This is a genomic window from Butyrivibrio sp. MB2005 (genome assembly GCF_000424285.1).
Taxonomy (GTDB): Bacteria; Bacillota; Clostridia; order Lachnospirales; family Lachnospiraceae; genus Butyrivibrio.
The window spans coordinates 1-87,133 of record NZ_AUJP01000021.1; the positions used below are offsets into that span (position 1 = coordinate 1).

Here is an 87,133-nt window from a genome sequence, read left to right on the forward strand (position 1 = left end):
ATACTCAAACTTCCCACTTGGGAATTGACAGTTGAACCTTGAAAACTCAATAAAAATGCCATCTAAAAAGGCGCAAGCCCAGTATTTGCGGTATAATTGAATTGACGAGAAACAAAAATACTAGCAAATAAGCGAGGTGCGCCATGTCTATTGTATCACATAACCTGAAAACTGACTATTCCGATGAAATGATTCAGAACAATGATCTAAATCGGTCAGTGGATTCCTTCATCTCTAAGTTTGAGGTTGTGAAACACCTTTACAGATGTGGCGCAGGCAAAGCCAGAGGCGTTGCAATAAGTGTCATCTTTACATATCTGCTTAAGCTTGTTTTTATGAACAAGAGCATGTATATGCAAATGCATCAGGGGAAGTTCACTGAGGCATTTTCCAAGAACGCAGTATATCGCTTTCTTGACAATCCAAAGGCCAACTGGCAGAAGTACACAATTGAGCTCTCTGCTGACATAATCAACAACATGCTCAGAGATCTTACCAGCAAGGAGCGTCGTGATGCTTTTGTTATTGATGACAGCCTGTTTGACAGGTCTCGTTCTAAGAATGTTGAGCTTTTATCACGAGTTTTTGATCACTGTGGCAAAGGTTATAAAAAAGGCTTCAGGCTCCTGACACTTGGTTGGTCAGATGGAGCAACTTTCCTTCCGATTGACTTCTGCCTGCTTAGTTCAACAAATGAAAAGAACCGTTTCAACTCAGCAAAAGACTTTGACCACAGAACATTGGCTTATCGCAGACGCGAGCAGTCTCAAACTAAATCTACAGATGTTGTTATGCAGCTTCTTGAAAATGCTGTAAAAGCAGGTCATAGTGCCAAGTATGTTCTGTTCGACAGTTGGTTCTCGGAACCGGTTAACATACAGCGAATCAAGAAGATGGGCCTTGATACCATTGCCATGATTAAGAAGAGTTCCAAAATCAATTATCTTGTTGGGGAAGAAAAGCTTAATGTAAAGCAGATCTACTCACGCAACAGAAAACGTCGCGGCCGCTCCAAATATCTTCTTTCTGTAGATGTGATGCTTGGAAAAGAAGATAAGGTACGTGGTCTTAACCCCATAGAGGCAAAGATTGTTTATGTAAGGAATCGATCCAACAGGAAGGACTGGCTTGCTATAATTTGCACTGACATGAGCCTTTCTGAAGAAGAGATCATTGCTCAATATGGAAAAAGATGGGCCATAGAGGTCTTCTTCAAGACATGCAAGAGTTATCTTCATCTTGTGAAGGAATATCGTGGTCTTTCATTTGATGCAATGTGTGGTCACATAGCTGTTGTTTTCACAAGATACATGATACTTGCGATTAACCGGAGATATTCTGATGACCAGCGTAGTCTCGGTGAGATATTCTTCTTCATGGTTGATGAGATTGCTGACATCACTTTCGATGATTCCATGCAGATCATATTTACTGCACTGTTTGAGGCTATATCAGTTGTGTTCCAGCCTACTGAAGCCAAGATGACTGAGTTCATCAATGCATTCCTCGGCGGGCTTCCCGATTATATGCAGAGCGCCCTTAGCCCCATGCAAGAGGCTCTGACTGCCTGATGTATATTTGACATGGCATCTTTATTGAGTTTTCAAGGGACTAATCCACTTTTACAAGTGGGAAGTTTGAGTAAAATATTAAAAAGGAGATGCGAGCACTCGCATCCCCTATATTTTACCATATTTCGCCATCATCCGTCAGCATAGCTGACACCCTCTCTTGCGGGAGAAAACAGGCTTAGTATTATTTCTGAGCTACGTCCTTCATTGAGAAGCTGATTCTTCCCATGCGGTCCTTACCAAGGCAAACAACCTTAACTTCATCGCCAAGAGTAAGTACATCTTCTACGTGGTCGATTCTCTCGTTTGCGATCTTGCTGATATGAACCATTCCCTCTTTGCCGGGAGCGAACTCAACAAATGCGCCGAACTCCTTGATGCTTACAACCTTACCTGTGAATACCTGGCCTTTCTCAAAGTCAGTAGTAATGATGTTGATCATGTCGATAGCCTGCTGCATCATATCCTTATCTTCGCCGCAGATGCTAACCTGACCGTCATCTGTGATATCAATCTTAACACCTGTACGAGCGATGATCTCGTTGATGGTCTTTCCTCTCTGACCTACAACATCACCGATTCTATCAGGATCGATCTCGATAGAGATGATCTTAGGAGCGTACTGGCTAACTTCCTTACGAGGCTCTGCAATAGCCTTGCTCATGCACTCATCCATGATGAAGAGACGAGCTTCACGACACTGTGAAATAGCCTGCTCAACGATAGCCTTTGTAAGACCGTGGATCTTGATATCCATCTGAATAGCTGTAATACCGTCCTTAGTACCTGTTACCTTGAAGTCCATGTCTCCGAAGAAGTCCTCAAGACCCTGGATATCTGTAAGTACTACGAAATCATCATCTGTATCGCCTGTTACAAGACCACAGCTGATACCTGCAACCATCTTCTTGATCGGTACACCGGCAGCCATAAGTGACATACATGATGCACATGTGGAAGCCATTGATGTAGAACCGTTACTCTCAAATGTCTCTGATACGCAGCGGATTGCATAAGGGAACTCTTCCTCTGAAGGAAGTACAGGAAGGAGTGCTCTCTCTGCAAGTGCTCCGTGTCCGATCTCACGACGTCCCGGTCCTCTTGAAACCTTAGTCTCACCAACTGAGTATGACGGGAAGTTGTACTGGTGGATATATCTCTTACCTGTTACGTAAGGATCAAGTCCCTCAACCTTCTGCATCTCTGAAAGAGGAGCAAGTGTTGTAACGTCACAGATCTGTGTCTGTCCACGAGTGAACATAGCACTTCCGTGTACTCTGGGAATAAGATCGATCTCTGCTGAAAGAGGACGAATCTGCTTGATGTCTCTTCCATCAGGTCTCTTGTGATCCTTAAGGATCATCTTACGAACAGTCTTCTTCTCATACTGATAAATAGCCTCACCGAGAATTGCGAGCCACTCTTCGTTGTCTGCAAACTTCTCTTCAAGACGCTCTGTGATCTCAGCGATATTAGCTTCGCGCTGCTGCTTCTCATCTGTGAATACAGCCTTCTCCATCTCATCCTGAGGAACTACTTCCTTGATTGCATCAAAGAGTTCCTGAGGAACTGCGCAGCTCTCATACTCATGCTTAGGCTTACCAACCTCTGCAACGATACCCTTGATGAACTCAATGAGCTTAAGGTTTACATCATGTGCAAGATAGATAGCTTCCTTCATCTTCTCTTCAGGAACCTCGTTACATCCTGCCTCGATCATGATAACCTTCTCACCTACAGAAGCAACTGTAAGACGCATATCGCCTGTATCCCACTGCTCCTGTGAAGGGTTAACCACGAACTCTCCATCAACAAGACCGATCTGTGTCATAGCGCAGGGACCGTCGAAAGGAATATCTGAAATTGATACTGCTACAGAAGAACCGATCATAGCTACAAGCTCAGGACGGCACTCCTTGTCTACTGACATAACCATATCTTCGATTGTTACGTCGTTGCGGTAGTCCTTAGGGAAAAGAGGACGCATGGGTCTGTCGATTACACGGCTTGTGAGAATTGCATTCTCAGAAGGCTTACCCTCACGCTTGTTAAATCCTCCGGGGAACTTACCGATAGAATAAAACTTCTCGCTGTACTCAACGCTGAGCGGGAAGAAATCGATTCCATCTCTGGGCTTAGCTGATGCTGTTGCAGTACAAAGAACAGTTGTATCACCGTACTTCATGAATGCACATCCGTTAGCCTGTTTTCCTACTTTGCCGATCTCCACTGTAAGTGTACGTCCGGCCAGTTCTGTTGAAAATGTTTTCATATTCATCTCCTTCTTGCGCCATCCTCGGGCGCATAAACATATGTAAACTATATTAGTTATCGCATTAAATAGAGCATACGTTTGCTTAAAAAAGAATAAAGGCGGCTAAGCCGATCATTTCTGACCGGCATCCCCGCCCTATTTTTACTCTGGAAATTACTTTCTAAGTCCAAGATCAGCGATAAGCTTACGATACTTCTCAAGGTCCTTCTTCTTGAGGTATGCAAGAAGAGCACGTCTTCTACCAACCATCTTAAGAAGTCCTCTTCTTGAGTGGTGATCCTTGGGATGAGTATTAAGGTGCTCGTTAAGCTCCTTGATACGTGTTGTAAGGATAGCTACCTGAACCTCAGGTGAACCTGTGTCGCCTGCGCTTCTGGCAAACTTATCAATAACCTCTGTCTTCTTTTCCTTTGTAATCATGTTCTATTCTCCTTTTAATTACAATTTGCCGTATACCAGGAAGCGGTTGGAGTGACCATCATCCGAGTATCGGTAATAACGTTACTCATTTCTCATGCGAGAAATCATTTGATTCTACCATACCTAATTAATCTTGTAAAGATATAAAGAAATTTCTTCCTGCTTCAAGATCCAAATCCATCTGAGCCTTAAGTGCATTCACATCAGAAAATCTCTGCTCTTTCCTGTGGAATGTCAAAAGAGCGATTTCTAAATACTTGCCGTATAAATCTTCATCAAGATCATAAATATATGTCTCAACACTGACCTGTCCGCTGTTTGAAACGGTAGGTCTGCAGCCGATGTTGGTCATGCCATGGAAAACGCGGCCATCAATCCTAACCTCTGAAAAATATACTCCGTAGGGAGGAAGACATTTTTCATCAGGCGGAAGCAGATTAACTGTAGGAAAACCTATGGTTCTGCCAAGCTTTTTGCCATGTTCCACAAATCCGCCCACGTAATAATGCTCTCCTAAAAGCTCTGTGGCCCTTTCCATCTCTGCCTGCATTATTTCTTCTTTTATAAAGCTGGAGCTTACATTTCGTCCAAACATCTGAAGTTTCTTAATGGCGTGAGTCCTGTATGAGAGCTCCGGTGCAAGCTCGTTCAAAAGTGCAAAATCACCTTTTCCCTTATATCCATAGGACAGATCATCACCTGCAGCCACATAAGCCACATTCATCTGCTCATGAAGAATCTTTCTGACAAAATCCTCCGGAGCAGTATGAGCTGTCGTTTCATCCATAGGAAATTCCACAAGGATATCTATTCCGAGCTTCTCAAATTTCCTTCTCTTCTCATCCCTTGTAAGGAGCTGCGGCTGAACCTTTTTTGAAAAAAATACTGCCGGCGAGGGATCAAAAGTGAAAATTGTCGCCTTCATTCCCTGCTCTTTTTTATCAAGGATGTGCTTAAGGAGCTTCTGATGGCCCATGTGGATACCGTCGAATTTGCCAATGGCAACCGCGGTCTTATCTTCTATATGAAATTGTCTCTCTCCGGATATTATCCGCATAGTGCCTCTTTCCTGCTAAATACCATCAAACAGTATAGAAAAACTTCTCTACTCTGAACATACCTGTTCTCTCGTCGCATTTATAGATTCCAAAAAATGCTCCGTCTTCGCCGTAAACTCTCACTCTTGTTCCGTCTGCATAGAGTTTCTCGGGTTCAACAAAATCCTGCTCATCCTCGGGAGCTTCACTTACAAGATCCGTAACCTTGAAGCCGTTTCCATTTTCAAGTTTTTTCCTAAAGTCGTCCTTTACGATGCAATAATCAAGATCTCTGAAAAGACTCTCTGTGGATGCAACTATTTCATCCACTCTGCCCTCGTCACGAAGCTGTTCGATCTGATCAAGAGTGTGGGCTGTCTCCAAATGGAAGCTTCCTACAGCTGTTCTTGTAAGATGCTCCATAGCAGCGCCGCAGCCAAGAGCCTCACCTATATCATTGCAAAGAGTTCTGATATATGTTCCCTTTGAGCACTTAACCTCCATGGTGAAAATATGCTCATCCTGAAGGTGACTCTCATCGAGAATAGTGATTGCCTGAATGTTGATCCTTCTGGGCTTTCTCTCAACTTCCTTGCCCTGTCTTGCAAGCTCATAGAGCTTCTTACCATTTATTTTTATGGCCGAATACATGGGTGGAATCTGATCGTACTCACCCACGAATTTCTTCACTGTCTCGTGAAGCTTTTCGCTACTTACATTAACTTCAGATTCTGACAGTATTCTTCCGGACATATCCTGTGTATCTGTGGTGACGCCAAGCCTGCAAACAGCGATGTACTCTTTATCGTGATCTGTGAGCATATCGCAAAGCTTGGTGCCGTTACCGACACAAATAACAAGAACCCCGACCGCATCCGGATCAAGGGTCCCTGTATGTCCAATCTTTTTCATTTTCAAAATGCCGCGGAGACGGGCCACCACATCACTGGATGTATAACCGGCCTCCTTGTATACATTTATAAGTCCGTTGTACATTTATTTCTCCAAAGACAAAATGTCATTTTACAACATTTATGCCCTTCAAATCCTTCTCAATATACTCTGAAAGATTGTTGATAATATCATGCTGCGTTCCGTTCATGGTGCAGCCTGCAGCTCTTGCGTGACCGCCACCGCCGAAAAGCTCGGCAATCTTCGCCACATTGACCTTGCCCTTGGAACGAAGACTTACCTTGTACTCCATGCTGCCAATCTCGTAGATAAAGATAGCGCACTCGGTACCTGTGGTCAGAAGGAGCTGACTTACAATTCCGTCAAGATCAGATGACTGAGCCATATAGAAATCCATAGTCTGCTTGGATATAACGCTCACTATGCATTCGCCGTCCATAAAGAGCATGCTCTCAAGAAGCGCTCTTCCAAGGATCTGATTCTGAACGTAACTCTTTTCATAAAATACATGGTCTATGAGGGCGCCAAAATCAAAGCCAAAGCTTATAAGATCTGCCGCAACCTTCATAGTATCAGGCGAAGTATTGGAGTACTTGAAAACTCCCGTATCTGTCACGATACCCATGTAAATAGCCTGAGCAATGGAAACATCAAGCTTCTCTCTGTCCATGCAATTGTAGACCAGCTCTGAAGCTGAGCTTGCTGTAGGAACTATGTAATTCTCATCACCTGTTCCTGTGTTGCTGACATGATGATCGATATTGATCTTCTTTTTAGCAGCATCGAAAAACTTCTCAGCATCACCAAGTCTTTCTTTTCCACAATCAAGGGCAAAAAAAACATCATAGCTGTCCACATCAGATGTAAAATCAGAATTTATCTCGTCTGTACTATCAATTATCCTGTAGCTCTCCGGAATCTTATCCAAAAAGATATCTACTTTCAAATCCGCAAAATTCTTTTTAAGGTAAAGATAAAGAGCCATGGTGGAGCCGACACAATCGCCATCCGGTCTGATATGGCCGCCTATTCCAACGGTTTTTGCGCCTGCTACTATTTCATCAATTCTCATTCTTCTACCTCTAAGTTTTACTCTTCTGTTTCCTGTTCCTCAGTTTCGCCTCTGGCAGCTCTTGCCTCAGCGTCCTTAGCAGCAACCTCATCGATGATCTTAGACATATTGATGGCGTATTCGATGGAATCGTCCATGATAAATCTAAGCTCGGGAGTATTGCGCATATTAAGTTCTTTTGCAACGGTGCTGCGGATATAGCCCGCAGCAGACTTAAGACCTTCTTCTGTGCGGAGTCTGTCTTCGTCGTTACCCATGACAGATATCCATACCTTACAGGTCTTAAGGTCCGGTGCAACCTCGACATCCATTACAGATGTCATAGGACTGATTCTGGGGTCCTTACTGAATCTAATGGCCTCAGAAATAACTTTTTGTACTTCTCCGTTGATTCGGATGTTTTTAATACTGTTTTTTCTCATTATTTATTATCCAATTTCTCACGAGGTACTTCTACCATTATGTAAGCTTCAACTACATCGCCAACGTTAATTGCATCAAATCCGTCAAATACAAGACCGCACTCGTAGCCGTCCTTAACTTCCTTAACATCATCCTTAAATCTCTTAAGTGATGCAAGATCGCCTTCGAATATCTGCTCCTCGGCTCTGCTGATACGAACCTTGCAATCCTTCTGGATCATACCGTCTGTAACAATAGCACCGGCGATATTACCAAGCTTGGATGCCTTGAAGAGCTGACGGATCTCAGCGTGACCGATGATCTTCTCTTCATATACAGGTGCAAGCATACCCTTCATAGCATACTCAACATCCTCGATTGCCTGATAGATAACCTTGTAAAGCTTGATCTCAACGCCTTCGTGCTCAGCAGTACTCTTAGCAACAGCATCGGGACGAACATCGAAACCGATGATGATGGCATTTGATGCAGCAGCAAGGGATACATCAGACTCTGTGATGGCACCAACACCGCCGTGGATAACCTTAACAACTACCTCATCATTTGAAAGCTTAAGAAGGCTTGCCTTAAGGGCTTCCACGCTACCCTGTACGTCTGCCTTGATGATGATATCAAGCTCTTTGAGCTTACCTTCCTCAATCTTGGAGTAAAGATCATCAAGTGACATCTTAGCCTTGGTCTCTTCAATAAGATCCTTCTTCTGCTGCTGGAGGTATGTATTAGCATACTGTTTAGCTTCCTTGTCGCTCTCGTGTCCAAGGAATACCTCACCTGCTCCGGGAACATCTGAAAGTCCAAGGATCTCAACAGGCTGTGAAGGAAGAGCCTCTTTAAGTCTCTTACCCTTATCATCTATCATCGCACGAACCTTACCTGAGCATGCACCTGCAGAAATGAAATCACCAACATGAAGTGTTCCCTTCTGAACAAGAACGTTTGCTACAGGTCCGCGGCCCTTATCAAGCTTAGCCTCAAGGACAAGACCTCTTGCCTCACGGTTAGGATTAGCCTTAAGCTCAAGAATATCTGCTGTGATGAGGATTGTATCAAGGAGTACATCCATACCCTCACCTGTCTTAGCAGAAACAGGTACGAATTCTGTTGATCCGCCCCAATCTGTAGCGATAAGACCGTACTCTGTCATTTCCTGCTTAACTCTGTCAACATTTGCACTGGGCTTATCAATCTTGTTTACAGCAACGATGATCTCAACGCCTGCTGCCTTAGCATGGTTGATAGCTTCTACTGTCTGAGGCATTACACCGTCATCGGCAGCAACAACCAGTACTGCGATATCTGTTGAATTAGCACCACGCATACGCATAGCTGTGAATGCTTCGTGTCCGGGTGTATCAAGGAATGTAATCTTTCTATCGTTAACCTTGATCTGGTAAGCACCGATACGCTGTGTGATACCGCCGGCTTCCTTATCTGTAACGCTTGTGTCACGGATAGCATCAAGAAGTGATGTCTTACCATGATCGACGTGACCCATTACGCAGACAACCGGAGGTCTTGACTTAAGAAGGCTCTCGTCCTCCTCTTCCTCCTTAAGAAGCTCTTCGATAACGTCTACCTGAACTTCCTTCTCACAGATGATCTCGTACTCAATAGCTATATTCTCAGCTTCCTCGTATGTCAGCTCTGAGTTAACAGTAACAATCTGACCTGCAAGGAAAAGCTTCTTGATGATAACTGAAGGCTGAAGCTTCATCTTGTCGGCGAGTTCCTTGATAGTGAGCTTATCAGGAATAGTGATAACCTTGATCTGCTCCTCAGGCTCCTCTACCTTCTTTACTTCAGGCTTAATGAAGCGACCAACCCTCTTACTTCTGGGCATCATCTCTTCATTCTCTTCATAGATATGATCCTTCTTGGATCTCTTATCCTTATCCTGGTTATTTCTGCGCTTTCCTTCGCCCTTGCCTTCATTCATGGGAGCTGCTTCAAAGCCGCCCTTCTGATCCTTGCCCTTAGCGAAGTCTCTGCCGCCCTTACCACCGCGGTTTCTATCGGGCGCACCCTGTCCGGGTCTTGCAGACTGCATACCCTGACGATCGCCGCCCTGACGGTCATTATTCTGGCCGTTTCTGTTTCTGTCATTGGGACCGCTCTTACGAGGCTGTCCGCCCTGCTGCTGATTATTATTGTTGGCAGGTCTTCTGTCATTTCTCTGATTATCACCAGTACGCACATTGGTTGCAGGCTCTGTCTTAGCTGCTTCCTTCTGAGGTGCGGGTGCTTCAGTCTGAACCTTCTCAACCTTAGCGGGCTTGGGAGCTACTTCTTCCTTAGCAGGCTTCTGAGAAGGCTCCTGATACTTAGGAATATCGTTATTATATGACTCAAGCTGCGAAGGAGCTGTGAGAGGCTTTATCGGATGATATACATTCTGTGATCTTGCGAATGTGTTCTGTCTCTGTCCGTTTCTGCCCTGATTGTCACGGCTCTGGTTTCTTCCGCCCTGATTGTTATTCCTGCCTGCGCCGTTATTTCCATTCTGGAAATTACCACTCTTGGAAGCACTGGGATTGGTAACCATGATAATGGTCTTCTTTTTCTTAACAGGCTTCTGAGCTGCCTGTCCCGCAGGAGCACCTTCTTTTGCACTCTTAGCAGGCTTCTCCACTGCTGCAGGCTCTGCCTTCTTAGCAGGCTTCTCTTCTGCCTTGGGAGTCTCCTTTTTATCTGCGCTTCCGCTTCCGAAGTGTTTTCTAACCTTCTCCGCTTCCTCGTCCTCTACTGAGCTGTTAGATCTTTTTGCTGACTCTACACCCTGTGTCTGAAGGTATGAAACAATCTCCTTACCTTCAACACCAAGCTCCGTAGCGAGTTCGGATATTTTAATTTTCGACATTCGCATTTCCTCCGTCCTGTAAATCATCTAAGTTCTTCTGAAGCGTCTTCGCAAAACCATTATCCATGATTGCAATACTCGTTCGAACTTCCTTACCGATAGCCCTTCCGAGAGATTCCATATCTCCGAAAAATGACATCGGAACACCATAATACTCACATTTATCACGAAATTTCTTTTTCGTGTTGTCGGATGCATCTTCGCTTATCAAAACATAAGATGCCGACCCGCCCTTAATGGCATTCAACACCGCAAATTCACCGCTGGCAAGCTTCCCTGCCTTCTGACACAGACCAAGCAGTGAATAAACCTTCATATTATTCATTCTCTGCAAGCTCCTTCTTCAGTTCATCTGCTATCTCAGGCGGAACAGCAACCTTAAGTGTTCTGTCCAGCCCCTTTTTCTTTATAGCCATTTCCAGGCATTTTTCATCCCTGCATATATACGCGCCGCGGCCGTTTGCTCTGCCTGTAAGGTCAAGTCTGATGTTACCGTCTGTATCTCTGATTATACGGATCAGCTCTTTCTTTTCCCTACTCTCACCGCAGCCAACGCATCTTCGCATAGGCTTATTCATAAATTATTCCTCTTCTGAATCGCCCTCGTATTCAGGCTCTTCACCTTCGTTCTCATCTACTTCGTAGAACTCTTCATCGTCTTCTTCATCATCCATATAGTCTTCAATACGGAATCCGACAGCATCCTTAGCCTGAGTCTCACTCTTGATATCGATCTTATATCCTGTAAGACGTGCAGCAAGACGTGCATTCTGACCTTCCTTACCAATTGCAAGTGAAAGCATGTGGTCCGGAACTACTACCTTAGCACTCTTCTCATCGGGATCAGCAAATACTGCTACAATCTTAGCCGGTGAAAGTGCATTCTGTATAAGGTTACCAGGGTTATCATCCCAGTTAACAATATCAATCTTCTCGCCGTTGAGCTCATCAACGATAAGGTTAACTCTGTTTCCGTTAACACCTACGCAAGCACCAACTGCATCAACGTTGGGGTTGTTGGAGTAAACAGCGATCTTGGTACGGCTGCCTGCTTCACGGGCAATACTCTTAATCTCAACTGTACCATCCTGAATCTCAGCAACTTCCTGCTCAAAGAGCTTCTTAACAAGATCGGGATGTGTACGTGATACAAGGATTCTGGGCCCCTTATTACCATTTCTAACCTCAAGGATATATACCTTGATTCTCTCTGTAGGGCGATAATGCTCGCTCTTAACCTGCTCATTCTCACTGAGCATAGCATCTGCTCTTCCGAGGTTGATGCTGATATTCTTGCCGATGAAACGCTGTACAACACCAGTTACGATGTCGTGCTCATGCTCGAAGTACTCGTTGTAGATAGCGCCTCTCTCCTCTTCACGAATCTTCTGAAGGATAACGTTCTTGGCGTTCTGTGTAGCGATACGTCCAAAATCCTTGGAGTTGATCGGTACTGTAACCATGTCGCCAATCTCACACTTATCTACATATTTAAGTGCTTCATCCATGCAGATCATGTTCTGAGGATCCATTACGTCATCAGGGAACTCTACGACTTCCTTATCTGAGAAGCACCTGAATTCACAGGTATCTCTGTCGATCTCAACCTTAATGTTCTCTGCTCTCTGATAGTTGTTTCTGCAAGCAGTCATAAGTGAGTTCTCGATTGCATCAAACAGTGAATCTCTGCTGATGTTCTTTTCCTTCTCAAGTAGATCGAGTGCGTCCATCAATTCTTTGCTCATAGTGATTTTCTCCTTATTCTATGAAAAATTAAAAATCCAGTGTTAATCGGATATTTGAAATTTCTTTTCTATTAAAAACCTGCTCTCCGGCAGCGGTCTCAATAGTAACCGTGTCAGAATCAAAAGCAGCAAGCTTACCGGTAAATTCTTTGGTTCCGTCGATTGCCGCATAAAGCTTAACATCTACATCAAGCCCCAGGCTGTTCTGCAGGTGCCTGTCCTTTTTAAGCTGTCTGCCAAGTCCCGGGCTGCTGACTTCCAGCGTGTATGCCTCCTCGATAAAATCATGGGCATCAAGTGCATCCGAAAGCTCATGGCTTACATCTACGCATTTGTTAATGTCTACTCCGCCATCTCTGTCAATGTAGGCACGAAGGTACCACTCGCCTGCTTCCTTAACAAACTCCACATCATAGATACGAACTTCGTTCTTCTCAGCGATGGGCTTAAGAAGTGCCTCTGTTTTGTTTTCAATTTCTTCTCTTCTGGACATAATTCTCCGTGAGCCTCATATTAAAGGCATAAAGAAAGTGGGCTCTTTGCAAAGCCCACTTCTAGTCTGAATAATTATTTAGTAACAACTGTAATATAGCACTATTTCTGCAATGCGTCAAGCGTGTCAGATTATCTTATCGAAAGTATCTGCAAGTGCAGGATAAATATTCTTGAACTGCTGATATCTTGCCTCATATTTCTCAACAAGTGCAGGATCGGGTTTCTCTGTCTTATCTACCTTAACGATAGCTGCAGCGGCTTCTACTACGCTCTTATAAGCACCGCATGCAACCATAGCCAGCATAGCGCCGCCCATTCCGGGACCCTCTTCACATACAGGTACATCCACTTCGATATTGAGGATGTTGGCAATCATTTTTCTCCAAAGAGGACTCTTTGCTCCGCCGCCGCAGATCATTGTTCTCTCGGGCTTAACGCCGATGCTCTTAGCTACTTCGTACATATCTCTTGTAGCAAAAGCAACGCCTTCAAGAACAGCCTGTGTCATATCCTCTCTTGTGGTATCCATTGTGATCCCTGTGAAGGTAGCGCGTGCGTTAGGATTGTTCCATGGAGATCTCTCACCCATGAGATAAGGAAGGAAGAATACATGGTTCTCACCGAGCTTCTCGATACCCTTCTGCTCATCAGCATAATCCTTGGTCTTAAGAATCTCATCCATCCACCACTTGTTGCAGCTTGCAGCACTGAGCATGCAGCCCATGAGATGGAATGTTCCGTCTGCATGGTCGAAGGAATGAAGTGCATTGTTGCTGTCAACAGCAAAGCTGTCTGATGACATGAAAATTGTTCCGCTTGTACCAAGAGAGATGTTACATCTGTTGTTGCCAACTGTACCTGTTCCTACAGCTGCTGCCGCATTGTCGCCTGCACCTGCTGCAACTACTACGCCGCTGTTAAGACCAAGCTCTGATGTAAGCTCTGCGTTAAGCTCACCAACCTTCTCATAACTCTCAAAAAGCTGAGGAAGCATATCCTCTGTGATGCCGCAGATGTCACACATCTCTTTTGACCACTTTCTGTTCTTAACATCCAGAAGAAGCATACCTGATGCATCTGAATAATCTGTGCAGAAAGTACCTGTAAACTTATATGCAAGATAATCCTTGGGAAGCATTATCTTCTTGATCTTTTTAAAGTTCTCGGGCTCATTCTCTTTGATCCAGAGAATCTTAGGAGCTGTGAATCCGGCAAAAGCAATATTTGCTGTAAGATCAGAGAGCTTGTTTTTACCGATTTCATTATTAAGGTAGTCAACCTGTTTCTGAGTTCTGCCGTCGTTCCAAAGAATAGCGGGACGGATAACATTGTCATTCTCATCAAGGATTACAAGTCCGTGCATCTGTCCGCCGAAGCTTATACCTGCAACCTGTGACTTATCAACGTCCTTAAGAAGCTCCTTTAAGCCTTCAACAGCCTGAGCATACCAGTCCTCGGGCTTCTGCTCTGACCAGCCGGGCTGAGGGAAGAATAAAGGATATTCCCTTGTAGCTGTTCCGTGAATTTTGCCTGTCTCATCCATAAGGACAAGCTTAACTGATGATGTACCAAGATCTACACCTATATAAAGCATATACAACCTCCCATTACTTTAAGTTTTGCCTATAGTATCTGTATCCTGTGACCATGATGCCACAATGATAATTATACTGTGTTTTTAAGGCGGTTGCATTACACTTTTTGCTGATTAATCACTAATTATTGCAGAGTAATTCCCTGAGTAAGAATGTGTTCGAATTCATCCCTTCTTACAGGCTTGCTGATAAGATATCCCTGCATCTTGGTTATACCCATTTCGTTAAGAGCGTGGTACTGACTTTCTGTCTCAACACCAACCGCAGTCACGATTATGCCCATTGCAGAAGAAAATCTCATTATAGAATCTATCAGAACTCTGGTGGCTTTGTCCGTCTCAACACCTGATATCAGATTTCTCGAGAGCTTAATATAATTGATGCCACAATTCATAAGATAAGACAGATTGATACTGTTACCGCCAAAATCATTAAGGCTCAGTTTAAAGCCATAGTTGTGGAATGCTTCCATGGTATCTCTGGCCGAGCTTGCTGCACCCATGATCACGTTACTTGAAATATCAAGAATAATCCTGTCTGTAGTCAGGCCGTACTCTTTACTCATTTTTTCCAATGACTCAATAAACTCAGCGTCAAGAAGTTGAAGCGGTGAAAGATTTATCGTAAGCTCCAGATTTTTCCCATAGGTCTCTTTCCACTCTGCAACAGTTTCAAAAGAATCTTTTACTATCCATATTCCAAGCCTGCTCATAAGGCCACACTCTTCTGCCATAGGGATGATCTGGGCCGGAGAAATATTTTCCATATCTCCTCTAAGATGCGGGAACACTTCCACACCGATAACCTCATTGCTGTCAACATCGATCTGGGGCTGAAAATGCAGAATATAGTCCTTCTCCGGAATAGAATTGGCTATTGTTTTACTTATGAATTGAGCCTTGGAAATCTCATTTATCATCCTCTTGTCAAAGAACTTGTATCCATCCTTGTTGGCGCTCCTTTTTACATCATACATTGCATTATCAGCGTAATTGATAAGTATCTCGTAGCTTTCCAGGCAATCATCGGGATATATTGCTATCCCTATGCTGGCGGACAGATTGAAAATATAATTATCGTGAATTATAGACTGATTAAAAAGTGCCCTGATATTGTCGGCTGCCGTTTCTATTTCTTCATGATCCTTAATATCCTTAAGGCAGATAAGGAATTCATCACCGCCCATTCTAAAAGATGTAAATTTCTCGGGAAGAGAATTTAGTCTTTTACCTATTTCTATAAGAACATTGTCGCCCATCTCATGGCCATAAGTATCATTAATGGGTTTGAAGTGATTCAGATCTGCACAAAAAACAGCATAGGTTTTTCTTTCTGTTTTTGCCTCGTTGTGAATTTTCTCAAGAATTTCCACCGCTGATCTTCTGTTATATAATCCTGTCAGCATATCGGTGGATGACAACGTAACAAGCTGATCATTTGCGCTTTGAAGGTCCTTGGTCTTTTCCTTGATGCGCTCTTCAAGTACAGCATTCTGTTCCTTTTGCTGCATAATCAGTTCCTCATTCAGATGTGATGAATGAAGTACGTAATTGGTAATAAGGTACGACATAAAGGTGATCAAAATATACATGCCAAGTGTCTGGGTAAGAATGCCTGTCATTATGAACCCGACATCAATAAACATGAATATAACTATCAGGAAAAATCTTCTTTTGGTACCTTTACCGGAAAAATCCCTTTCAATAAATTCAAAATCGTACTTCTTACATATCTGAATGGTTGTCCCCACGCACATAAAAATCATGGTAAGAACATATAACAAATTTGCATAATCATTTTCCGCATCATGACCTAGCGCTCGCATGAAATCATACTCAAGATCAAGCACTGCATAGCCAATTATTCCAATATTGGTAATGACAGTTCCCCTGTGGATATTCTTAGTTCCGATTCGGATAAGGAGCCCTAAATCCATCATTATTATGTAAAAGCTAATGAAGAAAAATATAAGCTCTTTCCAATGAGCTCCGCTATGACCCGGACCTGCTGCAATCACGTGAAATCTATAGATCATAACAAACCCGCATATAGAAAAGCACAGGGTGTTAGCCATAAGGAACGCTATTTCTGTTCCTTTCCCTTTCAGCATGGAAAGCATGTAAATAGATATGCACATAGCAAAACATGCATCAGGCAAAAGATAGATATCATCCGTAAGACTCATTAAGGCCTCAGGATCATCTGAATAAAAATCCGCATACAAATAGATAACATCGGCGACAAACCAAATAGCCATGCCAACAGCCATTGCTACAGTGGACCATTTGAAGGATCCAAGCCGTGGAATTTCAGACAAAAGAAGAATAAAAACCAGCGCTACAGTAACCGGCGACAGCAGATCCATCAGATAGTCATTACCTGTTACCGTACTGGCAAAATAGCTGACAAAAGAAATTGCAATAAGAACTACCAGCGATTTTTCTAATTTATTAAGCATATCTCATCGCTCCTCGTGTGTGTAAGAAAACGCATAACTGCGCGGGATTCATAAGACGAAAATGCTACATAATAATTATACCACAAAAATTTTTTAATTTTTTTCAAAAAAGTACTTGCATTATTTTTGAACTTGTAATAATATAATCAAGTCGCCAAACGAAAGGCGAAACAAAAGAACATGGCTCGTTGGTCAAGCGGCTAAGACGCTGCCCTCTCACGGCAGAATCAGCGGTTCGATTCCGCTACGAGCTACTGACTGTGTAAACAGCCCAACCCTATAACTCCAGACGCTAAGCGCGTTTCGGAGTTTTTTATTTTTCTCGGAAAAGATGAAATTTCATGAGGGAAACCTCAGGGAAACCTTGTTAATATGAAATTGCTCTTTCTATCTGTGATAATTTGTTCATTTTATTTTTATTACTGTAATAGTAAACCTCAGCCTCCCCCTTGCGGTAAGTTGCCCATTGCGCTCGGCGCTTAACGGCGTCCTGTGCTCGGCGTCTCCGCGTTCGCTCCACCGCCTGCGACAAGAACGCCTACGCCTATCCGCGCGTGGGGCAATATTTTTTTCTTTTATATAAGGTTGAGCATAAAAATAAGCCCTATCCATATCGGATAGGGCCGTTATCTTAATGTTACATCTTTTTAAAGGTGTATTTGTTAGATTTTGTGAAAATTTCGTTTTTCTTCCAAGACTTTGTAATAAGCTTCTTGTAATCATTGAGCTTTGACTTAGGAGCTTTAACTGTGATTTTTAGGCTTACTCCTTTATAGTGAACAAATCTATTTTTATTTATTTCTTTACTACATGCAAATGCATACTTACCTATTTTTTTGAGCTTTTTTGACTTTATTACTACATTCTTAAGCTTACAACCTGCAAATGCTTTTTCACTTATTGTCTTTACATTTTTACCAATTGTTACTTTAGTAACATTAGTGTTTCCTGAAAAACACATCGTAGGTATTTTTGTTATGCCTGAGCCTATTACAATTTCAGTTGCTGTATCATTAGCTGCGAATGCTCCTTCACCAAGCTTTGTAACTGTATCAGGGATTGTGATTTTTCCACTGATATTCATTCCACTAAATGCTGAATCATATATTTCTGTTACAGTGCTTGGAATCACTAAGCCTGTGAATGAGTTGTGGTAATTGGGAAATGTAGTATCACCTATATATATATCTTCCCAGTACTTAACACCAACTTTAGTTACTGTATATGTAACACCTTCATGAGTAACTGTTGCAGGAATATTTACTACTGTATTTTCATATCCCATGAAAATTTTAACTGCTACTGTTGTATCAGTAATTTTATCATATGCAAAATCACCTTCCCAGAAGTCTGCTGGATGCTCACCTGTTGTACTACTCCAATGCTCCCAGTAATCTTCTCTGCTTGAGTACCATAATTTACCTGTATTATGTTCTTTAGCCTCGACCTGAAGATTATTCACTGATAAACTGCCTATTATCATTGCTCCTGCAAGGGCGATTGTTGCTACTCTCTTAATCATTGATTTAATCATAACTTTTTACTCCTTTATTGAAAAATCAAATTTATTATGATTATACATTTATTATTATTCACTACTTAGATAGTACATCAAATTAAATCATGATTGTTCAAATTTATACTCTTTTAATAAATCATCTGTAATACTCACAGAAGCCACCATAGTAATGATAAACAAAATGTGAAATCCCATCTGATATAGAATTGATTCCGAAAAGAATCATAATTGAAAAGATAGTGAAGATTATTATTCCTATTATTTTTACAATTATTAGTACCTTTATTGCTTTGGCTATTTCGTTTTCGGAAAAACCTTCCCTAATATCATCCAAAGAATTTTTATCATTAGATCAAGTGTTGTTAATTTTATATTTTCCATGTTTACCTCTTTTCTAACTTAAGACAGAAAGTGATGAAAGATGTGATTAAGCCCTTCAACTTATCCTTTCTCAAGTCAATTCCTAGAGGGAAACCTCAGAGAAACCTCATTTTTTTCAAAAAAGAGGTGGTAAATATGTCTACCCAAAATCATGCCACGGAGGGATGGGAGTTGGTAACAAAGTTAATTTAGTTTTAAAGTAAGGGTAGTGTCAAATGATTTATGGAAAGTCGGTCAATCATTAGCTGCTTTTTAGTTTTTTACAGTTGCTGTTTTGAATTACGTGGGCATCGTGAAAAACAATATTTATCCACGTAAGAAAATCAGGAAATGGTGAATTACGGGGATGAATGGGAAAATGTGATTTATCCACGTAAGATTGGCGGAAAAAAGGCTCAGGATTACGGGGGGTGCATAGAGAAATGAGATTCATCCACGTAAGAATGGCGGAAAAAAGGCTCAGGATTACGGGGGTGGCTTAGAGAAATGAGATTCACCCACGTAAGATTGGCGGAAAAATGGCTAAAAATTACGGGGATGAAAAAAGAAAAACAATATTTTCCCCGTAATAAAACAGTGAGAAAGAGGAACGAAGAAATGAAGAAAAAAATTCTTACGGGGCTGATGGCTGCTATCATGGCATTTACTGTGGCGGCTCCTTTGTGGGGGATAAAGGCTGAGGCAAAATATGTTGATTGGAGTGAATATGATAAATCAACATGTATATGTACCGGTAATTATAGAAATATAAATTGCACAAGTAAAAGACACCTGGTTGCGTGAGAGTGGCGCAAACCCCTCGCCTATAATAGTAAACTGAAATAGCTGCCTATCTTTGCAGGATGGGCAGCTATTTTACTCACTTCATCTGTTATAGTAACTAATCTTCAAGTTTATAGTTGGGATGTCGATATAATTCGGTGGCTGAGCCATTAGATATTTTTTCCTTTAACATCCAATATTAATCATTTTTTATAAATAATCTTTACGTTCTTATTTACCTTGCGAGCTGCTTTTACAATTTTCTTTGCAATCTTAGAATTTCTGCTCACACCTATGATTACGACTTTTTGCAGCTTTTTTGCACCTTTAAATGCTTTGAGACTTACAGACGTAAGATTTGCCGCATTAATTGTGGCATTCTTAACTTTTTTTCCGGAAATGGCACGCGCAGAAAGCTTTGTAACCTTGTATTGCTTTCTATTAACAGTTACAGTAGAACCAATTTTAACGGATTTTTTATTAGCAGTTTTGGTAACAGTAACACTTACTCCGTCTGGATTTCCTGTTACAGTAGTGCCTGATGTCAGGGTTGATGTCTGTCCCGATTGGATGCCATCAGTTTCTGATTGTTCGGAATTGCCTGAATTGCCAGAATCTGAAGGCGGGTTACTTGTGTCGGAATTACCTGGATCAGTAGGGGTAGAAGTTTTTTCATTGGAACTATCATCAGGTAACACATTATAATAAAAGCCTTCGTCAATCACACTTCCGGTAGTGGCATTAATAAGCTCAACATCTTTTCCGTCTACCTTGACAGAAAAATATACTATGCCTTCATCATCGATGTCTCTATTATCTGTATATCCATGATAAGTTATAGTGACAGCTGAAGTTGTGTCATTGGTTAGACCTATTCCAACATCGGGGGTTTTCCATTTATAAGTGACGTTTTTACCAGACATATCTTCTGAGAAAGTGGTGGTCACTGTTCTTGTCTCAGCTTTTCCCTTAGTAAAATTAATACCGTTCGGATCAAATGTGATATGGTAAGTGGGTTTTACAGCGACAGTGACATCTGATGTAATAGTCTGACTTGTATTATAGGTTCCGGTAATAGTTATGGTAGCGGTTGCGTCAGGATCTGTTATGATATTACTCATAGTTATTGATAGAAAAGAACCATACTGATATGTATTGGTTGAAACTTCGGAAATTATATTTTGGGGATCAGTTTTGGTCCATGTATATGTAATGCCGCTAATTAGGTTTGAATCTATTTCAGCAGTATCACTATATGCGTATAGTTGTTCAATGGTATCCGAACCTGCAGCAATGGAATATGTTTTGTCAGCTACATTAATATGAGGACCTGTTACATTAGCCTTTACTGTAATAGCAGTTGGAAAGATAAAGAAAGCACTTGAAACCGCTATAGTAGCGCTGGCCATAATTGAAAGAAGTTTCTTTAACATAACTCAATTACCCTCCAGGTATAATTTTTTAAGTCTATTTCTGAATAAATAAGGTTATTTGATAAAAGTAATATCAAGAGTTAGTTTAAAATGGGTCGGGGAGGGCGTCAAACAACTCTGCATTAAAAAAATATAAAAAAACTGAGAATTATATGTAGCCAGATGATTTCAAGGTCTTTACATTGAATTAAAATATTGGATTTGAATCAAGGTAAGGATATGGATTAGTTATACCTTGAAATCCCTGTTCCCCTGAAACTTCGTTTCTTTTGAAAAAAAGTGACCACAACATATGTATCGTCTTCAGTTCTTTTTCTAATGAATATATAGGCTGTACTCTTGTTATATTTTGCCTCTATAAAGAAATCCGCTTTTATAAGACTTCCAAATCCCTGTAGACAATACCTTTAAGGGAAATCAAAACGTAAAGAATGTTACTATCGGAAAAAATATAAAAACTGTAGGCGCTGGAGCATTTTCAGAATGCCCCAACCTTAAAAATGTAGATATGTCTAAGTGTAAAGTAACTAGTCTTTCAAAGAACCTCTTTAAAAGCTCAAAAAACAAGGTGCAAAAAAGTGTTCATTTAAATATAAACAGTCGTGAAAATTTTTTAGGGATGAGAATGAACTAGGTTCAGTCTCATCCCCTTTTTACCTCAGACAGAATTTCATAAACTTGCATGTATTTATATATCGATAATCGTAAGCCTTTATTAAGCTATAGCTATTTTTAGCACAATAAAAATGATATAATAGCGTTGTCTATACAAGTGGTGGGGACTACTAGAATAGAAAGGAATTTGTTATATGAGTAATAGAGAAAGAGCTTTAGAGCTTCTTGAGCAGATACCTGATGATAAGCTTTTTTATATCATTGGTATCATGGAAGGAGCGTTGATCCCTGATAGCAGTCTCGACGCTTCGATTGATGAATCAATAGCTATATCTGAAAAAGAAATCGAGGAAGGTGCTGACTTGATTCCATTTGATGATGCATTTGCTGCTTTGAAAGAAATATTTTGAATATATAGATAAATCAGATTTAATAAATAAAGCCATCTCTTCTTAAAAAGGGATGGCTTTTCCATATTATGTTTTTAGGAAAAACAAGTCGGAATTTCCTTCACACCCCTTGCTCTGCAAAGTGCTGATGTGGGCCCCTTAAAATCAAGCGGTTTTCCATCAATATCGGTAATCGTGCAACCGGCTTCCTGTGCAATAAGCGCAGCTGCAGCATAGTCCCAAAGCTGGACTCTCATCTCGAAATACAAAGCACATCTTCCAAGTGCCACGCAGCACATATCCCAAGCTGCAGTCCCCGATCTCCTGAGATCGACGCAAAGCGGAAGAAGCTTTTTGGCTATTTCAAAGGTTCTGTCCTGAAGCTCGGTATAGTAAGGTGCTGTGCCAAATACCGCAAGGGAATCAGAAAGAGGCGCCTCTGAAGACATTATCCTTTCGCCGTTCATATACGCTCCCTGTCCCGCCTGTGCTGAAAACATCATGTCATCAAAAGGGTTATAAATTACAGCCATGTGCGGTTTACCGTCCTTCAAAAGGCCAATTGAAACCACCGACGGTCTGTATTCATAGATAAAATTGGAGGTTCCGTCTATTGGATCAAGCACAAAACAATTTCCCTTTTCCATTTTTGACGAAAACACATCCTGTCCGTCTTCCTCACCCAGAAACTGTGCTTCGGGAAGCACTTCCTGCAGACTCTCTATAAGAAATTTCTGAATCTTTTCATCCGTCTCCGTACAAAAGTTGGCATGTCCGGCCTTCTCCATTATCTTTGGACGCTCGGCACTTATCATTATGTCACCTGCTTTGCGGGCAACCTTCATTATTTCTTCAATCACTGTTCTAATCCTTTCAAAACCTGCTCTTCGGCGCGTCCAATAACACCTGAAACATCCTTATCATTTTCATCATATACAGACATACCGATGGATACCTGATATCTGTGCCAGGGATTATTATCTCCGTTCTCAATTGATTTACCAAATACATCTGAAAGCTCAGCCATGAGTTCCTCACGCTCATAGAAGTCTCTGCCCGCTATTACAACTGCAAATTCAGTTGCTTTAGCTCTGTATACCTGTGAGTTTATGAACACTCCGCAAATTAACTTACATGCTCCTAAAATATACTCATCACCCTTATCCTGACCATACTTTTCGTTTATCTCATCAACATTTTTCAGCCTTACCAAAACTATTCCGAAACCGGCTGCTCCATGTTTAATATCCATATCCAGAGATTCTATTGATTTCTCAAAAGCAGCCTTGTTCTTTACACGAGTGAGAGGATCCTGAACCTGAGAAATCGTATTTTCCACAGTATGTTTTTTGGTAATTACCCTGTTTTTACCACTGTGTTTTCCAAGATACAGCTTTTCATCGGCATCACGAATAGTATCAAAGACTTTTTTACCAGCAGAAGATGACACTCCAAAGGTCATTGTAACTTTGAAATGCGTGCCTTCATGCTCAAAATCACGCTGTTCAATCTCTTTTCTGATTTTCTCCAAGAACTCAAAGGCATCGGGGATTTCTGATGTTTTCCCAACAAACAAAAATTCCTCACCGCCCCATCTGCAGCATAGTGCTCCTCTATCCGATAGAATTTCGCCCACACTTTTAAGGACATAGTCCCCGCAGTTATGGCCATAGGTATCATTAACCTTTTTAAAATCGTCTATGTCGGAAATCGCTATCCAATATTCATCATTTTTACGTTGTAACTTTTCCAGGTGATTGGTCAGATAATATCTGTTGGGAAGTCCGGTGAGTTTGTCATGAGACAGCTGATATTCCAGCTGTTCTTCTGATTTGTTGGCTATAATAACCAAAAACTGCAGGACGAACATAGTAATCACAAAAACAATAACTCCCCACAGCAATGAAAGCCAAAATTCAGCTTTCGCAGGAAGCACATAAGGCGCGGGATGAAAATGCAGATACACATATACGAAAAGATAAAAAAACATTCCCAATATGCACATCGGCATCATACGAACATATTTTATTTTCAGGGTTCTGCCGGTGTATTCGGCAAAAAACGCCAGAACATTCATGCCTATAAGGGTAATCTGAAACCCACTGCCCCAACCGGTAAGCAGCGCTGCGAGCACCATATGGGCAACCACTTCAAGATATACTGCCACAGCATAGAACTGCAGCCACTCCTTATACACAACGAAGAGCATAACAATATAAAAGCTAATACTGAACACATTAAACTTAGCCATGGGCGTAACACCGCACTGAATAAAAATCATGATCATAAGTACATGTATCAATAAAAAGCATATTGCCATACCCCAAGCGGTCACCTTGGCTCTTTTCATATTCATGAACATATTGACTCAATGCCCCCTAAATCATGTCATTGCTTTTAGTGAACAGATTTATTATCAAAATATCGCAATATTAGTATACTATCGAATAAGCAATATGCTCAAATTAAAGATTTGTAAAATACTTGGTTACAGCTTTCAGTTTCTATATACAATCACCCCTTCATGAAATCAAAGATACTTATCTGGTTAGATTCAGGAATATCTCCAAGCAGACCCATGTTTGCCATCTTCTCTACTACTGCCTGAGGACACTTGGTGCGCTGTCTGAAGTCATCCCTTGAAATGAAAGGACCATCCTTTGCTGCTTCAACAATCTGATCCGCAGCTTTTTCGCCAAGACCGTCAATACTTACAAGGCTGGGCATGATCTTATCTCCAAATACCTGGAAGGATCTTGATGCAGCCTTAAAGATATCTATAGGCATAACCTCTATGCCGCGCTCATACATCTCTTCTGCAAGTCTCATGGCTGCCAGCTCGTTCTGCTCGGCATTGGTCATCTCATCACCTTTGCTTCGGTAATTGTTCATCCACACGTGAAGAGTACCCTCTCCCTGGAACATATGCTCATAACTGAGGGCCTTCGCTCTGATGGAGAACCACGCAGCATAGAAAGCCTGAGGCACATAAACCTTGAAATAAGCTATACGCCAAGCCATCATAACGTAAGCTGCAGCGTGAGCCTTAGGGAACATGTACTTGATCTTCTTACAGGACCAGATGTACCAGTCAGGTACGCCCGCCTCGATCATGGCGTTTTCCATATCGGGAGTAAGTCCCTTACCCTTACGAACTGACTCCATGGTCTTGAAGGAAAGTGACTTATCCATCCCCTTCTGGATCAGATAGATCATGATATCGTCACGACAACAGATACAGGTATCGATAGTAGCTTTGCCCTCCTGAATCAAAGTCTGTGCGTTACCGAGCCATACGTCAGTTCCGTGGGACAGACCTGAAATTCTGATAAGGTGAGACAGTGATGACGGCGATGCGTCGATAACCATCTGCATAGCAAAGTCAGTACCAAACTCAGGAAGTCCAAGACATCCAAGCTTGGTTCCTCCAATCTGATCAGGAGTGATATTAAGGGACTCCGTATTCATGAAAAGCTTCATTACATTCTTATCATCCAGTGGCACTGTCTTGGGATCAAGTCCCGTGCAATCCTGCAGGAATCTTATCATGGTAGGATCATCATGACCCAGAATATCAAGCTTTAGCAGGTTGTGGTCGATGGAGTGATAATCGTAATGAGTCGTAATGGTAGCTGTGGTCATATCATTTGCGGGATGCTGAACCGGTGTAAATGAGTTGATATCCTCACCTACAGGCAAAACTATGATACCGCCGGGATGCTGACCTGTACCTCTTCTGATACCGATACAGCCCTGAGTAATTCTGTCTATCTCACATCTTCTCTTAGCTGCACCAATTCCGTCATAGTACTTCTTTACAAAACCATAGGCAGTCTTATCGGCAAGACCTGCTATGGTTCCGGCACGGAAGGTCTGTCCATATCCGAAAATAACCTCCGTATACTTGTGGGCCTTGGACTGATACTCACCGGAGAAGTTAAGGTCGATATCAGGCTCCTTATCACCCTTGAATCCCAGGAAGGTCTCGAAAGGAATATCAAAGCCGTCCTTATTCATCATATGTCCGCACTTGGGGCACTTTTTGTCAGGCATATCACATCCGGAATTACCGCCGTATTTAAGAACTTCTTCCGAATCAAAATCACTGTACTTGCACTTAGGGCATACGTAGTGAGGTGAAAGAGAATTAACCTCTGTAATACCTGAAGCAAAGGCCACGAAGGATGAACCTACGGATCCTCGAGAGCCTACCAGATATCCATCCTCAACAGACTTCCAAACCAGCTTCTGAGCGATGATATACATAACCGCGAATCCGTTCTTGATAATTGAGTTAAGCTCTCTCTCAAGTCTCTCCTCAACTATTGCAGGCAGATTTTCACCATAAATCTCATGGGCCTTGTCATAGCAGATCCTGGTAAGGATTCCGTCACTGTCTTCGATTACAGGCGGACATTTATCAGGTCTTACAGGGGATATGCTATCACATCTTTTAAGGATATCTCTTGTATTTTCAATAACTACTTCTCTTGCTTTTGCTGCTCCAAGGTAATCAAATTCCTTGAGCATCTCAGCGGTTGTGCGCACAAAAAGCGGAGCCGGGGTCTCTTCATTCATACCCTTACCTGCCATGATAACAGTTCTGTATATCTCATCATCAGGGTTAAGGAAATGCGCATCACAGGTAGCAACAACCGGCTTACCATACTGCTCTCCAAGACGAACTATTCTCTTATTTACTTCTCTGATATCATCATCTGAATTGATGGTCTCATATCTCTCTGAATCCACCATGAAGTGGTTGTTGGCAACAGGCTGAATCTCCAGATAGTCGTAGAAATTCACTATCTTAGCGATCTCCTGATCATCTCTGTCCTCAACAACAGCACCGTACAGCTCACCTGCGCAGCAGGCTGAACCGATAATAAGTCCCTCTCTGTGCTTCATCAGCTCGCTCTTAGGTATACGAGGGAATCTGCTGAAGTAATCCAGGTGCGACTTACTTACCAAAGTGTAGAGATTAACTCTTCCTATGGTATTTTTTGCCAAAATGATTACATGATGGGTACGCAGATGCTTAACAATCTCTGGGTTAGATGCACCAAGGGCATTTACCTTAGTGAGATCATCCGCCTGCTCCTGCTCCATCATAGGCATAAACTTAAGGAAAATCTTGGCAGTACACTCAGCATCATCAACAGCTCTGTGATGGTGCTCATTTACTACGCCAAGGGTTTTACAAAGAGCATCCAGGTTATGCTTAGCCTGTCTTGGGAAAAATGCTCTGGATAATCCCATGGTATCCACAGTGGTGTAGTCAACATCTATGCCAAGCTGTCTGCAGTTCTCATTGATAAAGCTGATATCAAAACCGACATTGTGACCAACAAGAATACAGCCCTCACAGAACTCAACGAATCTGGGAACTATCTCATCCCTTGTGGGACAGCCGATAACCATTTCATCGGTGATGCTGGTGAGCTTGGTAATATTGAAGGGTATGGGTTCACCGGGATCAATGAATTCTGAAAAACGGTCCAGAATCTGTCCATCCTTAAGCTTAACCGCACCTATCTCAATAATCTTATTTTTCTTGGGAGAAAATCCCGTGGTCTCTATATCAAAGACTACAAAGGTGCTGCCTTCGATTTTCTGCCCCTTATTGTTAATAACAATTTCCTTCAGGTCATCAACAAGATAACCTTCTACGCCCTGAACAACCTTAAAGAAATCCTGTCTGTCGGGACGCTTTTCGCCTGCTTCCTTGCGCTTACCGGACTCTGCCTTCCACAGATCCTCCCAGGCATGGTTAGCATCTGTAAGAGCCTGAACTACGCCGTGGTCCGTGATAGCAATACCTGGCATTCCCCATTTGTAAGCCTGCTTAACGATATCCTTTACCTCGGATACGCCGTCCATATCACTCATCTTGGTATGGCAATGAAGCTCAACACGCTTTACTTCCTCTTCATCAACACGCTTGGTGGTAAAATCAGGTATCTTACGAATTCCCGCAATACTCTGAATCGTTACCTCGTGATCAAACTTATCCACCATGGCGATTCCCTTGATCTTCAGGAAAGCGCCTTTCTTGATATCCTGCTCCAGCTCAGGAACATTCTCCATCTTAGCAAAAAGCTTGGCTGTAATGGTATCCGTATAATCGGTAATAGCGAACATGAGAATAGCCTTCTCGCCCTTGATTTCTCTCTTATCGTAGCTGATTACCTGGCCTCTGATGGTGACTTCGCCCATCTCTCCCACAATCTCATCCATTGACATAGCTTCATCTTCAAAATCTCTGCCGTAGATAACATTGGGATCATCGGATCTCTTAAAGCCGCCGCTCTGACCTTTTTTGAAGAATTTGCCCGCGGAACCGGCACCAAACTTACTGCCCTTGGATGCTCCACCGTCACCGCCCTGGAACTTACTCTTCTCAGCATGCTTCTGCTCAGCCGCCTTCTTCTCAGCAGTCTTTTCCTTAGCTTCCTTCTCGTGCTTCTTATCAGATTTCTCCTCGGACTGCTCAAGCTTTTGAACAAGCTTCATGGTCTCCTTGGTATAATCATGTTCCTTCTTTTTCGCTTCGGCTTCCTTGTAGCGGACATCCATTTTTACAGCAAAACCGCAGCGTTCATTCAGAATCTTCTCCAGAATGCGCTGTATGTCAGAAGCCTTTTTCTCCGCAATAACAGATTCCTCAAGAACAAGAACCACCTTGTCGCTCTCAGGGAATTCGAAATCCGCCGTTTTTAAAACCGTATATTCTATTGGATCGTAATTCTTGAATTCCAGCATGATGCTGTCCCTGTACATCTCAAGAAGGTTCTTGGGTGTGTACTGGGCAGATAAGAAAAACCTCTCATAGATCTTAACCGTAAGATTGGTCTCCTTAAACAGCTGCTTCTTGATCTCCTTCTCAGTCTTTATGACCTTTGCCTTGTCGATAAGACGGTTACTGGATAAATAGATACGTACGAGATCCTTTTTCTGAGTGGTTGAAATCTTCTCCACCTGAACATCCGCTAATTCTTCTTTTGTGTGTTTATCTAATTCAAGTGTGGCAAACACTTCAAGAAATGGTTTTCTCATACATTAAATCTCTTTCTATAATATAAACACACTTCGAAGATTCCAAAGAATCTCCGAAGTGATTATGAACATCAGTCGTTCCAGTGAACGAGCTCTTCTCTGAGGGTATTTATCAGTTCTGCTTCAGGAACCTTCTTCACGATCTCGCCGCGTTTTATAAGAAGTCCCTCGCCTACGCCGCCTGCGATACCTATATCAGCTTCTTTGGCTTCTCCGGGGCCGTTTACCGCGCATCCCATAACAGCCACCTTGATATCTAACGGGAATTCCTGAACCATCTTCTCAACCTGATTGGCAAGTCCTATAAGATCGATCTTGGTTCTTCCGCAGGTAGGACAGGATACAACTTCTATTCCGCCCTTCCTAAGGCCAAGAGTTTTAAGGATCATCTTAGCAGTTCTGATCTCCTCAGTGGGATCTCCTGATAATGAAACTCTTATGGTATCACCAATACCTTCATTCAGAATGATTCCAAGTCCGATTGAAGACTTGATATTACCGCCATAAAGTGTACCGGCCTCTGTAATTCCAACATGAAGAGGATAATTGGTTTTCTCCGCGAGCTTTTTGTGAGCATCAACGCAGAGCATAACGTTGGAGGATTTTATACTTATTACAAGATTATCATAATCAAAATCCTCAATTATACGAACCTTATCAAGAGCACTCTCAACAAGGCCCTCAGCGGTAACACCGCCATATTTTTCAACAAGGTTCTTCTCAAGAGAGCCGCTGTTTACGCCTACTCTGATGGGAATATTTCTCTCCTTGGCTGTCTTAACAACAGCTTCTATTCTGTCATTTGAACCGATATTACCGGGATTGATCCTGATCTTATCAGCGCCGTTCTCCATTGCAGCGATGGCCATTTTGTAATCAAAATGAATGTCTGCTACAAGAGGAATATGGATTCTCTCTTTTATCTTCTTGATAGCATCTGCTGCTTCCTGAGTAGGAACCGTGCATCTGACAATGTCACAACCTGCTGCCTCAAGAGCAAGAATCTGCGCAACAGTCGCCTCTACATCCTCTGTAGGTGTATTGGTCATGGACTGGATCATTATGGGATTGCCGCCACCTATGATCTTATTTCCTATATGAACAACCTTAGTATTATCGCGATATGCCATATCTATTACCTCATGAATTTTGAAACATCATTGATAACCACTACAACCATAAATGCCAGCAGTATTACCATTCCTACAAGGTGCACCATACCTTCCTTTTCCCTTGGTACGGGCTTACCTCTCACAACCTCGACGAACTGGAATATAAGTCTTCCTCCGTCAAGAGCAGGGAAAGGAAGAAGGTTCATAACTCCCAGGTTCACAGACAAAAGTATTGCAAGCTCAAGCATTGTAAGAATTACTGACCATACACCGTAGGGGCTTACTGCCTCGTAGGTATCATCAACTATCTTAACCATTCCGACAGGACCCGAAACATCATTAAGTGAAAGCTTGCCCTGAACGAGAAGCGCAAGGCTTCTGTAGGTGGTCTTAAGATAATACCAAACATCATACCAAGCGTAGGGAATTACCTTGGAAGGGCTAACCTTGTCATATTTTCCCATGTAGAGCCCCATGTAATAGCGATTATCCTCGCTGTCGTAACGAGGAATGAGATCGGTAGAATTCACCTGACCGTCTCTCTCATATACGATATGCATGGGACCGCCCTGGCTGAACTGTGAAATAAGCGTTACCTCTGATGCAAGATGAATCTTCTCGCCATTGATCGAAACGATGGTATCGCCTTCCATAAGTCCTGCATCCGCTGCCGCAGAATCCTCTGTAAGACCTGCCACAACAGGATATGCCCAGTTTGAATTAGCTACAACGATAATAGCCAGTATCATAGCTGTTATGAAATTGAAAAACGGACCGCCAAAAAGTACTGCTATTCTTGCCCACACATTGGCATTTGGAAATGAGCGCTCATCAAACTCCTGGTTCTCAGCGTCCATAACATCCTCGCCTTCAAACACACAGGCTCCGCCTATAGGTAAAAGCCTGATGCTGTATGTGGTTTCCCCTTTTTTCTTTTTCCATAATACCGGGCCCATTCCGATGAAAAACTCAAGAACCCTTATTCCATTTGCCTTGGCAATAAGAAAATGCCCCAGCTCATGGGTTGTAACAAGGACACAGAATATTATGAAAAAAATGATCAAACTAACTAACATATTTTAAAAAGTGCCTCCCGCAAAATTACAGCTTAAAATTCTCAAGATAAGCATAGGTCTCAGCCTCTGCTGCAAGAATCTCCTCAAGATCAGGATTCTCTATCTTATTGTGATGCTCCATGGCACCGGTGATCATATCGTAAATATCAAGGAAACGAATCTCCCTTGCTATAAACTTCTTAACAGCCATCTCGTTTGCCGCGTTAAATACTGTAGGCATGCTGCCGCCTGCTCTTGCAGCATCATAGGCAAGGGCCAGACCTCTAAAGGTATCAGTATCAGGCTTCTCGAAGGTGATACTTGCAAGCTCGAAGAAATCAAGTCTCTTCTCATTCATAGGTCTTCTGTCAGGATAGAAAAGTGCATACTGAATAGGCAGCTTCATATCCGGAACACCAAGCTCCGCCATAACAGCGCCGTCCACAAACTGTACCATAGAATGTATTATACTCTGAGGCTGTACAATAACCTGGATTTGATCAAGGTCTGTACCAAAAAGCCATTTTGCCTCCATAACTTCAAGTCCCTTATTTACAAGAGATGCTGAATCTATTGTAACCTTAGGACCCATATCCCAGTTGGGATGCTTTAATGCATCATCTACTGTCATATTAACAAGCTCTTCACGCTTTTTGCCTCTGAAGGGACCGCCTGAAGCTGTAAGAAGGATTTTTTCAATCTTATCAGCAGGTTCACCGTTAAGAGACTGAAAAATAGCACTGTGCTCACTGTCCACAGGAAGAATCTTTACATTGTTCTTCGCTGCAAGGGGCATGATGATATGTCCTGCAGTAACAAGAGTCTCCTTATTTGCAAGAGCAATATCCTTGCCACTCTCGATAGCTGCGATTGTGGGACGGATTCCGATCATACCAACCACAGCTGTAAGAACAGTATCTGCCTCCGGCACTGTAGAAACCTCAACAAGGCCTTCCATTCCGGAAAGAACTTTGGTGGGAACATCTGCAATCTTAACCCTAAGCTCCTCTGCTGCCTTCTCATCAAACATGGCAACATACTTAGGCTGAAACTCTCTTACCTGTTTCTCTACCATGTCAACGCTTCTGTTGGCTGCGATACCCACTACCTTAAGCTCATCGGGATTAGCTCTGACAACATCCAGCGTCTGCGTTCCGATTGAACCTGTAGAACCTAAAAGAACAATTTTTCTTCCCATTAACAATTACCTCTTACTAACTAAAATCAAACATTAAGCAGCATCATTGCCATAAAGAATATCACCGGAGTGATGAAAATAACGCTGTCGAATCTGTCCATAATTCCGCCATGACCGGGAATCAGATGACCATAATCCTTAATATCATGATCTCTCTTTATGCCTGATGCGATAAGATCTCCTATCTGAGAAAGAGCACCTGCCACAAGAGTGATCAGCATGAAAGCGATAATATCCTGTGATACAGCTGCTGAGCCGGTATTAACCGCATAAACATATCCAAAAACAGCACCTGCAACAACGCTTCCAACAATACCGCCTATAGCACCTTCAACTGTCTTCTTGGGAGAAAGCTTTTGGCAAAGCTTGTGCTTGCCAAAAGCTCTTCCTGCAAAGTATGCAAAGGTATCACATATCCATGCGATAAACGGAAGCCATGCAAGGAACTGTCCGTTTGGCATGATCCTAAGAAGATATATAAAGGAAAGCATCACCGGTGCATAAATAAATGAAAACACCGCTGCTATAAGCTGCTTTGAATGATATTTGGGAAAAGAAAAAACAAATACGATAGCCTCAGCAAAAAACAAAAACATCAAGGTCATAACAAGATATTTCATGTCTCCGCCAAAGGCAACTGTCAGGCCATAATAAGCCACCACTGCAATAAGGCCAAGTATCTCAATAATGTTAAATCCCTTTTCTCCGTTATTTACACCCAATGCAGATACCAGTTCGTGATATCCCACCAGTGACACAAGAAGGAGAACGCCGGCTGTTACATATCCACCACTAAGGAGTGTGGCCACAAGAAGCACTACCAAAACAGCTCCGCTCACAACTCTAGTCTTCATAAAACACAATTCTCCCTGAATTTATTTTGTCTCGGTATCCTTCAAACCGCCAAACTTACGGTTACGTCCTGCATAGGCATCAACTGCCTTCTGAAGCTCTTCCTTATCAAAATCAGGCCATGCAATATCAGTGTAATAAAACTCTGTATATGCACACTGCCAAAGAAGGAAGTTACTGAGTCTCTGCTCACCGCAGGTACGGATGAGGAGATCGGGATCAGGTATATTACCTGTATCCAGTTTCTGTGAAATCATCTCCTCTGTAATATCCTCAGGTGAGAGTTTTCCATCCTTGCAATCAGCTGCTATTGTTCTTACGGCGCGAACTATCTCATCACGGCTTCCGTAGTTAATAGCTATAGTAAAAGTAAGTCCGGTGTTACCTGCAGTAGCAGTCTCAAGCTCTTCGATGGCTTCTCTGATATCCTCAGAGAGACGTGAACGCTCGCCGATAACCTGACAGCGAACATTATTCTTCATGGACTTCTTGATACTGGTCTTCAAATACTGACGGAGGATCTTCATAAGTGCAGCAACCTCTGTCTCAGGTCTGTTCCAGTTCTCAGTGGAAAAAGCATATACTGTCAGATACTTTATTCCCATATCTCTGGCAACAACCAGTATGTCCTCTACAGCCTTGGCACCCTGCATATGTCCATAATTCCTGGGCATACCCTTTGCCTTGGCCCAACGTCCGTTACCATCAAGGATTATTGCTACATGTTCCGGAATCTTACTCATTTCTTCCATATTCATATTCCTATCTTCAAAAATAAAGTTTTAAGTTCTCTGGATTTTCTCAAAGCAAACCAAATGATTTCCTATGAGATAAAAGTCAGAGCCTGTGATGTCCCCACAGGCTCCAACATTGATTGTTATTTAATACTTATGATAACAACTATTATACAGTCATTATCTCTTTGCTCTTCTCTTCTACAGCGCCGTCAATCTTCTTGATGAACTGGTCTGTAAGCTTCTGAAGATCTTCCTCAAGCTCAGCTATCTCATCCTCTGAAACATCTGTGCCCTTAAGCTTCTTGAAGGCATCATTACCATCACGACGAATGTTTCTGATGGCTACCTTAGAGTCTTCACCCTTTTTCTTGATGTCCTTTGCAAGCTGTTTTCTTCTCTCCTCTGTAAGCTCAGGGAAAACAAGTCTTATAACATTACCATCATTGCTGGGTGTGATTCCAACATCTGATGCCATGATAGCTTTCTCGATATCCTTAATAAGGCTCTTATCCCAGGGTGCAATCTGAATCATGCGCGCTTCGGGAATTGAAACGTTACCTACCTGCTGAATGGGTGTAGGTGTTCCGTAATAGTCAACCTTCACCTTATCGAGAACATGAGGATTTGCTCTGCCTGCACGTACTGCAGCAAGATCAGCTACAAGGAAATCATAAGCTTTTGTCATTTTCGCTTCATAAGGCTTAACTTTCTCATTCATACCATTGTCCTCCAACATAATCAGGCTGTTACTGTGGTTCCGTTAAAGTTACCACTCTCTGCCTTAATTATACTATTTTCTTCCTGTAATGCGAATACCCGCATAGGAATATGGTTCTCCATTACCATAATGGAAGCTGTCATATCGACAACCTGAAGGCCCTGCTTTACAACATCTTCAATGCTAATCTCATCATAGCGCTTAGCATTAGGATTAGTTGCAGGATCGCTGTCATATACTCCGTCGATTGCTTTTGCAAGGAGCATTACATCAGCTTCGATCTCGATAGCTCTGAGAGCCGCACCTGTATCCGTTGAGAAGTAAGGATGGCCTGTGCCGCCTGCGAAGAATACTACCATTCCTTTTTCAAAATACTTATTTGCTCTGTCCTTTGAGAAAAGCTTGGTAAATGAGCCGCATTCAAAAGGTGTGAGGATGTTTGTCATCATACCTACGCTTCTGAAAATCTCAGAAACATAGATGCAGTTCATAACCGTTGCCAGCATTCCGATCTGGTCTGCCTTAACACGGTCGATATTCTCACTGGTTCTTCCTCTCCAGAAATTACCACCGCCGATAACGATACCAACCTGAGTTCCTTTATCAACAAGTTCCTTAACCTGAAGAGCAACCTGACGAACAGTAGGCTCGTCAAATCCTGTCTTATTGGGGCCGGCAAGAGCCTCGCCACTAAGCTTTAATAAAATTCTCATTATTTTGTTCCCTTAAGTCCTTCAAAGAATGCAGAAGGATTAACCTCAGCATAAGCCTGTGAGCAGTTACCTTCGATAACAGCACCGTTGTTGATCTGTACTGACTGAGACTTAATGTTACCCATAACAATTGCTGTTGTATCAAGAACTACAGGTCCGGGTACATCGATGTCACCCTTTACAGCGCCTGCGATTACTGCGCTTGTAGCGAAGATGTTACCGATAACTACTGTGCTCTGTCCGATCTTAACGCTACCCTGACTGCGAACCTCACCTGTGATTCTTGCTGCCTCAGCGTAAATCTCTGCTGCCTTTGAATCACCCTCGATCTCACCTGTTACGTTAAGCTTACCAAGACATGTTACATTACCTGCAATCTTACCAACGAGCTCAAGTGAGCCTGTAGTCTCAAGGTTACCGACAATTTTCATACCCTCTGTAATGCTGGCTGTCTCATCTGTAGGTGTCTGCTGCTGAATATCCATTGTTTCAAATCCCCCGTTATTTCTTTTTGTATTTGTTGGTGCTTCATATTTAACTTCTTCGCGAACCGGAACCTCTTCCTCCTTCTCAGTCTCAACTACTGAACTGAGAGACTCTGTAAGGTCTGCAACAGTCTCTGCCTTAGGAACTGTCTCTACGCTTACTTCAGGAATAACATCCGCAATTGAAGAGTCTTCTGCCTTTTCTTCGATCTCTTCCTTGATCTCTTCTTTAATCTCTTCACTGATTACCGGCTCAGCATCAGCTTTCTTATCAGCCCCATCATCTCCGAGCTCGATTTCATCAAGGTGATCAAGCATTGCATTCAGATCCTTCTTGACCTCTGCCTCGCTCTTAACAGCGGAAGCGATATCTTCGCTTTTCTGAGGTTTCAGAATCTGTGCATCGTTACTTTCCTCAGGTATGATAGTCTTTGCTGCCTGAGAGAGATCACTTTTCAGCTCTGAAAAAAATCCCATTTTTCATTTCCTCCGTTTTCTTACTGCAAATTACTGATATGTTGAACCGGTAACGTATCGTCCGTTATCGGAACTATCACTGTGTTATCAAGTGCCTGTACCTGCTCAATTATCTCAGGTAACGCATCCACCGTCGCCTGCTTGTCTGAGGCGTCGTGTAAAAGTATTATCGAGTTCTGGAACTTGGGAACCCCGGTCATGACGTTGGTAACTATCAAGTCCTTGGTAATACCGTTCCTGTCATCTCCACTTGCCACATTCCAATCATAATATGTGATATTTTCAAGTGCAAGATAATTAATTAGCTCGCTCATATCGACCTTGCTGACTGTATTGGAGCTGCCTCCGGGGAATCTGTATCTGGTGGACCAGACTCCTGTGGTCTCATAAAGGAAAGTCTGAAGCTTGTGCAGGTCCTCCTGAAAGCCCTCAAGTGACTCGTAAAGTTCGCTGTATTTGTGACTGTATGAGTGCATGCCCAGTGTGTGTCCGCTGTCCACTATGCGCTTATATACATCTGTGTACCTGGTATCGGGCTTGCCTGTTACGAAAAAAGTGGCCTTAACATCATATTCATCCAGGACATCAAGAATCTCTCCTGTCTTACTGCTAGGCCCATCATCAAAAGTGATATAAACTCTTCTGACATCATCGCCGACCGTCATATTACCGTCAGCATTCTCCAAAACCTCTTCCGTCTTCTCATCCTGATTCTCAGATAGGGCTTCCTCCGCGTCTGTCTGGTCTTCTAAAGTCTCCTCGGGTATTGATGCAACATCTTCTTCGGGTTGCTCATCGGCAGTGGCAGCTTCTTCTGCCCCGGCGGTGTCCTCCTTCTCCAGAGGCTTGTCATCGCCCTTCCCCCTGGCCAATGCGCTCTCTCCGTATTGTTGCTCGTACCATGAAAGCTCTTCTTTTGCCTGATCAAGTCTGGTCTTTATCCTGTCATATCTGATGGCAAGAACAAGACATATACAGATCGGAATAATAATAGCACCTGCAATCGATGCAAGAATCAGTCTTCTCAGAAAACGAATGCGCTTTGCACGGTCGACGGAAGGCTTTTGTTCCTCCCCATTTGTTTGCATATTATTACCACATTTCCAATTTCTATCTACATTACATAGCCAAAAAGCATTATATCATAATTTTACTGCGACCTACAAAACATTTTCCAAAAATCAAGTTGGCAAATTCACTAATAATTCCGAAAAAAATTTGGAGCCCGAAAACAGGCCAGTATATATTTTTTTTAGATTCTCTTTATAGGGTGTTTATCCTCAAATGCTATTCTTATTTTACCAAGAAATACAGGAGGAAACGGGTATGAATAAAATCACAACTCTCATCGTAACAATGGCTTTTTTAGTAGGGTTATTCACACCTGTACAGGTCAGTGCAAATGTTTCATCACAATCTGACATAGGAATTAAAGCCGAGTATCTTATAAAAGATAGCGACGGATTACATACAAGATATGTAGTACTTGCAACCAACAATTCAGGATCAGATGTAACAGTTAATGCAAGCTTCCACGCATTTGATGCAAACGGCTCCGTTATCAAAACCGTATACGACAATGCAGAATCCATTAAAAAAGGTCAGGATTTCATAATATACGGACAGTTCAGAAATGAGATCGCCTCAGCTGCATCCGCCATTAAATACGATTTTTCAGTAGCCGATGACAATTGTTGCAACTATGACGCCATAGGTCTTGATATCGCACAGGAAGAGGACAATTCCCTGACAGTTACAGGAACCAACTATTCCAAAGCAGATGTAAATGCAGTAAACGTTCGCGGAATCTTCTACAAGGACGGAACACCGGTAGCATTTGATACCACCAACATTGCAGACACAAGCTACACTTTAAGAAGCGGTAATTCAGGAACACAGGAGCTTTGCCAGGTTCCGACAGATTATGACAACTACGTAATAACCTACTCGGCAAGCAGCGTAACACCGAATGTAGTCTACAACTGATAAATAAAACGACATCATTAAGGGCCCCGGAATTGCATTTCGCAATTTGTCCGGGGCCCTATTCTATTTCACTTAATAATCCACTTTCATAAGGCACAGTCCCTGAGGCGGAGCCGTAGGACCTGCTTTTTGTCTGTCGCAGGCTTCAATGATATCCTTCATTGCTGCCGGCTCGATATTGCCATAGCCAACCTCAAGCAGTGTTCCTGTCATTATTCTGACCATGTTCTGCAAAAATCCGTTGCCGTGAAAATAGAACCTGATCTGAGGACCGCTCTCCTCGATCTTGATGTTATCAACACAGCGAACCGTGGATTTTTTCATGCGGGTATTGCCGCAAAAGCTCTTAAAATCATGGGTTCCGACTATGTATTTCGCAGCCTCTTCCATGAGAGCAACATCCGGCTTCTGTTCAAGAACGGTGACATATTTCCTGTCAAAAACAGGCTTGGTATCACCAAAATAACAGGTGTATCTGTAGGTCTTGCCAAGAGCATTGTAGCGGCTGTGGAATCTGTCAGAACAGATTCTCACATCATTGATGCTGATATCCTCAGGCAGATACTGGTTCATATACCTTAAAATCTCTTCCTCGGTAAAAACCGTATCCAGTATAGCGTTGGCAGTCATGGCTCTTGCATGAACTCCCGCATCTGTTCTTCCCGCACCGATTACCTGTACATTTTCACCTTCAGACATGCCTACCATTCTGCTGAGCACCGACTCCAGCTTGCCCTGAATGGTCATATCCTTATTGGGTTGTTTCTCCCAGCCATAAAACCTTGTTCCGTCATAGCTGAGTACAAATTTATAATTACGTTTCATAATCCATCCGATTCCGGCGTATTATTTAGCCAGCTGCTCCTTAATAGCGCTAAGAAGCTCATCATAACTCTCAAAAGCAGGGAACTGAGGATAATCCTTCTTAATCTGATCTGTAGTTCTGAAAAGGAATCCTGCCTTACTTGCCTCGATCATGCCAAGGTCGTTGAAGCTGTCACCGCTGGCGATAGTATCAAATCCGATACTCTGAAGTGCCTTAACTGTAGTAAGCTTACCCTTATCGCAGCGCATCTTAAAGCCAGTGATCTCGCCATTATCAGCAACCTCAAGTGAGTTACAGAAAATTGTGGGCCATCCAAGCTTCTTCATAAGAGGTGTTGCGAACTGTGTGAAGGTATCGCTAAGAATGATAACCTGTGTTATAGATTTGAGTTCATCAAGGAATTCCTTTGCGCCCGGCAGCGGATCAATCGTAGCGATTGTATCCTGAATCTCTTTAAGACCAAGACCGTGCTCTTTAAGAATGTCAATTCTGTATTTCATGAGCTTGTCATAGTCAGGCTCATCTCTGGTAGTTCTCTTAAGCTCCGGGATTCCTGTTGCTTCAGCAAAAGCAATCCAGATCTCGGGAACCAAAACACCTTCCAAATCCAAACAGGTTACGTACATTTTTCATCCTCCTCGCGTGCTAAACTATTCATAATCAACTTTTTAGTAGTTTATCATACTTTCCGGAAAAGTGAATAAAAATACCTATTTTCTGTATAGGAATTTTCTGGCTGCAGCAAGGGCAATCTTGTAATAGAAAGGATTAAGCGCCTTATCTGCATTCTTAAGCTCCTGTCTGATATTTATATGCTGAGGGCAGTGACTCTCGCACTTGCCGCATTCTATGCACTGTGAGGGAAGTCCCGGTTCCTTGCGCATTCCTACAATTCGGAAAAACTCCTGTCTGCCGGTTCCCTTGTTATCCATATACATAGCGTTATAGCATCTGAATGTACTCGGAATATCGACACCCTTCGGACAGGGCATACAATATCCGCAGCCGGTACATCCAACCTTCAAACGTTCATTTATGCTGGCCTTAATCTGATCTATCAGCTGGAAATCCTTCTCGGTGAACTCGCCGGCCTCTACTTCGGATGCTACTCTGCAGTTCTCCTCTACCATTTCGACAGAATTCATGCCTGACAAAACGCAGGTAACCTGGGGCTGATCCCAAAGCCATCTGAAGGCAAGTTCTGCTGCAGATCTGTGCTTCTCATCCTCTGCAATAAGCTTTTTAGCTTTTTCAGGCAAAAGATCAACCAGTTTTCCGCCGCGAAGAGGCTCCATGATAATAACAGGGATACCCTTTTCGCCTGCTGCTTCAAGGCCCTTCCTTCCGGCCTGTGATACCTCGTCAAGATAGTTATACTGAATCTGACAGAAATCCCAGTCATAGGCATTTAGAATCTCTATGAACATCTCGGAATTTCCATGAAAAGAAAAGCCTATGTGCTTTATTTCACCGGAGGCTTTCTTCTCTGCTATCCATTCCTCTATACCGAGCTTTTTAAGCTTTTCCCAGGCATTTATGTCTGAAAGCATGTGCATTAAATAATAGTCGATATAGTTAGTACGAAGGCGCGAACATTGCTCCTTAAAGTACTTCTCGATAGCATCTTTATTTGCAATAAGATATTGTGGGAGCTTTGTGGCAACCTGGATCTTCTCTCTGATGTGATTCTTCTCGAAAATCTCACCTATTGCCACTTCGCTTCCCGGATAAATGTAAGCCGTATCGTAGTAATTTACTCCAAGTTCATAGGCTCTCATTATCTCCTTCTCGGCTTTTTCCATATCGATGCCGGCGCCTTTTCTTGTAAAGCGCATGCATCCGAATCCGAGTAAAGAGATGTCTCCACCCTGTCTGTTTTTTCTGTATTTCATACCCTCTCCTTAGTTATTTACATGAGTTTTGCTACACAAGCAGCAACATTCTCCATCTTCTCTGTGGGCTCGAATCTTGCTACAACCTCACCGTTTCTGTCTACAACAAACTTTGTGAAGTTCCACTTGATATCAGGATTATTCTTGTAGTCCTTATCGATCTTCTTGAGCATAACACCCATTGCAAGTGCAGCAGGTCCTTTTCCGAAGCCTTCAAAGCCCTTCTGCTCCTTAAGGAATCTGTAAAGATCAAGCTGGTTCTCGCCGTTTACATCAGACTTCTTCATCTGAGGGAACTTGGTGTTGTAATGAAGTGTGCAGAACTCGTGAATTTCCTCATCAGTCCCCGGTGTCTGGCCTGCGAACTGATTGCAGGGAATATCAAGAACCTCAAAGCCCTGATCGTGGAATTTCTCGTACATATCCTCGATATCCTTGTAATGAGGTGTGAAACCGCAGCCTGTAGCTGTATTAACTACGAGAACTACCTTTCCCTTGTAATCTGCCATTGAAACTGTCTCGCCCTGTGCGTTTGTTACTGAATAATCGTAGAATCCCATAATGACCTCCATGAAAAAATGAATCTCTTTGTGAATTATCAATGTTATTTCAAAAAATGTTTTGTTAATCACCTTTATGATTTAATGAAATTATATTGCGTGCAATTCATTTTGTCAAGGTCCTTATTTTAACTTTTTCTGGTGGCTATTTTAAGGCTTTTCAGGTACTCCTTCTGCTCCGGAGTAATCCTGTAGCTTTCGATTGATTTTTGAATTGCCTTGTTGTGAGTCCAGACATCAAGCTTCTTATTCTCAATAAACGGGATTATGGAATCATACTGCTTTGCCAGAGCTGTGGCAAAATACCAGGCGATCATCATATTGATATAATACTCATCAGTGCGCACCTTTGCCACCATCTCGGGATATTTCATATCAAAATCATCATCCAGAAAATGCTCCATAAGCATGCCGATGGCAAAGCGGACAGTATAGGTCTTATCTGATACTATCCACTCATCTATCTTTTTTAGAAGCTCTTCCTTATGCTTTTTTAAAATCTTGGGTGACATCTGATCGCAGGTAGCCCAGTTATCAACATAAGGCAAAAACTGACAGAGCTTTTCCATGCACAGATCGTAATCCTTCATGCCGGATATAATGAAGGCCTGAAGCTGGTTTTCATCAAAATATTTATGGGGAAGGTCATCTAAAAATTCATCGATGCCATCTGCCTTAGCATATTGTTTTGCCAGCTTTCTAAGCTCCGGAGTTCTGACACCTATCATGTCATCCGGATTTGTTCCGGGAATAAGCTTTACCTGAAAATCTCTGTATTTAATGTCCTGATGCTTAAATAATTCTTCTCTGATTTCGTCAGTTATCATGGGCTTCATCTATACCTCCACTTTTTTCACAAGGAAGTTCTGCTCTCGCATGCAAGCATGCTCGCCAGAACAACAGTCGTCTCTAAACTCGAACTTCCTTAGCAGTCGTTCTCGTTAAGAGAACGACTGTTTCAACACTCCTGGTGTGGGCAAACATGTCCACGGGGATGATGCGTTTTGCGACGTAGCCGTTTTTGGTCATGAATTCAAGGTCGCGGGCAAGAGTGTCGGGACTGCAGGATACATAGACAACTCTGTCGGGAGCGAGTTTAAACATGGACTCCATGAAAACCTCGGTGGAACCGGCACGAGGGGGATCCATGAAGACAACGTCCACCTTCTCGCCTGCTTCTGCCATCTGAACCATGAATTTGCTGGCATCGTTCTCGTAGATATCTATATTCTTAATTTCGTTCATTCTTGCATTTAATCTCGCATCACGAACAGCATCCTTATTGAGCTCAACGCCAATGACTTCCTTGGCTTTAGGGCTTGCGATGATGCCGATGGTACCAACTCCACAGTAGCAATCGAGAGCTGTTTCTTTGCCTGTAAGGCCTGCCAGCTCAACTGCCTTGGAATAAAGTTTCTCAGTCTGAACAGGATTTACCTGATAGAAAGACTTAGGAGAAATCTTGAATTTCATTCCGCAAACTGTATCGTAGATGAATCCGGGACCATAAATTGTCTTCTCCTTATCGCCCAGAATCATGCTTGTATGCTTGTCATTTACATTTATAACAATGGTTGTGATCTCAGGATGCTCCTTCAAAAGAGCCTTCACAAAATTATTCTTGGAAGGCAGAATCGGAGATGTGAGCACAAGAACAACCATTATTTCTCCGGTATTATGACCGACTCTTATAAGGACATGACGAAGAAGGCCATATCCATTATCCTCATCATAGGTCTTGATCTTGAAGGACCTTAGCATTCCTCTGATTGTTGCAATGATGGCATCGGCCTTTTCATTCTCAAGAAGACATGCGTCAATGGGCACAACATCATGGGTTCCTTCTTTATAAATTCCAGACTGGGGATTGCCCTTCTTATCATGAGTGAAAACCGCATGAACCTTACACCTGTAATGATCAGGATCATCCATGGCCATGAAGGGCTCGACCTTTCCAAACTTGCCAAGCATCTCCTCCATCTTCTCCTGCTTGATGGCGATCTGCTTCTTGTAAGGCATATCAATCATCTGGCAACCGCCGCACTTCTTGGAATAAGGGCAGCGACTCTTTTGTGCCTGTTTTGCGTCCCCGGCTTTGCCTGGTCTGCCGGTTCTCCCTGGTACAGCCGGTTTCCTGCGATTATCGGTTTTTTTACCGGTGACGCCGGCCTTATTACCTGCTCTGTTAAACTTCTTTTCCATAAATCTACCTCTATAGACACAAAACCTCCGGAACAACTTCTGCTCCAGAGGCCATTAATTACTTCTTTTTCTTTCCGTTTTTATCTTTTTTGTGTTCACCAAAATCTCTGAGCTTAATATCCTCAAGTCCTGAAACCAGGTCTCTGGCTCTCTCAACATCTGCTCTGTTTATGCGGATGGTGCAATAAATTTTATTCTTGTTACCACCAAAGAGCTTCTGTAAAAATGACTGCTCATGCCAGTCGATGTAGTAAGATATACGGTTTGCTAAAAACCTCTCCTCAAGTGTCTTCTTGCTCTCTCTGCTGTAAACTCTGCAAAAAGATACTTCATTATTAAAAACCTGATCGTCCTGAATGATTGATGACATGCTAAAAACCTCTTAATTTTCTAATGTTTCGAAAACATTTTACACTATCCGCATCTGATTTGTAAATGAAAATGATAACCACCACATCACAAATAACCCATACACATCACAAATAGCAACAATTTATGATAAACCGCCAACTTTTACACATACTTAATTTTATTTATCATCTTTTCATTTGATACTTTAAACATTCAGGTGTAAAAATTAATTAGAGGTACTATGTAACGGCATGGATGCTGTTTTTCCCGGAAAATACTTTTTCCGCAGATCAAAGGAGTGATATCTATGGGAATAAACGTAAATATGGATTATTCCACCTTATTTAGCAGTATGTCCGGCGCTTCTTCATCCAACAATTATTTATCGGGTTTATCAGGAATGCTTTCCGACTATTCTTCCATCAAAAACGGAAGCTACGGTAAGCTTGTTTCTGCATATTATAAAAAGATCGACGGAGAGAATTCTTCATCAAAAGCTGATGACAGCAAGGACGCAAAAGCTGCTGAGAAATCAAAATCACAGCAGGCAGCTGCAGAGAAAAAGAAATATTCTTCAATAGCATCAAGTGCAAATGCTCTTGAAGAATCCGCTGAGAAGCTGACCAATTCAGGTGCTGATTCCATTTTTGAAAAAGCATGGAAGACAAAAACCGATGCTGATGGCAACACATCTCAGGTCTATGACTACAACGAAGAAAAAATCGTGTCGGCTGTATCTGATTTCGTAAACAAGTACAACAGCCTTGTGTCTGCTTCTGCTGATGCGTCAGATACAAACACCAGCACCAGAACTTCCTACATGTCAAAGATTACCTATTCCTTCAAGGATGAGCTCAGCTCCATCGGAATCTCAGTATCCGACAAGGGTAAGCTCTCTCTCGACAAGGACAAGATGAAGGAAGTTGGAATGGAATCTGTAAAAAATATCCTTGGAAACCGCAGCGGATATGCATATCAGATGTCTTCCTCCGCATCTTCCATCGAGAGCGCCGCTTCAAAAGCAGCAAGCAACAGCTCAACCTATTCCAAGTCAGGCAGCGTAACACCTGACTACTCATCCATAATGGATTCGTTCATTTAAACGATTAGAGCATATGCTCTTTTCTCATAGAACCTATATGCCATAAAGTAAAGTCCTCACAGCCACAAGGTTGTGGGGACTTTACTTTTAAATACATCTCAAGACATAAACAGGGCTGCCATCAATTGGCAGCCCTTTAATATTCTCTACCTCCGCCATCACTCTGATGCGATCTCATCTACTCTGCTGGCGTATTTTACTCTGTAAATTCTGGTCAGTGACTCGTTGATTCTGTCTTCACTGATAACGCCGCTCTGAACAGCTGCCAGAACTCCGTTATAGGATTCCTCGAAGTTGCCGGGAATGAAGATCATGTCTGCTCCTGCCTGAATTGCTGCAACTGCTGCATCACCGTCTGAATATCTCTCAAGAATGGTCTCATCGCTGAGGGTATCTGTGATGATGACGCCCTGGTAACCAAGCTGACCTCTGAGAAGATCTGTAACTACTGCGCTGCTGAGGCATGAAGGTGTGTCGTCCTGAGTGATGCCTGATGAAGCTGATGCGCAAACCATGATCATATCAGCGCCTGCGTCGATTCCTGCCTTGAAAGGAGCAAGGATGTCTGCCATGCCCTCTGCTGTAGTTCCGCTGTCTGATATCTCAGGGAAAAACTGAAGGCAAGAGGAAACGCCATAGGTATCAAGTCCCGTAACTGTCTGAGCTACCATGCTTGAAACCACTGCCTGGTCAGTACCAAAGGACTGCTCGCTGTCTGAAAGGTTCGCATTTATACCAAAATTCAGATTGAATCCATATCTGTTAAGGTAATTTGAAACTGTCTCTGCTGTCTCGTGAGCCTTCTCGGGGCTGCCCTCTGCTGCAAGCTGTGAAGGTGAAGCAGGCATATCAAGTGAAAGTCCGCTGGCAACCTTGCTTCCGCTGCCACCAACCTCTGATGTAGCGATGAAAAGCGGATACTTACTCATGTTAACAGTTGATGAAATCATATCTGTAAGCTGTGCTTCATCCTTGATATTCTTGGTGCTGTAGTAGATACCGCCAACAGCATACTTAGAAAGTGCATCCTGTGTAGCGTTGCCTGCCTTGATAACGGCATCGGCACCTGTAAGCTGCTCAGGTGAGATCATGAAAAGACCTGCAACCTTGTCCTCAAGAGGCATCTCTGAAAGGCAAGTATCAACAATGGTATCAAGCATATTTTCAGTACTGGATACCTCTGCCTCAGTGATGTTCTCATCCGGCGAAGACACTGCAGCCGGCTCTGCCTCTACTTTGGAAGCCTCAAGTGAAGCCTCGTAGGAAGCATTCATCTCCTGTATAAATCCTGTAGCCTTGGAAATTCCTAACGCGATAACCGCAACGAAAACTATAACAAAAACTCCCATGACGGAATATGCGATGATCTGGCTTCTAATTCTGCGCTGCCTTCTGATCTCACGTCTCTCATCACGCTCAGAGCTACTAATTCTATCTCTATCTTCCATACATCCTCCCCTATGGAATCCACCCAAAAAACTTACCTAGAGTATAGCATAGGAAAAACACAAATTCTACCCAAACATAGATACGAAACCACTAAATATAGTATGGAAAACCATATATATGGTGCCTAAAATTCCAGCGAAAAATATGTTTTCAAAAAGCAATAATTTCATATCGTTTAACCGAACATGCCCCTACATTTTTTACAATAAAAAAACGTAAGGGCGAATGATCTTTTTCTACCATTCGCCCTTACGCCTTTTCAAATTGTTCGTTGTCCAATGGACTTACCTCCAAATTCTCAACCCTGCTCTTTCCATTAACCTTTGCACTCGTATGCTGTGACGGTTAGCTCGACGACTAATTCTTCGCCACTATGTCATGTACTCGAACTTGTTGTGATGGAATTACTCACTATTGTTGTGGTTAAACTAATTTGCTCGGTGGACTGTACCTTCCTTTCCGAAACTAATTAAAAACTTAATTTACAGTTCTAACTTATGTTCCCTTTGGACCGTACCTCCCTTTCTTTCAGCCACCCGCTGAAGTATTTAAGATGTATCTCGTTTATTTATGTTTGTAGTATACCCTCGCCATAGTAATTTGTCAATACACTTTTTGAAAATTCTTCTTTTATTTTGATTATTTGCCGGTTATTAATTGTTTTTCTGATAAATTGTCGCAATCATATATAATTTATATACAATTCAAAATACCGAATTTTTCTTTTACATGAATGAAAATACAAATCCTGAAAAAGCCCCGAAATAAAAAGACTACCCGTATAATGTACCGGGTAGTCTCATAACCACAATATCTATTAAATTTATGCTTAAATTTATCAAATAAGAGGATATTTTTTCGTTAACTCGTCAATAATTTTTCTTGCTTCGTCGTTCTTTTCACCCTTGCCCTTGATGACGATGGAAATAGCCTCAGCGATTCTGTCCATATCATCTTCCTTCATGCCACGAGTGGTAACAGCAGGTGTTCCGAGACGGATTCCGCTTGTAACGAAGGGTGACTGCTTTTCATTGGGTATTGTATTCTTGTTAGCTGTGATGTGTGCATCGTCAAGCCATGTCTCAACGTCCTTACCTGTAAGGTCGAAGTTGGTCAGATCGATGAGCATCAGATGGTTATCTGTACCGCCTGAAACGATCTGAACGCCTCTCTTCATAAGGCCTTCGCTGAGTGCCTTTGCGTTCTTTACGATCTGCTTCTGATATTCTACGAATGAAGGATCAAGTGCTTCCTTGAAGCATACAGCCTTAGCAGCAACCACATGCTCTAAAGGACCGCCCTGGATTCCCGGGAAAACAGCCTTGTTGAACTTGTACTTATCCTGTGCTGCCTGATTCCAAAGAATGAGACCGCCTCTGGGGCCGCGAAGTGTTTTATGTGTTGTGGTAGTAACAACATCTGCATAAGGGAATGGACTGGGATGAACACCTGCAGCAACAAGTCCCGCAATGTGAGCGATATCTGCCATAAGTACAGCGCCGCAAGCATCTGCTGCCTCTCTGAACTTAGCAAAATCAATTGTTCTGCAATATGCTGATGCACCTGCGATGATGAGCTTGGGCTGATGTTCCTTTGCAAGTCTGATAACCTCGTCGTAATCGATGAATCCGTTCTCATCTACGCCATAAGCCACAACATTGTAATATGTACCTGAGATATTTGCCGGACTTCCGTGTGAAAGGTGACCACCCTGACTGAGATTCATACCAAGAATAGTGTCACCGGGCTTTAAAAGAGCAAACTGAACTGCCAGATTGGCCTGTGCTCCTGAGTGGGGCTGAACATTTGCATAGTCGCAGTGGAAAAGCTCCTTGGCTCTGTCTCTTGCGATGTTCTCTACCTTATCAACTACCTGACATCCGCCGTAGTAACGCTTTCCGGGAAGACCCTCAGCATACTTGTTGGTAAGAGGGCTGCCCATAGCTGCCATAACTGCCTTACTTACCCAGTTCTCAGATGCGATCAGCTCGATGTGATCATTCTGACGCGCCATCTCCTCCTCGATGAGAGCAGCGATTTCCGCATCAACATTCTTAACTTCGTCCAATGAATACATACCCGTTCTCCTCTTTCTAATTTTGACAATTTAAAGTGCTAAAGCAAACTTGTGTTGTATCATAGCATATTATTTTTTTAGTGTCAAAATAAAAAAGCTGCCTCCATGCCATTTTTAGCAATGCGACAGCTTTTCAGATTTTCATATAAACAAATGTCCCTTATTACAGGAATTCTCCAAGTCTTGCAAAAATGATATCAGGCTCCACAGGCTTGGATAAGTGTGCGTTCATGCCGGCCTGAAGGCACTTTTGAACATCCTCGTCAAAAGCATTGGCGGTGAGAGCGATTATAGGAATACTCCGTGCATCCTCTCTATCCATTGCTCTGATTGCAACCGTAGCTTCAAGTCCATCCATTTCAGGCATTCTCATATCCATAAGAATCGCATCATAATACCCTTCAGGATGACTTTCAAACATTTCTACCGCAAGCTTTCCGTCCTTACCATGGTCGACTTCAAGCTTTTTCATGCTGAGAATTTTCATGATTATCTTAGCGTTGACCTCTATATCCTCAGCCAGAAGTATCCTCTTTCCGATAAGCGAAACAACATCCTTCCCCTTAGTTTCCTCGGCCTTCTTCGGTGTTTCATCTTCATAGACCCTGTCAGAATCTGTCAAAGTCACAGATACCACAAACTCCGTGCCCTCGTCCTTTTTGCTGCTGACAGAGATCTCGCCGTTTAGCATATCCACGATATTCTTGGTGATAGCCATTCCAAGGCCTGTGCTTCCGTATTTGTTGGTGGTGGAATCATCCTCCTGAGAAAAGGCATCAAAAATTCGCGGCAAAAAATCCTCATCAATTCCCACGCCGGTGTCTTTCATGGAAAACTTAAGAAGACTGTTGCCATTAAAATGAGTGGCTCTCATAACCGTGAAAATAACATCACCTCCGGGAGGCGTGAACTTCACGGAATTGCCCAGGATATTTATGATTATCTGCTCAAGCTTCATGGCATCGCCAATGTAATAGCGGTCAATATCGCCAATTATCTCCGACTTGTAATTAAGCCCCTTATCCCTGCACTGACTGCCTATTATGGTATCAATCTGATCAAAAAGCTTACCTAACGAAAACTCCTCATTCTTAATAGTAATCTGTCCCGATTCAATCCTGGACATATCAAGAATATCGTTGATGATATTCAAAAGATGCTCCGCTGAAGCACCAATCTGCTGCAAATAATCCCTTGTTTTATCGGATATATCAGGGTCGTCCAGCGCAATCTTATCAATACCTATAATGGCGTTCATAGGAGTTCTGATCTCATGACTCATGCTGGACAAAAATGCAGTTTTCGCTTTACTTGCCTGCTGCGCGACACTGAGAGCGTCGTTTAGAGCCTGACTATGCTCCATGGTCCTTCGCATCTCAGCATCCACATCGGTAAAGCCAACGCCAAGGGAATGAACCATGTGATCCTCTCTGTCCTCAACCCTTCTTACGCCTGCCATACGGATCATCTCATAGGATTCCCTGCCGTTTTTAATGCTGAGATACCTGTAAGCAATAAGCGACTCCTTAGTAAGTCTCTTTCTGATATTTTCAGGATCGATGAATTCCAAAAATTCTTCTCTGTACTGCTCCGTCACATGCTCGTGAGCATATTTTTCAAAGGTATCGCTAAAAACAAAGGTCTCTCCCTCTTTTAGACCGTTCTCCAACCTGGAATGAGATCTGTAACAGGTACCCTTGTCCTGATCAAGATTTACATAATAAACACTCCAGTAATCGGAAGCCAGGGCCGTGATCATGTTGTTGGCCTGCCTCTGGGCATGATCCATGTACTCTCTCAGGTGATCTCTGACAGAATGGATTTTTTTACCCAGCATCTGAATTTCATTCTGGGCATCACTGTCTGTAGTGCCTATTTCTCTCTTATCCTCCGAGATCGCAGCCCCGGAAGAAGCAGCCAGCTCTTTTGTGATATCATCAACGTCATTAGCCAGGTCATTAAGATCCGTCAAAAGCGTCTTAAAATATCTTCTTACATTTCTCATCACGAAGAATATTAGGAAAATACCAATGAACACAGTCAGCATAATATCTGTAAGGATAATACGGAAAAATCCCGCAATCTGATCCTCATACCAGGTGGCACTGAAATCCACCGCAACCACAACGGCCACATTTCCGTCAGAATCAAAAACAGGACTGTAAGCACTGTAAAACTTTCCCCAGTCATCCTCGTAGGGATGCATATCCACGGAAGCCACGCCCTTACTTGCACTGTAAAGGGCATCAGTATACACGATGGGGGATCCGAATTCTCCGGGATCTTCCACTGCGGGATCGATGGAAAAAACGAATTCCTTTTCCCCAACCTGCTTAATACAATAGATGTATTTAAGCTCCATGTTGTTTTGGAAAGCCCTAAGCTTATCCATCTCTCTTTCATAGGCTTCCGTCCCCTCGTCTTCAGCCTTGAAGCTTCCGACCACATCTCCATCCAGCATGGACGCAGCAGTATTAGACATATCCATCATTCTGCTGTTTATGAGAGTTTTGATGGCCCTCTGGGACTGCATTGTCAGAGAGACTCCCAAAAAAACATCTGCCACAAGCAAAAATAACGATACGCATACGATTATTTGTGTTGTAAGGCTAAGTTTCCTTGTTTTCATAAGCTGGCGTTCTCCGTTGTAAGAACCTCATTTAATGTAGCAATCAATTTAGTTATATCGATAGGCTTGGCAATATGCCTGTTCATGCCGGCATCCCGGGCAGCCTCTATGTCCTCTTTAAAAGCATTGGCTGTCATGGCGATAATCGGAATCTCAGATATTTCCTTATCTTCCATAGCGCGAATAGCCTTCGTTGCTTCATATCCGTTCATAACAGGCATCTGCACATCCATTAAAATAGCCTGAAAATATCCTGCTTCAGAAGCCTTCACCCTGTCTACGGCTTCCGCTCCGTTTTCCGCATGTTCTACCATAAAACCGAATTTCTTAAGAATGCGACAGGCAATCTCTCTGTTTACAGGCTGATCATCCACCACCAAAAGGCGAATAGTAGTGTAATCAAGCTTTGCCATATTAGCGGCTGCATCCTCTTCTTCCCTGATTGTTTCTTCATCCACCGTGGCAAAGCTGACTTCTACGATAAACTCCGTACCTTCACCCTTTTTGGAGTTAACAGTAATCGTGCCATCCATGAGATCCACAATACTCTTGGCAATAGCCATTCCAAGACCTGTACCCTGAATGCCCGTTACATCCTTATCTCTCTCGTATGCCACGAAAACTTTTTTTACAAACTCAGGGCTCATGCCCATTCCGGAATCCTTGACACTGATCCTGTAAAAAGCTCTGCTAGTCTCCTCCGACAGCTGCGTAAGAGTCACCCGTACACTTCCGCCCTCAGGAGTGAATTTGCAGGCATTACTGATAAGATTCAGCAGCACCCTGTTAAGTCTGTTGGAATCGCACATAACGTAGCGGTTCTTAAGGTTCACACAGAATACCGTGTAATCAATATCCTTAAGCTTCATCTGATTCGAGAAAAGATCCCTGATATCATCCATGGATTTTTGCAGGTCAGTCTCCACAATATCAAGCTCCATCTTACCGCTCTCAATGCGACTCATATCAAGAATATCGTTCACAAGAGCAAGCAGATGCTTACTTGATGCCTCGATCTTATCAAGATACTCAATGCCCTCAGACGGCATATTTTCAACATCCCTGGCAATTTCCGTATAGCCGATAATGGCATTCATGGGCGTTCTTATGTCATGGCTCATGTTGGACAAAAACGTAGTCTTCGCCTTGCTGTTTTCCTCAGCTCTTGCCTTTTGCACTTCAAGATTCCTCTCCCTGTGCATCATGGAATTGTATATTGAAAACATGATGAAAAGCGCAACGATTATAGTTACCATCTGCAGCATACTGTTGGTCTGCATGGAATCGTTCACTCTCTCAACCTGCGAAGCCATGTAATCCTCTGACTCAATTATCTCATTCAGAGTCAGAGTAACGCCGTGGTTAGACAGCTCCGTCTCATTAAAGTTATCGATATTCACCAAAACCTCTGCCGTGGTCTCCTTTGTAGCCTCGCGGAACCATAGCATAGACAGGAAAAATACCAGAAACAGCAAAGAAATCCACACTACCGTGGACCTGCCAAAGCGCCTGTTTTCATCTCTCATATACACCTGACGGAATGCCAAAAAGCCCAGCATACTCCAGATAATGAGGATCAGGTAGGATTCTGTTGCAAGCTCGCTGACAGACCAAAAGCCCGGCACAAGGAAATACATGGTGTATGCCAGGGAAATAAGAAAGCCTAAGAGTCCCGTAATTTTCATGGGAAGATAGTTTTCCTTCTTTGCCGTCCTATAAGCAGACCAGGATGTATAGGCATATGCCACAGTGGCGCCGATTGTATTAACATCCACGATCCAACCGATGGCTGTCCTTCCAAAAAGCGGAATCGGAATAGACACAAGGATAAGGATTACGAATACCTTTGTGGGAACGCCCCTCTCGTTTAGCCCTGCGAATCTTTCTCCAACTACCCTGTCCTTTGCCATGGAATAAACCAGTCTGCTGGCAGCAATAAGATTACCCACAAGTCCAGTCATGATGCCGCATACCGCAGCGATTCCAAGGATTGCAACACCCCTGCTGCCAAGATAAGTCTTTGCTGCATAAAAAGTAGGAAGCCCCTCAATTCCTGAAAACTTACCAAGATCGTTTATATAGGCTTTCCAGCTGATATAACCCTCAGGCAGGGCAGATGCTGCGATAAGAGCCAGAAGCGAATAAGCCAAAACGCCAGAAATCAGCGATATTATTATCACGGTTATGGACTTTTTCACATCAAAACGGTATTCCTCTACAGAGTGAGAAATGGATTCAAAGCCCACAAAGGCCCAGGGTGCCAGCAAAACTATGCTTCCAACCTGCTTTACGAAGCCTGAGTCATTTGAAAACTGCGGAGTCATACCGGCTATGCTTTTACCACCTGCTGAAAAAATATATGCAGCGCAAAATACGATACCACCAAGCAAAAGTATCGCCATAATTATCTGGACTATGGCTGAAAATCTGCCGCCGTAAATGCACACCACACCAGCAGCCACAAGGACTGCAATGCTCAAAAGTATCTCGCCAAAATAAACCTCAAAGCCGGCCACATTGTAATGAAAACCATACTGAAAAAGACTTCCGAAAAGATTTCTGAAGATAATAGGAAGAGCCGTTACATTGGCCCAGACTATCGCAATATAAACGAGCATGAGAAACCATGTGCTGATAAAACCATGGTCATAGCCCATGGTGTTTTTGGTGTAGGAATAGGTGCCGCCGCAATCAGGATAGCGCTTCATCATGTAAAAATAATTAACGCCGATAAGCAGCATAACAAGACCGCCTATGGACATGCCGATCACGGTACCCACAGGACCTGCCATGGGAAGAAATGTTGTTCCCGGCATAACAAAAGAGCCCCAGCCAACGCTGCATCCAAAAGCCAGAGCCCAGGCGCCAACAAGCGTAAGATATTGCTTTAATTTCGCATTATCATTTCCCACTTTTAGTCCCACCAACAATCATTAAGTCATGTTCCCTGAAAGCGCCCCATTTCACAGGAAAGAGTGCAAATATCGCAAAACTCCGTATCGCTCCAGTTCTTCTCTATTCTGTCTGTAACTACCTTTATGTCCTGTCTGTCTGCCTTGGTAAGAGCTATCATCACCTGATTTTTGCTGTATCTTGTTACAACATCACTCTCTCGTAATAGTCCGCTCACCATTTCAGTGAAGGCATCTGTAACTTCCTCTTCGCTTACTTCACCGTCAGCCTCTAAGGAATATAACAGCACATGGGCAGCGGTTCTGTAATTGGAAACCACTCTGTTCAAATACCTGTAAACATGCTTAAACTGCTCAGGAGTCAGAACCATGGCACCCTTCTTGGGACTTCTCTCACCCATCAGCATCATTGCAGCAGACAATCCCTTTGCATTCTCATTTGCATTCTTGGAACTATCATCTTCCTCCACGAAAATCTTGTAGCCGTGTTTTCCATGCTGTTTTACGTCATATAGAGCCTTATCCGCCTTCTTAAAAAGTGTGAGGAAATCCTTGCCATCTGCAGGTGCAAATACGCAGCCAATGGACGCCCCAAGAGGTATCGTCATATCTTCGCCCATAAGCTCCTTTGCAGAGCGCACAATCTCCTCGTTTATATAGGCTGATTTTTCCCTGATGATCTCTTCTTTGTTGATGTTTTTACAATAGATGATGAATTCGTCTCCGCCCATTCTTCCTGCAATATCCGTGGAGCGAATGGCAGAACAGAGTATCTGCGCAAAGCGGATCAGAACCTTATCACCCATGTCATGACCATAGATATCGTTAACAGGCTTGAAGCTGTCCAGATCTATCATCATCAGGGCTCCACCGGTCTTTTTACAGATTTTTTCTATCTCATCCCGGGATGCTTTTTTATTCAAAAGGCCGGTCATGGGATCTGTGCCCACTTCCTGCTTAAGTCCTTTTATCTGTTCTAAATTGGTGAAAATATTGGATATGCGCTTTAAAAGAACGTCCGCCCTGAAGGGCTTTCTGATATAATCAAGCGCACCTATTGAAAAGCCTTTGCTTTCTGTCTCACCCTTCTTATCAGCTGTCATGAACATGAAAGGAATATTTATCCCCTTTTCCTCCTGAACAATCTGACGAAGCCTGAACCCGTCTATTTCAGGCATTCGAAGATCAGACAGAACAAGGTCCGGCGATTCGCTTTCGATGATATCGATGGCTTCATGTCCTGAAGATGCACAAATTGTATTGTATTCGCTTGATAAAATGTTGTCGGTCATACGAAGAGAGACTATTTCATCATCCACAATCAAAATCGTGTGATCCTTCATCATGATCTCCTTCTACATGCGCATAAATGCTGAAAAGTAAATACAAAAAAGCCTGTGCCACTACCATAAATCGTACCATATACGTTTTGCCTAAAAAGAAAAAAACATATAAAAAAATATTAAATATCTATATTTTTTTGTATAATTATATTATGTACGGAATTTTCTAAACAGATAAGGAGAGACCGCAATGACAATAGATTCACTCAGAGCTTTTGGAGCAAATGTTGACGAAGGTTTAGAGAGATGCATGGGCATGGAGGATTTCTATATTGAGATGATCGAGCTCGGCATTTCCGATGAGCGTTTTGAGGATCTTGGAACCTGTTTACAGGAAGAAAATCTTGACGGAGCCTTCGAAGCAGTTCATGCCCTGAAAGGTGTTATAGGAAATCTTTCGCTTACACCCCTGTATGAGACTATAAATGAGCTCACAGAGCACCTTAGAAGCAGAGATAAAATGGATTATAAGCCCCTTTACGACAAGCTTATAAGTCAGAGAAAAGCCATCCAGGATCTTGGCTGAGCCCTGCTTTTATTCACACAAAATATTACTGACATAAGAAAGATAGAAAAATGTTTTATTGTATTGTTAACCCATCTGCCAGATCAGGAAATGGCAAAAATATCTACAGCAAATTCGAAGAGAGATGTAAAAGTCTCGGAATTCCCTATAAAGTAGTATTCACAAAAGGACCGGGACACGCCATGAGTGTGGTGTCCCGCCTTACATCTGATACACATCACAAGCTTGACGGCCCCTTAAACATACTTGTTATGGGCGGCGATGGCACATTAAATGAAGTTATTTCAGGAATCGCGGATTTTGATAATGTCAGAATCGGCGTTATTCCTTTGGGCTCCGGTAATGATTTTGTAAGAGACATGGGCCTTCCAAAGCGCACAGACGAGCTTCTTGAGACCATACTTAAGGGAGAAGTGGTACGTCAGATAGATGTGGGTAATGTTCACTACAACAATATGACAAAGACCTTCTCAAGGCTCCATGATGATAGAATCGCTGAGGACAGACGCTTTGATGTAAGCTGCGGAATAGGCTTTGATGCCGCTGTATGCGAGGAAGCCCTCTCCTCCGGCACCAAGAATTTCCTTAACAAAATCGGTCTTGGCAAACTGACCTACGGCTCCATAGCAGTGAGACAGATTGTCAACGCCATGCAGCCTGCCTGCGACATAGAAACAGATGATGGCACCAAGGTTCACATCAACCACTTCATATTCGCTGCTGCCATGATCCATCACTATGAGGGAGGCGGTTTTAATTTCGCTCCCGACGCAGACCTCTCAGATGGCTATTTTGAGCTGGTTGCCGCCGGTGATATCAGCATGGCCCAGACCTTTAAGGTGCTTCCCATGGCCTACATCGGTAAACACTACGGCCAGAAGGGCATCCACCACATTAAAGCCAAGGAAATCAGGATAAAGACTGAGCTTCCCCTGTGGGTACACACAGACGGCGAGGTACTTCTTAAGTCCAGCGACATAACACTTACCTGCCATCAGAAAAAACTGAGTATGCTCATGTAAAATATAGTAAAAACGCCCTATTATTTATAATTATTTAATGATTTTTAGTCACTTTTATGTTTGAAAAATCCTCAGCTTTGTTCTATATTACTTCATAAAGGTAACATTTTGTAATATCTATACTTAATAAGGTGTTTTTTTAAATGAAAAAAAGTTTATCGAAGTACTTTGACAAGCCTTGGACCAAAGAGCGTCAGCTTGAAACTATCAAATGTACGATATTCGTTCTCATATATGCGGTTATTTATTTTGTCTGGTTCTTCCATTTGGAGAACACAAATGCAGTACACTACACAGAGATACATGCAGCACTTGATGACAAAATTCCGTTTTTAGAGATTTTTATAATTCCATATCTTGGTTGGTTTGCATATTGTGCCATATTCTTCGTAATGTTCCTGCTTATGTATGACATGGAAGATTTCTTCAAGAATGCAGCATTCCTCTTTACCGGAATGACAGCCTTTTTGATAATCTCATCATTATGGCCCAATATTCAGTATTTAAGACCTGTGGTAATGCCCAGAGATAACGTGTTTACAGCTATGATCTCTCATCTGTATATGACAGATACACCCACTAATCTCTGGCCCAGCATCCATGTGTACAATGCCATTGGAACACATATCGCGGTTGCTAATTCAAGCAGATATGGCAAAGGCATTAAGCGTTTCTCACTGGTATTTAGTATTCTGATCGTGCTCTCTACAATGTTTATCAAGCAGCACTCAGTAATCGATGTACTTGGCGGAGTCCTCTTTGCAATCGTTATGAACCTTGTGGTTTATAAGAGCGAGCTTATCGTTAACGCATACGCCCGTCATGAAGCTAAGCTTAAGACCTACAGAATGTAACAAAAAATTAACGCCGGCAGTTAAATGCCGGCGTTTTCATATTAATCTTTTCTTTTTATCAGTTGAAGTTATACAGTCTCTGAGCAAGCTTGTAACCTGCAAGAGTGATCTTCCTTCCGCCCTTACCCGGCAGATAAACGAATACACCCTCGATTCTGTATCTGAGCTTGCAGTAAAGAAGCAGGCTCTTTTTCTTGATATAATTCATGAGTTCTTTTCTCTTCTCGAGATTCTCACTGGTTCCCGAAGCAAGCATAAGTATGGTGGAGATCGCAGTAATGATCTCAAGATAGTTGAACATGTAATGATGACGTTTCCTGTTGGACTTGATCATTCCGATGTTCTCAACATAGTAGTCAACCATGAGCTTATTTACACGGATCTGCTGATCAATTCGAGAGATCATGATCTGCTGATTAACGGACTGATCTGATCTTCCGATGTAGTAATAGTAGAAGTTCACATCCAGATAGTACATGGTCTTAACAAAAGGAAGCGGATTAAATACATAGATGTTATCTACATAGAAGCAGTGCTCAGGGAGCTTAAGTCCGCAGTCCTTAAGAAGCTTTGTTCTGAAAATAACGGAATGCATAAGAAGATAATGTCCGATGGAAACCCTCTTTACATCATCCCAGGTGAAAAGCTCCTCGATAGGGAACATTCGGTTATATCTCATAACCTTGTGTCTCTGCTCGCCCTCTTTGTTATATACGAAATTGCTGATAAGAAGATCCAGTCTGTCATTACCGCCCACGAACTCCTCAAGGGTAGTAAGAATTTTCCTGTATGCGATCTCCTTTACCCAGTCATCACTGTCAACAACCTTAAAATACAAGCCTGTAGCATTCTCAAGTCCTGCGTTTACAGCTGAGCCGTGGCCGCCGTTGGGCTTGTGAATAGCCTTACAGATAGTAGGATATTTCTCGGCATATTCATCTGCTATCTTGGCAGTATCATCCTTTGAACCATCATCTACTATCAGAATCTCAACATCCTCTCCTCCAACAAGAAGGGACTCAATGCACTTCCTCATATAATCCTGCGAATTGTAACAAGGAATTGCAATACTAAGTAACTTCATCTTCTCCCATATCTCCTTATAAAAATTTCTCTATATTAACTGCGAAGTCTTGATACTTCAAATCTCTGCTTCGTAAGAAGGCACTCTCTAAGCTCGGCGCATCTCTCATCGGGATCATCCCCGGGGATCTCGGTGTCAATCGCCATAGCCATCACATCTATCATCTCGTTTGTGACAACGGGTCTTAAGAGGTTCAGCACTTCAAGTCTTGCAGCACATGTATCAGCGTCAAGGAAACGAACCACAAGAGGATTCATGCCAAAATCCTCAGCCTCTTCCTCAATGGTGCGATTCATGTAATTACTGTTAACAGCACCTTCATCGGGAGTAACCACGTTAGACTTCTTTTCAGGTTCTTCTTTTTTGCCCCAATCTATGAGACTCTTTTTCTCGGGCTCTTCCTTCTTTTCGGGAACGATCGCTTTGGCTTCCTCCTTCTTCACAGGCGCAGCCTTCTTCTCCTCCACATGATCCATGGTATCTGCGGTGTCGTCATGTCCCGGTGTAAAAAGCTCGAAACGCATTCTCTGATCTGCGTTTGGATATTTCTCGTGATCCACCTCTGAAACAAACTCTGAAAGAGGACGGGAATAAACCGTAAACTCTCCGTATAAAGCCTGATAGATTACGTACTCCTCACCGGTATCAGCATCCCTTGCGATGGTGATAACCTGATATTTCCCACCCTTAAAGTGTCTGTATAATTCCTGTGGTAATGGTTTTCTCATAAGTCCATTATTCCCCCTTTGCAATTAGCATTATACCATATAAACCGATTACTCTGTTCTCGATGATGCCTTAATAATGATCATCTCGATACTTATTGTATGGTCAAGTTTTCCTGATTTAACTGCTGCGTCGCTCTCAAGGCACATATCAAGAGAAGCCTTGATGCCGTCTCTCGTATAGCCCTTTACCCAGCCTATATATTTGGAAGCTATAAAAGGCGGCAAGGACAGCGCCGATGCTATGGCATTCTGCGGGCGTCCCATCTCCGTCATCTCTTTTGTAATAAGAAGCAGATTAAACTGTCTCGAAATCAGCGCCAGAATCTGCTCAGGAGCTGTCTTTAATGCGATCAGCTCGTAGTAGATATCCATGGCCTTTTTCTGGTTCTTCTGAACGATGGCATCCGTCATCTCGAATATCCTGCTGGTAAGCCAGTTAGCGCAGATAGCATCAATATCCGCCTCTGTGACCTCGTCCCTGTCAATGCAATAGCAGATAAGCTTCTCCATCTCGTTGGCCATATTGGACATATCGGTGCCCACGCGATTTATAAAATATGCGATAGCTCTTGGAGAGATTCGTTTTTTCTCTGCACCGAGTCTTGATACGATCCAGCGACCAAGCATCTGCTCGTCAGGAGTATCGCAGCTTATATCAAGGCCGATCTTATGGACTGCCTTGTACATATCTTTTCTCTTATCAACAGCTGATTCCACAAAGAGAAAAACTGTGGTCTCTGATGGGCTTTTCAGATAGTCGGCAAGCTCAGGGCATCCGCTTTTGAAAAAGCCACTGTTTTCAATAATTATAACTCTTCTCTCTGCAAAAAAAGGAAGGGTCTCTGCCATATCGATTATCTCAAGAGGATTAAGATTGGCGCCTTCGTAATGCTGAAGGTTCATCTTATCTCCGCCGCCAAGCAGCGCCTTTTCAAGCTTGTCCCTGTTCTGGAGCCTTAGATAAGCCTCATCTCCGTAAATCAGATAGCAGGGCTTAAAGCTTCCGTTTGCTATATCTTCATTAATCTGTCTTTGCTTTACGGGATAATCCGTCGTCTTCTTTGCAGCCATACTATAATCCTAATACCCTTGCTTCATTCTTACAACATGTTGTATTATAACATATCGGGAGGGTAAAAAAATGCTGAAACAGGTTTCTATTTATGCTGAAAACAAAAAAGGATGCTTCAAGACAATTACCGGTATCCTTAGAGAAAATGACATTAACATCTTAGGATCCGTTACCAATGATACAGCCGAGTTCGGAATCATTCGTATGGTAGTATCCGATCCCTATCGCTGCGTTGAGGTTCTCAAAGCCGCAGATTTTATCTGTAAGACCACTTCTGTTCTTGCTATTGAGTGCCCTGATGAAGTCGGTGCCTTTGACAAGATACTTAATTCTCTTTACGAGAGCAATATCAACGTAAATTACACATATCTGTCATTCAACCGCGAATCCGGTCTTCCTATTATGGTAATGCATACCGATGATGTCCACGCAGTTGAGAACATCCTTATCAATAAAGGTTATAACTGCATTGGTGAGAATTAAAAGGAAATATATAAGATAAAATTTAATTGATTTAAAGAAAAAACGCGAGCTCCCCAGCCCGCGTTTTTAGTTAGATAATATATTTAATTTTCATACCCGCTTTTTCCTGCTGCAATCAATCCGACTGCAAAAATCAAACAGATGGCAATTTCTACACAAATGATAAATTTATCATTATCGTCTCGCTGAGCTCCAAGTACCTCCGCATCCTCCTCCGAATTTTCAGAAGCAGAAGCATCCGCATCAGCGGTGGACTCATCATCGAGTTCCTCATATCTATTTGAATCTTCTGCAATCACCTCTGTATCCGCTGTAGCAGCATATACATTGTAATGCATATTCCCAGCGCCCAGCAGAATCATGACCAGAAGGATCATACCTGCGATAAAGCGTTTCATCTTAATCCACAAGTCCTTTCAATTATGTATTTTTATACCCTTATTATATAATATGGTTCACCTTTCGTTACTACGAAAAGTGAACCATTTTGTTCAAAACTCGTACTTGACAAAGTGCAAATTTTGCTGTATAGGATTCGATTATTTTACCTCTTGAAGATCAAGTGCATTAGTTCCAACTGCATATTTTCCTATTCCTGTGCTGTCAGAAACAGGGATTTCCACTGTAATTGACGAATTTGACTTAAGATATGTCTTTTCAAATCCAACGAGACTAAGATACGGCATCTGCTCATCGGGAAGTCTGTAGACCTGAATAAGCTCAGATCCGTCAATATCGCTCTTGTTTGTAAGAGTCAGCTTTACAATATGTCTTCCGGTATTATATGAAATATCGGAAATCTCAAACTCCGAATAGGATAGTCCATAGCCGAAGGGGAACTGTACGGGGATATTCTCCTTGCAGGTATGTCTGTAGCCTATGAAAAATCCTTCTCTGTAATGAACAAGCTCCTTATCGCCAAAGTCTCCAACAGATATTCCGGAGCAGTCCTCCTTCTTGCAATAGAAGGTCTCAGGAAGATGTCCGCTGGGTGATATATCACCTAAAATAACTTCAGCAAGAGCATTTCCGCCCTCCATACCGTTGTAGTACATATAAAGAAGTGCTTTACATTTTGAAAGCCATCTTGTCATATCGACGCATCCGCCGCCGACCATAACAACAACAGTGTCAGGACGCTTTTCAAGAAGCGCTTCCAAAAGTTCATTCTGCTCGTAGGGAAGATCCAAGTCTGCTCTGTCAACGCCCTCAGAATCAATATCATGATTCAGACCGCCCACAAAAATTACATGGTCATAATCTTCGCAAACATCTAGAACTTCATTGCGAAGCTTCTCTCTGTAGGCCTTGAGCTCTGCATCTGCTTTTTCCTTATCAGCTGTGCTGCCGCCGGAATTCTGAAGGCTGAGTGCCTGCCAGTTGGTGCCGCCTGCTTCCATTTCTACATTTAATGCGCTTGCATAGCCTCTCAGATAGTCGAACTTTGTGCTGCCTCCGACTCTTGCCTTTAATCCCATGAGAGGAGTTATCTCGTAGAGTGCCTTGATCTCAGCACTTCCTCCTGCATTGGAATGAGTGCGGTTAGCATTCTCGCCCACAACAAGTATCTTTTTATCCTTGATCAAAGGTCTGATGAGAGGAAGAGTATTGTCCTCATTTTTCAAAAGAACAACGCTCTCTCTTGCTATATCAAGCACATCCGCCCTTGCGGCAAAGCTGTTGTATGGAGCATCCTTTCTTATAAGTCTGTCCTCATCAAGCATGTTAAGGCGCAGCATCAGAATAAGGATATGTAGTACCTTCTCATCAATAAGAGCTTCATCAATCTCGCCATCCTCAACCATCTTCTTAAGAGGATTAGCGAATTTGTATTCATCAAAATTATCCCTTACTGACATCTCACAGTCTATTGCTGCTTCTGCTGCCTTTTTTGTATCGTTGACAGCGCCCCAGTCAGATACCACAAAGCCCTCATAACCCCACTTTTCACGGAGGGTCTCGTTAAGCAGGAACTTACTCTCACTGCAAAGTTCGCCCTTTATTCTGTTGTAGGCACTCATCACACTGTAGGGATTTGCTGCATCGATGACATCCTTGAAAACCTTGAGATAAAGGTCATTTAAAACATCATCATCTATCTCTTCATCCACGCCAAGTCTTCCGCTCTCCTGATTATTCAGGGCAAAATGCTTAAGACATGCAGCAACGTCCCACTGCTGAATACCCTTTACATACTCAGAAGCAAGCTGCGATGTAAGGAACGGATCCTCACTGTAATACTCGAAATTTCTTCCGCAAAGAGGTGTCCTCTTCAAATTTATACCGGGAGCAAGGATTACATCCTTTCCTCTGCCCCTTGCTTCGGAACCAAGAACACTTCCTGCTCTCTCTGAAAGCTTTCTGTTCCAGGTAGCTGCGATGGCACTGTTGCAGGGAATGTAGGTAACATAGTCATCCGAATTGCCAACAGGTATCCACTGGCTCGGCTGAAAATCCGCGCGAACGCCGCAGGGACCATCCGACATTGTAAGAGGCGGAATGCCAAGGCGCTCTACTCCCTTTGTTCTAAAGAGCTCGTTGCCGTGGATCATTCCGATCTTTTCATCAAGTGTCAGCTCTTCAAGTATCTCTTCTGCTCTAAAACGCAGTGTCTGTATGCTGCCCTCCATAAATCTCCAATCTGCTGAACATGCATCAGCTGCACTTACTTCATAATCTTTATGATATGCACATCCTTAGGCGCGATCTTGTGCATACCTGCGCCAAATTCTATGCCATTAATTATTTCCATGCCCTCGTCGTGAAGCTCGTAGATACCCTCTGAATCGCCGTGATTCAGAATATAAATGACGATTGCGGTATCATCCTCTCTGCTGGTAACCTCTACGCCCTCTGATGCGTACATAAGTGAATGCACACCGGAGGAAGCAAGGACATCTGATAAAAATGCCGCTCTAAAGCTCTCATCTGATGAGGTTGCAATATAGTAGGCTTTTCCTTTTCCGAACTTATTACTGGTGACAACAGGCATTCCGTGATAGAAATCCTCCAGATATCCGTAGTCATCCTTCATCTTAGCGGTCTCCAGATGTATTAGATCACAGAGGATTCTTGCGGGATAACGCTGTCCGTGATAACTGAAGCTGTTGCACTTATCAGGTCCAAAGGAATCCGTCTCCTCTACCCAGATACCCAGAATATCGCGAAGCTTGCCGGGATAACCGCCTGTTATTACCAGGTCATTTTCCTGAACATAGCCGCTGAAAAATCCTGTCACGAAGGTTCCGCCGTTTTCCACAAAGCTTCTGATCCTCTCGTCAAGATCGCCCTTAACCATGTAAAGAACAGGTGCAATAACAACTCTGTATTTACTAAAGTCAGCATCCTGACCGATGATGTCCACATTGACATTCATGTTCCTGAGAGACTCGTAGTAATCACCAACCAGCTCTCTGTAAGCCAGGTCTTTGCTGGGGCCTGCAGAATACTCAACTGCCCACCAGTTATCCCAGTCAAACATGATCGCCACATCAGAATGAGTCCTCATGCCGATGGTGGCATTACCTATATCACGAAGCTCTTTTCCAAGAGCAGTTATCTCTCTGAAAACTCTGGTGTTCCCTGTTCCCACATGATCTATTACCGCGCCGTGATATTTCTCGCAGGCTCCGATACTTCTTCTCATTTGGAAAAAGAGAACACTGTCGGCACCATGTGCCATAGCCTGATAGCTCCAAAGTCTCATTACACCCGGTCTCTTAAGGGCATTGTAGGGCTGCCAGTTAGTTACGCTGGGAGTCTGCTCCATAAGTGCGAAAGGCGCACCGTCTCCGCAGCCTCTCATAAGATCGTGGCTCATGGCAATTCTTGCAGGTGAATCCGAAGGTCCGGGGTAATTGTCCCAGGATACGAAATCCATCTCTTTTGCCCACTTCTGATAATCAAGGGGCTTAAAGAATGCCATGAGATTGGTGGTTACGTTGGCATCGGGAATGATCTCCTTGATGGCATCTCTCTCAAGCTTGTAGCAATCAAGGATAGCATCAGACATAAATCTCTTGTAATCGATGGAGATTCCCTGAAAATCAGTGTGTGCTCTTCCCATGAATTCGAACTCCTCAGAGAGCTCGTTGGGCGCAACAATCTCATCAAAGTCATAGAAGGTATGTCCCCAGAATGAGGTATTCCATGCTTTGTTCACATCATAGATAGTCTTATATCTGTCGGAAACCCAGTTCCTGAACGCATTCTCACAGTTCTCGCAATAGCACTCGCCGCCGAACTCGTTTGAGATATGCCACGCTATTATATTTCTCTGATGCTGATAGTGCTCAGCAAGCTTGGTTGCCAGCCTATGCGCATACTTTTTATATGTGGGACTTGAAGGACACGAATTGTGGCGACCGCCGAACTTACGCTTTCTGCCCTTATAATCGACTCTAAGAATATCAGGGTGTCTCTTAGCCATCCACGCGGGATGTGCTCCTGTAGACGTAGCCATGATAATATTCATATCATTTTCAGTGACAAGCTTAACTATCTTATCCAGCTTGTCGAAGTTGTACTCATCCTCTGAAGGCTGCAGAGCTGCCCATGAAAAAACGTTCAGCGTAACGGTATCAATACCCGCCTGCTTGAACAGCTTCATGTCCTCCTCCCAAACATCCTCCGGCCACTGCTCCGGATTGTAGTCACCTCCATAAGGAATTTTGTTTATTTTTTCGTTCCAGCTCATGCCCCCTCCTTGTTTTGCGTATAGCCCATTTTGTTATATTTTATCACAGCTGCGGGGTATTGAGAGGGCATTAAATCCTTAATTTTCAATAAAAACCATTATTTTTGCAGGATTTAACTGTTCTGACCGTTGTAGTGAGGAAGCCTTGTCAGTACAAAGAAGGTTATTACAGTTCCTTTTCGTAGCAAAGAAAATCCTGATCGTACATGAAGCATTCCCCCACCACGTTAAAGCCAAAGTGGGAATAGCACGAAATGGCTTTTTTATTTTCTTTGTTTACAAGGAAATGAATACTCTTGTAACCGCGCTCCTTAAGAGTTTTCATGCCATGGGCGATGAGCTGTCTGCCGATACCCTTACTTTGAAGCGATGGGGAAACCGCAACCCTTGCAAGCTCTCCGCCGGGGAATATGCTCTTATCCCAGCAGTCAAGGCTGTCCACAGCTTCATCCTCTTCAAGTGATATTGCAGCTACGACCTTTTCATTTTCTTTTACTACGAATAAAGCATCTCGGGACAGGTCGAAGTCAATGGTCTCATCTGATGGATAATCCTCATCCCAAAAACAAAACTCCCTGCCCTTTTGCTCATTGTATAAATCCATTACCTGTTTTCTGTCATTCTCAGTAGCTAAAACTATTTCCAAAACTTTTCCCCATTTCTAAATTCTATATGTTCTGGATAATCCACTCTCCCTTTTTGTTGGATCCAATTCGCCTGATGATATTTCTATCAGCCAGTTCTCCAAGCTTCCTTTTTACTGTAGAATCAGAACAGTCTAATAATTCAGCCATTTTGCCCCTTGTAATGCCTGGATTATCTCTGAGAATTTCAAGTATTTGTTTAGATTTTTCATCTATATCCAGTGATTTTATTGGGTCATTTATTGGGTCATTTATCGGGTCATCGTGACCCAATAAAAATTTTCCGCTAATATGCATTTCTCTGTTATGAAGCTCATTTTTCTCATTTAACAACAGATTTCTGAAGAATTTCTCAAGAAACTCAGTGGTTTCGTATATACCTTTTTGGATGTTATTGTAATTAGCACGTACCAACGCATTTCTGAAATACCATGAATTCTCTGCAAATAAATCATTATCAGCTTCAAAACCAAGTTGGCGCAAATACTTAATGAAAAATACCGCTGTTGTCCTGGTATTTCCTTCTCCAAATACATGGATCTGCCAGAGCCTTGATACAAATACTGCCAGATGATGTATGACCTCTGTCATAGTTAGTCCATTATAGCGGAAATCTCTCTCCTGCCCCAAATCATAATCTAGTGTTGCCCGAAGATTCGAAGCTCCACCATAAGAAACACTATCTCCATCAAGAACCCATTCTTTCTTTGAGATATTATAATCCCTCAGTTTTCCGGCATGAGAGTATATCCCCTGAAACAGCTCTTTATGAATTGATAGATATTCCGCAGGTGAAAAAACAAAAGCATTGGATGAAAGGAGCTTTGCAATTCTGGCTGAAACTTTATCGGCTTCCTCTGTACCATGCTCAACATGACCCTCTTTACTCTCATAGTAGCTGTTAATAAGCTCTCCTGCTTCGTCAACTGAGATTTCGCCATCAATATTCTTCTTGGCAGTCTCATACAAATATTCTGATGGTTTCAATCCATCAACATCTTGCAAGCCAATAGCTGCAGACCACGCCTGCCCAAGCTCCTTGCGAGTCGGAGGTAAATTTTTTATATATTCGTCAAATGGATCTTTTTTAATATCCTTCAACTTATTCTCCCTCTGAAAAATCATCTTCTCTTCTGTATTTCAAAACTTCTTTCTTAACAATTCCTTACTATTTTATCATATTCACAGAATAAATATGCGTTCTTCCCTGTCTTTAGCTAGAGGTCAAATATTGTTTTCCCCGATTTCCCAGAACTTTTTCACAATTTCATCACATAACTTTAAAGTTCAATAAAGTTCGCGAATTATTATAAATACATCAAGAGGCACACAAGACCTCTTGCCCCCTATCTACGATCCGCTAGCGGACGTAGAACACTCATCCCCCAAGGATGAACACCCCTCATGACACTTTTCTTCATAACACTGGCCGGTAACCCTTATAAAGAACTACCGGCATCCCTCATTTTTATCATTTACAGGTTAGAAAAAATCACTTCCATGCTTAAATAGACTTAAGGGAGTTAGCGGATTTTCCATCACAAAGGTAAAAGCTCTTACGAACAAAAAGGTAGACGTCACATTCAAAAATGCAAGTGACGTTACAGATTATGAGATCAGATATTCAACTGACAAGAACTTCAGGAAAAACGTAAAGAGCTACTCCGCCTGGTCTAAATCCAAGAATGTCAAAGTAAAATAAATAAAATGAAAATGGAGAAAACCTGATATTTGTTAAGGCTTTCTCCATTTTTTTTGCTAAAAATCTCACTTTTTATAACTGATCTTTGCTTTTTTATTTGCTCGCTTTAAAGCCTTCTCTAGCTGCTTTGCAATCTTTGTGCCCTTTTTAGCCTTCTTAACTGTCATCTTGGAAAGCTTATTTGCGCCTTTGAAAGCATCTTTATGAACCTTAGTAAGATTCCTTGCATCGACAGTAAGCTGAGCGACCTTCTTGCCGGTAACTGCCTTCTTGGCTATCTCTGTTACGGGATATTCTTTACCTTCAACCTTAACTGTTGCGGGTATTGTAAGCTTCTTCTTGTTTTCTGCAGAAATAATTCGAACAGAAGAACCGTCAGCACTGGCCTGAACAGTTATACCACCTGAAATCTTCGCCTTTGCATTCGGTTTAAGACCTGTTTCTTCCGCCTGCTGTGTGTTTACGTTTTCGGAAGCTGCCTGATCACCGTTTCCGGCATTTTCAGACTGAGAGCCATTGCCATTATTACCGGACTGAGAGCCACTCTCCGAACTACCTGACTGAGAACCTCCTTCAGTTTTCTCCGGAAGATCTCCTTCCACTCTGATAGCAGTACCCTTGCCAAGCTCTTTTATTTTACACGACTGATCATTTATGTCACACCAGGAATAACCTTTTGGCGTTGGAAGCCCAATCACAGCATCAGAATTATTGACTATCTTCTCAATATTAGTGGTTCCATTAAATAATACACTTTTTACATTTGCACCTATGATAAGAGTGCTTACCACGCTTTCGTAGCTCCAATCGATCTTATAAAATCTAAACTCGCTGCTTCCATTTACAGTCATGCTACCATCAGCATTAATCACATAGGAGCATCCGTTAGATTCTCCTATAAATGGCGCTGTTTGTTTAAGATACCATTTTGTATTTCCAAAATAATTTTTTTTATCATTATCAGTAAGACTCTTAAAAAGCATATCAGACATCTCAATATCACTTAGTGAGTAGCAATCTCTAAAACAATTACCACCAAGACTCTTAACACTGGCAGGGATAACTATCCCCTGAAGGCTATGACAGCCGCAAAATGCATTATCACAGATTTTATCAAGTTCCAATGGCATTTCTACATCTGTAAGATTAGTACAGCCATAGAATGTACTGCTATTAATTTGGGAAAGCTTCCTTGGGAGCCTCACTTTTTTAAGACTGGTACAACCCTTAAAAGCATCACTCGGTACCTCACCTAGTGAATATGGTAATATTGCACTCTTAAGACTTGTACATTCAGAAAACGCACTATACCAAAGCATAACCAGGGAATCCGGAAAATTAATTTTCTCAAGACTTGTGCACTCTGAAAATGCAAATCTTCCAATCCATGTAACTGACTCCGGCACCTTTACTTCCTTAAGGCTGCTGCACCTTTGAAAGGCATTATACCCTATTCCGGTGAGAGTGCTAGGTAATTCCATCTCTTCTAATGCAGTATAATCAGAAAAACCATCTATCTCAGTAAGGCCTTCCCCAACCACAATTTTCTTAATCTGGTTTTTATAAACATTGTATTGCCTCTTATTTCCTACCTTGCCTGTTCCATTTATCACAAGTGTCCCATCATCATATAGACTCCAGGTAATATTGTCCTCTGTCAATCCGCAAACAAACTCTGCTGCCTGCACATCCTTTTTTCCAAAGGTCAGTGCAAGCACCATCAAAAATAATGAAAGCCAAACAAATTTCTTCTTATTCATTGTGTAACCCCTTCCTAAAACCTCTTCTATTTCACACCGATGCATCTATTCTCTGTTTAAATCTGAACTGATGCACCAAATACAATTATAACTCAATTTACAACTCATTACTTAAAAATTTAATCGAAGTTAATTTTTCACTTTACATAATCTAACGTATTCTACAGCGATATATTTCACAATTTCATCACATTACTTTAGTCTGCTTTTTATCGATTTCTATAATCATTCCGGCATCATTTTTTCCAATATTATATATTTAAAAAATCTCTACCATAAAATCTTTACTTAAAATCAATACAAATAGGATAACCATTTTCACTTTGAACAAGGCAGGCATCGATGCCATAGATCGCATGAAGACATTCTGTAGTAATAACGTCAGCGGGTCTTCCCTGACAGATTACACTGCCCTTTTTAAGGCCTATTATGTTGTCAGCAAACTTACAGGCCAGATTCAGCTCATGCAAGACCATGACAATGGTAGTGCCCTTCTCCTCATTAAGCTTTTTAAGGAGTGTGAGGATTTCAAGCTGATATGCCATGTCCAGATATGTGGTTGGCTCATCAAGTAAGATTATATCTGTATCCTGCGCTAAGGTCATGGCGATCCATGCTCTCTGGCGCTGACCTCCCGACAGGGTGCTGACTCCTCTGTTCTTGTAGTCAGTAAGTTCAGTTTTTTCGATGGCATCTTCAATAATGGAATTGTCTTCCTTGGACATTCCGCACATTGCAGACTGATAAGGATATCTTCCAAAGCCCACCAGCTCTTTTACAGTGATTGAGTCGGGACATTTGGGAGTCTGAGGAAGGATTGCCATTGTCTTTGCCAGATCCTTGTCCTTGTATTTTTTGATACCTTTATTGTTGATGTAGATTTCTCCATCAATCGGCTTTATCATTCTGCCCATGGATTTAAGAAGAGTGGATTTTCCGCATCCGTTTGCGCCGATGATGATAGATATCTTCCCCTTGGGGATATCAAGATTCATATCGTTAATAATGAGATTGTTGTCATAACCAACATCCAGATTTTTTACGGATATTGCAATATTGTCTGTCATATATTACACCACTAACTTTCTTTATTTTTCCAAACCAGATACAGGAAATATGGAACACCGATTACTGATACCGTAATTCCGGCAGGCAGTTCTATTGGCGAGAACAAATTTCTTGAAATGGCATCCGAAAAAATGAGAATTACCACTGCTATCATGGCTGATGCAGGAATAAATGCTTTGTGCCTGTTTCCTAAAAGCTTCTTTGCTATATGCGGAGCAACCAGCCCTAAGAAACCAATGTTTCCTGCAAACGCTGTAGCTGTTCCTGCCATTACTACTGATAAAATCAGAAGCCCTACTCTGGCCTTATCTACATTTAATCCAAGACCTGTACCAACTTCATCATTAAACTGCATCACATCCAGCTTTTTATTATTGTAGATTGCAATGATGAAAGTAATTACTATAATCGGAACAATAACCTTTACATAGGACCAGCCTGAGCCCCACAAAGAACCTGTGGTCCAGGTAAGGATTTTGTTGTATTCATTGTTTCCAAATCTAAATGTTCTAAAGCTGATAAAGGCGTTGATTCCGGCATTTACACCGATACCTGTAAGAAGCATCCTGGTGTTGGAAAAGCCTCCAAAGCATGACAACACATAGATAAAAACTGCTGAAATCACCGCACCTGTTATAGCAAACAGCGGAAGCATGTAAATGGAAAATTCTCCAAGCTCTGTGTAATAAGCTACTGTCTGATGCTCTACAAAAAGCACTGCTGCAAGTGCGGCGCCGGAATTGATTCCCATTACACCCGGGTCCGCCAGATCATTTTTAGTGATGGTCTGAAGGATTGCTCCCGATGTCGCAAGGCCCACAGCCACAAATATCGCCATGATGGTACGGGGCAATCTTATTGTCATTATGGCAATTCTCGCCATGTTTTCACCTTTGCCTAAAAGCACAGCAAAGATTTCCGATACATTTATCCGATAACTGCCCCAGTACATGGATAGCAGAAACGCTATAAGACACAGCAGAGCCAGAATAATAAATGTCAGTTTCTTTTTCATCCTTTGCTCCTTCCTGCCATGTATAAGAAAAATGGCACGCCCAGCAAGGATGTAAATATTCCTACAGGTATTTCGTAGGGGTCGTAAAGAGTGCGAGCCAGGATATCGGAAAATACCACAAGCACTGAGCCAAGCAAAAAGCTGTAAGGGATGATCTTGCGATAATCTTCACCGATTGTAAGTCTTACTATCTGAGGAACAATAAGACCTACAAATCCAATAGTGCGCCCCACTGCAACTGTCATGGCGCAAAGAGGGATCATCAACAGTAATGTGGAAAATCTGACCTTTTTAGGATTAGCTCCAAGTCCTGTAGCAACATCATCTCCAAGGCTAACTATATTTATTTTGGGTGAAAAAAATATAGCGATCACAAGGGCTATGATGCCTACCACCATTGCAAGTACAGCTTCACTCCAGCCTGCATTTCTGAATCCGCCGCCTACCCAAAAACCAATCATCTGAGACTGATTTGATAAAAGGCCAATGATATTTGTAATGGAAATCAAAAATGTACTAAGGGCCGTTCCGGCTAAAAGTAGTCTGGATACTGACATATTTGATGGATTATAAAGTGCAAAAATAATTACCACAAGACCTGTGACAAGTGCTCCTGCCAGGGATGCTCCAAGAGTTCCAAAGAGGGTGGCAGACTTTCCTAAGGCATAAAAAACAGCCACCACCAATGTAGCCCCCTGACTGATTCCAAGGAGGGATGGTTCTGCGATTGGATTTCTGGTAACACCCTGCATCAGGGCTCCGGAGAGTCCAAGGCTGCCTCCAACCATCACTGCTGCAATTGCTCTTGGCAAACATACATCTCTTATTAACATATCTTCAAGGGAGCCTGAATATCTGAATAGCGCATTTACAATATCATCTATTCCTATATCCATGCTTCCTTTTAAAACAGCAATTAGCACCCCGACTACAAGAGCCGGGATGCCAGCTGATAGAATTACTATTTCTCTAGTAATTTTTTTCATTCTAAATTCCCTAACATATCAGAAATTTCATCAAGCAACAATTCTCTTCCAATACAGCTATATCCCTGATTGAAGTATGGTGATGAATGAAGGTCTACGACTTTTCCGTTTACAACCGGATCAAGGCTGTTATAGATAGCATTTGAATCCATGTCTGCCTTATCATCGTCTGTTGCGATAGCAAAGATTACATCTGCTTCGATTGATGCTAATCCTTCGTAGGTAACTACCGGAAGGCTGATGTCATCCTGCTCCGGAAGACCTGCCGGTCTTGCAAGTCCCAGATCCTCATAAAGAACTGAACCGAAGCCTGCACCTGTAAATACGAAGAACTGACCACCACTTGCAAGGAATGAAAGATATGATGTGTCATCGCCAAACTTTTCCTTGATCTGATTTCCTACTTCTGTAGCCTTTGCTTCATAGTTTGACAGCCATGCATCTGCAGCATCTGTCTTACCAAAGATTTCTGCAATTGTGTAAATATCGTCCTTCCAGTTAAGAGCCTCAAGCTGAATCATTACTGTAGGTGCGATCGCTGAAAGCTGATCATAAAGCTTTTCCTGAACTGTTGAAATAATGATCAGGTCAGGGTTAAGATTCATAACATTTTCGATATCCATTGTATCCTGCATGCTATATCCTAAAATCTCAGCACCGGAAAGCTCCTCTTCAAGGTACGCCGGGAACTTTGTATAGTCGTAAGCATCACTGTTCGCTGTACCAACAACCTTATATCCAAGGATTGAAAGAATATCACTGTTTCCGCTTAAATCTACAATACGCTGCGGATTTGCAGGGATTTCCACCTCACCTCTTACATCTGTAACTGTAACAGTCTCAGCAGATGCTTCAGTTTCAGCTGCTGTTTCACTTTCAGCTACTGTTTCCTCAGCAGAGGCTGCTGTCTTATTGGGCTGTCCACATGCAGTAAGTGTAAGTGCCATAGCAGCTGTAAGCACAAGGCTAATTAACTTATTGATTTTCATATCTAATCTCCTGTAATGTCTATATTTTGTCTATTAAATTGAATAAGTTGCAACTTGTTTTGTTAGCAACATCTAACAAATATTTTCATATTATATATGCTAGCTTCATTTTGTGCAACTATTTTTTATACAATTTTCAATTGTGTGATCAGATGGTTACATAGGATCCCGCATGCAAAATCCTCGCGCGTGAGCGGTAATATAAACATCCAAAATATTCACGTAAAACTCAGTCGGGATCAGGGCAACCCCTGTATCATCCCCGGCAACAACAAGGCGATCCCATGCTTTCACTTTTTATCTTTTAGACTTACCCGCTTTCTCTGTATTAACTATGATGATTCCAGCAACTACCAGTAACAAAGAAATAAGGCCGGTTATAGAAAATGCCTCTTTGTTTTCTCCAAGGAAAAGAGCAGATAGAAGAACACCCATCACAGGATTCATGAATCCTAGAATCGATATTCTGCTGACAGGGTTATGCTTTAACAAAATCCCCCACAGAGTGTAGGCTCCTGCGGAAATAAAGCCCATGTAAATAAGATTCAGCACACAGGAAATGCTTCCAAAAATAAGATGTCCACTCATGGTAAAACCGATTATGAAAAGGACAGATCCGCCAAGCATAAACTGATATCCGCTAAGGACAACAGGGTTCTCTTTTCTTGAATAAATCTTGATACAGCAGGATGAAAGAGCATAGAAAATCGCAGCAAGAAGCATGGCACCTTCACCGGATAAAGAAACAGACTCCGCACCGTTAAAGGCACTAAGCCCTCCAAGTATCAGGAATATCCCTGCAAAGCCGGTGATACATCCGGCAAATTTCCTAAGAGTGAACTTTTCAAAATGAAATAGATACGCAGCAAGGAGTATAGCGAAAAAGTTCCCTGCAGCGTTGATGATAGAGCCCCGGACACCTGTGATATGTGCCAGCGCCATGAAAAAGAAAAAGTACTGTCCCACTGTCTGAAAAAGTGACAGTACAGCTATGCTTCCAAAGGAGTCCTGCCTTGGCAAAAGAAATCTCTTTGCAAGAAGCGACCCAAAGCCTATTGTCATTACCCCTGCAAGAAAAAATCTGGCCCCTGCCAGCATGATCCTGGATGCAGTATCATCAGGACCTATTCCAAAAAGCTGATATGCGATCTTGATGGCAGGCGTCGCACTCCCCCACAGAACGCAGCAAAAAAGCGCCGTCAAAAAGGTTATGGGGAACCACGCCCACATGGATTTTTTCTCTTTTTTCATACCTTAAAAACCTCCCGATGGATTCAGCATTTCTTTTTTGAAAGTGCTTTCGCGCATATAGAATCCATCAAATATACAAGCGTGATCACTGCGATAACAAGCCCCGCATATCCAATCAGATACCCCGGATTCCCCATAAATGATTCGAGAAAAGATAAGGGACTGTTTGCCACGGGATAATTCACAAAGAAAAAGTTGCATCCCGAAAGCTTATCAAAAACATATATGAACGGCGTTACGCAGCATAGAAACAGCAGTGGCCAGTGCATTCTTTTTATAGAAGGAATCACATATCCGTTAAGCCTTAGCGCCAGAGGATAGACGATCAGCATCCCATGCCACGCATAACTGTACAGATTCATAAAATTAAAAGCAGGATAATAAATCGTCCAATCAGGAAAAATCAGCGCAGCCACAGAGCTTGGAAAAATCAAAATATACGATAGCTCCCCAAAGAAATCCTTTGCCCTCTGCCCCGGAAGATACTCCCTGAGAAGAAATATGAAAATTCCGATGCTGCAGATATGTAGCGGAAGATACCACAAACTAAACCTGCGAACAGAAACAAGAAATACATCCTTAAACAGTTCCATCCCCAGCATCAGGACAGGAATCCCCTTAAGTACTCTTCGCTGTCTGTCAGACTTCATGCGGCATATACAAAAGATAAGTACTCCCGCAACAAGCAGAGTGACAGCTGCGCTTATTATATGTACCTTTCCAAATAGCGGATATCCCAGTCCCGAAGGGATGTCATCCTGCTGCTTCCAAAAATATTCCAAGAAGAATATGACCTCCTAAAATGTCTTACTTACAAGTTTTCACAATTTCGTCACATTACTTTAAAGTTCAATTAAGGTTGGGGAATTATCATGAATACATCGAGAGGTTCACAGAACCTCTTGGCAACCCCCATCTACGATCCGCTAGCGGACGTAGAGAAACCTCATCCCCTAAGGATGAACACCCCTCAAACACTTTTCTTCATAACACTGGCCGGTAGTTCCCTAAAAAGGACTACCGGTCTTCCTCATTTCTTAAGGATTTTCTCAGCTTAGAAAAACAACTCCGTATCATCTTCTTTTTCATCGACGGTTTTTTTCTTTATAAAGTGAACAATTATCGCACCAATACCTATGAAAAGCGCAAGTCCTATGGCATAAACTATAGCTATGAACGCACCTACAATAGGTGTCTCAAAGTCACTACTGATTGTGTAATAGTAACAGGTCGTGTTTATGATGACTCCGATTACCGATGATGCAAAAAGGATCAGTCCTGACAACAGGTAGTCTTTCATGCTCTCAGAAAGAAGAATATCCAAGATCAAAAATCCCAATATAATCATAGGCCTGACAGGACTTATGCCAATCCCAAGCACACAGTCCCACAGGTAGAATAATCCAAGTGGTATGAGGTTAATTAACATGTAGATTTTCTTCATTTGTCAGAACCTTCTCCCAAATATCTCACTTCCTTGCCGCTTATCTCTCCTCATAGAGATTTGAGGAACATTGCAGATTTCCCCATAAAGCCCATCTGATCCTTTGCATCAAAATGTTCTATGGCAAAGTATCCGTCATAGCCGGACTCTACCAGCCTTGTAACCACTTCTTTTATTGGAATTCTTCCATCTCCAACGGGTATGGCTTCAGCTGATCTGTCCTTGCAGTGAACGTGCTTTATCCTTGGGAAAAACTTGTCGAATGCCAAAAGCACATCTTCATCGTGCATGATAAAGTTCCCGCAATCGAAGGTAAAAGATACACCCGGGCAATTATCAAGAAACCATGCCACACCGTTAATTCCTGACATCGGAGATGAGAAGTCGTCAAAGTCTTCGAAAAGAACAGTAATTCCCATTTCTTTACCCATGGCTACAGCCTTGTTTAGGCCTTCCGCCATGCGTTTTACCTCATCATGCGAATCAAAGAAGGAATAAAGCTTCGCCTCATCCTTCATATATTCTTTTAGTTTGTCTACGTCTCCGCCTTCCAAAAAGCCCGGAACGATCATGATATTTGGCGATGAAAGCTCCTTTGCCATATCAAGATGAGCCTTTATTTTCTCTGTCTCATCTGCTTTTCCCATATCATAAAATTCAAAAATACAGCTGACTGAAAGCCCTGCATTTTTTATTCTGCCGGCTGCTTCTTCATCCTCCTGCAGGTGGCTTAGCCTGACTTCAAGCGCGTCAATACCGCATTCCTTCACATATTTAAGAATGCTGTGTATATCTTTCCCCGTCTGCTCCTGGGCCTCAACTATATGATCATAGAATACCGAAAGTTTCATCCTTTTATCTCCTCATTTTGCGGCAGTGACCTTACTATTCCATCCGGATTGCAATATCTCACTGCATTGACGATTATCCTTTGTATCTCAGGAATATAGTATGTGGGGCAAGTCTCATGCCCCGGCTGAAAATAAAATATCTTTCCTTTTCCTCTGGTAAAAGTACATCCGCTCCTGAATACATATCCATTTGAAAACCACCCTGTGAAAACAACATCATCAGGCTTTGGGATATCAAAGGGCTCACCATACATCTCTTCTTCAGGGATATCTATACATTCCGGGATTCCCTTTGCTATAGGATGCGTAGGCGCCGTGCACCGGAGCTTTTCAGACTCATCATGTTTCCATTTAAGGGTCATGGTAGTGCCCATAAGGAGCCGCAGCATTTTTGAATAATGCGCAGAATGGAGAGCTATAAGACCCATTCCGGATAAAACATGACGTTTAATCCTATCCGCAACCTCGTCTGAAAACTCATCCTGCAGAGCGTGACTCCAATAAATGAGCACATCTGTATTATCAAGCACTTCCTCTGTCAGTCCGTGCTCCTCATCAAAAAATGTCGCTGTCCTTACTTCAAAATCAGCTTCCTTTGATAAGAAAGCTTTGATGCAGCCGTGAATTCCATCGGGATATACCTTCTTAACTATATCCAGCTCCTGTTCATGCTTATACTCATTCCATATCGTGACGCGTATCATCTATGTCTCCCTTAGTTCACTTACTGATATCTTCCAAATATCTCACTTCTTTTCCGTGTTCTATGGCATAAGCAATCTCAGATCTGGTGCTGTCTCCAATGTAACCACCTACATTGATTACAAAAATACCATCTGCCATATCAATCTTGCGCTTATGCATGTCATCCAGCATCTCCTTGGTCTTGGTAAGAGTGCCTTCGTCCATATTCTCCCAAACTTCCTGATCCCCTGAATGACCAAAGAGACCTACACTGATGACAATATTGCCCTCAAGAGTAAGTCTCTTCTGCGCTTCCATAAATTCGTCCTTAAAACGTGTGCTGCCGCATAATGTAATAACCGGATATTTGCCTGTCATTTTAGTTAGTCTCCTGCTGATAAAAAATATTCGTAATTACATCATATCACTACATAGCCTGCACGGTTAAGATTATTCATATTCAATTATTAAAAATCCTCAAAGTCGTCCGGATCAAGACCTGCATCTTCCAGGGCATCCCAGCGCTCCTCAGGATCCATTAACTCCAGCTCATCTCTATCAAGCCCTGCCATATCAAGCTCATCATCAAGTTCGTCTTCTTCATCTATATCAGTGCCAAGGTCATCAGAGAAAAGAGTGTCGTTAATAAATGCCCATTCTCCGCCATCAATATGTCCGTCGCGGTTAAGATCAAAGGGTGTGTTTCCGAATATGTTGTCAAATGGTCCGTTCATGGGATTCTCCTTTCGTCCAGTCCCTGATATCTTTTCTAATATCAGATATGACATCTTTCGCAGGCCTGCTCTCATTATTCTTAGCCTGTGATAGGCCCTTTTCCATCATCTGGTTGAATTCGTTTTCTGACAAGGTTGATTCCCCCTTTATAATCCATCTTCGAATAGACAAGCTTATACAATTTGTTCGCCCAAGCAAAAGCTTCATCTTCCAAATCCGTTATTACTGCTTATACGCTGCCTCTCAAGATTTATATTCATCTGCATAGCATCTTCAAAATGTGACATATTTTTCCTCTTTGCGAGTACGCTAAATGTTCGCCATTTCTCATTCATCCACAGCAAATTCACTTAACTGTTCAATAGAAGCTAGTTTTTATTCTTTCATTTTATCTTCAAGTTCAAGAAACCTGTCAAAATCACTTTGAAACAATCTATCCTGAACTATTCTGTATTTTTCATATTCTGTCTCTGCATGCAGCTTAGCTTCTTCTGCGCTGATTTTTCCCGGACCCGTCAATATCTCATTTCCATTAAACTCCAAGAACCCATCCAAACGTTTTGCCCAGTCCTCCATGCTCATAGGAATATGTCTTTGAGCCTGAAGTTCTGCATAATCCAAGTATAATGTGACAATTCGTTCAAGATAATTCATCTCTTCCTCAGATAAATAGTTTTTTGCAATTGTCACATCCGCTTTCAGGATTTTTCCATCTGGAGCGTTTTCCCATGTAGTAAGTCCCATGTGCTCTTTTTCAGCATCAGCTCGTTCAACAATCAATTCCGCGACAGTATGTCTATGCACAGCATAGTGCATTTTGTTCTGAACTGTCTTAAAGAACAACTGAGTAGTTTTAGCATTTTTATCATAATCAAAAGCAGTTGCATAGATATCAGTAACTTTCTGATAGAACCTTCTTTCAGATAGCCGAATCTCACGAATTTGCTGCAGTTGTCTCTCAAAAAAATCTTCTGTGAACTTATGGCCTTTCTTTAAGCGCTCCGGATCCATGACCCATCCTTGAATGATATAATCCTTGACTATTTGGCCAGCCCACTTTCTAAAGCGTACTGCCCTCTCGTTGTCTATTTTAAATCCAACAGCAATAATCATTTGAAGGTTATAATGGAGAGTGTTCCTCGAAACATCCCTATTTCCCTCTCTTTGAACTATTCGGAAATTCCGAATAGTTGAATCCACAGAAAGCTCACCATCTTTATATATCGTTTCTATATGGTCATTAATTGTATTTACTTTTACATCATATAATGAGGCCATCATCTTTTGCGTTAGCCAAATATTTTCATCCTCATAGCGCATTTCAAAACTCTCTGGCGAATCGCCTGTTGACGCTATATATGTAAGATATTCTGCGGCAGATGATGATACCTGTAGTTCCTTCTTTTTTGCCATTTATCCAAAATACTCCTGCATCAAACTGTCAAATGACTTCTGCGTTTCATCTAATGATTTTTGCACTGCAACTTTTGATTTGCCGTTGGCTATCGAATATATGTTTGTTAATATTTCTTTTGGTGCTACCAGTAATCACGGTAGGCGGTTAGTCCTATTCCAGAGGACTGTGACCTCTGTTTACCGTAGAAATCTCTTTTGGGAAATCTATAATGGAGGTACTTGCTTATGCTCACCATCAGTGACCTTATCGCAGTGCTTGCGCTGTGTGCGACTTTCTTCAGTCTTGGTTACATGTTTGGCAAGCATGATTCCAAGACACAAAAATAACCGCCACAGCCTGGTAAGTTGTGTGAGCGGTTATTTTTCCAATCATATTAAACAGGGCTAACCGTCTATCGGTAGCACCTTTCATTAATATAATACTAGCATCACCGCTCTTTATCGTCAAACATATATTCAGTTTTTACTATGACGCCTCATCACATCGACAAATAGTGCTGGATTATCATCTTTTCTGTTTTATAAACAGTAAATATGTAAACTGTTCAATAACAGGAAGGTCTAAAATAGCCAGCCCCTCAGGACTGACCCTCATAAACTTTGAGAAACCCTCACGAATATCGATTACCCTTTTTACCTCGAGCTGCGGTTCTTCTAAGCTTTTTGAGTCTCGTTTATTTATACAACATCAAAACATCTATTTCTCCAACCGTTCTATTTAAGTTCCCCTTAGAAATTAAAAATAATATTTTTTGAAGCTTCCTCTCTGTTGTATATACATTAAAAGAGATAACAATTTAGTAATGGGTTTCTACTAAACATACAACATTTTTAAACACTCGCTTTTCTATAATATCTTATGCCAATCCTCTACTTCAAAAGATGCCTCTTTGTAATACTGAAATAGTTATCAACAATATCATCTAGTTGTCTTGTGATTTCTTCAAATTTGCAGTCCAAGTCCAGTGTTTTAACACTTATCCTATTCCCGCTCATCCAATAGGTTTTATCCGGCTGAACTGCCTCATCTGTCCTAGCATACAGCAGCATACCTGCTACTTCATGTGGCTGCGCTGATAGTTGAGCCTCTTTATTTTTCACATATGTAAATATTTGATATAGATTATGTGAATGGAGTGTATTGACATCATACTGTGACTGTGTAGTATGTGTGTAATACTTTGCATCGATAATTAAAACCTTGCTTCCCTGCGAAAGCATAATGTCTGTTTGCATTATAGGAAGCATCTCTCCAAAGTCATCATCTAATTAAATTCCTCGACATCCGTTCCATAATAACTAGGTTCTCCATCGAATTCTGGAACAGTATATCTAGGTATATAGGATCTCAAGATCGCCTGTATCTTCTCCAAAGGCTTAATACCATATGTGTAGCACATATTCCTGTGAAAAATTACATTCCCCAACTCATCATAGGCTTCAAAAGACCATGCCTCACCATCAAAGGCATCTATTATTTCAGGTATTTGCTCAGTCGGAATCAGAGATTTTAACTTGTTAAGATCCTTTGTTTTCATTTTGACAGCACAATCAACTATAGGTTTCCAATATGTAACAATTATATGCAGCTCGCCATCATATGAGAGATCAAATGAGGTTCCATCCCAGTCAAAGTTTTCTCGCAGGGACCAGTTGTGATTATCTACAAAAAGAAACTTTCCCATATTACGCTCCATTCATATTCAATTTTGACATCAAGTCTTTTTCAAAAGTCAAAATATTGTCAAACGCAGCATTGAGCCTTTCAAAAATAACGTCTTTATCTAAGTCATCTGGCAGAGGAATCTTATCCGTTTTATATCCGATCCACCAATACCAGTCTTCTTTAGCCTGCTTTCTGGATGAAAGCTCATTGATTCTGTTCAGAATGCTACGCTGCTCCTCATTTACATTCCTTGAACTATAACTTAGCTGGATTGCCACATCAGTGGTTGTTCGATTTACGATTTCATAAAAGTAATGATTGTCAGTATTCCAACCGCTTGGTGCATCCTTAAGGTCAGGTAATATCAGCGACATGTTTTTTGTCATGAATCTTGTATATGTCCTGTTATTTTTGTCAGACTCTATTACATCAGGATTACGTATCGCCCATTCCCTAAGGATTCCTGAAATCTTAAGCAGCTTTTCTACTTCAACCGGAGACTTCCCAGATGTATCCTGTGGAAAATTGTCGACCAGATACGGAACCATAGCCCGTCTGATTTTGGCACTCCATTCTCCGAGGAAATCAGCCATCTTTTCCCAATCTACTTCATTAGCCACACTAACACCATCAAGAGAATATGATATCCATGATGATTTAAGGTCATCCGCCCTATCCCAATGAAGTTTTGCTTCTAGCTTTGTCTCTAACTCATCTTTATGGGCGTAAAGAATATCATAGGCTTTTTTATTTCTTTCCTTATCCTTATGGCATAAAAACATATCAACGCGAGCTTTATCATTATTTGCATTGCAAACAATACTAAAACCGCCGATACCAAAAGCACCGGATGTAAAGTTAGACCCTGTTGGATTTACATTACCAAACGATTCATAATTGTTCTTTTCTCTAATAATTGGTAATGCCTTTTCCCAAAAATGTATGCGCGTCTGCTTTCCTACGCTATTCCCGGAGCTTGCCTTTATCTTTGACTCAGCGGGCAGTTCCTTGGCATTCCATATTTCTCTTATAAGATTTTCGATATACCCTGTACGTGCATATATTTTCAGTTCATTCCATTCAGTATTATTATTTATAACATCTCTAGTCAGCCTTAAATCAGCTAAATCCTTTATTCCTTTTCTGTCCTTTTTCCCGTTAACTTTGTCTATAAAAGCTCCGTTACTAATAGATGTATTCAGCTTCGAACTTAACAGCGTCATATTTCCAATTTCATATATAGCATGACTACGGACACGTTCTATATCATCAGACTCTTCGACAACATTCCCTTCTGTATCATATGCTGGCACAGAGCTCCAGTTCTGAGCCCATTTCTGTGGCATAATATGCTCTAAGGTAAAAGTATATGGTATTCTCTCAATTTCTCCAGGCAATACCTTTCTCTGATACAATTCAACCCAGAACAGCAACAAAGTAGGTAATTTATTAGTAGTCATTCTCCTGAGACCATTAACAAAATCACCCTCTGTAATGTACATACAACTATCAAATAGATCCTGGACGGTTCTTCTACCGTCTATAAGCTGTTTACATTCATTATTAAAGTTTTTGGTACTACCCTTACAAATTGCATTAAGAATAACGTATCTCTCAATAGCAAAAAACTCATTCTTTAATCCATCTTCAGAGAGAACGCCTTTTTCATAAGAGTAGAGCTGCTTTAGCAAATATGGGTAAAAAGTTGACACTTCCAGAACATTACATATATTAAAAACTCTGCCTATGAAATCATCAAATTTGAAGCCTTCATCCCCTCCGGAGAAATAATCCCTATACACTCCGGCATAATCATGTAATTCCGTCAAAAAGGCATCTAATCCTTCAATCTGCATTTGCAGAATTTTCTTTCTGTATTCCTGCGGTAAATCCGATATGGTGCTTTCTGCAGGATTAAAAAAACCTTCCAGTACAGCGAATGCGTGAAGAAATGTCTCTAAATTGCTACGCTTCATACGACCATATTGTCGCTGGGTCTCCCAATAGGCATTTGTGCTCTCATCTGCTACAAATGCATCCACCCATGTCTTTTCATATTCTTTTATAGCTGATTCATCGACATTACTGATACCTGATAACCTTAATAGCTCAACATACTTCTGATAAAGTAGGTTCTTTATAGTATCAGCGCTTGATAGCCTTACTCCGGCTGAATTTACTGTGTCAAAGATTGCCTGCTCATTATCCTGAACATCAAGGTCTATATTTACAAGAAATTTTACCTTATCATAGGTAAGTAGCTCCCAAAGATCGTTTATTTTATCGATTGATAGCTCCTGTAACTCATTTCTAAAGAATGAATAGCATTGAATAATCGCACTTGTCGTATCATCATCCTGCAAGCTGACATAGTTCTCCCATCTGTCATCAAGAGTATATTTTCCGTTAATAACACTCTCAAAAGCGCTCTTATCAAGATGTGAATGATTGATTTTTACATGTAATTCAGGTTTAATCCCACCTTCTGGAACAAAGAGCAGATTTTCCATTCTCACTTTACATGTAGTTAAGACAGATTCATCATAATCATACTCAACAGCATGCCTTACTATATGATCATATGTGGCACGAAGAAGTATACTCAGTGTCGTAAGCCTTTGCTGGCCATCAATAACCGAGTATCTTGCAACGCTTCCAGCAGAAGCAAGCTCATTTTTCAGTATAATAGATCCCAAAAAATGATTTTGATTTTTACTTGTAAGATTCTGAAGCAATTCACTCCAGTTCTCTTCTCCCCAGACATATGCTCTCTGAAAAAAAGGAATGTCATAATAGCTTGGCGTTGATAAAAAATAAAAGGACTTATCTTCTGCCCGCATAATACCACCTCATAATTGAAACAACGAAATATAATTTGATTTCTTAGTCTTACATAGCAATTAGCATATAAATAGTATATCGCGTTATCAAACTTGCTTTCAATATTATGCAACGCCGTAGGCATATGCATAATTTACATTATGAGAAGTACCAGGATGGGACGGTAAAATGTATTGAGGATGAGATACCCTTTGAAGTATCTGATGGATGGACGTGGTGCCGTTTAGGCACTATTTGTACAGAAATCCAATATGGGCTAAGTAACTCCGCGGAGTCATCAGGAAGCCACAGGCTGTTAAGAATAACCGATATACAAGATGGCCGCGTAGATTGGGATTCTGTCCCATTTACCACTGTAGAGGATGAAAATAAATACCTACTCCGACCAAATGATATAGTATTTGCCAGAACTGGCGCCACAGTAGGAAAATCATTTTTGATTAGTGAAACACCCTATAAATCTGTTTATGCATCATATCTCATTCGAATACGGCTATTAAATGAAATTGATGCGAAATATGTGTATCATTTCTTTAACAGTGCTTGCTATTGGTCACAAATAACAAAGAAATCAGTTGGGGTAGGGCAGCCAAACTGCAATGGGACAGCGCTACAGGAACTTTTTATTCCGTTGCCTCCAGCCCAAGAACAAGCCCGAATTGTTCCTATTGCAAATGATTTACTTGAAAAGACTAAGGACATAGAATATGCAAAGGAATCATTAGTAGATATATTAAGCACTGCCAAAGCTAAAGTCTTAGATTTAGCTATCCGTGGTAAGCTTGTTTCACAGAACTCAAATGATGAACCTGCTTCTGTACTGCTTGAAAGAATAAGATCCGAGAAGGAAGATCTAATAAGGCAAGGAAAACTTAAGCGTGACAAGAAGGAATCAATTATTTATAAAGGTGATGATAACTCTTATTATGAGAAGTTTGCTGACGGAAGCATAATTAGTATTGATGAAGAACTACCCTTTGATATTCCGACAACGTGGCATTGGTGTAGATTTAGTACTATCACAATCAATAGGGATAGTGAAAGAAAGCCAGTTTCAACAAGCAAACGAAAGGATGTAAAAAAGATATATGACTATTATGGAGCCTCAGGAAAGATAGATAAGATAGACAACTATTTGTTTGACGAAAGGCTACTACTAATTGGTGAAGATGGTGCCAACCTTGTTACCAGAAGTAAGCCGATAGCATTTTTTGCTGAAGGCAAATATTGGGTTAACAATCATGCTCATTGTATTGATGCTACAGATAAAAAGCTGTTAGATTACATATGTATTTACATAAATGCCATAAACCTGGAAAAGTACGTCACCGGCTCAGCGCAACCTAAAATGAATCAAGATAATATGAATTCTATCTTGATTCCTGTACCACCAATAGTTGAACAAAAGAGAATATGCAAAGCTGTTCAAGACAGCTACGCTCTAATAAAGGATATAGAAGGGGCTGTGAAAAAATGAGATAATCATTTTTTCCAGCTCCCTTTTTATATCATTTTTTGTGAGGTATTCTATTTCTGGCAAAAATAGAGTATAATGCCCCTTTCCCCAAAAACTACAAACTTTTTTGATTAGGCAGCTTCTTGGAGACGCATCTTTTTATTGTGATATTTATATAAGTTATGACCTATTGAAACCAAAAGAACCTCAAGTTTTACGGATTCTATTCCTTTTCGGACTATTCTTTTATACCAACGATCATTTTTTATGATTCCGAAAGTACCTTCCGCTTGAATGGATCTGTTCATTCTAAGGAGTGCTCCCTGGATGCTTTCAAGATTATTTATAACCTCCTGATGCATAGCGGTCAGTTCTTCGTTTATTCTTACGGTCTTGTTTTTATCTGTTTTCTTACACTTCGATGCATAGGGACAACCACTGCAGTCTTCACACTGATAGACTTCTTCTT

76 protein-coding genes and 1 tRNA gene are annotated in these 87,133 nt (G+C 42.0%); 12 read left to right on the forward strand and 65 right to left on the reverse strand.

Annotated features, from left to right (window positions below; genetic code table 11):
- The first annotated feature begins 188 nt into the window (after positions 1-188).
- Positions 189-1,571 carry an IS4 family transposase gene (locus G610_RS0112060; RefSeq protein WP_026524857.1) on the forward strand — a complete coding sequence of 461 codons (1,383 nt, stop codon included), beginning with the start codon at positions 189-191 and terminating at the stop codon, positions 1,569-1,571.
- A gap of 184 nt (positions 1,572-1,755) precedes the next feature.
- Here G610_RS0112060 and G610_RS0112065 read toward each other — a convergent pair whose 3' ends face one another.
- From G610_RS0112065 to G610_RS0112125, 13 genes are all read right to left on the reverse strand, one after another.
- Positions 1,756-3,843, reverse strand: a complete 2,088-nt coding sequence (locus G610_RS0112065) for a polyribonucleotide nucleotidyltransferase (RefSeq protein WP_081667410.1) — start codon at positions 3,841-3,843, stop codon at positions 1,756-1,758.
- A 156-nt stretch (positions 3,844-3,999) separates the two neighbouring features.
- A complete protein-coding gene (gene rpsO, locus G610_RS0112070; RefSeq protein WP_026497227.1) occupies positions 4,000-4,266 on the reverse strand; it encodes a 30S ribosomal protein S15 in 267 nt (88 codons plus the stop codon).
- 127 nt (positions 4,267-4,393) lie between these two features.
- Positions 4,394-5,323, reverse strand: coding sequence for a bifunctional riboflavin kinase/FAD synthetase (locus G610_RS0112075; protein ID WP_026525012.1), 930 nt, complete (start codon positions 5,321-5,323; stop codon positions 4,394-4,396).
- Between the two features lie 25 nt (positions 5,324-5,348).
- On the reverse strand, positions 5,349-6,299 hold the full coding sequence (truB, locus tag G610_RS0112080; RefSeq protein WP_026525013.1) for a tRNA pseudouridine(55) synthase TruB: 951 nt from the start codon (positions 6,297-6,299) through the stop codon (positions 5,349-5,351).
- Between the two features lie 22 nt (positions 6,300-6,321).
- A complete protein-coding gene (locus tag G610_RS0112085) occupies positions 6,322-7,287 on the reverse strand; it encodes a DHH family phosphoesterase (protein WP_026525014.1) in 966 nt (321 codons plus the stop codon).
- Between the two features lie 17 nt (positions 7,288-7,304).
- Entirely contained in the window at positions 7,305-7,709 is a 405-nt protein-coding gene (rbfA, locus tag G610_RS0112090) for a 30S ribosome-binding factor RbfA (RefSeq protein ID WP_026525015.1), read from the reverse strand.
- Positions 7,709-10,567, reverse strand: a complete 2,859-nt coding sequence (gene infB / locus G610_RS0112095; RefSeq protein ID WP_081667439.1) for a translation initiation factor IF-2 — start codon at positions 10,565-10,567, stop codon at positions 7,709-7,711. Before infB ends, rbfA begins: the two co-directional genes overlap by 1 nt.
- Positions 10,554-10,892: a L7Ae/L30e/S12e/Gadd45 family ribosomal protein gene (locus tag G610_RS0112100; RefSeq protein ID WP_026497233.1), complete on the reverse strand. Its 339-nt coding sequence runs from the start codon at positions 10,890-10,892 to the stop codon at positions 10,554-10,556. Before G610_RS0112100 ends, infB begins: the two co-directional genes overlap by 14 nt.
- On the reverse strand, positions 10,885-11,145 hold the full coding sequence (rnpM, locus tag G610_RS0112105; protein ID WP_026525017.1) for an RNase P modulator RnpM: 261 nt from the start codon (positions 11,143-11,145) through the stop codon (positions 10,885-10,887). The genes G610_RS0112100 and rnpM overlap by 8 nt, the downstream gene beginning before the upstream one ends.
- A gap of 3 nt (positions 11,146-11,148) precedes the next feature.
- Positions 11,149-12,312: a transcription termination factor NusA gene (gene nusA / locus G610_RS0112110; RefSeq protein ID WP_026525018.1), complete on the reverse strand. Its 1,164-nt coding sequence runs from the start codon at positions 12,310-12,312 to the stop codon at positions 11,149-11,151.
- A 28-nt stretch (positions 12,313-12,340) separates the two neighbouring features.
- On the reverse strand, positions 12,341-12,805 hold the full coding sequence (gene rimP / locus G610_RS0112115; RefSeq protein ID WP_026525019.1) for a ribosome maturation factor RimP: 465 nt from the start codon (positions 12,803-12,805) through the stop codon (positions 12,341-12,343).
- 126 nt (positions 12,806-12,931) lie between these two features.
- Complete coding sequence (gene xylB / locus G610_RS0112120) at positions 12,932-14,401, reverse strand: xylulokinase (RefSeq protein WP_026525020.1); 1,470 nt, start codon at positions 14,399-14,401, stop codon at positions 12,932-12,934.
- A gap of 125 nt (positions 14,402-14,526) precedes the next feature.
- Positions 14,527-16,860, reverse strand: coding sequence for a putative bifunctional diguanylate cyclase/phosphodiesterase (locus tag G610_RS0112125; protein ID WP_026525021.1), 2,334 nt, complete (start codon positions 16,858-16,860; stop codon positions 14,527-14,529).
- Between the two features lie 182 nt (positions 16,861-17,042).
- Between G610_RS0112125 and G610_RS0112130 the strand changes: the two genes are divergently transcribed.
- A tRNA-Glu gene (locus tag G610_RS0112130) sits at positions 17,043-17,114 on the forward strand.
- A 383-nt stretch (positions 17,115-17,497) separates the two neighbouring features.
- On the opposite strand, the gene G610_RS0112135 is transcribed toward G610_RS0112130, so the two are convergent.
- Positions 17,498-18,394, reverse strand: coding sequence for a leucine-rich repeat domain-containing protein (locus tag G610_RS0112135; RefSeq protein WP_026525022.1), 897 nt, complete (start codon positions 18,392-18,394; stop codon positions 17,498-17,500).
- A 963-nt stretch (positions 18,395-19,357) separates the two neighbouring features.
- On the opposite strand from G610_RS0112135, the gene G610_RS23105 reads away from it, so the two are divergent.
- Positions 19,358-19,543 (forward strand): hypothetical protein, encoded by a 186-nt coding sequence (locus tag G610_RS23105; protein ID WP_155831023.1) that lies wholly within the window; start codon positions 19,358-19,360, stop codon positions 19,541-19,543.
- Between the two features lie 182 nt (positions 19,544-19,725).
- Here G610_RS23105 and G610_RS0112150 read toward each other — a convergent pair whose 3' ends face one another.
- Positions 19,726-20,955, reverse strand: a complete 1,230-nt coding sequence (locus G610_RS0112150; RefSeq protein ID WP_026525024.1) for a hypothetical protein — start codon at positions 20,953-20,955, stop codon at positions 19,726-19,728.
- Between the two features lie 388 nt (positions 20,956-21,343).
- Here G610_RS0112150 and G610_RS24015 point away from each other — a divergent pair, with 388 nt between their 5' ends.
- Positions 21,344-21,589, forward strand: coding sequence for a leucine-rich repeat protein (locus G610_RS24015; RefSeq protein ID WP_081667440.1), 246 nt, complete (start codon positions 21,344-21,346; stop codon positions 21,587-21,589).
- Between the two features lie 175 nt (positions 21,590-21,764).
- Positions 21,765-21,980 (forward strand): hypothetical protein, encoded by a 216-nt coding sequence (locus G610_RS20710; RefSeq protein ID WP_035791873.1) that lies wholly within the window; start codon positions 21,765-21,767, stop codon positions 21,978-21,980.
- 74 nt (positions 21,981-22,054) lie between these two features.
- Here the strand turns inward: G610_RS20710 and G610_RS0112160 are convergent, their stop codons facing one another.
- From G610_RS0112160 to G610_RS20720, 12 genes are all read right to left on the reverse strand, one after another.
- Entirely contained in the window at positions 22,055-22,819 is a 765-nt protein-coding gene (locus tag G610_RS0112160) for an inositol monophosphatase family protein (protein ID WP_026525025.1), read from the reverse strand.
- Positions 22,816-24,321, reverse strand: coding sequence for a GGDEF domain-containing protein (locus G610_RS22245; protein ID WP_051197960.1), 1,506 nt, complete (start codon positions 24,319-24,321; stop codon positions 22,816-22,818). Before G610_RS22245 ends, G610_RS0112160 begins: the two co-directional genes overlap by 4 nt.
- A 152-nt stretch (positions 24,322-24,473) precedes the next feature.
- The gene (locus tag G610_RS0112170) at positions 24,474-29,015 is read right to left on the reverse strand and encodes a PolC-type DNA polymerase III (RefSeq protein ID WP_026525026.1); all 4,542 of its coding nucleotides are present in this window, start codon (positions 29,013-29,015) and stop codon (positions 24,474-24,476) included.
- A gap of 71 nt (positions 29,016-29,086) precedes the next feature.
- Positions 29,087-30,145 carry a flavodoxin-dependent (E)-4-hydroxy-3-methylbut-2-enyl-diphosphate synthase gene (ispG, locus tag G610_RS0112175; RefSeq protein ID WP_026525027.1) on the reverse strand — a complete coding sequence of 353 codons (1,059 nt, stop codon included), beginning with the start codon at positions 30,143-30,145 and terminating at the stop codon, positions 29,087-29,089.
- A 5-nt stretch (positions 30,146-30,150) separates the two neighbouring features.
- Positions 30,151-31,203 carry an RIP metalloprotease RseP gene (gene rseP, locus G610_RS0112180; protein ID WP_026525028.1) on the reverse strand — a complete coding sequence of 351 codons (1,053 nt, stop codon included), beginning with the start codon at positions 31,201-31,203 and terminating at the stop codon, positions 30,151-30,153.
- Positions 31,204-31,228: 25 nt separating this feature from the next.
- Positions 31,229-32,380 carry a 1-deoxy-D-xylulose-5-phosphate reductoisomerase gene (locus G610_RS0112185; protein WP_026525029.1) on the reverse strand — a complete coding sequence of 384 codons (1,152 nt, stop codon included), beginning with the start codon at positions 32,378-32,380 and terminating at the stop codon, positions 31,229-31,231.
- A 26-nt stretch (positions 32,381-32,406) separates the two neighbouring features.
- Complete coding sequence (locus G610_RS0112190) at positions 32,407-33,234, reverse strand: phosphatidate cytidylyltransferase (protein WP_026525030.1); 828 nt, start codon at positions 33,232-33,234, stop codon at positions 32,407-32,409.
- Between the two features lie 21 nt (positions 33,235-33,255).
- On the reverse strand, positions 33,256-33,984 hold the full coding sequence (locus tag G610_RS0112195; protein WP_026525031.1) for an isoprenyl transferase: 729 nt from the start codon (positions 33,982-33,984) through the stop codon (positions 33,256-33,258).
- A 151-nt stretch (positions 33,985-34,135) separates the two neighbouring features.
- Positions 34,136-34,687 (reverse strand): ribosome recycling factor, encoded by a 552-nt coding sequence (frr, locus tag G610_RS0112200; RefSeq protein WP_026525032.1) that lies wholly within the window; start codon positions 34,685-34,687, stop codon positions 34,136-34,138.
- Between the two features lie 20 nt (positions 34,688-34,707).
- The gene (pyrH, locus tag G610_RS0112205) at positions 34,708-35,400 is read right to left on the reverse strand and encodes a UMP kinase (protein WP_035791878.1); all 693 of its coding nucleotides are present in this window, start codon (positions 35,398-35,400) and stop codon (positions 34,708-34,710) included.
- Complete coding sequence (locus tag G610_RS0112210; protein WP_026525033.1) at positions 35,400-36,362, reverse strand: polymer-forming cytoskeletal protein; 963 nt, start codon at positions 36,360-36,362, stop codon at positions 35,400-35,402. Before G610_RS0112210 ends, pyrH begins: the two co-directional genes overlap by 1 nt.
- Positions 36,363-36,382: 20 nt before the next feature.
- Positions 36,383-37,450 carry a polysaccharide deacetylase family protein gene (locus G610_RS20720; RefSeq protein ID WP_035797488.1) on the reverse strand — a complete coding sequence of 356 codons (1,068 nt, stop codon included), beginning with the start codon at positions 37,448-37,450 and terminating at the stop codon, positions 36,383-36,385.
- 238 nt (positions 37,451-37,688) lie between these two features.
- Between G610_RS20720 and G610_RS0112220 the strand changes: the two genes are divergently transcribed.
- Entirely contained in the window at positions 37,689-38,348 is a 660-nt protein-coding gene (locus G610_RS0112220) for a hypothetical protein (protein WP_026525034.1), read from the forward strand.
- A gap of 72 nt (positions 38,349-38,420) precedes the next feature.
- Here the strand turns inward: G610_RS0112220 and truA are convergent, their stop codons facing one another.
- From truA to G610_RS0112255, 7 genes are all read right to left on the reverse strand, one after another.
- The gene (gene truA / locus G610_RS0112225; protein WP_026525035.1) at positions 38,421-39,173 is read right to left on the reverse strand and encodes a tRNA pseudouridine(38-40) synthase TruA; all 753 of its coding nucleotides are present in this window, start codon (positions 39,171-39,173) and stop codon (positions 38,421-38,423) included.
- Positions 39,174-39,194: 21 nt separating this feature from the next.
- The gene (gene thrH / locus G610_RS0112230; RefSeq protein ID WP_026525036.1) at positions 39,195-39,800 is read right to left on the reverse strand and encodes a bifunctional phosphoserine phosphatase/homoserine phosphotransferase ThrH; all 606 of its coding nucleotides are present in this window, start codon (positions 39,798-39,800) and stop codon (positions 39,195-39,197) included.
- A gap of 84 nt (positions 39,801-39,884) precedes the next feature.
- Positions 39,885-41,066 (reverse strand): aldo/keto reductase, encoded by a 1,182-nt coding sequence (locus G610_RS0112235; RefSeq protein WP_026525037.1) that lies wholly within the window; start codon positions 41,064-41,066, stop codon positions 39,885-39,887.
- 17 nt (positions 41,067-41,083) lie between these two features.
- Positions 41,084-41,626: a glutathione peroxidase gene (locus G610_RS0112240; RefSeq protein ID WP_026525038.1), complete on the reverse strand. Its 543-nt coding sequence runs from the start codon at positions 41,624-41,626 to the stop codon at positions 41,084-41,086.
- Positions 41,627-41,754: 128 nt separating this feature from the next.
- Positions 41,755-42,453, reverse strand: coding sequence for a DNA alkylation repair protein (locus tag G610_RS0112245; protein WP_026525039.1), 699 nt, complete (start codon positions 42,451-42,453; stop codon positions 41,755-41,757).
- An 82-nt stretch (positions 42,454-42,535) separates the two neighbouring features.
- Positions 42,536-43,828 carry a 23S rRNA (uracil(1939)-C(5))-methyltransferase RlmD gene (rlmD, locus tag G610_RS20725; RefSeq protein WP_081667442.1) on the reverse strand — a complete coding sequence of 431 codons (1,293 nt, stop codon included), beginning with the start codon at positions 43,826-43,828 and terminating at the stop codon, positions 42,536-42,538.
- 58 nt (positions 43,829-43,886) lie between these two features.
- Complete coding sequence (locus tag G610_RS0112255) at positions 43,887-44,198, reverse strand: hypothetical protein (protein WP_026525040.1); 312 nt, start codon at positions 44,196-44,198, stop codon at positions 43,887-43,889.
- A gap of 288 nt (positions 44,199-44,486) precedes the next feature.
- On the opposite strand from G610_RS0112255, the gene G610_RS0112260 reads away from it, so the two are divergent.
- Positions 44,487-45,281, forward strand: a complete 795-nt coding sequence (locus G610_RS0112260) for a hypothetical protein (protein WP_026525041.1) — start codon at positions 44,487-44,489, stop codon at positions 45,279-45,281.
- Positions 45,282-45,439: 158 nt separating this feature from the next.
- Here the strand turns inward: G610_RS0112260 and G610_RS20730 are convergent, their stop codons facing one another.
- From G610_RS20730 to G610_RS0112290, 5 genes are all read right to left on the reverse strand, one after another.
- Positions 45,440-46,729 carry a glycoside hydrolase family 3 N-terminal domain-containing protein gene (locus G610_RS20730; protein ID WP_051197961.1) on the reverse strand — a complete coding sequence of 430 codons (1,290 nt, stop codon included), beginning with the start codon at positions 46,727-46,729 and terminating at the stop codon, positions 45,440-45,442.
- 839 nt (positions 46,730-47,568) lie between these two features.
- Positions 47,569-48,807, reverse strand: coding sequence for a serine hydroxymethyltransferase (gene glyA, locus G610_RS0112270; protein WP_026525042.1), 1,239 nt, complete (start codon positions 48,805-48,807; stop codon positions 47,569-47,571).
- A 163-nt stretch (positions 48,808-48,970) separates the two neighbouring features.
- On the reverse strand, positions 48,971-51,436 hold the full coding sequence (locus G610_RS22250) for an ATP-binding protein (RefSeq protein WP_051197962.1): 2,466 nt from the start codon (positions 51,434-51,436) through the stop codon (positions 48,971-48,973).
- Positions 51,433-54,348 carry an amino acid permease gene (locus tag G610_RS22255; RefSeq protein WP_051197963.1) on the reverse strand — a complete coding sequence of 972 codons (2,916 nt, stop codon included), beginning with the start codon at positions 54,346-54,348 and terminating at the stop codon, positions 51,433-51,435. Before G610_RS22255 ends, G610_RS22250 begins: the two co-directional genes overlap by 4 nt.
- 26 nt (positions 54,349-54,374) lie before the next feature.
- Positions 54,375-55,694 carry a GGDEF domain-containing response regulator gene (locus tag G610_RS0112290; RefSeq protein ID WP_081667446.1) on the reverse strand — a complete coding sequence of 440 codons (1,320 nt, stop codon included), beginning with the start codon at positions 55,692-55,694 and terminating at the stop codon, positions 54,375-54,377.
- A 187-nt stretch (positions 55,695-55,881) separates the two neighbouring features.
- Here G610_RS0112290 and G610_RS20750 point away from each other — a divergent pair, with 187 nt between their 5' ends.
- The 3 genes from G610_RS20750 (at position 55,882) to G610_RS20755 (ending at position 58,093) form a co-directional block, all read left to right on the forward strand.
- The gene (locus G610_RS20750) at positions 55,882-56,217 is read left to right on the forward strand and encodes an Hpt domain-containing protein (protein ID WP_051197964.1); all 336 of its coding nucleotides are present in this window, start codon (positions 55,882-55,884) and stop codon (positions 56,215-56,217) included.
- 50 nt (positions 56,218-56,267) lie between these two features.
- Positions 56,268-57,239: a diacylglycerol/lipid kinase family protein gene (locus G610_RS0112300; protein WP_026525044.1), complete on the forward strand. Its 972-nt coding sequence runs from the start codon at positions 56,268-56,270 to the stop codon at positions 57,237-57,239.
- A gap of 143 nt (positions 57,240-57,382) precedes the next feature.
- A complete protein-coding gene (locus G610_RS20755) occupies positions 57,383-58,093 on the forward strand; it encodes a phosphatase PAP2 family protein (RefSeq protein WP_026525045.1) in 711 nt (236 codons plus the stop codon).
- Positions 58,094-58,151: 58 nt separating this feature from the next.
- Here G610_RS20755 and G610_RS0112310 read toward each other — a convergent pair whose 3' ends face one another.
- The 3 genes from G610_RS0112310 to holA are packed head-to-tail and all read right to left on the reverse strand — an operon-like array spanning position 58,152 to position 60,976.
- Positions 58,152-59,177, reverse strand: a complete 1,026-nt coding sequence (locus G610_RS0112310) for a glycosyltransferase family 2 protein (RefSeq protein ID WP_026525046.1) — start codon at positions 59,175-59,177, stop codon at positions 58,152-58,154.
- 35 nt (positions 59,178-59,212) lie between these two features.
- Positions 59,213-59,905 (reverse strand): DUF1653 domain-containing protein, encoded by a 693-nt coding sequence (locus tag G610_RS22260; RefSeq protein ID WP_051197965.1) that lies wholly within the window; start codon positions 59,903-59,905, stop codon positions 59,213-59,215.
- Between the two features lie 48 nt (positions 59,906-59,953).
- Positions 59,954-60,976, reverse strand: coding sequence for a DNA polymerase III subunit delta (holA, locus tag G610_RS0112320; RefSeq protein WP_051197966.1), 1,023 nt, complete (start codon positions 60,974-60,976; stop codon positions 59,954-59,956).
- A 70-nt stretch (positions 60,977-61,046) separates the two neighbouring features.
- Here holA and G610_RS0112325 point away from each other — a divergent pair, with 70 nt between their 5' ends.
- A complete protein-coding gene (locus tag G610_RS0112325) occupies positions 61,047-61,460 on the forward strand; it encodes an amino acid-binding protein (RefSeq protein ID WP_026525048.1) in 414 nt (137 codons plus the stop codon).
- Positions 61,461-61,543: 83 nt separating this feature from the next.
- Here the strand turns inward: G610_RS0112325 and G610_RS0112330 are convergent, their stop codons facing one another.
- From G610_RS0112330 to G610_RS0112445, 22 genes are all read right to left on the reverse strand, one after another.
- Positions 61,544-61,858: a hypothetical protein gene (locus tag G610_RS0112330; RefSeq protein WP_026525049.1), complete on the reverse strand. Its 315-nt coding sequence runs from the start codon at positions 61,856-61,858 to the stop codon at positions 61,544-61,546.
- 141 nt (positions 61,859-61,999) lie between these two features.
- Complete coding sequence (locus G610_RS20765) at positions 62,000-64,090, reverse strand: glycoside hydrolase family 3 C-terminal domain-containing protein (RefSeq protein WP_051197967.1); 2,091 nt, start codon at positions 64,088-64,090, stop codon at positions 62,000-62,002.
- Between the two features lie 35 nt (positions 64,091-64,125).
- The gene (locus tag G610_RS0112340; RefSeq protein WP_026525050.1) at positions 64,126-66,156 is read right to left on the reverse strand and encodes a beta-galactosidase; all 2,031 of its coding nucleotides are present in this window, start codon (positions 66,154-66,156) and stop codon (positions 64,126-64,128) included.
- Positions 66,157-66,322: 166 nt separating this feature from the next.
- A complete protein-coding gene (locus G610_RS0112345; RefSeq protein ID WP_026525051.1) occupies positions 66,323-66,802 on the reverse strand; it encodes a GNAT family N-acetyltransferase in 480 nt (159 codons plus the stop codon).
- 22 nt (positions 66,803-66,824) lie between these two features.
- On the reverse strand, positions 66,825-67,892 hold the full coding sequence (locus G610_RS0112350) for a Fic family protein (RefSeq protein WP_026525052.1): 1,068 nt from the start codon (positions 67,890-67,892) through the stop codon (positions 66,825-66,827).
- Between the two features lie 675 nt (positions 67,893-68,567).
- Positions 68,568-70,262: a leucine-rich repeat protein gene (locus G610_RS22265; protein ID WP_026525053.1), complete on the reverse strand. Its 1,695-nt coding sequence runs from the start codon at positions 70,260-70,262 to the stop codon at positions 68,568-68,570.
- A gap of 284 nt (positions 70,263-70,546) precedes the next feature.
- Positions 70,547-71,329: an ABC transporter ATP-binding protein gene (locus G610_RS0112360; protein WP_026525054.1), complete on the reverse strand. Its 783-nt coding sequence runs from the start codon at positions 71,327-71,329 to the stop codon at positions 70,547-70,549.
- 11 nt (positions 71,330-71,340) lie between these two features.
- Positions 71,341-72,345 (reverse strand): FecCD family ABC transporter permease, encoded by a 1,005-nt coding sequence (locus tag G610_RS0112365; protein WP_026525055.1) that lies wholly within the window; start codon positions 72,343-72,345, stop codon positions 71,341-71,343.
- Positions 72,342-73,331: a FecCD family ABC transporter permease gene (locus G610_RS0112370; RefSeq protein ID WP_026525056.1), complete on the reverse strand. Its 990-nt coding sequence runs from the start codon at positions 73,329-73,331 to the stop codon at positions 72,342-72,344. The genes G610_RS0112365 and G610_RS0112370 overlap by 4 nt, the downstream gene beginning before the upstream one ends.
- Complete coding sequence (locus G610_RS0112375) at positions 73,328-74,320, reverse strand: ABC transporter substrate-binding protein (RefSeq protein WP_026525057.1); 993 nt, start codon at positions 74,318-74,320, stop codon at positions 73,328-73,330. Before G610_RS0112375 ends, G610_RS0112370 begins: the two co-directional genes overlap by 4 nt.
- A 297-nt stretch (positions 74,321-74,617) precedes the next feature.
- Complete coding sequence (locus G610_RS0112380) at positions 74,618-75,571, reverse strand: DMT family transporter (RefSeq protein ID WP_051197968.1); 954 nt, start codon at positions 75,569-75,571, stop codon at positions 74,618-74,620.
- Between the two features lie 23 nt (positions 75,572-75,594).
- Positions 75,595-76,353 (reverse strand): YwaF family protein, encoded by a 759-nt coding sequence (locus G610_RS0112385; RefSeq protein ID WP_026525059.1) that lies wholly within the window; start codon positions 76,351-76,353, stop codon positions 75,595-75,597.
- A gap of 272 nt (positions 76,354-76,625) precedes the next feature.
- The gene (locus G610_RS20775; RefSeq protein WP_051197969.1) at positions 76,626-77,015 is read right to left on the reverse strand and encodes a hypothetical protein; all 390 of its coding nucleotides are present in this window, start codon (positions 77,013-77,015) and stop codon (positions 76,626-76,628) included.
- Positions 77,016-77,065: 50 nt separating this feature from the next.
- Positions 77,066-77,866 (reverse strand): sugar phosphate isomerase/epimerase family protein, encoded by an 801-nt coding sequence (locus G610_RS0112395; protein ID WP_026525060.1) that lies wholly within the window; start codon positions 77,864-77,866, stop codon positions 77,066-77,068.
- Positions 77,863-78,570 (reverse strand): ThuA domain-containing protein, encoded by a 708-nt coding sequence (locus G610_RS0112400; protein WP_026525061.1) that lies wholly within the window; start codon positions 78,568-78,570, stop codon positions 77,863-77,865. The genes G610_RS0112395 and G610_RS0112400 overlap by 4 nt, the downstream gene beginning before the upstream one ends.
- Positions 78,571-78,586: 16 nt before the next feature.
- The gene (locus tag G610_RS0112405) at positions 78,587-78,928 is read right to left on the reverse strand and encodes a hypothetical protein (RefSeq protein WP_026525062.1); all 342 of its coding nucleotides are present in this window, start codon (positions 78,926-78,928) and stop codon (positions 78,587-78,589) included.
- An 89-nt stretch (positions 78,929-79,017) separates the two neighbouring features.
- Positions 79,018-79,284: a hypothetical protein gene (locus G610_RS0112410; protein WP_026525063.1), complete on the reverse strand. Its 267-nt coding sequence runs from the start codon at positions 79,282-79,284 to the stop codon at positions 79,018-79,020.
- Positions 79,268-79,417, reverse strand: coding sequence for a hypothetical protein (locus G610_RS20780; RefSeq protein WP_155831024.1), 150 nt, complete (start codon positions 79,415-79,417; stop codon positions 79,268-79,270). The genes G610_RS0112410 and G610_RS20780 overlap by 17 nt, the downstream gene beginning before the upstream one ends.
- A 243-nt stretch (positions 79,418-79,660) precedes the next feature.
- A complete protein-coding gene (locus G610_RS0112425) occupies positions 79,661-80,698 on the reverse strand; it encodes a virulence RhuM family protein (protein ID WP_026525064.1) in 1,038 nt (345 codons plus the stop codon).
- 873 nt (positions 80,699-81,571) lie between these two features.
- Entirely contained in the window at positions 81,572-81,937 is a 366-nt protein-coding gene (locus G610_RS20785; RefSeq protein WP_051197970.1) for a hypothetical protein, read from the reverse strand.
- Between the two features lie 29 nt (positions 81,938-81,966).
- Positions 81,967-82,386 carry a hypothetical protein gene (locus G610_RS0112440; protein WP_026525065.1) on the reverse strand — a complete coding sequence of 140 codons (420 nt, stop codon included), beginning with the start codon at positions 82,384-82,386 and terminating at the stop codon, positions 81,967-81,969.
- Position 82,387: 1 nt separating this feature from the next.
- On the reverse strand, positions 82,388-85,207 hold the full coding sequence (locus G610_RS0112445) for a DUF4268 domain-containing protein (protein ID WP_026525066.1): 2,820 nt from the start codon (positions 85,205-85,207) through the stop codon (positions 82,388-82,390).
- A gap of 125 nt (positions 85,208-85,332) precedes the next feature.
- Here G610_RS0112445 and G610_RS22270 point away from each other — a divergent pair, with 125 nt between their 5' ends.
- A complete protein-coding gene (locus G610_RS22270) occupies positions 85,333-86,685 on the forward strand; it encodes a restriction endonuclease subunit S (RefSeq protein ID WP_051197971.1) in 1,353 nt (450 codons plus the stop codon).
- Positions 86,686-86,795: 110 nt separating this feature from the next.
- On the opposite strand, the gene G610_RS0112455 is transcribed toward G610_RS22270, so the two are convergent.
- A partial coding sequence (locus tag G610_RS0112455) for a transposase (protein WP_196809842.1) occupies positions 86,796-87,133 on the reverse strand: 338 nt, incomplete at its 5' end.

Coding starts and splice junctions, on each gene's coding strand:
- G610_RS20750 (WP_051197964.1), top strand. CDS start 55,882: ATGACAATAGATTCACTCAGAGCTTTTGGAGCAAATGTTGACGAAGGT.
- G610_RS0112410 (WP_026525063.1), bottom strand. CDS start 79,284: ATGAACGGACCATTTGACAACATATTCGGAAACACACCCTTTGATCTT.
- G610_RS0112445 (WP_026525066.1), bottom strand. CDS start 85,207: ATGCGGGCAGAAGATAAGTCCTTTTATTTTTTATCAACGCCAAGCTAT.
- G610_RS0112365 (WP_026525055.1), bottom strand. CDS start 72,345: ATGAAAAAGAAACTGACATTTATTATTCTGGCTCTGCTGTGTCTTATA.
- G610_RS0112340 (WP_026525050.1), bottom strand. CDS start 66,156: ATGAGCTGGAACGAAAAAATAAACAAAATTCCTTATGGAGGTGACTAC.
- G610_RS20775 (WP_051197969.1), bottom strand. CDS start 77,015: ATGAAGAAAATCTACATGTTAATTAACCTCATACCACTTGGATTATTC.
- G610_RS0112370 (WP_026525056.1), bottom strand. CDS start 73,331: ATGAAAAAAATTACTAGAGAAATAGTAATTCTATCAGCTGGCATCCCG.
- G610_RS22265 (WP_026525053.1), bottom strand. CDS start 70,262: ATGAATAAGAAGAAATTTGTTTGGCTTTCATTATTTTTGATGGTGCTT.
- G610_RS0112190 (WP_026525030.1), bottom strand. CDS start 33,234: ATGAAGACTAGAGTTGTGAGCGGAGCTGTTTTGGTAGTGCTTCTTGTG.
- G610_RS0112300 (WP_026525044.1), top strand. CDS start 56,268: ATGTTTTATTGTATTGTTAACCCATCTGCCAGATCAGGAAATGGCAAA.
- G610_RS0112395 (WP_026525060.1), bottom strand. CDS start 77,866: ATGAAACTTTCGGTATTCTATGATCATATAGTTGAGGCCCAGGAGCAG.
- ispG (WP_026525027.1), bottom strand. CDS start 30,145: ATGGCATATCGCGATAATACTAAGGTTGTTCATATAGGAAATAAGATC.
- G610_RS22250 (WP_051197962.1), bottom strand. CDS start 51,436: ATGAAAACAAGGAAACTTAGCCTTACAACACAAATAATCGTATGCGTA.
- holA (WP_051197966.1), bottom strand. CDS start 60,976: ATGGCTGCAAAGAAGACGACGGATTATCCCGTAAAGCAAAGACAGATT.
- G610_RS0112330 (WP_026525049.1), bottom strand. CDS start 61,858: ATGAAACGCTTTATCGCAGGTATGATCCTTCTGGTCATGATTCTGCTG.
- truA (WP_026525035.1), bottom strand. CDS start 39,173: ATGAAACGTAATTATAAATTTGTACTCAGCTATGACGGAACAAGGTTT.
- G610_RS0112185 (WP_026525029.1), bottom strand. CDS start 32,380: ATGGGAAGAAAAATTGTTCTTTTAGGTTCTACAGGTTCAATCGGAACG.
- G610_RS0112425 (WP_026525064.1), bottom strand. CDS start 80,698: ATGGCAAAAAAGAAGGAACTACAGGTATCATCATCTGCCGCAGAATAT.
- G610_RS20730 (WP_051197961.1), bottom strand. CDS start 46,729: ATGGAAGATAGAGATAGAATTAGTAGCTCTGAGCGTGATGAGAGACGT.
- G610_RS0112195 (WP_026525031.1), bottom strand. CDS start 33,984: ATGGAAGAAATGAGTAAGATTCCGGAACATGTAGCAATAATCCTTGAT.
- rpsO (WP_026497227.1), bottom strand. CDS start 4,266: ATGATTACAAAGGAAAAGAAGACAGAGGTTATTGATAAGTTTGCCAGA.
- G610_RS0112375 (WP_026525057.1), bottom strand. CDS start 74,320: ATGAAAATCAATAAGTTAATTAGCCTTGTGCTTACAGCTGCTATGGCA.
- G610_RS0112255 (WP_026525040.1), bottom strand. CDS start 44,198: ATGTCATCAATCATTCAGGACGATCAGGTTTTTAATAATGAAGTATCT.
- G610_RS20765 (WP_051197967.1), bottom strand. CDS start 64,090: ATGGAGGGCAGCATACAGACACTGCGTTTTAGAGCAGAAGAGATACTT.
- rnpM (WP_026525017.1), bottom strand. CDS start 11,145: ATGAATAAGCCTATGCGAAGATGCGTTGGCTGCGGTGAGAGTAGGGAA.
- G610_RS22260 (WP_051197965.1), bottom strand. CDS start 59,905: ATGAGAAAACCATTACCACAGGAATTATACAGACACTTTAAGGGTGGG.
- G610_RS0112235 (WP_026525037.1), bottom strand. CDS start 41,066: ATGAAATACAGAAAAAACAGACAGGGTGGAGACATCTCTTTACTCGGA.
- pyrH (WP_035791878.1), bottom strand. CDS start 35,400: ATGAGAATTTTATTAAAGCTTAGTGGCGAGGCTCTTGCCGGCCCCAAT.
- G610_RS20785 (WP_051197970.1), bottom strand. CDS start 81,937: ATGCAAACAGACATTATGCTTTCGCAGGGAAGCAAGGTTTTAATTATC.
- G610_RS23105 (WP_155831023.1), top strand. CDS start 19,358: ATGAAGAAAAAAATTCTTACGGGGCTGATGGCTGCTATCATGGCATTT.
- G610_RS0112310 (WP_026525046.1), bottom strand. CDS start 59,177: ATGAAGTTACTTAGTATTGCAATTCCTTGTTACAATTCGCAGGATTAT.
- G610_RS20710 (WP_035791873.1), top strand. CDS start 21,765: ATGAGTAATAGAGAAAGAGCTTTAGAGCTTCTTGAGCAGATACCTGAT.
- G610_RS0112100 (WP_026497233.1), bottom strand. CDS start 10,892: ATGAATAATATGAAGGTTTATTCACTGCTTGGTCTGTGTCAGAAGGCA.
- xylB (WP_026525020.1), bottom strand. CDS start 14,401: ATGCTTTATATAGGTGTAGATCTTGGTACATCATCAGTTAAGCTTGTC.
- G610_RS0112150 (WP_026525024.1), bottom strand. CDS start 20,955: ATGTTAAAGAAACTTCTTTCAATTATGGCCAGCGCTACTATAGCGGTT.
- G610_RS0112085 (WP_026525014.1), bottom strand. CDS start 7,287: ATGAGAATTGATGAAATAGTAGCAGGCGCAAAAACCGTTGGAATAGGC.
- G610_RS22245 (WP_051197960.1), bottom strand. CDS start 24,321: ATGTTCATGAATATGAAAAGAGCCAAGGTGACCGCTTGGGGTATGGCA.
- rlmD (WP_081667442.1), bottom strand. CDS start 43,828: ATGGAAAAGAAGTTTAACAGAGCAGGTAATAAGGCCGGCGTCACCGGT.
- G610_RS0112075 (WP_026525012.1), bottom strand. CDS start 5,323: ATGCGGATAATATCCGGAGAGAGACAATTTCATATAGAAGATAAGACC.
- G610_RS0112400 (WP_026525061.1), bottom strand. CDS start 78,570: ATGATACGCGTCACGATATGGAATGAGTATAAGCATGAACAGGAGCTG.
- G610_RS0112170 (WP_026525026.1), bottom strand. CDS start 29,015: ATGAGAAAACCATTTCTTGAAGTGTTTGCCACACTTGAATTAGATAAA.
- G610_RS0112290 (WP_081667446.1), bottom strand. CDS start 55,694: ATGATGAAGGATCACACGATTTTGATTGTGGATGATGAAATAGTCTCT.
- G610_RS0112440 (WP_026525065.1), bottom strand. CDS start 82,386: ATGGGAAAGTTTCTTTTTGTAGATAATCACAACTGGTCCCTGCGAGAA.
- G610_RS0112210 (WP_026525033.1), bottom strand. CDS start 36,362: ATGGGATTTTTTTCAGAGCTGAAAAGTGATCTCTCTCAGGCAGCAAAG.
- G610_RS0112065 (WP_081667410.1), bottom strand. CDS start 3,843: ATGAAAACATTTTCAACAGAACTGGCCGGACGTACACTTACAGTGGAG.
- G610_RS0112135 (WP_026525022.1), bottom strand. CDS start 18,394: ATGATTAAATCAATGATTAAGAGAGTAGCAACAATCGCCCTTGCAGGA.
- G610_RS0112245 (WP_026525039.1), bottom strand. CDS start 42,453: ATGATAACTGACGAAATCAGAGAAGAATTATTTAAGCATCAGGACATT.
- G610_RS0112240 (WP_026525038.1), bottom strand. CDS start 41,626: ATGGGATTCTACGATTATTCAGTAACAAACGCACAGGGCGAGACAGTT.
- thrH (WP_026525036.1), bottom strand. CDS start 39,800: ATGTACGTAACCTGTTTGGATTTGGAAGGTGTTTTGGTTCCCGAGATC.
- G610_RS20720 (WP_035797488.1), bottom strand. CDS start 37,450: ATGCAAACAAATGGGGAGGAACAAAAGCCTTCCGTCGACCGTGCAAAG.
- glyA (WP_026525042.1), bottom strand. CDS start 48,807: ATGTATTCATTGGACGAAGTTAAGAATGTTGATGCGGAAATCGCTGCT.
- G610_RS0112060 (WP_026524857.1), top strand. CDS start 189: ATGATTCAGAACAATGATCTAAATCGGTCAGTGGATTCCTTCATCTCT.
- infB (WP_081667439.1), bottom strand. CDS start 10,567: ATGTCGAAAATTAAAATATCCGAACTCGCTACGGAGCTTGGTGTTGAA.
- G610_RS0112360 (WP_026525054.1), bottom strand. CDS start 71,329: ATGACAGACAATATTGCAATATCCGTAAAAAATCTGGATGTTGGTTAT.
- rseP (WP_026525028.1), bottom strand. CDS start 31,203: ATGTTAGTTAGTTTGATCATTTTTTTCATAATATTCTGTGTCCTTGTT.
- G610_RS0112325 (WP_026525048.1), top strand. CDS start 61,047: ATGCTGAAACAGGTTTCTATTTATGCTGAAAACAAAAAAGGATGCTTC.
- rbfA (WP_026525015.1), bottom strand. CDS start 7,709: ATGAGAAAAAACAGTATTAAAAACATCCGAATCAACGGAGAAGTACAA.
- G610_RS22270 (WP_051197971.1), top strand. CDS start 85,333: ATGCATAATTTACATTATGAGAAGTACCAGGATGGGACGGTAAAATGT.
- G610_RS20755 (WP_026525045.1), top strand. CDS start 57,383: ATGAAAAAAAGTTTATCGAAGTACTTTGACAAGCCTTGGACCAAAGAG.
- frr (WP_026525032.1), bottom strand. CDS start 34,687: ATGAATGAGAAAGTTAAGCCTTATGAAGCGAAAATGACAAAAGCTTAT.
- G610_RS0112260 (WP_026525041.1), top strand. CDS start 44,487: ATGGGAATAAACGTAAATATGGATTATTCCACCTTATTTAGCAGTATG.
- G610_RS0112125 (WP_026525021.1), bottom strand. CDS start 16,860: ATGCTTAATAAATTAGAAAAATCGCTGGTAGTTCTTATTGCAATTTCT.
- G610_RS0112380 (WP_051197968.1), bottom strand. CDS start 75,571: ATGAAAAAAGAGAAAAAATCCATGTGGGCGTGGTTCCCCATAACCTTT.
- nusA (WP_026525018.1), bottom strand. CDS start 12,312: ATGAGCAAAGAATTGATGGACGCACTCGATCTACTTGAGAAGGAAAAG.
- rimP (WP_026525019.1), bottom strand. CDS start 12,805: ATGTCCAGAAGAGAAGAAATTGAAAACAAAACAGAGGCACTTCTTAAG.
- G610_RS0112405 (WP_026525062.1), bottom strand. CDS start 78,928: ATGACAGGCAAATATCCGGTTATTACATTATGCGGCAGCACACGTTTT.
- G610_RS0112220 (WP_026525034.1), top strand. CDS start 37,689: ATGAATAAAATCACAACTCTCATCGTAACAATGGCTTTTTTAGTAGGG.
- truB (WP_026525013.1), bottom strand. CDS start 6,299: ATGTACAACGGACTTATAAATGTATACAAGGAGGCCGGTTATACATCC.